This window comes from Serratia sp. 14-2641 (genome assembly GCF_001692375.1).
GTDB classification, from domain to species: domain Bacteria; phylum Pseudomonadota; class Gammaproteobacteria; order Enterobacterales; family Enterobacteriaceae; genus Chania; species Chania fonticola_C.
This window is the reverse complement of the sequence record NZ_LXKR01000001.1, coordinates 230,687-346,029: the sequence shown is the minus strand read 5'-3', so window position 1 is coordinate 346,029 and position 115,343 is coordinate 230,687. Positions and strand designations below refer to the sequence as shown.

The 115,343-nt window shown below is 53.3% G+C and carries 112 protein-coding genes, 1 tRNA gene and 1 pseudogene (2 of these 114 running past the window's edge); 54 read left to right on the top strand and 60 right to left on the bottom strand.

Annotation, left to right across the window (positions count from 1 at the left end):
• The 26 genes from A6U95_RS01610 to A6U95_RS01490 all read right to left on the bottom strand — a co-directional run.
• Positions 1 to 1,083 carry the start of a phage tail protein gene (locus A6U95_RS01610; RefSeq protein WP_065683199.1) on the bottom strand. 1,209 nt of this gene lie to the left of the window's left edge, so 1,083 of the gene's 2,292 nt are visible here — the first part of the coding sequence; it begins with the start codon at positions 1,081 to 1,083; its stop codon lies off the left edge, out of view.
• Positions 1,083 to 1,289, bottom strand: a complete 207-nt coding sequence (locus A6U95_RS01605; RefSeq protein ID WP_065683198.1) for a hypothetical protein — start codon at positions 1,287 to 1,289, stop codon at positions 1,083 to 1,085. The genes A6U95_RS01610 and A6U95_RS01605 overlap by 1 nt, the downstream gene beginning before the upstream one ends.
• A 10-nt stretch (positions 1,290 to 1,299) precedes the next feature.
• Positions 1,300 to 1,533, bottom strand: coding sequence for a hypothetical protein (locus A6U95_RS01600; RefSeq protein WP_065683197.1), 234 nt, complete (start codon positions 1,531 to 1,533; stop codon positions 1,300 to 1,302).
• Positions 1,534 to 1,542: 9 nt separating this feature from the next.
• Positions 1,543 to 2,355: a phage BR0599 family protein gene (locus A6U95_RS01595; protein WP_065683196.1), complete on the bottom strand. Its 813-nt coding sequence runs from the start codon at positions 2,353 to 2,355 to the stop codon at positions 1,543 to 1,545.
• Complete coding sequence (locus tag A6U95_RS01590) at positions 2,336 to 3,532, bottom strand: hypothetical protein (RefSeq protein WP_065683195.1); 1,197 nt, start codon at positions 3,530 to 3,532, stop codon at positions 2,336 to 2,338. The genes A6U95_RS01595 and A6U95_RS01590 overlap by 20 nt, the downstream gene beginning before the upstream one ends.
• Positions 3,529 to 7,062 carry a phage tail length tape measure family protein gene (locus A6U95_RS01585; protein WP_065683194.1) on the bottom strand — a complete coding sequence of 1,178 codons (3,534 nt, stop codon included), beginning with the start codon at positions 7,060 to 7,062 and terminating at the stop codon, positions 3,529 to 3,531. The genes A6U95_RS01590 and A6U95_RS01585 overlap by 4 nt, the downstream gene beginning before the upstream one ends.
• Before the next feature lie 37 nt (positions 7,063 to 7,099).
• Entirely contained in the window at positions 7,100 to 7,225 is a 126-nt protein-coding gene (locus A6U95_RS31650; protein WP_256388573.1) for a hypothetical protein, read from the bottom strand.
• Positions 7,226 to 7,278: 53 nt separating this feature from the next.
• Positions 7,279 to 7,746, bottom strand: a complete 468-nt coding sequence (locus A6U95_RS01580) for a DUF6631 family protein (protein WP_343227108.1) — start codon at positions 7,744 to 7,746, stop codon at positions 7,279 to 7,281.
• Complete coding sequence (locus A6U95_RS01575) at positions 7,743 to 8,504, bottom strand: hypothetical protein (RefSeq protein ID WP_065683192.1); 762 nt, start codon at positions 8,502 to 8,504, stop codon at positions 7,743 to 7,745. Before A6U95_RS01575 ends, A6U95_RS01580 begins: the two co-directional genes overlap by 4 nt.
• Positions 8,491 to 8,700, bottom strand: coding sequence for a hypothetical protein (locus A6U95_RS01570; protein WP_025121732.1), 210 nt, complete (start codon positions 8,698 to 8,700; stop codon positions 8,491 to 8,493). Before A6U95_RS01570 ends, A6U95_RS01575 begins: the two co-directional genes overlap by 14 nt.
• Positions 8,688 to 9,134, bottom strand: a complete 447-nt coding sequence (locus A6U95_RS01565; RefSeq protein ID WP_025121733.1) for a hypothetical protein — start codon at positions 9,132 to 9,134, stop codon at positions 8,688 to 8,690. Before A6U95_RS01565 ends, A6U95_RS01570 begins: the two co-directional genes overlap by 13 nt.
• Positions 9,131 to 9,655 carry a DUF1320 domain-containing protein gene (locus tag A6U95_RS01560; protein WP_065683191.1) on the bottom strand — a complete coding sequence of 175 codons (525 nt, stop codon included), beginning with the start codon at positions 9,653 to 9,655 and terminating at the stop codon, positions 9,131 to 9,133. The genes A6U95_RS01565 and A6U95_RS01560 overlap by 4 nt, the downstream gene beginning before the upstream one ends.
• 11 nt (positions 9,656 to 9,666) lie before the next feature.
• Entirely contained in the window at positions 9,667 to 9,888 is a 222-nt protein-coding gene (locus A6U95_RS01555; protein WP_065683190.1) for a hypothetical protein, read from the bottom strand.
• A 7-nt stretch (positions 9,889 to 9,895) separates the two neighbouring features.
• A complete protein-coding gene (locus tag A6U95_RS01550) occupies positions 9,896 to 10,825 on the bottom strand; it encodes a phage capsid protein (RefSeq protein WP_065683189.1) in 930 nt (309 codons plus the stop codon).
• A 68-nt stretch (positions 10,826 to 10,893) separates the two neighbouring features.
• The gene (locus tag A6U95_RS01545; protein ID WP_065683188.1) at positions 10,894 to 11,265 is read right to left on the bottom strand and encodes a DUF2190 family protein; all 372 of its coding nucleotides are present in this window, start codon (positions 11,263 to 11,265) and stop codon (positions 10,894 to 10,896) included.
• On the bottom strand, positions 11,262 to 12,329 hold the full coding sequence (locus A6U95_RS01540; protein WP_198927283.1) for a peptidase: 1,068 nt from the start codon (positions 12,327 to 12,329) through the stop codon (positions 11,262 to 11,264). The genes A6U95_RS01545 and A6U95_RS01540 overlap by 4 nt, the downstream gene beginning before the upstream one ends.
• A 292-nt stretch (positions 12,330 to 12,621) precedes the next feature.
• Positions 12,622 to 13,185, bottom strand: coding sequence for a phage virion morphogenesis protein (locus A6U95_RS01535; protein ID WP_065683186.1), 564 nt, complete (start codon positions 13,183 to 13,185; stop codon positions 12,622 to 12,624).
• Positions 13,185 to 14,447, bottom strand: coding sequence for a PBECR2 nuclease fold domain-containing protein (locus A6U95_RS01530; protein ID WP_065683185.1), 1,263 nt, complete (start codon positions 14,445 to 14,447; stop codon positions 13,185 to 13,187). Before A6U95_RS01530 ends, A6U95_RS01535 begins: the two co-directional genes overlap by 1 nt.
• Positions 14,437 to 15,957: a DUF935 family protein gene (locus tag A6U95_RS01525; RefSeq protein ID WP_065683184.1), complete on the bottom strand. Its 1,521-nt coding sequence runs from the start codon at positions 15,955 to 15,957 to the stop codon at positions 14,437 to 14,439. The genes A6U95_RS01530 and A6U95_RS01525 overlap by 11 nt, the downstream gene beginning before the upstream one ends.
• Entirely contained in the window at positions 15,954 to 17,630 is a 1,677-nt protein-coding gene (locus A6U95_RS01520; RefSeq protein ID WP_065683183.1) for a hypothetical protein, read from the bottom strand. Before A6U95_RS01520 ends, A6U95_RS01525 begins: the two co-directional genes overlap by 4 nt.
• Complete coding sequence (locus tag A6U95_RS01515; RefSeq protein ID WP_241810606.1) at positions 17,630 to 18,241, bottom strand: phage protein Gp27 family protein; 612 nt, start codon at positions 18,239 to 18,241, stop codon at positions 17,630 to 17,632. Before A6U95_RS01515 ends, A6U95_RS01520 begins: the two co-directional genes overlap by 1 nt.
• The gene (locus tag A6U95_RS01510) at positions 18,183 to 18,479 is read right to left on the bottom strand and encodes a hypothetical protein (protein ID WP_065683181.1); all 297 of its coding nucleotides are present in this window, start codon (positions 18,477 to 18,479) and stop codon (positions 18,183 to 18,185) included. The genes A6U95_RS01515 and A6U95_RS01510 overlap by 59 nt, the downstream gene beginning before the upstream one ends.
• Positions 18,480 to 18,490: 11 nt before the next feature.
• Positions 18,491 to 18,802: a DUF2730 family protein gene (locus tag A6U95_RS01505; RefSeq protein ID WP_237657467.1), complete on the bottom strand. Its 312-nt coding sequence runs from the start codon at positions 18,800 to 18,802 to the stop codon at positions 18,491 to 18,493.
• 102 nt (positions 18,803 to 18,904) lie between these two features.
• Entirely contained in the window at positions 18,905 to 19,330 is a 426-nt protein-coding gene (locus A6U95_RS01500; protein WP_065683179.1) for a hypothetical protein, read from the bottom strand.
• Entirely contained in the window at positions 19,320 to 20,057 is a 738-nt protein-coding gene (locus A6U95_RS01495; protein WP_065683178.1) for a transglycosylase SLT domain-containing protein, read from the bottom strand. The genes A6U95_RS01500 and A6U95_RS01495 overlap by 11 nt, the downstream gene beginning before the upstream one ends.
• A 2-nt stretch (positions 20,058 to 20,059) precedes the next feature.
• Entirely contained in the window at positions 20,060 to 20,425 is a 366-nt protein-coding gene (locus tag A6U95_RS01490) for a putative holin (RefSeq protein WP_065683177.1), read from the bottom strand.
• 306 nt (positions 20,426 to 20,731) lie between these two features.
• Here A6U95_RS01490 and A6U95_RS01485 point away from each other — a divergent pair, with 306 nt between their 5' ends.
• Entirely contained in the window at positions 20,732 to 21,499 is a 768-nt protein-coding gene (locus A6U95_RS01485; protein ID WP_065683176.1) for a DNA adenine methylase, read from the top strand.
• 45 nt (positions 21,500 to 21,544) lie between these two features.
• Here A6U95_RS01485 and A6U95_RS01480 read toward each other — a convergent pair whose 3' ends face one another.
• The 3 genes from A6U95_RS01480 to A6U95_RS01470 form a co-directional block, all read right to left on the bottom strand.
• A complete protein-coding gene (locus A6U95_RS01480) occupies positions 21,545 to 21,904 on the bottom strand; it encodes a hypothetical protein (RefSeq protein WP_083196285.1) in 360 nt (119 codons plus the stop codon).
• A 104-nt stretch (positions 21,905 to 22,008) separates the two neighbouring features.
• A complete protein-coding gene (locus tag A6U95_RS01475; RefSeq protein ID WP_065683174.1) occupies positions 22,009 to 22,482 on the bottom strand; it encodes a hypothetical protein in 474 nt (157 codons plus the stop codon).
• 57 nt (positions 22,483 to 22,539) lie between these two features.
• Entirely contained in the window at positions 22,540 to 22,959 is a 420-nt protein-coding gene (locus A6U95_RS01470) for a helix-turn-helix domain-containing protein (RefSeq protein WP_065683173.1), read from the bottom strand.
• A gap of 317 nt (positions 22,960 to 23,276) precedes the next feature.
• Between A6U95_RS01470 and A6U95_RS01465 the strand changes: the two genes are divergently transcribed.
• From A6U95_RS01465 to A6U95_RS01395, 15 genes are all read left to right on the top strand, one after another.
• Complete coding sequence (locus tag A6U95_RS01465; RefSeq protein ID WP_065683172.1) at positions 23,277 to 23,585, top strand: HTH domain-containing protein; 309 nt, start codon at positions 23,277 to 23,279, stop codon at positions 23,583 to 23,585.
• A 12-nt stretch (positions 23,586 to 23,597) separates the two neighbouring features.
• Positions 23,598 to 24,542, top strand: coding sequence for a hypothetical protein (locus A6U95_RS01460; protein ID WP_065683171.1), 945 nt, complete (start codon positions 23,598 to 23,600; stop codon positions 24,540 to 24,542).
• Complete coding sequence (locus A6U95_RS01455; protein WP_065683170.1) at positions 24,535 to 24,747, top strand: hypothetical protein; 213 nt, start codon at positions 24,535 to 24,537, stop codon at positions 24,745 to 24,747. Before A6U95_RS01460 ends, A6U95_RS01455 begins: the two co-directional genes overlap by 8 nt.
• Positions 24,744 to 25,058, top strand: coding sequence for a hypothetical protein (locus tag A6U95_RS01450; RefSeq protein WP_065683169.1), 315 nt, complete (start codon positions 24,744 to 24,746; stop codon positions 25,056 to 25,058). Before A6U95_RS01455 ends, A6U95_RS01450 begins: the two co-directional genes overlap by 4 nt.
• Positions 25,059 to 25,060: 2 nt before the next feature.
• Positions 25,061 to 26,848 (top strand): DDE-type integrase/transposase/recombinase, encoded by a 1,788-nt coding sequence (locus tag A6U95_RS01445; RefSeq protein ID WP_065683168.1) that lies wholly within the window; start codon positions 25,061 to 25,063, stop codon positions 26,846 to 26,848.
• A 9-nt stretch (positions 26,849 to 26,857) separates the two neighbouring features.
• Positions 26,858 to 28,036, top strand: a complete 1,179-nt coding sequence (locus A6U95_RS01440; RefSeq protein ID WP_065683167.1) for an AAA family ATPase — start codon at positions 26,858 to 26,860, stop codon at positions 28,034 to 28,036.
• A complete protein-coding gene (locus A6U95_RS01435) occupies positions 28,037 to 28,321 on the top strand; it encodes a hypothetical protein (protein WP_065683166.1) in 285 nt (94 codons plus the stop codon).
• Between the two features lie 15 nt (positions 28,322 to 28,336).
• Positions 28,337 to 28,630: a hypothetical protein gene (locus tag A6U95_RS01430; protein WP_065683165.1), complete on the top strand. Its 294-nt coding sequence runs from the start codon at positions 28,337 to 28,339 to the stop codon at positions 28,628 to 28,630.
• On the top strand, positions 28,630 to 28,863 hold the full coding sequence (locus tag A6U95_RS01425) for a hypothetical protein (RefSeq protein ID WP_065683164.1): 234 nt from the start codon (positions 28,630 to 28,632) through the stop codon (positions 28,861 to 28,863). The genes A6U95_RS01430 and A6U95_RS01425 overlap by 1 nt, the downstream gene beginning before the upstream one ends.
• Before the next feature lie 23 nt (positions 28,864 to 28,886).
• Positions 28,887 to 29,411 carry a host-nuclease inhibitor Gam family protein gene (locus A6U95_RS01420; RefSeq protein ID WP_065683163.1) on the top strand — a complete coding sequence of 175 codons (525 nt, stop codon included), beginning with the start codon at positions 28,887 to 28,889 and terminating at the stop codon, positions 29,409 to 29,411.
• A gap of 354 nt (positions 29,412 to 29,765) precedes the next feature.
• A complete protein-coding gene (locus A6U95_RS01415; protein ID WP_065683162.1) occupies positions 29,766 to 30,464 on the top strand; it encodes a DUF2786 domain-containing protein in 699 nt (232 codons plus the stop codon).
• Between the two features lie 3 nt (positions 30,465 to 30,467).
• Positions 30,468 to 31,226: a hypothetical protein gene (locus tag A6U95_RS31370; protein WP_065683161.1), complete on the top strand. Its 759-nt coding sequence runs from the start codon at positions 30,468 to 30,470 to the stop codon at positions 31,224 to 31,226.
• Entirely contained in the window at positions 31,219 to 31,533 is a 315-nt protein-coding gene (locus A6U95_RS01405; RefSeq protein ID WP_065683160.1) for a hypothetical protein, read from the top strand. The genes A6U95_RS31370 and A6U95_RS01405 overlap by 8 nt, the downstream gene beginning before the upstream one ends.
• Positions 31,530 to 31,937, top strand: coding sequence for a regulatory protein GemA (locus A6U95_RS01400; RefSeq protein WP_065683159.1), 408 nt, complete (start codon positions 31,530 to 31,532; stop codon positions 31,935 to 31,937). The genes A6U95_RS01405 and A6U95_RS01400 overlap by 4 nt, the downstream gene beginning before the upstream one ends.
• 12 nt (positions 31,938 to 31,949) lie before the next feature.
• Positions 31,950 to 32,318, top strand: coding sequence for a Mor transcription activator family protein (locus A6U95_RS01395; RefSeq protein ID WP_065683158.1), 369 nt, complete (start codon positions 31,950 to 31,952; stop codon positions 32,316 to 32,318).
• Positions 32,319 to 32,471: 153 nt separating this feature from the next.
• Here A6U95_RS01395 and A6U95_RS01390 read toward each other — a convergent pair.
• Positions 32,472 to 33,005, bottom strand: a pseudogene (locus A6U95_RS01390) (LysR family transcriptional regulator); the annotation flags it as partial.
• 164 nt (positions 33,006 to 33,169) lie between these two features.
• Between A6U95_RS01390 and A6U95_RS01385 the strand changes: the two are divergent.
• From A6U95_RS01385 to A6U95_RS01290, 20 genes are all read left to right on the top strand, one after another.
• A complete protein-coding gene (locus A6U95_RS01385; protein WP_065683157.1) occupies positions 33,170 to 34,585 on the top strand; it encodes a M20 family metallopeptidase in 1,416 nt (471 codons plus the stop codon).
• Entirely contained in the window at positions 34,582 to 35,865 is a 1,284-nt protein-coding gene (locus A6U95_RS01380; protein ID WP_065683156.1) for an MFS transporter, read from the top strand. Before A6U95_RS01385 ends, A6U95_RS01380 begins: the two co-directional genes overlap by 4 nt.
• A gap of 411 nt (positions 35,866 to 36,276) precedes the next feature.
• Entirely contained in the window at positions 36,277 to 36,666 is a 390-nt protein-coding gene (locus tag A6U95_RS01375) for a hypothetical protein (protein WP_065683155.1), read from the top strand.
• A gap of 79 nt (positions 36,667 to 36,745) precedes the next feature.
• Positions 36,746 to 37,804, top strand: coding sequence for a methyltransferase (locus tag A6U95_RS01370; RefSeq protein WP_065683154.1), 1,059 nt, complete (start codon positions 36,746 to 36,748; stop codon positions 37,802 to 37,804).
• Positions 37,805 to 37,873: 69 nt separating this feature from the next.
• Positions 37,874 to 38,596: a beta-ketoacyl synthase chain length factor gene (locus tag A6U95_RS01365; protein ID WP_065683153.1), complete on the top strand. Its 723-nt coding sequence runs from the start codon at positions 37,874 to 37,876 to the stop codon at positions 38,594 to 38,596.
• On the top strand, positions 38,593 to 39,408 hold the full coding sequence (locus A6U95_RS01360; protein ID WP_065683152.1) for a lysophospholipid acyltransferase family protein: 816 nt from the start codon (positions 38,593 to 38,595) through the stop codon (positions 39,406 to 39,408). The genes A6U95_RS01365 and A6U95_RS01360 overlap by 4 nt, the downstream gene beginning before the upstream one ends.
• Positions 39,389 to 39,646: a phosphopantetheine-binding protein gene (locus A6U95_RS01355; RefSeq protein WP_059201237.1), complete on the top strand. Its 258-nt coding sequence runs from the start codon at positions 39,389 to 39,391 to the stop codon at positions 39,644 to 39,646. The genes A6U95_RS01360 and A6U95_RS01355 overlap by 20 nt, the downstream gene beginning before the upstream one ends.
• Positions 39,647 to 39,658: 12 nt before the next feature.
• Entirely contained in the window at positions 39,659 to 39,910 is a 252-nt protein-coding gene (locus A6U95_RS01350) for an acyl carrier protein (RefSeq protein ID WP_059201238.1), read from the top strand.
• A gap of 6 nt (positions 39,911 to 39,916) precedes the next feature.
• A complete protein-coding gene (locus tag A6U95_RS01345) occupies positions 39,917 to 40,498 on the top strand; it encodes a hypothetical protein (RefSeq protein WP_065683151.1) in 582 nt (193 codons plus the stop codon).
• Entirely contained in the window at positions 40,495 to 41,856 is a 1,362-nt protein-coding gene (locus tag A6U95_RS01340; RefSeq protein WP_065683150.1) for an AMP-binding protein, read from the top strand. Before A6U95_RS01345 ends, A6U95_RS01340 begins: the two co-directional genes overlap by 4 nt.
• Complete coding sequence (locus A6U95_RS01335; protein WP_065683149.1) at positions 41,843 to 42,193, top strand: hydroxymyristoyl-ACP dehydratase; 351 nt, start codon at positions 41,843 to 41,845, stop codon at positions 42,191 to 42,193. The genes A6U95_RS01340 and A6U95_RS01335 overlap by 14 nt, the downstream gene beginning before the upstream one ends.
• The gene (locus A6U95_RS01330) at positions 42,184 to 43,905 is read left to right on the top strand and encodes a glycosyltransferase family 2 protein (protein WP_065683148.1); all 1,722 of its coding nucleotides are present in this window, start codon (positions 42,184 to 42,186) and stop codon (positions 43,903 to 43,905) included. Before A6U95_RS01335 ends, A6U95_RS01330 begins: the two co-directional genes overlap by 10 nt.
• On the top strand, positions 43,899 to 44,321 hold the full coding sequence (locus tag A6U95_RS01325; RefSeq protein ID WP_059201243.1) for a thioesterase family protein: 423 nt from the start codon (positions 43,899 to 43,901) through the stop codon (positions 44,319 to 44,321). Before A6U95_RS01330 ends, A6U95_RS01325 begins: the two co-directional genes overlap by 7 nt.
• Positions 44,318 to 44,923 (top strand): outer membrane lipoprotein carrier protein LolA, encoded by a 606-nt coding sequence (locus tag A6U95_RS01320; protein ID WP_065683147.1) that lies wholly within the window; start codon positions 44,318 to 44,320, stop codon positions 44,921 to 44,923. The genes A6U95_RS01325 and A6U95_RS01320 overlap by 4 nt, the downstream gene beginning before the upstream one ends.
• Entirely contained in the window at positions 44,892 to 47,213 is a 2,322-nt protein-coding gene (locus tag A6U95_RS01315) for an MMPL family transporter (protein ID WP_065683146.1), read from the top strand. The genes A6U95_RS01320 and A6U95_RS01315 overlap by 32 nt, the downstream gene beginning before the upstream one ends.
• Positions 47,210 to 47,797, top strand: a complete 588-nt coding sequence (locus tag A6U95_RS01310) for a DUF3261 domain-containing protein (protein ID WP_065683145.1) — start codon at positions 47,210 to 47,212, stop codon at positions 47,795 to 47,797. The genes A6U95_RS01315 and A6U95_RS01310 overlap by 4 nt, the downstream gene beginning before the upstream one ends.
• Before the next feature lies 1 nt (position 47,798).
• Positions 47,799 to 48,968, top strand: a complete 1,170-nt coding sequence (locus A6U95_RS01305) for a beta-ketoacyl-[acyl-carrier-protein] synthase family protein (protein WP_065683144.1) — start codon at positions 47,799 to 47,801, stop codon at positions 48,966 to 48,968.
• Positions 48,965 to 49,441 carry a 3-hydroxy-fatty acyl-ACP dehydratase gene (locus tag A6U95_RS01300; protein WP_065683143.1) on the top strand — a complete coding sequence of 159 codons (477 nt, stop codon included), beginning with the start codon at positions 48,965 to 48,967 and terminating at the stop codon, positions 49,439 to 49,441. Before A6U95_RS01305 ends, A6U95_RS01300 begins: the two co-directional genes overlap by 4 nt.
• Positions 49,438 to 50,169: a 3-ketoacyl-ACP reductase FabG2 gene (locus A6U95_RS01295; protein WP_065683142.1), complete on the top strand. Its 732-nt coding sequence runs from the start codon at positions 49,438 to 49,440 to the stop codon at positions 50,167 to 50,169. The genes A6U95_RS01300 and A6U95_RS01295 overlap by 4 nt, the downstream gene beginning before the upstream one ends.
• Positions 50,166 to 51,395 carry a beta-ketoacyl-ACP synthase gene (locus A6U95_RS01290; RefSeq protein WP_065683141.1) on the top strand — a complete coding sequence of 410 codons (1,230 nt, stop codon included), beginning with the start codon at positions 50,166 to 50,168 and terminating at the stop codon, positions 51,393 to 51,395. The genes A6U95_RS01295 and A6U95_RS01290 overlap by 4 nt, the downstream gene beginning before the upstream one ends.
• A gap of 183 nt (positions 51,396 to 51,578) precedes the next feature.
• Here the strand turns inward: A6U95_RS01290 and A6U95_RS01285 are convergent, their stop codons facing one another.
• The 14 genes from A6U95_RS01285 to gspC form a co-directional block, all read right to left on the bottom strand.
• On the bottom strand, positions 51,579 to 52,673 hold the full coding sequence (locus tag A6U95_RS01285) for a succinylglutamate desuccinylase/aspartoacylase family protein (RefSeq protein WP_083196284.1): 1,095 nt from the start codon (positions 52,671 to 52,673) through the stop codon (positions 51,579 to 51,581).
• A 140-nt stretch (positions 52,674 to 52,813) separates the two neighbouring features.
• Positions 52,814 to 53,656 carry an A24 family peptidase gene (locus A6U95_RS01280; RefSeq protein ID WP_198927282.1) on the bottom strand — a complete coding sequence of 281 codons (843 nt, stop codon included), beginning with the start codon at positions 53,654 to 53,656 and terminating at the stop codon, positions 52,814 to 52,816.
• A 58-nt stretch (positions 53,657 to 53,714) separates the two neighbouring features.
• The gene (locus A6U95_RS01275) at positions 53,715 to 54,458 is read right to left on the bottom strand and encodes a type II secretion system protein N (protein ID WP_065683139.1); all 744 of its coding nucleotides are present in this window, start codon (positions 54,456 to 54,458) and stop codon (positions 53,715 to 53,717) included.
• Positions 54,448 to 54,936 carry a type II secretion system protein M gene (locus A6U95_RS01270; RefSeq protein WP_065683138.1) on the bottom strand — a complete coding sequence of 163 codons (489 nt, stop codon included), beginning with the start codon at positions 54,934 to 54,936 and terminating at the stop codon, positions 54,448 to 54,450. The genes A6U95_RS01275 and A6U95_RS01270 overlap by 11 nt, the downstream gene beginning before the upstream one ends.
• On the bottom strand, positions 54,929 to 56,128 hold the full coding sequence (gspL, locus tag A6U95_RS01265) for a type II secretion system protein GspL (RefSeq protein ID WP_065683137.1): 1,200 nt from the start codon (positions 56,126 to 56,128) through the stop codon (positions 54,929 to 54,931). Before gspL ends, A6U95_RS01270 begins: the two co-directional genes overlap by 8 nt.
• Positions 56,128 to 57,114 carry a type II secretion system minor pseudopilin GspK gene (gene gspK / locus A6U95_RS01260; RefSeq protein ID WP_065683136.1) on the bottom strand — a complete coding sequence of 329 codons (987 nt, stop codon included), beginning with the start codon at positions 57,112 to 57,114 and terminating at the stop codon, positions 56,128 to 56,130. Before gspK ends, gspL begins: the two co-directional genes overlap by 1 nt.
• Positions 57,111 to 57,710 carry a type II secretion system minor pseudopilin GspJ gene (gene gspJ, locus A6U95_RS01255; RefSeq protein WP_074423310.1) on the bottom strand — a complete coding sequence of 200 codons (600 nt, stop codon included), beginning with the start codon at positions 57,708 to 57,710 and terminating at the stop codon, positions 57,111 to 57,113. Before gspJ ends, gspK begins: the two co-directional genes overlap by 4 nt.
• Positions 57,707 to 58,072, bottom strand: coding sequence for a type II secretion system minor pseudopilin GspI (gene gspI / locus A6U95_RS01250; protein ID WP_065683135.1), 366 nt, complete (start codon positions 58,070 to 58,072; stop codon positions 57,707 to 57,709). Before gspI ends, gspJ begins: the two co-directional genes overlap by 4 nt.
• Positions 58,069 to 58,620 carry a type II secretion system minor pseudopilin GspH gene (gene gspH, locus A6U95_RS01245; protein ID WP_074423309.1) on the bottom strand — a complete coding sequence of 184 codons (552 nt, stop codon included), beginning with the start codon at positions 58,618 to 58,620 and terminating at the stop codon, positions 58,069 to 58,071. Before gspH ends, gspI begins: the two co-directional genes overlap by 4 nt.
• Positions 58,620 to 59,048: a type II secretion system major pseudopilin GspG gene (gene gspG / locus A6U95_RS01240; protein ID WP_065683134.1), complete on the bottom strand. Its 429-nt coding sequence runs from the start codon at positions 59,046 to 59,048 to the stop codon at positions 58,620 to 58,622. The genes gspH and gspG overlap by 1 nt, the downstream gene beginning before the upstream one ends.
• A 28-nt stretch (positions 59,049 to 59,076) precedes the next feature.
• Positions 59,077 to 60,300, bottom strand: a complete 1,224-nt coding sequence (gene gspF, locus A6U95_RS01235) for a type II secretion system inner membrane protein GspF (protein WP_065683133.1) — start codon at positions 60,298 to 60,300, stop codon at positions 59,077 to 59,079.
• Position 60,301: 1 nt separating this feature from the next.
• On the bottom strand, positions 60,302 to 61,807 hold the full coding sequence (gene gspE, locus A6U95_RS01230) for a type II secretion system ATPase GspE (RefSeq protein ID WP_065683132.1): 1,506 nt from the start codon (positions 61,805 to 61,807) through the stop codon (positions 60,302 to 60,304).
• Entirely contained in the window at positions 61,804 to 63,768 is a 1,965-nt protein-coding gene (gene gspD / locus A6U95_RS01225) for a type II secretion system secretin GspD (RefSeq protein WP_161712422.1), read from the bottom strand. The genes gspE and gspD overlap by 4 nt, the downstream gene beginning before the upstream one ends.
• Before the next feature lie 18 nt (positions 63,769 to 63,786).
• On the bottom strand, positions 63,787 to 64,566 hold the full coding sequence (gene gspC, locus A6U95_RS01220; RefSeq protein ID WP_241810605.1) for a type II secretion system protein GspC: 780 nt from the start codon (positions 64,564 to 64,566) through the stop codon (positions 63,787 to 63,789).
• 539 nt (positions 64,567 to 65,105) lie between these two features.
• Between gspC and pulA the strand changes: the two genes are divergently transcribed.
• Together pulA and gspB are read left to right on the top strand one after the other, a co-directional pair.
• Positions 65,106 to 68,369 carry a pullulanase-type alpha-1,6-glucosidase gene (pulA, locus tag A6U95_RS01215; protein ID WP_065683130.1) on the top strand — a complete coding sequence of 1,088 codons (3,264 nt, stop codon included), beginning with the start codon at positions 65,106 to 65,108 and terminating at the stop codon, positions 68,367 to 68,369.
• Positions 68,370 to 68,395: 26 nt separating this feature from the next.
• Positions 68,396 to 69,133, top strand: coding sequence for a type II secretion system assembly factor GspB (gene gspB, locus A6U95_RS01210; protein WP_241810604.1), 738 nt, complete (start codon positions 68,396 to 68,398; stop codon positions 69,131 to 69,133).
• A gap of 48 nt (positions 69,134 to 69,181) precedes the next feature.
• Here the strand turns inward: gspB and gspS are convergent, their stop codons facing one another.
• Positions 69,182 to 69,574, bottom strand: coding sequence for a type II secretion system pilot lipoprotein GspS (gene gspS, locus A6U95_RS01205; protein ID WP_241810603.1), 393 nt, complete (start codon positions 69,572 to 69,574; stop codon positions 69,182 to 69,184).
• Between the two features lie 1,250 nt (positions 69,575 to 70,824).
• Here gspS and A6U95_RS01200 point away from each other — a divergent pair.
• Genes A6U95_RS01200 through A6U95_RS01190 form a run of 3 tightly spaced genes read left to right on the top strand, consistent with a single transcriptional unit; the run spans position 70,825 to position 74,280 of the window.
• Positions 70,825 to 72,351, top strand: coding sequence for an ABC transporter permease subunit (locus tag A6U95_RS01200; protein WP_198927281.1), 1,527 nt, complete (start codon positions 70,825 to 70,827; stop codon positions 72,349 to 72,351).
• Between the two features lie 14 nt (positions 72,352 to 72,365).
• Positions 72,366 to 73,157, top strand: coding sequence for an ABC transporter ATP-binding protein (locus tag A6U95_RS01195; protein ID WP_065683127.1), 792 nt, complete (start codon positions 72,366 to 72,368; stop codon positions 73,155 to 73,157).
• A gap of 46 nt (positions 73,158 to 73,203) precedes the next feature.
• Complete coding sequence (locus tag A6U95_RS01190) at positions 73,204 to 74,280, top strand: porin (RefSeq protein WP_241810609.1); 1,077 nt, start codon at positions 73,204 to 73,206, stop codon at positions 74,278 to 74,280.
• 39 nt (positions 74,281 to 74,319) lie between these two features.
• Here A6U95_RS01190 and A6U95_RS30475 read toward each other — a convergent pair whose 3' ends face one another.
• The gene (locus tag A6U95_RS30475; protein WP_098930403.1) at positions 74,320 to 74,502 is read right to left on the bottom strand and encodes a hypothetical protein; all 183 of its coding nucleotides are present in this window, start codon (positions 74,500 to 74,502) and stop codon (positions 74,320 to 74,322) included.
• Between the two features lie 556 nt (positions 74,503 to 75,058).
• Here A6U95_RS30475 and A6U95_RS01185 point away from each other — a divergent pair.
• The 3 genes from A6U95_RS01185 (at position 75,059) to A6U95_RS01175 (ending at position 77,639) form a co-directional block, all read left to right on the top strand.
• On the top strand, positions 75,059 to 75,847 hold the full coding sequence (locus A6U95_RS01185; RefSeq protein ID WP_065683125.1) for an ATP-binding cassette domain-containing protein: 789 nt from the start codon (positions 75,059 to 75,061) through the stop codon (positions 75,845 to 75,847).
• 165 nt (positions 75,848 to 76,012) lie between these two features.
• A complete protein-coding gene (locus A6U95_RS01180; protein ID WP_121609008.1) occupies positions 76,013 to 76,705 on the top strand; it encodes an MgtC/SapB family protein in 693 nt (230 codons plus the stop codon).
• A 58-nt stretch (positions 76,706 to 76,763) separates the two neighbouring features.
• Positions 76,764 to 77,639 carry a LysR family transcriptional regulator gene (locus tag A6U95_RS01175; protein ID WP_065683123.1) on the top strand — a complete coding sequence of 292 codons (876 nt, stop codon included), beginning with the start codon at positions 76,764 to 76,766 and terminating at the stop codon, positions 77,637 to 77,639.
• A gap of 110 nt (positions 77,640 to 77,749) precedes the next feature.
• On the opposite strand, the gene A6U95_RS01170 is transcribed toward A6U95_RS01175, so the two are convergent.
• The 4 genes from A6U95_RS01170 to ompC form a co-directional block, all read right to left on the bottom strand.
• Positions 77,750 to 77,837: transfer RNA gene (locus tag A6U95_RS01170), tRNA-Ser, on the bottom strand.
• Between the two features lie 158 nt (positions 77,838 to 77,995).
• Positions 77,996 to 78,325: an osmotically-inducible lipoprotein OsmE gene (gene osmE / locus A6U95_RS01165; protein ID WP_065683122.1), complete on the bottom strand. Its 330-nt coding sequence runs from the start codon at positions 78,323 to 78,325 to the stop codon at positions 77,996 to 77,998.
• 79 nt (positions 78,326 to 78,404) lie between these two features.
• Positions 78,405 to 78,821: a VOC family protein gene (locus A6U95_RS01160; protein WP_065683121.1), complete on the bottom strand. Its 417-nt coding sequence runs from the start codon at positions 78,819 to 78,821 to the stop codon at positions 78,405 to 78,407.
• 154 nt (positions 78,822 to 78,975) lie between these two features.
• Positions 78,976 to 80,091 carry a porin OmpC gene (ompC, locus tag A6U95_RS01155; RefSeq protein WP_065683120.1) on the bottom strand — a complete coding sequence of 372 codons (1,116 nt, stop codon included), beginning with the start codon at positions 80,089 to 80,091 and terminating at the stop codon, positions 78,976 to 78,978.
• An 838-nt stretch (positions 80,092 to 80,929) separates the two neighbouring features.
• Here ompC and A6U95_RS01150 point away from each other — a divergent pair.
• From A6U95_RS01150 to rcsB, 3 genes are read left to right on the top strand one after another with little or no spacing between them, the layout of a single operon-like run.
• A complete protein-coding gene (locus tag A6U95_RS01150) occupies positions 80,930 to 82,081 on the top strand; it encodes an MFS transporter (protein WP_065683119.1) in 1,152 nt (383 codons plus the stop codon).
• A gap of 21 nt (positions 82,082 to 82,102) precedes the next feature.
• Complete coding sequence (rcsD, locus tag A6U95_RS01145) at positions 82,103 to 84,805, top strand: phosphotransferase RcsD (protein WP_065683371.1); 2,703 nt, start codon at positions 82,103 to 82,105, stop codon at positions 84,803 to 84,805.
• Complete coding sequence (gene rcsB / locus A6U95_RS01140; protein WP_021178490.1) at positions 84,798 to 85,448, top strand: response regulator transcription factor RcsB; 651 nt, start codon at positions 84,798 to 84,800, stop codon at positions 85,446 to 85,448. The genes rcsD and rcsB overlap by 8 nt, the downstream gene beginning before the upstream one ends.
• A gap of 81 nt (positions 85,449 to 85,529) precedes the next feature.
• On the opposite strand, the gene rcsC is transcribed toward rcsB, so the two are convergent.
• Both rcsC and gyrA read right to left on the bottom strand, forming a co-directional pair.
• Positions 85,530 to 88,403, bottom strand: a complete 2,874-nt coding sequence (gene rcsC, locus A6U95_RS01135; RefSeq protein WP_065683118.1) for a two-component system sensor histidine kinase RcsC — start codon at positions 88,401 to 88,403, stop codon at positions 85,530 to 85,532.
• Between the two features lie 171 nt (positions 88,404 to 88,574).
• Complete coding sequence (gene gyrA / locus A6U95_RS01130) at positions 88,575 to 91,226, bottom strand: DNA topoisomerase (ATP-hydrolyzing) subunit A (protein WP_065683117.1); 2,652 nt, start codon at positions 91,224 to 91,226, stop codon at positions 88,575 to 88,577.
• 222 nt (positions 91,227 to 91,448) lie between these two features.
• On the opposite strand from gyrA, the gene ubiG reads away from it, so the two are divergent.
• From ubiG to yfaE, 4 genes are all read left to right on the top strand, one after another.
• On the top strand, positions 91,449 to 92,174 hold the full coding sequence (ubiG, locus tag A6U95_RS01125) for a bifunctional 2-polyprenyl-6-hydroxyphenol methylase/3-demethylubiquinol 3-O-methyltransferase UbiG (RefSeq protein WP_021178493.1): 726 nt from the start codon (positions 91,449 to 91,451) through the stop codon (positions 92,172 to 92,174).
• A gap of 432 nt (positions 92,175 to 92,606) precedes the next feature.
• Complete coding sequence (nrdA, locus tag A6U95_RS01120; protein WP_065683116.1) at positions 92,607 to 94,895, top strand: class 1a ribonucleoside-diphosphate reductase subunit alpha; 2,289 nt, start codon at positions 92,607 to 92,609, stop codon at positions 94,893 to 94,895.
• 71 nt (positions 94,896 to 94,966) lie between these two features.
• Positions 94,967 to 96,097 carry a class Ia ribonucleoside-diphosphate reductase subunit beta gene (nrdB, locus tag A6U95_RS01115; RefSeq protein ID WP_024485993.1) on the top strand — a complete coding sequence of 377 codons (1,131 nt, stop codon included), beginning with the start codon at positions 94,967 to 94,969 and terminating at the stop codon, positions 96,095 to 96,097.
• On the top strand, positions 96,098 to 96,358 hold the full coding sequence (gene yfaE, locus A6U95_RS01110; RefSeq protein WP_065683115.1) for a class I ribonucleotide reductase maintenance protein YfaE: 261 nt from the start codon (positions 96,098 to 96,100) through the stop codon (positions 96,356 to 96,358). It begins immediately after the preceding gene.
• Positions 96,359 to 96,563: 205 nt separating this feature from the next.
• On the opposite strand, the gene A6U95_RS01105 is transcribed toward yfaE, so the two are convergent.
• Positions 96,564 to 97,760: a nicotinamide mononucleotide deamidase-related protein YfaY gene (locus A6U95_RS01105; protein ID WP_065683114.1), complete on the bottom strand. Its 1,197-nt coding sequence runs from the start codon at positions 97,758 to 97,760 to the stop codon at positions 96,564 to 96,566.
• A gap of 246 nt (positions 97,761 to 98,006) precedes the next feature.
• Between A6U95_RS01105 and tyrP the strand changes: the two genes are divergently transcribed.
• The gene (tyrP, locus tag A6U95_RS01100; protein ID WP_024529612.1) at positions 98,007 to 99,215 is read left to right on the top strand and encodes a tyrosine transporter TyrP; all 1,209 of its coding nucleotides are present in this window, start codon (positions 98,007 to 98,009) and stop codon (positions 99,213 to 99,215) included.
• Between the two features lie 50 nt (positions 99,216 to 99,265).
• Here tyrP and A6U95_RS01095 read toward each other — a convergent pair whose 3' ends face one another.
• Positions 99,266 to 99,805, bottom strand: a complete 540-nt coding sequence (locus A6U95_RS01095; RefSeq protein WP_065683113.1) for a YfaZ family outer membrane protein — start codon at positions 99,803 to 99,805, stop codon at positions 99,266 to 99,268.
• 336 nt (positions 99,806 to 100,141) lie between these two features.
• Between A6U95_RS01095 and katA the strand changes: the two genes are divergently transcribed.
• Positions 100,142 to 101,578 (top strand): catalase KatA, encoded by a 1,437-nt coding sequence (gene katA, locus A6U95_RS01090; protein ID WP_021178500.1) that lies wholly within the window; start codon positions 100,142 to 100,144, stop codon positions 101,576 to 101,578.
• A gap of 56 nt (positions 101,579 to 101,634) precedes the next feature.
• On the opposite strand, the gene menE is transcribed toward katA, so the two are convergent.
• The 6 genes from menE to menF form a co-directional block, all read right to left on the bottom strand.
• The gene (menE, locus tag A6U95_RS01085) at positions 101,635 to 103,017 is read right to left on the bottom strand and encodes an o-succinylbenzoate--CoA ligase (protein ID WP_065683112.1); all 1,383 of its coding nucleotides are present in this window, start codon (positions 103,015 to 103,017) and stop codon (positions 101,635 to 101,637) included.
• Positions 103,005 to 103,988 carry an o-succinylbenzoate synthase gene (menC, locus tag A6U95_RS01080; protein ID WP_065683111.1) on the bottom strand — a complete coding sequence of 328 codons (984 nt, stop codon included), beginning with the start codon at positions 103,986 to 103,988 and terminating at the stop codon, positions 103,005 to 103,007. Before menC ends, menE begins: the two co-directional genes overlap by 13 nt.
• On the bottom strand, positions 103,988 to 104,845 hold the full coding sequence (gene menB, locus A6U95_RS01075; protein WP_021805976.1) for a 1,4-dihydroxy-2-naphthoyl-CoA synthase: 858 nt from the start codon (positions 104,843 to 104,845) through the stop codon (positions 103,988 to 103,990). The genes menC and menB overlap by 1 nt, the downstream gene beginning before the upstream one ends.
• Positions 104,829 to 105,617: a 2-succinyl-6-hydroxy-2,4-cyclohexadiene-1-carboxylate synthase gene (menH, locus tag A6U95_RS01070; RefSeq protein WP_065683110.1), complete on the bottom strand. Its 789-nt coding sequence runs from the start codon at positions 105,615 to 105,617 to the stop codon at positions 104,829 to 104,831. The genes menB and menH overlap by 17 nt, the downstream gene beginning before the upstream one ends.
• The gene (gene menD, locus A6U95_RS01065) at positions 105,617 to 107,290 is read right to left on the bottom strand and encodes a 2-succinyl-5-enolpyruvyl-6-hydroxy-3-cyclohexene-1-carboxylic-acid synthase (protein ID WP_065683109.1); all 1,674 of its coding nucleotides are present in this window, start codon (positions 107,288 to 107,290) and stop codon (positions 105,617 to 105,619) included. The genes menH and menD overlap by 1 nt, the downstream gene beginning before the upstream one ends.
• 257 nt (positions 107,291 to 107,547) lie before the next feature.
• A complete protein-coding gene (gene menF, locus A6U95_RS01060) occupies positions 107,548 to 108,849 on the bottom strand; it encodes an isochorismate synthase MenF (RefSeq protein WP_065683108.1) in 1,302 nt (433 codons plus the stop codon).
• A gap of 288 nt (positions 108,850 to 109,137) precedes the next feature.
• On the opposite strand from menF, the gene A6U95_RS01055 reads away from it, so the two are divergent.
• Positions 109,138 to 115,343, top strand: the 5' portion of a protein-coding gene (locus A6U95_RS01055) for a glycoside hydrolase family 94 protein (protein WP_065683107.1). 2,443 nt of this gene lie beyond the right edge of the window; only the first 6,206 of its 8,649 coding nucleotides appear in the window; the start codon lies at positions 109,138 to 109,140; the stop codon falls past the right edge of the window.

Genomic DNA, 115,343 nt, shown 5'->3' with positions numbered 1-115,343 from the left:
CAGGCGAGTTATCCCGGCAGAACCTACTTCCAGATCGCGTTGTGCAACCCTGGCCGCGAGCTCATGCGTCGGGATGGCCTTGTACTCAACCGAACTGCTGATAAGCCCTACAGACTGAATTGAACCGAGGTTTTGCGCCCGGACTTCGCCGTCTGAATTGGTGACCGGGTCATGATAGGTCACCGTGATTTCATTAGGGGCAGTATCCGAACTGGTGCTGTCATCGTCCTGCACGGCGATGATGCCGTTGTCATAGGTAAACAGGGGTAGGTCATCCGGGTTGTAGTCATCGCGGATGAGTTTCAGCGTCGTCTTGCCCGTGGACAGGTCTCCGTACTGGGCCGCACCGATATGATCCAGCATCTGCTGGACGAATGTGTCCAGGCTGTCCTGGCGGTTGTAGCGGAAACACAGACCAAACCCTTCGGCATAGAGTTGGTCAGCAGCATAACGGTAGCTGTCCAGATCGAGGTCTTCATTCAGGAGCAAACCACGGCCCCAGTCACGATTGGTCGCGCATTCAACCAATATATGCGCCGGGTTCATCGCATGGATAGCCCGTAGATTAGCGATAACATCCGGTGTCATTTCGTCCTGGCCATCAATCTGAGCCTGAGTGTTCTCAAGGCGTATCAGGCACTTCTCTGGGTACCAGACGATATCGCGATCCCACCCTTTAGTAGTTCGGCGATTGCGATAAGCCCAGGGTTTTGGGCTAGCGCTGTAGCAGCTGATCAAACCGCTGAAGAAGGTAGTGACCATGCCACGAAATCCCGGCACCAAGCCGGATAAGAGCTTCAGGACATTCGGGGTCGGCACCTGGTCAGCTTCCCCCATCGCGACTTCGAATATCCCTTGAATGCCGCCTTCGCCCCCCGTGTCGTCGCCGCCGAACAGGTTTGGTTTATCGATAAAGATGGAGGTGCTGCTGGAGATCTGCCCCTCATAACCGGCAAATACGGTCTTTTTATCCGCAGTAATAGCGACAATCTCATTGATTGGCCCACGCCCGAGACCCGCCTGGATATCCCAGGAATAGCGGTAGCCAACCGTAGTCTTACCACCACCTTTACTACCGCCCATTATTTCGTATCTCCGCTGTCTGCCGCTGCTTGTGCCTGTTCAACAACGCGGATCGCCAGTGCATCACCAGTGGCCATGAGAAGGTCTGACTCAATCCCGCCGTTGGCAATAAACGCCTCAACATCGAGGTTATAGCGGGTAAAGAACGAACGAAGCCCCCAGGCACAACCACCGGCTGCGCGAATGTGTTCCATCGTGATCAGCATGTTGGGCTCCTTATTTACGAATGGCGTCATAGCGATAGTTGCCATAGCCCAGAACGAACCAGTCATTAGTCCAGCAATCGCCGAAGAAAACGCACTGTGGTGTTCCTTCGGTAGGCTGTGGCATTTCCCAATCCTCTTCCGTGGCGGCCTCTGGCGTGGTGTTCTTTGGCTTAGGGGCAAGAGCCCGGCTAATCAGGTATGACGCCACCAGAGTGGCCACGAACTTGGCAACTGCAAACCACATAGATACCTCCTAGAACAGCTTGATAATGGTGAACGGACTTTTACCTGGCATATGCGGTGTGCCGCCATAATTCAGATGATTGGCAAACTTGGCTGCACAGACGTCGATTGTGCGGTTGCAACCGGGGTACAACGTCACCGCCTGACCAACGGACAATCCCACCGTGCCGCCAAGCAGCCCTACCTGGTTGCCGTTCTGCGCTTTCATCCCGCGCCGCTCGATGACCCCATCGACAATCCACTCGATATAGCCTCCAGAGAAATGGTCTTCAGCCAGTCCGCCAGGCAAGTTGACGGTCACACCGGCACCGTCCAGCGCCTGTATGGTCACGCCAACGGCGAACTGTTGCTGATTGACTTTGCAGTTGTGGTCGTAAAGGGCATAGGGGCATGCTCTACCCCAGGTCAGGCGCAATCCAACCTGATTGAACGTGCTGGCCAGGCTGGCGGTCACCAGGCGGGCGCGATCAATGGCCTCACGCTTCACTTCTTTGACGGTACCGACCCAGACGGTGCGGAACTCGGCTGCAGCGTCATCAATATGCAGACGATGGATGCGGATGCGCAGCGGACTGCTTGGCGGGATGCCCCGGAACAGTTGCACCACGGCATTGTCGACCGGAGCGGTAATGTCCAGGCTGTTGCCACTACCGGCGCTCAAGCCGTTGTCGCTAATGGCGGTTTGCATCCAAATATGGCCGCCGACCTCGATATCACGGTCAGCATTGGTGTAGCGGTAAAACACCACATTGCCCCGGATAAACTCATAGAGCGTAACGGGCCGGCCATCGGCGGTTGAATACTCAAACTGATTCCAGCTCATCTCTGATCCCCCTGAATGTGGTTGAAACGGTGGCCAGGCCATCAGCGTCGGTGACGTGCTGCCAGGCGACAGAGTCGGATTCTTGACGACACAGCGTCAGGTAAGAGATGGAAACGATGTGCTCCAGGGCGACAGTGATGTGGTCACCGTCCAGCGCCAGGCGCTCGACGCCATAGTTGATGATGGCCACACCGGTGATCCGGCGATAAAGGCAGGTACCGTCAGCCAGCTCAATACGCAGATCACAACGGCCATTGACCACGCCAAGCTCGGCGAACGCCGCATACTCGACCTCAATCCTGCCGTTCGCCAGCCCAGACACCGGTGTAAAGTCGTTACACCCGCTGGAAACCCAGATTGCGCGCTGACGGCCACGCAGGAAGTAGAACAACTGGCGCAGTGCAGCCTGTTTCTCACGCCCAACTGAGACCCAGTGATGGTTCATCAGCGTGAAGGCACGGCGGGCGGTGTCCGTCCGAACGGGAATGCCGGAGCCGTTGTCCAGTTCTTGCAACAGTCGCAGGTATTGACCGGTAACCGGCTCGCTCCAGTCTGAAGCGGGTTCCAGCACCGGATGATTACGGTAAACCGGCAATGCCTGGATGCTGTCGCTGTTGGCGTTATGCTCAGTCACCCGGAAACGGATTTGAGCCGAGAACAGACTGTCGGTATGCCGGGTCAATGACGGCGGGTCGGTGAGCACGGCAGGTCGCAATGGATACACACAAGACCCTGCTGACCAGGTCACCGGCAGCGGCGTGGCCAGGGTGATCGCTGTTGCTGAAATGCCGATAACGGTCGCCAGGCCAACGTCGGCAGACAGGCCCAGACCAGACATCAGCAACACCGAACCGCCAACTGTAAAGTCGCGGCCCAAAGTAGGGACGGTGATATGGGTAACACCGGCTGGGTGATCGACATCCAGCACGGCCACATCGGCAAATACCGGCATGGCCCACTCGGCAGCACCGGCAATGAACAGGGCATTTTCGAACCGCTGCTTGTCGTTGTTACCGACCAGGATACCGAACTCAAAGGTGCGCCGAGGGGACAGACGGCGGGCAATCCGCTGCTCGGCTCCCGTAGGCGATGGCAGAACGTCGGTCTTCCACTCCAGTGTTTCAGTGATACCTCCTTGCCAGTTCGGCTCGGCCAACCAGGGTAAACGGTTCATCATTTCACCCCCATCATTTGACGGATCGTAGGGGCGTTAGCCTGGAGGAATGTCATGGCTGCACGTTTACCGCTCAGGCTATTAAATCCAGCAGACATCGCATCACCGGCATTAAAGACCAATGTTTGCTGGAAAAGCGGTTGCTCAGGCACGGTAGCCGCCGGGCTAGCCGCTTTAGTTTCTGGCAGCGACATCGGTGCCGCAGCTGCAGGTGCAGGAATACCAGCAAGACCGCCAGTGGAATGGCGAACTCGCGGCATCCAGCCTTCCAACGCAGCCATGCCGTGACGGTTGAAGTCATGCAGGAAATCCAGCGCACCTTGCTGTTGCACCACGGCGGCTCGCGTCACGAACTCGTTGTTTGAGAGCATGGCCGGGATGGAATCACTGGTTGAGGTACCGGCCCCTTGAATATGGCCACCGTCCGCAGCAAACAGCGTACCAATCATGCCACCCATACCGCCCGATGACCCTATAAGGCTGGATGTAGCCATTTGAGCCAATTGCTGAGCTGCGATTTTGGCCATGCTGTCAACGATGCTCATCGCCAGATTGCGCACGGCATCTGAGAGGCTCATGGTGCCTTTGGCCAACCCGAGCAGGGAGCTTTCAATACCGCTTTGCAGACCGTCACGGAATGCAACAGTCAGCTCATTACCGGCCTGGTTGAGCTTGTCGAGTTGCCCCTCCAATTGGCGGATCATCTCGCGGATTTTCTCGCCCGCTTCACCAGGCAGATCGGCCATTTCTTTCAGTTGCGGCAGGTAGGCTTTCACCTTATCGCCAACTTCTTGGTGCAACTCGATCAGCCGTTGACGTCCCTGTAGCTCGGACAGCAAACCGCCCTGGACTTGCGCCTGGATACTGGTTTCTTGCTGGGCTTGGTAAGTGAACAGATCGTCGAGCTGCTTTTTCATGTCATCGACACGAATTTTTGTTTCGGTGACCGGCAACAGCTTGTCGAGCCAACTCAACCCTTCGGTGTTACCGCTGGCCTCAAACTCGGTACGTAACTCAGCAAACTTTTCTTTGGCCTGCAGCAAACTGGCTCCCGCCGTGTCGCCGGTAGCCCGCATATATTCAAGCTGTAACTGAACGTTCTGGGTCGCAAACTCACGGGCATTGATAGTGGCGTTCGCCGTTTCAGCCGCTTCGCGCTGTGCAGCCGTTAAATTGCGGGTGGCAATCTCTTCGGCCCGGAGAGCCGCCGCACCCTCTGTACGTTTGGTCGCCTGCTTTACCAGTTGGTCAACAAACCGTTGGTTCTCGGCAAAGGACTGCTTGGTAGAAGCAGCGCTGGCTTTAAGGGCTTTTTGCCGCGCCTCTTCTTCATCCAACAATTCAGCACGAACGCGAGCATCGCTTTGGGCTTCTTCCGTAGCGTTTTTTAGCAACCCATGTTCGATTTCATACTCGACCTTGGCCGCATTGGTATTGGCGGTTTTGAGATCTAACTGGCGCTGGAGCTGCTCATTGTACTGTTTGACTTTTTGCCCGGATTTATCCAGGGCTTTGGCATCGATATCCCACTGGCCACCCGAGAAGTTGATACCGTCAGTAGACGTAACACCTCGGTCTCGTAAACCGCCTGGTCCTTCGCGAGTGCCTTCAGAAGCCCACATTTTCTGGTATTTTTTCTGGAGGTTGTCCAGCGCCTCGGCTTCTTTGTCGATCTCTGACTTATTGCTGTCCCAGGTACGTTTCATCGCATCCGAAGCAGCGATGGCATCATCTTCAATCTTCTGCTGTTTGGCCTTTTCTTTAGTGATTTCCTCCTCAGCAGCTTGTTCTGCCTCTAAGAGTGCCAAACGCTCTTTAAAAGGAGCCAGTGACTCAGCGTATTGCTGACCACGAGAAGCAACTTCCATTTCACTGCCTGCTGCGTCGATCCGGGCTCTAAGTTCCTTAATTTCCTTTGCTCGTGCTTCAGTTTCAGAATCCAGACCCAATGCGCCGGATAGCTCACCTTTTGCAGTTTGGATCGCCTCATTCATCCGGTCTTTAACGTTTTTCCAGCCTGCGGCCACCCAGTTCAATTTTGTCTCGAGGTCGACCAAACGATCAGATGCGGCCTCTTTGTATTTTTGGGAAGCGAGTTCGATTGCATCTTCAGTACGGCCCTGTTCCTCCAGTGAACGGATACGCTGGTAGGTTTCAGAGTCTAACCAGTGGTATTGCTCGCTGCTGTTCCTGGCCCAGTCAGAGGCGCTGTCAGTCATCTTGACGAATTCGGAAACCACCTGATCAGCTGATTGGCCAGTGAGTTCGGCCATCACTGATGCCGCTTGTGCAACTGACTCCAGCGTTTCACCGGTAAACTTGCCGCTGCTGACCAGGCCATTGAGGATATCGCGCATCTGGCTGTAGTCGCCGGTCATATCACCACCGGCCTGCGCCATCATCTCCAGTTGGCCAGCAGTAACTCCGGCATAGTTGCCTGTCTGCTGAATGCTGGTATTGAACCTGTCCTGGTCTTCCATTACCGAGTAGATAGCCGCTGCTACACCGACCACGGCACCAGCAGTGAGGCCAAGCCCCAATCTGACTGGGGTAATGAGTGCAGGCAAAGCCCGCAAACGAGTCCCAAAATAGTCAAGACCATCAAGCGTGGATTGCCAGTCACCAGAAGTAATCTCACGGATCAACTCTGACAGCTCACGCAACGCACCGGACATACCTGGTGCGTTTGCTGATGGGTTATCAGACATGTCCCCCAACGCATCACGTTGAGCCTGTATCTTCGCCAGATAGTCATCAAACGAACCGGTATCAATCAGGCCAGATTTATAGGATTTACGCAGTTTCTCTTCTTGCGCATCCAACTTGGCGAACGCTTTCGTGACGGGATCAATACTGCCCAGCAGGTTGTCCAGGTCTTTCTTCAGCTTGTCGACTTCTTTGGCATGGCCCTCAGCGGCTTTGGCTGCGGCCTCTTCAGCCTGTGCAACCTTCTGTTCCTGTTGGTACAACTCATGGCCACGCGCACTTTGCGCATGCCAGGCAGCGGTAACCTCTTCAGAGCTACGGGCCGCGCGCTGTGATTGAGACACCGAGGTATTCAGTTCGCTGTTCAGTGTCTGCTGTGATTGGGTGTTTTTGAGTGCAGCCTCTGCAGCGGCTTGCTGTGCATCAGTCTGCTGCCGAGTGGCATTAGTCGCAGTTTGCTCAGCGTCTGTATGTTGGCGAACGGCATCAGCCACCGCTTGTTGAGCTTGCCCTTGCTCCCGGGCTGTATCTGCATTGGCCTGCTGTGCCTGAGCTTGTTGTTGTGAGGTATCGGCCTGAGTTTGACTGGCCTGTGCTTGTTGCTCGGTAGCTTCTGTAGCCGCTCTTTGTGCCTGGGATTGCTGATTTGCAGCCTCGGCTGCGGCTTTTTGACCCTCAGCTGCTGCTGCCCACTGCGAATTACTGACCTCTGCTGCAGCGCCCACTGTTTTAATATCATCAGCCAACGAGGCCAGGCTTTGTTTGGCATCGTTAATGTCGGCAGTGATACGTAACGCAAGATTGAGGGTAGAGTTTCCAGCGGCCATGACAGCACCCTATATAAAGGAAGAGAATTGCCCTGAGTCACTTTTTCAGGGCGTTGATACGTGTGTTGGCATCCTTGCCACCCTCAGACCCGGCATAGACATCCAGTATCCGGGCGATGCTGTCCTGGTTATCCAGATACAACACCTCCCGGTAATACAGCATCAACTGGCGATAGGTGTAGTGGGCGAGCCTATCCGGGTTGTGGCCTGCGCGGATCAGCGTGGCGAAGACTCTGCCAAATCCAACGGTTTCTTTAGTGCGGCCTGGATCGTTACCTGCCGAATGGCAGCACTCATAAAAAAACGCCGATTCGCCGTCCAGAACACATCGATCAGCGTCGAGCCTTCACGGGCGGGCAGACCGCGTACCCATTCCGATGGCTGGTCACAACTGCGGGCCATTAGCAGCGGTAACGAATGCGCATGCTGTGCCAGGACATCCATCACGACCTCATACCCCGGATACTCCGACTGCATCACATCCGCCAGGCTGGTAATGATGGGCTTCAGTTCGGCATGCAAGGTAAGCGAATCCTCCAGCGTGAACTCGCGCACGGTCAAGAGCGTGCCAGCGATGGTTACATCAATGTTGGGCAGCAAAATTGACACGTCATCACTGGCATCAGGTACTACTGCCACAGGTTTTGCTGCTGGCCCCCTCGGTCTTTTGGTTTTCCGGCTCATTCTGCAGGCTCCGCAACATGGATGATGCGACCAAAGCGGCTGAGTACCGGGTCAGCAGGGCGGTTGGTATCGAACAGTACACCCGCCGTTGTTTCCAGCCCCGCCAGTGAGGTATCGCTGTTGATCATCGCCAGCGCCGCTGCCGGGTCAAAGACCACTTTGTGCAGGATCTGAATGACCGCCGCCCCCCCTTCAGCCAGGTTGATACCGTCGAACCGCAGCGCCAGCGGCTCGGGCTGTTGGGTGAACATTTCGGTATTGGTGCTACCGGCATAGGAATAGTTGACGGTGAGTGGCAACGCAGCCGGTGCAGGCGTCTTCAGGAAATCAATCGCGCCATACAGGACGTCAATCTCGAAATCTATACCCGGTTCCAGAGTCCCGATTTCTACATCGCTGACGTTTTGATGTTCCAACGTGACACGGCTCCCCGCCTCAATCCCGGCAGGCAACGGTTCCCCCGTGACCGTACCGGCAGGAATAACCACTCGCTCACCGTAAAATACCAGCGCCAGGTTATCGGCAGAGAACTCATGCCAGGTCATGCTCACCGTGCCGTCTTTGCTGATGGGGAAGCGACGAACAGTCATGCGTTGCCCAGAGTAAGACTCTTTATGGGACAGATTCTCCACTGATAGAGCCAGTGAGAGTACAGATACATCCCCGATCCAGCGCCAGGCCAGTGGCTTGCCGTAAGCGTCACGGCGGGCGAGGTAGACCTTGCCCTGGTTGTATTGATAGGTTTCAATCTGCGACATGATCGTCGTTCTCCTGCTTTGCTTTTTTGCCTGTCTGCGGTGCGGTCACGATGGGGCTGTGGCTCACTGCAGGTGGTGCGATACGTCCGCGCCGTTCAAGCCACTTGGCTTCTTCGTCACTGACATCGATGGTGTCACCCGCCGTAACGGGCTTCCCCTGATGGGTGTGTGGCCCACTCAGTGTTACTTTTTGCATCTCATGCCCCCGATAACGTGGTTCACCATAAAGACATCCATCCAGACCAGGGTTCCAGCGTCATAATCCAACACATCGCCCTTCACCCATTGAATGCCGGTGGTGCAAAACTTGTTGGGTACCCAGCCAATCAGATGTTCACGCACGGTACTGATTAGCGGGTTAACCTGATGCGTCAACCCCTCGGCTCCCTGGCCATAGTTGCGAACTGAAATCGCTACGCCGATAACCGCTTCTGCAACCTGGGCACGACTACCGTTGCCAGGGGTACCCCGTTCCGGCCCCATCAGGACATAAGCGCCTGGCATCGCAAAACCTGATAGGTCGGTGACTTTGCCGTACTCCACAATGGTGCCGACCTGGCTGAAGGGTTGTGGGTCAATCGCCCGCAACCGCTCAACGACCAGGTTGATATCAAACGGGGCGCTGCTCATTTGCCGAAGTCCCGCAAGGAGTCCATGCTGAAGGTGCGACCAGGGCCGGTAATGTTTGGGCCGCCCCCAGCCGCAGGCAGTGGATCTTCGATCCCCAAGCTGTAATCCCCCTTGACGACATCCCTCAACAGCCTCAATGCATCGCGATAATCACGCACAATGGGGTCAGTCTTCTCATCAGTAATGCGATGAGCATGGAGCCGATAGCGGGTGATATCCAATGCCCACCCAGAGAGGATCGGCGGGATAACTGTCAACGGCAGGCGGTGGCCACGCTGGCGGAGAAAGCCATCAATCAGCGACTGCGCTTTCTCAACCGCTTCTCCGATGCGCTTAACGGCGGCCAGAGCAACCTCGACCTCAGCCGGTGGCCAAGGGCTGGTGTCTTCACCGCGTAATAGCGCATCCAGAAGCTCCGGGCGGGCCGGAGGCTTTCCTGCTTGCTGGGTCGTTTGAGAGAGTTCGACCGCACCAGGCCGTTCAGCAAGGTGCGCGAGCGTTACATACCAGGCCGTTGTCATGACACGCTTCCTCAAAATGCGGCGGGTTTGGCGACAGCGCGTTTTGCTGCCATGAAACCCTGCTGCAAGTTGGTACGGGCGATAGCCAACCAGCGCGGATCGATATCCGGGTTTTCGGCTAGGCCATCCAGGTAATCACCGACCAGGCTGCCCAAGTCGGTGAGTTCCTCCATCGCCGCCAGCTCGGCATCGGTGAGCTGGCGGTGAGAGCTTTGGGCTTTGATAACTGGCATGGATTAATTACCCCGCAACGGCGTTCTGGAACAGGTAGCCAACATCTTTAGCCACGCACAGTTCTTTTACTGACTCACCGACACGCACTTTCTGGCCACCGCGCATCCCGATATTGGGGTCAGGAATAGAGCCAGATACACGGTTGCCAAACTGCGCCGTAAAGCCCCATGTCACACCGCCCTGGGTGTTGGCCAGGCGATTGCGGTAATGGAAGGCAGCATGATTTGCCCAGGTACGTACCAGTATTGGTTTTTGGCCAGGACGGGCGATATTGACCCAGGCTGAACCGATATAGATGTCTTCCAGTTCCAGCAGGTCTTTCAGGAAGGCCATCGGCACCATACCGCTGTCACCCAACGTGCCGTGATAGGCTTTGACAATGCTTGGGTTGCGGCGCAAAGCCGTGGCGGTAACGCGTCCCAAAATGGCGATGTTTGGCCGCATCACCAAATCATCAAGCGCATCGGTAATACCGACTAACGGGTTACTGTCTGCATGGCTCCATTGATTTGCACCAGCCAGAATTTGACGATTGCCAACAGGGTAGCTATTCGGGGAAAACACCAGTTTGCTGGTACGGACTTCGCGATCCAGAGCAATCAGATCTGCCGTTCGTTCGGTAGCATGGCCCAATGGGTCATAATTTTTCGGGGCGTTGTCGATGTCATCCTGCGGGATCGGCGCATCAAGGGCGTAATCTTCTGCAGAGTCGGTTTCTTCTTCTGCCGGGAACTCGACCTGGTTAGGCTGTGAGGTACGGCCCACAGTGGTATTAGGCACCGTGAAGCCCTGAGCGATGTCGTATTTCCACCACTTGAATGACTTAACACCGACTGGAACGCGGGGTAAGACATCATCGGCAATCAACGAAACGTTGCGATATGCAATGGAAATCGCCGTCAAATGGGGATCAACGGGGAATGGAAATTGAGCCATTGTAATTCTCCAGATAAGAATGGGTGCCGGAGCCGATCCCGGCGAGTCATGGCGGTTTATAACGTGTGTTACGGTGCCGCTGCAGCCAACTTGCCAGGGTTAATCCACACCGAGCCGATATCGCCCTCCGCGCCAGGTACCTCGGCATAACCGATGAACCAATCACCTGCAGCAGCAGGAACGGCAAGCCCATCCGCGTTTGCTGTCAATGGATCGCCCAGGGCGATATCCGCACCGTAGCCCACCAACGCCAATCCACTGCGGATGATGTCGAACACCTCGCCATCATCTGCGGGAACAATGGTGGTGACGCCGGTGATGACTTTGGTGCCGTCCATCGCCTGCGCTGAAAACCCTTCTTCAGTACCGTGGTTCACCAGGCTGCGGGCAGCGATAGCACCCTCCGCCCGTGAACCGGTGATCAAGCCTGGAATATTCACTTGTTACCCCCTTTCACATGGTTGACGGCAGCGGTCATGGAGATAGTGCGGCCTTTTTGGGCTTCCGCCTCCTGGTACTCGCGAGCCTTGTCCGCTACGGCATTGACGTCTGCAAAATCCAGCACGTCGCCTTCAGCCCCTTGACCCGATTTCTCACTGAAGTCGAGCAGCTTGGGCTTTTCACTCAGTACCGAACGCAGCAACTCCTCCGGCGTTTTGCTAACGGTGGTCGAACCATCGGCAAATGAAATTGGCTCGTTGGCCAAGCTGACAAGCAGCTCCACTACCGTGTTTTTTTGGCGTGGCAGCAGTTGACCCGCTGTGACCAGGCCATCGGCAAATGAGGTAATGTCAGTGCGGCGTTTTGCTGCGGCTGCGTCCTGATCCTGCTTTTCTTTAAGTTTGATCCTTTCTTCTCGGGCATCGAGGTCAGCCTGCCGTGCAGCGAGATCAACTGCTGCACTGGATGCACTCGGATCGATTTTTGACACATTGGACTCCTCGGCATACGCCAGTGGTGAGATTTGCGCATCTTCTGCGGCGCGAGCAGCAAGCTCCTCAACCGATTTGATGCGCCATTGGGGTAAAATCTGGTCGGCTTTTTCCGCGCCTTCCTTTTCAACCAGGTAGTCACGCAAGCCCCGGAACATGTCGGTCAGCAGCTCGGTTTCCCAGGGAATGGCAAACTCCAGCGGGGCGTCAGCCTCAGAGAACGACACATCCGGCAGACCTTTGATAGCCGGAGGCGTTGCGCCGAGAAAACCGACATGGCGCGGGTAGTAATGACCGGGTTTGGGGTTGCCTGGTGAATCTGGCAAATAGAGGGAAAGACTGCGCTTCTTGAAGCTGCCAGCATTGAAGGCTTCAGCAAAGTCAGCGTTGACCTGCTTGGGTTCGGTGTAGACCAGGCCATCACGCACCTCGAAACGAGCAGCCCAGCCATAAGCCGGTGCGGTGAGCTTCGGATGCCCGATCACAAACGGTGCTTCAGAAAGCGCAGGGTCGTAACTGCTGGCCAGATCAATGCAATCATCCAGCGTGAACATGACAGAGCGTCCGTCCATTGCGGTGTGGGTACCGGGAGCAAAAACAGCAAGTGTGGCTGTAGATGTTGATTGTGGCATCTCAGTTATCGTCCATAGCGAGTGGTATGGAACGATATTGATAGAGCACAACAAAAACGTAATCTGCCCTCGGGCAGATAATTATTGAGTAGTAATCGGGATTGAGGTTGCGTGGGAGAGAGTAATTGCGCCGATAGCCGTATTAGAACGTATTGTAATACGGCTTGGTCGCTGAACTTGAGTCATCATGCCACTCAGGCCCGTAGAAGTCACTACAGCGCGTTGGTGGCGATTAGGTTTTTAGCGATCGCTGCAGGTAGTTTCTGGCCAATTCGACCAGGCGATCCCCCTCCTGGGCAGAAACGCCCAACCATTCCCTAGCAGGGATAGTGATCTTGTAAGCCGGGAGCGTATGCCACTGTGCAAAGTCTGATTTTGATTTGCGGACAAACCGGTTGTCACCGGCAGCAATACGATCCTGCTGGTAGTACGCCTGCTGACTGCGGGCTGGCATCTCAATTGTCCCGCCAAACTGGTGTATGGCGCCATAAGGTCGGTCAGTGCCGAACAGCAGCTCCTGCGCGGCGATTTGCCAACGCAAGGTATTACGCAGTGGACCATCCAGCGTGAGGATTTTGTCCTGGTTCTTGCGCTTACGCTTTTTGTACCGTGCCGATAAGGGAGCCCACGGCGTACCATCGGGAGCCGTTTGGTCACGGAACCGCTGCTGGTGAAACTCCAGCAGTTTCTCGCCCATGTCTGACAACAGCGGTGTTGGATCGCTTAATGCTGCATGAGTGGCCAGCAGAGTGGATAACGCATCTTGATAATCAAACGTCAGTGTTGCACCAGCCATCAGTTTACCTCCCGTTGATAGAGTCTCACGCCCTGGCGCAATGACTGCAGCATCGCCTCAGACGTTGACACGTTACCTGCCCAACCATCACGGCCCACTTCGAACACCACCGCCACCGGTTCTTCCTGACCACTTACCTGGAAACGGGCCAGATAACGGCGACGAACGACGGCCAGTTGCACGTCGGCCAGCCAGACTATCTGCACCCAAATCTCGTCAGGGGTTTGGATTGCCTGAGCGATCAGCGGTAATGCGGTGGCTGTATCAAACGATGCTGACTCGGCATAGTCAGCCGGGTTACCGTCATTGCCCCAAAACATGCCCAAGCCTATCGCCAGACGTTGGCCAACAGCGTCGAGAAAAGCGGCTGCACGTGTGAACGATGCCTTAAACGATCCCAGAAACTCCTCAATGGCGTTGCCTTCCCAGTCTGGCGGCGTGACCGGTTGCGGCTCTGGCAATGGGTCAGGAGGGGAAATAGGCGAAGGCGCGGTGGGTAAAGGGTCTAAAGGCGGAAGATGCTCAGGGGGCAATGGGCGACCACCACGCGGTGGCGGTACCTGGCCACTAAAGTTACGGCTGCGGCCAGGCGTATGTTCAAACCCTGGATCAATGCCTTCAGGTACTAAAACAGTGCGCGGGCCACCGGGGCTGCGCTGGCCAATTGTGCGCTCAACCCATTTGATCGGCGGCGCAGTATCCGGGCCTGACTTGCCCATGCGCCGCAGGTCATCTTCGGTACGGGCGATAACGCTACACTGACATCCCCAGGCGTTGATTGGGAAATGGGTTACCCACCACGGGTCGTCCCACCGTAAGATCATACCGTTCCAGGCGAGATGCTCCTCACGGGGTTCCTCGACCACATCACTATGAACATACTCCCAATAGGGATGCGTTTCCCGCATGGCCATCAACTGCTGAAAGCGTCCGGCCATGTAGCTGCTGCGCAGATTGGTCTCATAAATAACACGGGTACGCCACTCAAACCCGCCGTTATAGCTCCAGCCGTAACGCGCGACGATACCTGAAAAGTCTTTACGGAAATCCTGCAGCGTTCGACCTTCGGTAATTGCCCGCTCTACCGCCTTGCGCAGGTCGGCCAGCAGGTCATCGCGATTGGCACCGGCGACCATAAACTCATAGTCATGGGCTGCACCGTAGACATCTGTCCAAGCGTCGGTTTTGGTATTGAGCTTGCGCTGGAAAAAGGCAATCTGCTCGCTGAATGGCAGCGAACCATAGCCAACGTTACCGGCCATTGACTGCCTCCAGTAACTCATAGCGACCCGCCAGTGCTGCTGCGGACATCGCCTGGGCCAACACCTCGGCATACTGATCGAGCGTCATGTCCGGTACCAATTTATCCAGGCCATCCCTCAAGGCTTCCAGGGAGTCCACACTGTCGACCAGTTCCTGCAGCTGCTGCATCCACCCATCGGTGACCGGGGTCAATTCACTGTTCAGACGGATGGCCATCGCAGCGGGTGCGTCCTGTGGGTGGCTATGCTCGGCGAAATCGCTTGGCTTGTTGCCTGCAGGTGCTACTGGCGTTATGGGTGCCACTGGCGGCGTATCACTGTTTGGCTTTGGCTCCCAATCGCCACCATACGTGTCTTTCACATAGGCTAATGTCGGACGGTAGCCGGTGGTCTCAGAGATAGACTTGTCACGTTCGGCGCGGGACTTCAGGTCTTCCGGCTCATCAAAGACGCGGGATACCTGGGGAACGGCTGCACCAGGGAAATTAAGTTCGGTCAGCCAGGTGGCGGGGCCACGGTTCCAGGACTCACAAATCACATCACCATCGGATTTTGCAATGCTGGCCAGAATACCGGCTTGCAAGGACTCATCGCCGCCGATCCCTTTTGAGGCTCCGCCAGAACTGGAGATCTGCCCGACAACCACGCGACGGATAGCTTCATTCATGGCGTTGTACATGGACTCATAATCTGCCGCGCCAGAGCGCGATGCAGACAACATCTCAAGGGCCATGCCCTCTGGCATCACCACGCCACTGTCGGTAGATATGGCACGGGTCAGTGCCAGCAGGTCACGTTTTTGCTCTGGTGTTGCCCCTGGTGGATGTTTACCGGCAACTGTCGGCATACCGAACTTGTCCAGGAAGATCAGCCAGAACTTGATATCGTTGCGCTTGAAGAAAGTGGGCCAGTACAACCAGTGGGCCAGGCCAAGGCCATACGGTTCATCATCATGGTCAGCCCCGGTCGCGAATGACCAGAAATAAGGTGCAGGGCAAGGTTCTCCGGTGAACATGTTGCCCGGCGTCAGCAACCGCAGTTCCCCTTTGGGCGTAAAACGAAACCGCCTGCGGTCTCGAACCTTGACCTCATCGATCCACAGCAAGTTGTCGCGTGTTCCATAAATCAGCTCAGACACCGCGTAACCGTAAAACACACCGTAGTGCATGAGCCGGGTGATACGGTCAAAGCCCAGTGCATCAATCTGACGTTGCATGGCGTCTGCGGCCTCGATATCAATCGGACGATCCCCACCGGCATCCACCTTGATCTCGCGGGAGATCAGCGCATCCTGGCGCTGAGTGAACGCTGATTTAACCTCATCATCACTCAGCACTTCACGGTAGATTTTGAGGTCTGGCGCGCCCCGGTTCATCAGCACGCTGTCATCGGCCAAGGCCAGAGAGCCTATCCACGGGCGAGTGATATCACGACCATCACCGGTGGTCGCAATTTCCTGACCCAGCACAGGGCGTTTAAACGCACCTTTAAGCTTCCCCAACAGACTCATATAAACCCTCCAAAATCATTACTGCCACGAACGGTACCGAAGCCGGTCTCCGTAAATTCGCCACCGTGGCTTGAGCCATAGCCTGACAACACCCGGAAGATGTCACGCGCTCCGGTAGACTGGAATTCAATCTCGACAGCCAGATTTAACGTGGCGTAGTTTCCCAGGCAACCGGCGATGGCCGAGTCACCGTGTCGCACCAGTTCGGCGTCCTTCAGGTCTTTTTTCTCCAGCTTTGACACCATCGGTATACCGTCGATGGTTTCCACCGTCCGCAAGTCCTGGGCGATGTTCTCATCACGCGGCAGGTCAATCATGTTGTCTTCAAACAGCCCAGTGAACTTCGGCATCCACACGCCGTACCATGCCCTGTTCAGGCTGATCTCAGCGATACGCGGCCTGCCATAGCGGTCTGCGGTGTATTCCGCCAACACCATGCCAGGGCCAGTTGCATCGATAGCGCCCCCGGATTGGCGGGGCAAATGGTCGATAAACCAGAAAAGGATCTGTTGCTGAAGGCCGGAAGGCACGTTGTTCAGCTCAAGGGCGAACGGCACCACGCGGCGTAAGTTTTGGGTGATAGCGATGGGCCAGATCACCGAGAAGTGGCGGTGTCGGGCAAAGTCCATGCCGAACACATGCCGCAGCGCAGGGTCTAGTGTGGCCATGACAGGGGCAAGGTTCTGCTCAATCCAGGCATTACCCCAGGATTCGCGCTCCAGCTCAGTTTTATTGATAAAGTCATCATCCAGCGCCAGACGAATGACCGGACGCTCCTCCGGCATGGCCCGCTCGATCCACACACCAGGGATACAAACCCCATTCCCATCTCGGGGGATGGCATCCAGTTCCTCACGCATCGCCGCCTTACGTGGGCCATAGGCATTACGGATGCGGTTATACCAGGTCTTTTTACCTTCAACCGTGGCAACCTCACCCTTCATGGCACAAACACGCTCGTAAAGGCCATTGGTCACAGCATCATCAAACGTGATCCGCAGAACGGCGGCATCATCCCCATATCGACCTGCTTCAATATCCGTGCAGAACTGGTGAAACGGGTTGTTCTTACCATTCTCAGAACTGATGACCACAATACGCCCGCCCCAGATAAGGAGGGCCGTTGCAGCATCCAGCACACCTTGAACATCCTGGTGGAACGCGGCCTCATCGATAATGACAACGCCTTGTAGACCACGAATATTGGCGGGGCGAGAGGAGAGCGCGGTGACCTGGAATCCACTGGCAAAACGCACTCGGTAGGCGGTGATCTGCCGGGTATTGCCTTTGCCATCCTGGTCTTCAAACAGGAACTCTTCGATGTTGGAGATATCCTGCGACTGCTGCCTGGCGATGACGCGGGCAAATTTCCCCACGTAGCCAATAAACTCCAGCCCTTTTTCCTTGGTGTCACCAATGTAAAAGACGTTATCACCGCGAGCGGCTTTCTGAGCACCGGCGATCAGCGTGGAGTTTAACCCCCAAGCAAAAGTGATACCGGTACGGCGGCCCTTTGGGATGGCCAGAATGGAGACGTCATATTTCAGGCATTCAACCTGGTGCGCCATCAATACCCCTTCCGCAAACGGATTGAAGGCGGACGGGATATCGCGGGCGCGGGCAGGCAATTCATCCCACTCGACGTTGCGCACCGTTGAGGCTAATGATTTCATCACTTAATCCCCAGTACATGCTCACGCCAGAACTGCACCTGGTCTTCACTCAGCCCTTGAGCCGATGCAACCTGCTTAAGATTGGCATCCTGCTCACGCAGCTGCTGTTCACGGGCTTTGCGTTCGATGGCTTCGCGCTCGTCAAAGCTGACTTTACGTGCCTGCAGAACATCTTTCGCCGCCCTGGCCAAATGCCTAACGGTATCAATGTCCGGTTTATCTTCTTCCAAAGCGGTGAATGTTGCGTGCGACGTCAGCGTGGTAACGGCTTGCACCATCAATGCACCGGCGCGTTCGTCCGGGTTTTCACCCAGTTCGCTGACCAGCAACCGGGCCATCTGGTCTTGCTCACGCATGCGGCCCACCATCTCGCCAAACGACTGTTTGTAACGGCCCAAGGCACTACGGCTAGGGGTATCATCGGCATCAGGGAAGTGCGTACGGATATCTGTCAGCAGTTCATCTAACGTGAGCTGGTCTTCACGTAATCGGCGTTCAATATGCACCCGGACATCTGTCGGCAACTTGTGGATCGTCGATTTACGTCCCATGTCATCCCCCCGCGCCAGGGCGTTTAACACCAGGAACGGTGGCGCGGCCAGTAGCCACATCAGCCCCACGCTCAGTCAAGCGGGCAACCAGGACAGTATCAATATCTTCAACAGTGACCAGCCCTTGATCTTCCAGCCAACGTAATTCGGTTTTAACCTGATCACGGCTCGGGTTATGGCCATAACGCGTCAATGCCCCATAAATAACAGAGCTATTCGATGTATAACCAGGAAGCTCGTTCAGGATGCGCAAGATCACCAGGCGCTGATCTTCGCGTAAAAAATTCGCAAAACTCATGGCTTTCTCCCTTATTTTTTCTGGAGCAGATAATTGTTGATGGTTTCAAGACGGCGGCTCACCGCCCCGAACTGCTCATTCAAGCCCGCGAGTTGTGCTTCGGTATGGCTTAATTTGCTGATGAGTTCAGTGATTTGCAGTTGCGTTGGCAAACTGGAGAGCTGCTCTTCAAGCCTCGCCAGTCGCGTTCGCTGCTCCTGCAGCTCTTGATTACTTGCGGCCTGACGCCCTGTTAACCAGGTATAAATCCCGATCACCGCCATAATGACCCACTGCAATGTCCCTAAGCTAAAGTTAAGCTCTTCGAGGTTCATTGGGTTCATTGAGTACCCCCAGCATAATTAATTACTTCTACAAACCTACCGGCACATAGCCCGTAGAGGTCGTACATCAGTTTGAGTGTTATCACGATGGCATCCATGCTGCTATCCGCCGGTTTTACTGGCTGCGGGCAAGGAACGATCATTGCTGCCGGAAAGACCAATGGCTGCGGCGGTAGCCGATCTTTCACGTGCGGCGTTAAGCTGCCGCATGATGTCATCGTCAAGCACACAATTGCCGCGAGCAGCAGCTGTCTTTTTGAGGGCATTGATAAAATCCTCGGTGCTTTTTTCGTTTGCTTTATTGAATGCATTCATCTGTGCCGAGAGCAGTTGGCTTATTTTGTTAGCCTGCTGCGTTAACTGCTTTGCGTCCTCAGTAACCGAATTCAGTGCGGTGACTGCAGACTGCGTTTTACCATCAGCACATTCCAAACTTGCCTCATAGTTGCCATGTATTTTTCCCAGGCAATAGGCAGCAGCCAGGGCAAAGATATAAACAACGATTGGCCCCCATTTGTTAGTCGGCATTACACACCCCCAGACCCCATCCAGCATCAACATAAAGAGGCTGCCAGCGCTTGATGATGCGTTGCGGGTAGCCCCGGTTCTCTCGCCAGTTAGCCGCGCTTCGCCCAGCGTTGACGGTTTCGACATGCCCCCAATAGCGGGACTGATCCAGCCCCTTGGTTGTAGCCAGCTTGCGATCACGTTGTACCCAGCCTAATCCGCCGTTATAGGCGGACAGCACAAAGGCCCAGCGGTCACAGTCACTGTCTGTGCCTTTGATGCGTTCCCAATGCCACAGGTTGTAACTGACCAACGCTCGCATTGCCCAGGAAGGGTTGTAGGGCTGATTGGTACCAAGTGAGTCGGGATAGATACTGGCTATCCAGTCCGATGTGGCAGGCATGAATTGCGCCAGGCCCATCGCTCCTACGGGGGAACGGGCAGATTTTTTCCAACTGGACTCCTGATGGATTTGCGCGGCGAACGTGGCTATGGGCGCATCCAGCCCCCAGATAGCGCGAGCATTGCGGGTCAGTTCGCGCTGATACTGCTGAGCCTCCAGTGGGATGCCTGCGGCTTTAGCCTGGGAAAAGAACCCGCCGCACCATAGCAGCCAAGCTATGAGCAATACGTGGATCAACTGCGTCCAGAAACTGTATTTTTCGATACGGGGTTGGCCGTGCTTAACCAGCAATATACCCAAGCCCAACACGGTGATAACTATCCAGGTGATTTGCGGCCAATGCATGGTCAGAGCCCCATTGTTACGCCAATGACCACCGCCAGTACGATGATGGCGCGGCGGAGCAGAACGGCGGCGAAGATCAACTTGTAACCATCCACAACGGGGTATTCGGCATCCTGCTCACCCATGATTGGGGGCGTGGTCTTCCAATCCTTGCTGAGATAACTGCCTGGGCTGGCATAGGGGAACAGGCCGCGATCAAGGTGATAACCCAGTACAACGGCAATCGAGACCAGGGCCAGCTTGTAAACCGTGACACCGATCTGTGCCGGTGACAGGAACGCGATCAGCACCAGCAACAGGATGGCGGCAATGAGCCAACTTAACAGGCGATGGCGGCGGAAATTACGGTATTTATTCAAGAACGACATGGTGACTTCCTTACGTTGAAATGAAAAAGGTCAACTGAGGAAATCATTGTGGGGGTGTGCGGCCAACGCCGTAATCTATCGTCGGATAGATGATTTAGAGGGGGGGAGTCGATAAAACGGTATGGCTAACTAGCATGCGACAGCAGTCCTGCTGGCGTCAACTACTAAGAAAGAGCGACCCACCCAGTGCGTCAACACAGGGCAGGCCGTCACCACAGAAGCAACCTGTGAGACCAAGGCTCAGTCCGTCTCGCGAGACAGATCCAGCCTACTGCATTTTCATCATATGAAAAAGGCTTACAGTTCATGAAATCGACACCGATCATACCCTGGATAGGTGGTAAACGCCGGTTGGCTAAAAATCTCCTCCCGCAATTCCCTGAGCACACCTGTTACGTTGAGCCGTTCTGCGGTGCTGCGGCCTTATATTTCCTGAAGGTTCCCAGCAAGGTTGAGGTGATTAACGACATCAACGGCGAATTGGTGAACCTGTATCGGGTTATCCAGCACCATCTTGAAGCGTTCATCCAGCAGTTCAAATGGGCGCTAGTCAGCAGGCAGATGTTTGAATGGTTGCAGATCACGCCAGAGGTGACATTGACCGACATTCAGCGGGCGGCGAGGTTCTACTACCTGCAGAAGCAGGCGTTCGGCGGCAAGCTAGAGGGACAGACCTTTGGCACGGCAACGACATCACCGCCACGGTTCAACCTGCTACGTATCGAAGAGGACTTATCTCAGGCCCATATGCGCCTAGCCAGGACGTTCATTGAGCATATGGACTGGGCAAAGTGTATTGAGAAATATGACCGCCCCCACACGCTTATCTACTGCGACCCACCGTACTGGCAAACTGAGGGCTACGGGGTCGAGTTTGGGTTTGAGAACTACTCACGTATGGCCGAACTGGCAAGATCGATAGAGGGAAAAATGCTGATCTCAGTGAACGATATCCCCGAGATGCGTCACGTTTTTGCCGGGCTATCGATGGACACCGTAGATGTTCACTACACATTGCGGGGAGCCGGAAGAGATTCCGTCAGGCAGCGAGAGCTTGTGATCAGAAATTGGTAAGGAAGACCGACATTGGCCACAGCTAGGTGGCCAATGCTTGAGATTTTACTCAGGTTTTGATGGTGAGGCTGTTGCCGCAGTTGGTGTTGACGTACAATTACGTTTAGTCCGAAGGACCTGCAATTGTGCCAGCCTGGTGTTAGCACTTTTAATGGCATTGTCTTTTTCCATAACGTTGCCAATACCAAAGTCACCCAGGAACGAAAGGACTGAACGCCCATCAAACTGACTTTCTTTATCAACATGTGCTAGGAATCCATGCACCTTTGCTTCTTCCAGCTCAATTTCTCTGCACGTCATTGTATCTTGTTCGTACTGAGTAATTTCACCCTGCCGACCATAATTTTTAGTAGAACAACCTGATAAAACAATCAGAGAAAAAACAATAAATAAAAAACTCTTCATCCTTACCCCTTTCATATTGCCGAAACACTAACAACACATGGTATCGTTTTTATGCTCAATAGAGATAGTCTTGACGCCACCGCAAATGAGCCGTCTAGTTCAATCTACCAGTTAACACCAGAAAAAACAGGAGGGTGAACCTCATCAACACAACGTTTGTTCCAATAGATCTTATCAAATACGGACTCTGGCTTTGAGGTTTTGTTCGATTCGACAGTGGCATCCTTTGATAGCTGACTGGTTCCCTCCATCTTTGCAATGATAACGCTGTAACTTTTTGACTTTTCACTTTCCGCAAAAAGCACAACAAAACGCGTAGCGCCAGCATATGCACCAAATGCATTTTTTCCATTTACATAGCCGCATACCGCAACATTTTTCAGCGTGCCATCTGAGTCTGTAGTGCCTTGCTCTTCACGAACAATATAGACGCCAGAAAATTTCGCTGTGTCTGGATCTTTCAGTTGCTCAGCAATTAGCTTTTGGGCATCTCTTATCATTTTTTCATCGACGGTATCGCAAGCAGTTAGGCCGAGTATCACCAAAGTTGCGGTGAGTAATCTTAATAATCCGTTCATAGCCATCCTTATATTGTAAGTTATTTTACAATGAAAACTGTTCCCAATGAGAACAAATTAGCCCGCATTTTTATTTCGCTCGAGCTCTATGGATAACGCCTCAACCTTCTTCTTCATTTCAATAAATTGCCGTTTTTCCTCAGCGCTTCGTAACAGGTCTCTTCTTGCCTCTGGGTCAAGCTGATTAATCATTTCTAGCAAGGCTAAATCGCTTTGGCTGTAGTTACTTTCAGTTGATGGAGGTGTTGAGGATGGCTCAACGATCGTCTGCCCACGTCCAGTCAGCAACCAATCGATTGATAGCCCCCTTTCCTCGGCAAAGTTTATGCAAAAAGAATAAGGCACAGAGTTTCGCTTACGCCAACTGGCTAAAGTCTGCCTGTTGATTCCTAACATTCTCGCCAGGTCACTATCATTCTCCGTATTCAGGAGCCCCGCCAAGCGCGAAAGTACGGCATCTACACTTTTGTTATTCATTTTGAATAAATCTCACTTGCTTTATTTGTTCCGAATAAGTACGCTTATGCATAATGTTTACATGATAACCCGATGGGAACAACTAGATTATGAACAAAAGACAGATCCAGGCCCGTCTGATTGAGCGGGGAAGCAATTTCCGTCAGTTCGCACTGAGCGCAGGTTACGAACCACGTACGGTAACCCAGGCGGTAACACGCTGGGCAGGAAGAAGCGAGCTGCCTCGCGGCAGATTGACATACAAAATTTTGCGCGAGCTATCAGTGCTTATTGGGCGAGAAGTTACCCCAGGCATCCTCAGTAACGTGGAGTAAGCGATGACTAAAAAACCCGGCACCTCATCATCAGCATCGAGAACCTTGAAAGTGCTAATAGCGCTGAAGGGTCACACCATGACCGGCCTATCTAACGGTGAACTCGCCAAAGCGCTGAACGTCTCTCCAGCCAATATCAGTCGCGACTTGGCCACATTGGTAGCTGAGGGGCTAGCCATACAACTTGATAACGGTCGATACGCACATAGCGTACAGATGCTGCAGATCGCCACGGCTCATGCCGAACATATCGCCCGCATGCAATCGCGGATGGATGAAATCACACAGCGCATTACCGCTGGCTCTCGCTAAAGGACAAGACACATGGCACGTAAACCAACTCCAGCTGCTGAATTATTGCCGGACACTCCTCTTAATCCAGACCTGACAGACACTCAGAACATCATGGCGACGGTTCAAAGTGAATTTAATGACGAGCGGGATCTGCTGAACCAATTGTTGGGCCAGGCCCAGATGGCTGGCGCTTCTGAGGATTTTTTCCGCACGGTGCGGACTTCAAAATTAGCTTTTGTTAAGGAAAACAAGCTATACCGCCAACTTAAAGGTTCTAAAAATCCGCACGGTGCGGAGTTTCTCTCAGGAACATGGGAGGAGTTCTGCAGCATTCTGGGGCGTTCTGTTGACCAAGTTGATCGAGATATCACCAACCTTCGCACCTTTGGTGAAGAAGCTCTCGATTCTATGTCCCGTATGGGTATCGGCTACCGCGAGTTACGCCAGTACCGCCGGTTGCCGGAAGACCAGAAAAACGCCCTGATCGAAGTGGCCAAAGAAGGTGACAAGAATGCCTTGCTGGAGCTGGCCGAAGAGATGATCGCCAAGCACACCAGAGAGAAGGAAAACCTGGCTACTGACCTAGAGATCAGCCGTCAAACCCTGGCCGAAAGCAAAGAGAAATTGAACAAGGTTCAGGATGAAAAATCCGATCTAGAAGAAAAGCTCCTCCGCCGCGTCAAGCGTGAAACCCCTGAGACAGTTGGCGCAGAGCTGACCCAGGAGGTCAATATCCTGCAGCATGCCGTGTTGGCTGACCTCACCAATCTGGAAAACGGCTTTACCGCCCTTGTAGACCATACCGAAAGCTCCGGCATCGCCCACGCCGGTTTTATGACCGGCATGTTGGATGACATCGAAAATCAGATCACAGCACTGCGCCAGCAGTTCAACCTGCCTGAACACAAGCCGTTTGATCCACGCCCTGACTGGGTGAAGAACAGCCTGGAGAGTGAGGGGGCTGACAATGCCTAGCACTAGCAGCACCATCGTTGATAGCGTGGAATCGCTCAGCGCAGCCTTGCTATGGCATGTACCCGACATGCGACAAGGTTTCACCATCTGCACCTATCACGGTGAGATCACTATCCTGGCTGGAGATGCCCAGCCTTTTGCTGCAGCTCTGGAAAGCCTGCTGCTGCAGAAAATCAATCAAATCCAGAAGGGGCAAGCGTCATGAATTCCAACAATAAAGTTGACCAGTTGCTACAGGAATCAACTTGCGCCAACGGCAAGCGCCTTCTGTCACAGGATGAAGCGGTGAGTTTAGCTGCGGTTGTCATCACACCAAAGCGCACCCCGGCAGAACAGGCGAAGCGTGATCAATTTCTGGCGGCGGTAAAAGAGGCCAAGAACTGGAGCACCATGCTCACTTTTTACACCGAGCATGAAAATTGGTCTGAGGTTGAATTTCTGCTGGGGTTGTCTGACCGCGTTTGCGAAAAGCTGCAGGAAGCCTTCGCGCACACCAACCAGATAAACGGACATTAACCATGAGCCCAGCCCTTATCCAACGTTTAGTCGCCCTTGCAGACGCTGTCAGCGCGGCAGGTCATGGGGGCAAAGAAGCTATCTATCAGTCTGCCTGTAAGGAGTTGCAGATGTCCCGTTCAACGCTGCTGAAAAAGCTGAAGTCTGTACAACCTGCGACATCACGCAAGCGGCGTTCTGATGCTGGTAAAACGGCACTGACCCGCGACGACGCCCTGGTGATATCTGGCACCTGGCTGGAATCTCGCCGTAACAACGACAAGCGGCTGTATAGCCTGGAGAACGTGGTCAACCACCTGCGCACCAACGGCATGATCACCGCTGGTCGCGTTGATGAAGATACTGGCGAGTTCTTGCCATTGTCGATCGACGCTATAAGCAAAGCCCTGACAGGGTATCGCCTGCACTACGACCAGTTACAGAACCCGGCACCAGCACTGGAGTTGGCCAGCCTGCACCCTAACCATGTTTGGCAGGTCGATGCCTCGCTGTGTGTGCTGTATTACCTGAAGAACCCGGACAAGAAAACCAAGGGCGACTCCGGCTTGCGCGTTATGGGCCGTGATGAATTCTACAAGAACAAGCCGAAAAACCTGGAACGCATCGTCAATGACCGTGTGTGGTCGTTTGAGTTGATTGACCATACCACCCACTGGATCTACGTCGAATACCACTTTGGTGGTGAAAGCGCCGAGAACTTTTTAACGGTGATGATCAACGCCATGCAAGAGCGAGGCGGTGCCGATGTTCTGCACGGTGTACCGGCCATCCTGTATACCGACCCCGGCTCGGCGCTGGTCTCTGCCAGTCTGCTCAATATGTGCCAGTCGCTGGGTATTCAGTGCCTTCAGCACAAGGCCCGCAATGCCCGCGCTACCGGCGCAGTAGAAAAGGCGCGTGACATTATCGAGTGTGATTTTGAAGCGGGCTTGCGGTTCGTCCGAGTCGATAACATTGATCAACTCAACAGCTTCGCCCGCTTGTGGCGCATGAACTACAACCGCACCAAGGTTCACAGCCGCTATGGCATGACCCGTACCGATGCCTGGCTAAAAATCACCGCCGATCAACTGGTGAAAGCACCCTCCGTTGAGGTTTGTCGGGAACTGGCCATTAGCGCTCCGAAAGAATGCAAGGTTTCTGCTCTGTTACGTGTCAATTTCCGGGCCAAATCTTTCTGTGTCAAAGATATCCCAGGTGCCTGTGTTGGCGACCTGATAAAGGTGAGCCGCAACCCTTGGCACGATGATGAGGCGCGTGTGGTCATGATTGGCGAGGATGGTTTTGCGACCTATTACCCCATTTATGCCATTGCCAAAGACGACTGGGGCTATTCCGTTACCGCATCCGTTATTGGCCAGCAGTATGGCCAAATACCGGACACCGACGCCCAGCGCAACCGCGCAGAGGTTGAGCAGCTTGTTTACGGTACCAACAACCAGGAAGAAACCGACGCGGCCCGCAAGGCTAAAGCGCTGCCGTTCGGTGGCAGGTTCAACCCGTATATGGAAATGGAACAGGTCGAACACCCTGAATACTTGCCAAAACGTGGCCAGGAATCTCAGGTACGTGCTCCACGCATGGAAGAACGCCCACTGACGCATGTTGAAGCCGCCAAGCAGCTGCGTGACCGATTTACTGACCAGGGGCTTGAGTGGCACAAACATTATTACAGCCAGATCGTTGAACGGTTCCCTGACGGTGTTCCTTTTGAGGAACTGGATACGCTGGCCAGCGACCTGCAAGCAAAGCAACAGCGCGGTGGTTTTCGCGTCGTCAACGGGCAATAAGGGGGGATCATGCTGGTACTCAAAAGTTTAATGCAGGCCCACGGTATCGAGCAGAGCGCCATCGCGGCAGTCGCGCGGGTGTCTCAGCCAACGATATCTCAACTGGTTAATCACGCTGTCTGGCCTAAGCGCCGCACAGCGGAAATCCGCCAGTCTATCAGTGATTTTTTAGCAGGACGCGGCATAGATGCAGTGGCCGCTTTTGAAGAGGTACAGGCAGCAGACACTGCCTGTACCGAAAACATCTCACAAACCGCACACGCCCCAGCGGTACAGGAAGGAGACGACAATATGTTAATGGCAAAGCAGGTATTACATCCAGCGACACGCAAACATTTTAATTTGTTCCGCGACCCGTTCGCCGACGAAGCCCTCCAGGGTGCGGATGATGTATTCATGACCCCCGACACTCGCTATGTTCGCGAAGCGCTGTACCAGACTGCCCGGCACGGCGGGTTCCTGGCTGTAGTCGGTGAGTCTGGCGCGGGGAAGTCCACGTTGCGCCGCGACTTGATTGAGCGCATCAACAGTGAGCATGCGCCGGTGATCGTGATCGAGCCGTACATCATTGCGATGGAAGACAACGACAGCAAGGGTAAGACGCTTAAGGCGACCAGCATCGCTGAGGCCATCATAAATACCATTGCCCCGCTGGAGAACGTCAAGCGCAGCCAGGAAGCCCGCTATCGTCAGTTGCACCGGGTACTGAAAGACAGCAGTAATGCTGGTTACAGTCACGTTCTGATCATCGAAGAGGCCCACTCGCTACCGCTGCCAACGTTGAAACACCTCAAGCGGTTCTTTGAGCTGGAGAATGGTTTTAAAAAGCTGCTCAGTATCGTCCTGGTGGGCCAACCAGAACTAGCCATGAAGCTGTCAGAACGTAATCAGGAAGTGCGTGAAGTCGTCCAACGCTGCGAGGTCGTTAATCTGCTGCCACTGGACACGCATCTTGAGGCGTTCCTGAAGTTCAAATTTGAGCGTATCAACAAGCCGATCACGGACATTTTCGATGCCAGGGCTATCGATGCTATCCGGGCCAGGCTCAGCAATAACGTTGGGGGGCGCAAGGGGGTGGTTAGCCTTTTGTACCCGCTGGCCGTCAGCAATTTATCTATTGCGGCGATGAACCTGGCCGCTGAAATTGGCGCACCAATGGTCGACGCTAACGTTATTAAGGGGCTGTAGATGAAATACATCATGTTGCGCGTAGATAAGCCGATGGCCAGGGAAATACCGATTATTTTCCCTGATAACCTGGTACATGCGGATGTCGCCAATGCGATGCGGATGCTGGTTGCTTATCCTGGTATGGCGAACGCAACTGTAGTTTCTGCGGGATATTGCAACCTAAACCTTTCCGTCGAGTGTCATGGTAAGTCTACAACACTGAATGTCAGCTCTCGCGAGACTGACGACAATATTGTTATTAATACCTATGACTATACTCACGGCCTTTTATTTATGGATTAATGGAGGCATTTCGCTATGAACATGAGTCAAAACCTCACGGTCAATATTAATAGCATGTCAATTCAGATGGCGTTAGGTAGTGCAAGTCATGCTCTAACGTCAGTCACCGCCATCGGGTTTACAGTTATCAGGATTGATATTGTTCAGCACAGCCGCCCAACGTTGGTTGTCCAGGCTGATAGTAATACTGAGCAGTTGGTTAAAGGTGGCAAGGCTGTGCTGTATTGCCACGGCTCAGACGATAACGGCCCCTTTAAAAAATATCAGTGCCAAATGGGCAATTGTCGGATTGTTTGGGAGGAGCGCTGATGACTGGAAAAGTGACGGTAAGCATCAGCGCTAATCAGCATATCCATTTAGATAAAACCGTCGAGATGGATAAGGCAGATTTTGAAAAATATCAGCGTATCTGTGCAGAAGGTATCGACCTGGATAGTCTCATTGGTGAAATAGCCTGTAAATATGGTCTTGGCGTTCAAGATTGCTGTTATGAAAATGACCCAGAAGACATCACGTTCGAGTTAGTACCACAAACCAAGTAACTCTTTATTAGAAGGTAAGCAAAATGGCTAAAGGTAAAAAGCGGCTTAAAGCTGCGGCGGCTCTGTACGTCGCTCAATCGAAAACTGAGGTTATTGATGGTATTAAAACCCTCGGTGATTTACAGCGTCAGTTAACCCGTACTGAAACGGAAATGAATGATCAAATTGCGGCGGTCACGCAATATCACTCGCCCGAAATGGAGAGGCTGAAGGCTGAAATCGCCAGTTTCCAAACCGGCATTCAGACCTGGTGCGAAGCCAACCGCAAGGAACTGACACAGGACGGCAAAACAAAGACCGTAAACCTGACAACGGGTGAGATTGTTTGGCGCAACCGGCCACCGAGCTGCACCATTAAAGGTGTTGAGTCGGTAATGGAAGCGTTGAAGAAATTAAAACTCATCCGTTTTATTCGCTCCAAAGAGGAAATTAATAAGGAGGCGATATTAAACGAGCAGGACGCTGTTAAAAACATTCCAGGCATTACGATTAATCGTGACCTGGAAGATTTCGCCATCGTTCCCTTTGAACAGGATGCCAGCGAATGAGCCTTTCATGTAAAAGCTGTAAAAAAGAAGTCAACGAGCTTGACTTAGAACAGGCAAATATCATGCAAGGCCATGATGGTGTCTGGTGTGTTGATTTAATCCTGAAATGTCCGCATTGCGGGCAATCCTATAACACATTTGTACCTACTGGTGACCTGGAAGCTCTCTAACCGCAAGCGTAAATAAACATGGCGTAAATCAGTTTTGGCTGGCTTACGCCAATTTCCAGTCAATAGCATTGGGAATTTCCCATGAAAATCTTAAACAGGAATGTATCAGTCGGCGTAGCCATATTCTTTTACTCCAGCTTAGCTTTAATGGTTCTGTCTTCTTATTTACTTTTTAAGGTGATATATGAATAACGAAAAGTATCTTGCCAAAATTAAAAAGCTGTTGAATTTAGCCAGGCGCAGCACTAATCAGAATGAAGCGGCTAATGCCATTAGCCAGGCTCAAAACCTGATGCGGGCGCATAACCTGACTGAAACCGATGTCGATTTAATGGATATCGATGAATTCAGCAGCAAGGGTGCGCCATCTAATGCGGTGAAAGTCCCTGGTTATGCCACCTTCTTGGCTAGCATGATTTGTGACGCGTTTGGCGTACGCTGTTATCACTCCTATAACGTTTCACGCCGAGTGGTTGTTTTCTATGGCCCAAACGAACGCCCACAAATAGCTGCATATGGTTTCGATGTGCTTTCTCGGCAGCTAATTAAAGCCAGGAATGAGTTTAGTGCCTCTCAGCGTAAAAGTATTAAACGCAGCACCAAGATCAACCGCGCTGACCAGTTCTGCGAAGGTTGGGTGCTGGGTGCGCGGCAGGTTATTGAAAATTTCATTGTCAGCGAACCTGAAACAACGTTGATGACAGCCTATTACAACCGGCTAAAGAGTGAGTTTGGGCATAAAACCCTTGATCCCAGAACTGCCAAAAAATGCAGAGGGGATGATATTGCCAAATCGGCTGGGTACCAGGCTGGCCAGGAAGCAAAGTTGCATCATGCTGTTAAGAGTTCTCAACAAGAATATGCACGGATCGGGAGGTCATAAGCAATGGTAATTAAATACGACCCGCTAACATTTAAAGAAAAGCTAGCACTTCGCAGAGCTGCTGAAGATGCCATTCTTGCAATGAATCCCCATTGGGGAGAGTTTCGTAAGGTAGCTACCGGGCCAGCCATTATTTCAATTCTGGGTGAACTAGAGGACAAATCTGAAGAATTGCAAAAGACAAAAATGGCGTTGTCAGATGCCGGTTGTTTGCTTGTTGAATGGAAAGAGCGCACCGAGGTAGCGGAGCAACTTTCTCAACAATTGCAACTAACTATCGATTCAATTCAAAACCCAATAGCTCATGGCCAGGAACGTATTGCAGAACTGGAGGAATTAGCTACAGATTTAGCAGCAAAATTCCAAAAAGCTCAGGACTCGCTGAAGTATGCATTGCTTATGCTCAGTGAGATCAAAATGTGTAACACAGAACCTGGTCAGAGCCCCGCCATCGCTGCTGTTGTTGATGAACGCTTACGGCAAGTTAACGCTAAAGGCTGGACTCCAGAACACGACGACGAGCATGTTAACGACGAAATAGCCGCGTTTGCTGCACTTTACGCCATGCCTGAAGCCTGTCGAGATTGGCCAGCGAAAGAAACAGGCTACGGCGAAAATTGGGCGGAAGCTATCTGCCCGAACAACTGGGCTGCAAAATTTGGCGACCGCCGTCGTGAACTGGTTAAAGCCGGTGCGCTAATCCTTGCCGAAATTGAACGTTTAGACCGTGTAAGCAATGAAAAAGGTGAAAATCATGAGTAAGGTCACTTTTGTTGTCGACTTTCCCGATGGGCATACCCCTGCAGTTAGTGCTGGCATGAATATTTTAGGTGGCCGTTTGTGTTCAGTTGCTTGGTCAGATGCTACAGCCGCCACAGCTATCGAATGGAACATTAATGATATTGAACCACCAATGCTCACTCGATTGCTCGTTACCACTATTGACGGGTATGTCGATGTTGATACCTGCTCATCTATTGGCGGCTGGTATCACAATGAAGAGGATGTGATTGCCTGGTCACACTTACCAGAACCCTATACTGCCCCTGATGGCGGGGAGGACTCATGAACCGGGCCAAAACCATCCAGTTGATACATATCGCCCGAAACAAACTGGATGTATCCGATGATGCCTACCGCGTGATGCTGCAGAACCTGACCGGCAAAGACTCATGCAGCAAGATGGATGATAGGCAACTGGCTAACGTTCTCGCCCACCTGCGTGGTCGCGGGTTCAAGATTTCAGGCAAGCCTCGCGAAATGCCTATGGCTGATTTCCCAATGGGCCGCAAAATCTGGGTGTTGTGGCAGGATTTGGCTAAGGCTGGACTGGTGAGGGATAAGTCGCAAAAAGCCCTTGATGCCTGGCTGCTGCGGGAGACTGGTGTGGCTCAGTTGGTATGGCTGCAACAAGAGCCAGAACAGGCCCACCAGGCTATTGAGAAGCTCAAGCAGTGGCTGGGCCGTAAGTAAGACGAGGTGTTTATGAAAACCGTAACTGTAATGGAAGAGAAGCGCCACACGTTGCTTACCGACATATCTGAGAGCGTTACCGGGCTTGGACTAGAGTTCGGCATGACATCAGAGGCTGCAGAGCAGCTTGGCGTTGCAGTAGCTGATCTCATCTGTGAAAAGTATGGTGGCCAAAACTTTGTCTTTCCCAAAGACCATTTCTTCAAGTTGGCGAAACGTGACTGGCAGATCCACGCTGAATCTAATGGCCGTAACACTGGATATTTAAGTCAGAAGTATGGTCTTACCGAGGCGGTGATACGTCGAATTCTGAAGCGTGTGCAGAAGAGCCTGGTTAAGAGGGTGCAGCCTGATCTGGATATGTTCGGCGAAGAGGAGTAAATTCGTGGGCGGGAGCTTGAAATTTTCCGCCCCGTTTTTTGTTTCACATACTGGAAATGTTTTACAGAACTTGTCCCACTATATCCTCTAAAGACTCACTATATCCCCTAATTATCTCGCTCACCCAGTATCATTTATCTCACTCCCTATCAGTCTGTCCGCTAAAGGATGATCCTTTCTCATCAACAACAAGACCGGGGCAGGCCACGAAGCCGCTACCTCAACGCCCCGCTCTGGGTGCAAACTAAACTGCAGTACCATGTCACACTCGCCATTGCGTACCAACCGCGCCAACGTTTTAGTGTCTGCCACCGTCAGCACGAAGCTGACAGCCGGGTATTCTGCACGAAAACGCGCCATCAGTTGTGGCATCAGCATAAAGGCCACACCATTACTACAGGCCACGCGTAGCGCAGTACGCCGTTCGGCTTTCAACCCTTTGATTTCTGCCACCGCCTGCTCAATATTCAACAGGCTTTTACGAATATGGTTTTCAAAAATCTGCCCGGCCTCGGTCAGCACCATCCCCCGCGCGTGGCGTTCGAACAATGGCGTGCCAACCTGTACTTCCAGGCGCTGGATCTGCCTGCTGATCGCCGATACCGCCACAAACAGCTGTTCACTGGCCGCACTGAGTGAACCACAGTTGGCGACTACCAGAAAAAAGCGAACCTCGCTACTCAACATGCCGTCCCTCTCCATGGTGCAAAGCTTGCCAACGAGCAAACGACCGTTGCCTTTAAAGCAAAGCTTGTTTGTTAAATGGATAATTGTGGCAAACCCCGATTTTAGCTTAGATAACAAACACAACAAGTAAAACAACACAACGCAAACACAACGGGGAAATAATCATGACGGGTGAACAGGCCGTCGCTTTGGCGACAGCGTATTTTGACAGTGGTGAATTCCGCCGCCTATTGGCGCGGCGCATCGCGCTGGCCACCGAAAGCCAGCGGCATGACGACGATGCCGGCATTTTGCTCTATCTCGAACAGGAAATCATGCCGCCGTTACGGGCACTGGGTTTTGAGTTGCAACTGTTCGATAACCCGGAAGCGGTCAACCGCCCGTTTCTGATCGCCGTACGCATTGAAGATCCTTCATTACCCACCCTGCTGAGCTATGGCCACGGCGATGTGGTTTTCGGCGACGACGAAAACTGGCGCGCAGGCCTTTCGCCTTGGGAATTGAGTGAAGAAGGCGACCGTTGGTACGGCCGTGGCAGCGCAGATAACAAAGGGCAACACAGTATTAACCTGGCGGCGCTGGAGCAGGTTTTCCATGCACGTGGGGGTAAACTAGGGTTCAACAGCAAGCTGATTTTTGAAATGGGCGAAGAGATCAGTTCCCCTGGGCTAGCGGCCATTTGCCAGCAGCAACGCGAATTGCTGCAAGCCGATCTGTTTATCGCCTCCGATGGCCCACGGCTGAACGCCACACAGCCCACGTTGTTCCTTGGTTCACGCGGCTGCATCAATTTCCGCCTCAGCATCCACGCCAGGGATAACGCCTATCACTCTGGCAACTGGGGTGGATTACTCAGCAATCCCGGAACACAACTGGCTAATGCCATCGCCTCTCTGGTTAATCAACACGGTCAGTTACAGGTTGCAGCGCTGAAACCCGCCCCTCTGGATGACAACCTACGCGCCATTTTGCGCGATCTCAGCGTTGGCAGCCAAGCTGGCGATCCCGCGATCGACGAGAACTGGGGTGAAGCTGGCCTGACCCCAAGCGAGCGCCTGTATGGTTGGAACACGCTTGAAGTGCTGGCCTATCAAACGGGCAACCCGGCTCGGCCAATGAACGCAATTCCCGGCAGCGCTACGGCGGTATGCCAACTGCGCTTCGTGGTCGGGACCGACTGGCAAAATCTGGTCAACCATGTCCAGCAGCATCTGCAATTACACGGCTTTGGCTATGTGGAGGTGGAATGGCTGCACGGCTCACCGGCCACCAGGCTCAATCCACAAGATCCACTCGTTCCCTGGGCACTTGAGATCCTGCAACAAACCAGCGGCAAAAAACCCGCATTACTCCCCAACCTGGGCGGATCGCTGCCTAATGATGTGTTTGCCGATACGTTGGGACTGCCCACGCTGTGGATCCCCCACTCCTATCCGGCCTGTGGTCAACACGGGGTTAATGAGCATATGTTGAAATCCATCGCTCGTGAAGGATTGCAGATCATGACTCGCCTGTTCTGGGAGTTGGGCGAAAATGGCAGCACGATCCTGGCACAACGCCGGGCAGGAGAGTCCTCATGAGCGCGATAGCCCAACAGGATAGCGTAGCGGCCAAGCCCAATTTGTATAAAACGCTGTTTGCCACCTGCATCGGCAACGCGTTGGAATGGTTCGATATCGCGGTTTATGGCTTTTTCGCCAGCTATATCGCCCACGCCTTTTTCCCTACGGAGGATCCGGCCGTTTCATTGTTGCTGACTTTCGGCAGCTTTGGTGTCTCATTCCTGATCCGCCCACTGGGTGCTGTGGTGCTCGGAGCCTACGCCGATCGGGTTGGCCGCAAGAAGGCACTTTTGATGTCCATCAGCCTGATGCTGCTTGGCGGTGCGATCATCACCTTTATGCCTTCTTATGCCACCATTGGGCTGGCGGCTCCGCTGATGATCCTGATTGCCCGACTGATTCAGGGTTTTTCCGCCGGTGGGGAGTTTGGCAGTTCAACCGCCTTTCTGGTAGAACACTTCCCTGAGCGCAAGGCGTTTATCGCCAGTTGGCAGTTTGCCACGCAAGGCGCCAGTACGCTGATGGCTTCCGCCTTCGGGTTAGGTATGACCCACTGGCTGACAGAAAGCCAAATCCAGGACTGGGGCTGGCGTATTCCCTTTGCTTTTGGGTTACTGATCGGCCCGGTGGGGCTCTATATCCGCCGCCATGTACATGAGCCAGCCAGCTTCGTACAGCAGCAGAAACCCGAAGCACCGTTAAAGATGCTGGTCGGTAATCAAAAAAATCTGCTGTTGTTGGCCATCGGACTGATGGTGATTTCCACCGCCATCAACTACATGCTGAATTATGTACCCACCTATGCCACCAAAAACCTGAATCTGTCCGGTTCCGCCGCCTTTAGTGCGACCCTGTTAGCCGGCGTGATTTTAACGGTAGTCACTCCGATAATGGGATTATGGGCGGAAAAAGTCGGCCGCCTGCCGTTAATGTGGGGATCGCTGATCCTGCTGCTGCTGACTATTTACCCGGCATTCCTGCTGGTGGTGAACCATACTTCGCCAATGATGCTGATGTTGATGGTTGGCTGGCTGGCCTTGCTGAAGTCCATCTACTTCTCGACGGTGCCTTCGGTGATGGCCGATTTGTTCCCGATGGCAACACGGGCCAGCGGGATGGCGATCAGCTACAACGTGGCGGTGACGGTATTTGGTGGCTTTGCGCCGCTGATCTGCACCCTGCTGATCACCGCAACCGGGACCAGCCTGGCACCAAGCTATTATCTGATGATGATGGCACTGCTGAGCGGCTGGGCACTGTTAGGTAGCAGAAAGCATTTGCGTTCGGCTCCACTTTAAACTCTCTATGAGGCCATCAAATGATGGCCTCTCATTTAGCGCCAGCAATGAGGGAGTGGTCTGGCTGCCCACTAGCACAGTTGGTGTTCCATTATCGGATAAAGGGAGATGTGCCTCAAAAAATAAGCATATTCCCATGTCACCCTGGTTTTTTCCTAACAAAAAAACATGCCAAACGAACCACTATCTATAGGCATTAATGCTGAAAATTTTGGTTTAATCCTCTAGGAAAAGCAGGCTTAAAATTAGACTTTTCCTAAGTAATTTCCCCCAATCCATCTTGTGCAATTTAATTGATATCAGTATTATGCGTTGATAAATTTCACGGCTAAAAACAGTGGGCGTTAATTAAAAAATTAAACCGCTCAGTTTCCCCTAGGTTGTAACCCGCTAACAAAAGGAAATTGTTTTATGAAAAACATCGTTAAATGGTGTGCTGCTCTTGCCGTCATAGCCACTCTGACCGGTTGTGTGCGTACTGCCCCAATACAACAAATCAACAGCACGGTCAGCACTGGTCATACCGAAGCGCAAGTCAGAACTGCAATCCTGAAAGCAGGTGTACAACGTGAATGGGTTATGACACAGGCTGGCCCTGGTGTCATTAATGGCCGCCTCCAGGCTCGCGATCATGTTGCTGAAATCCGCATCACCTATTCCGCAACGAATTATTCCATCGACTACGCCAGTAGCCTCAACCTGCTAGCCTCGGGTGGGAAAATTCATAAAAGCTACAACCGCTGGATACACAACCTAGATAAAGATATCCAGTTAAATTTGTCGGCTGGTGCCGCGCTGTAATTTCCAATATTGATTAGATTAGCGCCGGATACAAGCTGGCGTCACTATTTTGTATCCGGTTAAAGAGGCTGTACAACAAATGTATCAACAGGACACTCTCAGTGCACTTGATGCTATCACTGAGGCGCAACGGATTGCCTTTGCTCCAATGCTGTTTCAAACCGCCCTTTGTCTGCGCAATACGGGTGTATTAGCTTATCTGGATGAACAAGGAAAACACGGCGCCCTCCTTGAGGACATCGCTGCCAATAGCAACGTTAATGAATATGCCGTTAGTGTGCTGTTGGATATGGGGTTAAGTGGCCGTATTGTGACTCATCAAAACGGCTATTACTTCATTGCCAAAGTGGGGCACTTCCTACTCCACGATGCCATGACCCGTGTGAATATGGATTTCACTCAAGATGTTTGTTATCAGGGGCTGTTTTCTTTAGAACATGCGCTTAAGGAAGAGAAACCCGCTGGTTTAAAAGTGTTTGGTGAATGGCCGACCATCTACCCTGCCTTATCGCAATTGCCCAAGGCTGCACGTGAAAGCTGGTTTGCTTTTGATCACTACTATTCAGATGCCGCATTTAATGCCGCACTACCCCATATATTTAACAATAAACCAACAACGCTTTATGATGTGGGCGGCAATACTGGAAAATGGGCGCTACGTTGTTGCCAGTACGATGATAACGTCAGCATTACCTTACTGGATCTGCCGCAGCAAATTAGCCTGGCGCGTGAGAATGTCGAAAAAGCCGGGTTATCTCATCGCATAGATTTCCATGCGGTAGATATGCTAAGCGATGCACCATTGCCCAGTGGCGCAGATATCTGGTGGATGAGCCAATTTCTTGACTGTTTTTCACCGGAACAAATTATTACTATTCTGAAAAAAATCAAACAGGTGATGAAGCCTGACGCTCAGCTATGCATTATGGAGTTGTTCTGGGATGCACAAAAATTTGAAGCGGCTTCGTTCAGCCTCAACGCCTCCTCACTCTATTTTACCTGCATGGCTAACGGCAACAGTCGCTTTTACAGCGCCGGTAAGTTTTACAGTTTCCTCGAAACGGCAGGTTTCCGAGTAGAAAAACGTCTCGATAACCTCGGTATTGGACATACCTTGTTAGTATGCCGAAAGCAATAATGATAGGGCAGCGCTCATGCTACCTTGGAGATGACACAGTCCAAACCGAGTAACCGCGGAAGCACGTTGATGAATTTTGCATTGAACATCGTTGATTGGCAGGCTATGGCCCCCGGACTAAACGACGCATCGCAGTGGCGTCAATGGTCGCAGGAGCCCTATGGGATCATACCCTCAGCGCCGCAATCGAAGCTGACCGAACTTCCCATGATGACAGCACGCCGCCTGAGTTCAGGCAGCAGGCTGGCCGTGGAATGCGGTTTAGCCATGCTACGTCGTCAACCGGTGGATGCGGTCCTTTATACCAGTCGTCACGGTGAGTTGGAGCGTAATTACCGAATTTTGCAGGCCATAGCCACCCAGCAAGCGGTTTCCCCAACTGATTTCACCATGTCGGTACATAACTCAGCCGTGGGTCACTTGACCATCACGGCACAAAATCCTCTGGTATCATCTTCACTTTCTGCTGGCCTAGATACCTTTCAGCAAGCGTTATGTGAGGTCGTGTGCTTACTCCAAGCGGGTTACCAGAGAGTATTAATGGTCGATTTTGATGGCTTGCTGCCCGAGTTTTACCACACCTACCTGCCAGAGCAGATGCCGACCTGGGCCTATGCGGTGGCGCTGGTGTTTGAACGCGGGAATACGTTACGGTGTGAGAGCAAGCCAGAAGGTACAGGGGAAGAGCCCCTGCTACCGCAAAGTTTACAGTTTTTACAACACTACCTGGCCGAAGAGCCAACGTTCACCATCGCGGGTGAAAGACTGAAGTGGTACTGGAGCCGTACATGAGCGGCCTATTCGCACGTTTAAACTGGGCTTGGCGTCTGATGATGACCGGCTTTTGCTTTGTGCTGTTTGGCGTCGGTGGCCTGCTGCTATCGCTTGTCTGGTTTAATCTGCTGCTGGTACTCCAGCGCGATATTGCCAAGCGCCGCCGGGTAGCCCGGCGCAGCATTGCCGCCAGTTTCCGGCTGTTCTTATCGATAGCAAAAACGTTGGGTGTGTTGGATTATCGCATCAAGGGGATTGATATATTACGCCAGGAGCGCGGTTGTTTGGTGGTCGCTAACCATCCGACACTGATTGATTACGTGCTTTTGGCATCCGTGATGCCCGAGACAGACTGCCTGGTAAAAAGCGCTCTGCTACATAACCCCTTTGTGAGCGGAGTGATCCGGGCTGCGGATTATCTGGTCAATAGCCAGGCGGACACGCTGCTTCCAGCCTGTCAGCAACGCCTGGCACAGGGCGACACCATACTTATTTTTCCAGAGGGAACACGCACACGCCCTGGTGAAAATATGACACTGCAGCGCGGTGCCGCCAATATTGCCGTACGATGCCGCCGTGACGTGCGCATAGCAGTGATCCATTGTAGCGAGCATCTGCTTGATAAACAGAGCAGATGGTATGACGTTCCGCCCAGGAAACCCCTGTTCCAGGTAGAAGTGCGTGAGCGGGTACAGATAGAACATTTTTTTGATGCAGAATCGCAACAGCCAGCATTAGCCGCAAGGCAGCTAAACCGGCATCTTTTGCATCAGTTATCACCAGGCCTTATACCTTTGTCAGGAATTAATGATGCAAGCGCTCCACCTTGAAATTAAAAATCTCATAATAAATACACTGAATTTGGATGAACTGTCTGCGGACGATATCGACACCAATGCGGCGCTGTTTGGTGAAGGACTGGGGCTGGACTCCATCGATGCTTTAGAGTTAGGGCTGATGGTTAAAAACCAGTATGGTGTCGCGCTTTCCGCCGAAAATGAAGAGATGCGTCAACATTTCTATTCAGTGGCAACACTGGCATCCTTTATCCAAGCTCAACGTGCCTGAGAAGAGCCCGCTATGACAGAACAACAAACCATTTATCAGGAAGTGTCCGCGCTGCTGACCAAACTGTTCGATATCGATCCACAGGACATCAAACCTGAGGCCCGCTTGTATGAAGAGCTTGAGTTAGACAGTATCGATGCCGTCGACATGATCGTGCACCTGCAGAAGAAGACCGGGAAGAAAATCAAGCCGGAAACCTTTAAGCAGGTGCGTACCGTGCAAGATGTCGTCGATGCGGTAGAACAGCTATTGCAAGAAGCATAACCGTTTATGCGCGGCGCTCGGTCCCTGAAAGGGATACAACTGGTGGCTCTACTGGCGCTACTGGCTTGGCCATTTCTTGTCTGGTTTGGCCTAACACGCAACAGCCTTCACTGGCTGCTGCCGATCATCGCCTTGTTGCTGGCCTTTCGCCTCTATCAGGTCAAAAGTCAGCGCGGCCCGATGCGTTATGTACTGCAAGCCGTGGCACTCGTGGGTCTCACATTATGCCTAATGAGCTATGTGCTAAAAACGCATCAGCTGCTGCTATTTTACCCAGTGGTAGTCAATCTGGTCATGCTCGGCGTATTTGGTAGTTCACTGTGGAGTTCAATGCCAATGGTGGAGCGCCTTGCCCGTTTGCAGGACCCGGAGCTCCCCCCGTCAGGCGTGCGTTACACCCGCAAGGTCACCCAGATATGGTGTGCGTTTTTCATTCTGAACGGTTCGATGGCACTTTTTACCGTTCTGCTCGGTGATATTCGGTTATGGACGTTGTGGAACGGCATGATTGCCTATCTGTTGATGGGTGCACTGATGGCTGGCGAATGGCTGGTGCGTCGCAGGCGGATATTGCGAGACGCGGCATGAATCAGACACTCCCTCTGGCTCAGTGGCTGAGTGCTTCGCGTGCCAATGAAACCCCGATTGCCTGGCTTGATGAGCATATCTGGACGCTGGGGCAGTTACGCCATGACGTAGCGGCACAGGTGAGCATTCTGCAACAACATGAAGGCGACCGCTGGGCGCTGTGTTTTGAAAACAGCTATCTGTTTATCGTCGGACTATTGGCAACATTGCATGCGGGCAAAACGCCCGTGGTGCCCGGACATAGTCGTGTTTCGCTGCTGGAAGAACAACGGGCGCTGTTTAACGGCGTACTCACCGACCAGGCACTGACCTGGAGCGGTTCGCTGATCCAGGTCCAATCTGCCTATCAAAGTAGCGAGAACCCGCCGCCGCTACCCACTCTCGATCCGGCCAGCCATATCGAACTATTTACCTCCGGCTCGACAGGGCGACCACGCCGCATCATAAAGCCCATTGCCAGCCTCGATCGCGAAGCCTCCTTACTGGCTGAACGTTTTGCCGACAGGCTCACCGGCTGCCATATTGTGGCCTCGGTGCCTCCGTTGCACCTTTACGGCCTCACCTTCCGTATCTTTTTACCCATGGCGCTAGGATTACCGCTGCATGCAGCAATGCTTCATTACACCGAGCAGTTGGCAACTCTGGCTAATCACCACCAATATGCCTTTATCAGCAGCCCGGCTTTTCTGAAACGCCTGGACCACCAGCTCGCGCCACCGCCAGTGAATATGGTCATCTCCGCAGGGGGAGTATTGCGTTGGGAAAACGTAGCTCAGACCGCCAGTTGGTTAGGGGTCTGGCCAGATGAAATCTACGGTAGTACCGAGACCGGGATCCTCGCCTGGCGTCACCATCAGCAGCCTGATGTAACCTGGCAGCCCTTCCCAGGCGTACGTATCATGGTTGACGCCGACGAGATCCGCGCTATCTCTCCGCTTATCAGCGATAGGCACGGCCTGCTCCTCGACGATATTTTGCAATTTGACGATAGCGGACGCTTCCAGATAACAGGCCGCCGCGATCGGGTGGTGAAAATTGAAGAGAAACGCATTTCACTTTGCGAGATCGAGCAACGGCTACTGGAACTCGAGGGCATTCGCGAAGCCGCAGCGCTACCGGTAACACGCGGAGGGCGCCAAGGCATTGGCGCATTGTTGGTGCTTGAAGACCACGCTCGGCAACAGTGGCAAAAAATGGGCGGCAAAGCACTGGAAATATCATGGCGTCGTGCGCTGCGCCCGTGGCTGGAACCTGTCACTATCCCTCGTTACTGGCGTATCGTTGACGAGATGCCCGTCAACAGCATGAACAAGCGCGTCTATGCGCAATTACAGGAATTGTTTCATGAGACCCCATGAGATGGCTCGCCATCAGACGCAACAGCAGGCCGAGATCGTGTTACGGCTGGATGCGGCTTCATTCTGGTTTAAAGGCCACTTCGCAGTGCAGCCTCTGCTACCCGGCGTGACACAACTAGACTGGGTGATGCACTATGCCACCTCACTGCTGGTACCCGATTTTCGCTTTCACAGTATTCAAAGTGTCAAATTCCAACAGCCCTTATTGCCGGATAACATCGTCACGCTGACGCTTGACTGGCAGGAAGAGCGGCAAATCATGGTTTTCCGCTATCAACGCCATGATGGTGAGGCTCTTAGCACAGCCAGCAGCGGGAAGATCCGATTATGTCGCTGAATAGTGCCACGTTTAACCCTTGTGTGGTGATCCCCTGTTATAACCACGGAGCCATGATGGCAAGCGTGCTAGCGCGCCTGCAACCCTTCGGCTTGGCCTGTCTGGTTGTGGACGATGGCAGCGACCAGGCCACCCAGCAGGAACTTGAGCGCCTGGCCACCATTCACGCGGATGTCACCTTAGTACGCCTTGCACACAATTCAGGAAAAGGCACGGCGGTGATTCGCGGATTGGAAGAGGCTCAACGCAGAGGATTTAGCCATGCGATACAGGTCGATGCGGACGGCCAGCACGCCATTGAAGATATTCCCAAGCTGATTGCCCTGGCACAGCTTCATCCCCAGGATTTAATTTCCGGACAACCGGTTTACGACGAATCCATACCAGCGTCGCGGCGCTACGGCCGCTGGGTAACTCACTTCTGGGTGTGGATTGAGACGCTCTCTCTCCAGCTCAAAGACAGCATGTGCGGCTTCCGGGTTTACCCAATTACCCCCACCTTGGAGTTGGCGCATAAAACGGCGCTAGGCAAACGCATGGACTTCGATACGGAAGTAATGGTTCGCCTCTACTGGCAGGGGAACACCAGTTACTTTGTGCCGACGCGCGTCACCTACCCCCAGGATGGGTTGTCGCACTTTGATGCCTTGAAGGATAACGTGCGTATTTCACTGATGCATACCCGCCTTTTCTTCGGCATGTTACCGCGCATCCCTACCCTGCTTTTTCGTCGATCCAACCCACACTGGGCACGTCAGAAAGAAATCAAGGGGTTGTGGGGAATGCGCATCATGCTTGCTATCTGGCGCTTACTGGGTAGAAAGGCCATTGCTCCACTGCTCTATCCGGTGGTGGCGGTTTACTGGCTTGGCGCACATCAGGCCCGTCAGGCTTCACAAGCCTGGCTGAAGCGGGTACGCAACGAGTTGACTTCGCGTTCGCTCCCCATTCCTGCGCATCTAAACAGCTATCACCATTTTTTACGTTTTGCAGATGCCATGCTGGATAAAATCGCCAGTTGGCGTGGGGAAATGCGGCTAGGGCAGGATGTTGTCTTCGCCCCCAATGCCGAAGCCACGCTGGATATTGGCTCCCCGCAAGGCAAATTGCTGCTGGCCTCCCATTTGGGAGATATCGAAGCTTGCCGGGCGTTGGCACAACTGCAAGTGAGCAAAACCATCAATGCGCTGGTGTTCAACGACAACGCCCAGCGTTTCAAACAGATTATGGCAGAGATAGCGCCCCAGGCAGGGCTCAACCTGTTGCCAGTGACCGATATCGGCCCAGATACCGCCATATTGCTCAAAGACAAACTGGATCGTGGCGAATGGGTGGCGATCGTTGGCGATCGCATCGCTGTCAAACCGCAGCGAGGAGATAGTTGCCGGGTTATCTGGAGCCGCTTTATGGGCCATCCTGCCCCATTCCCTCAAGGGCCGTTTATTCTGGCTTCGATATTGCGTTGCCCTGTGTTGCTGATCTATGCCCTGCGCCAGCAGGGAAAACTACATTTGCACTGCGAGCCGTTTGCCGACCCTCTGCTGTTACCGCGGGCCGATCGTCAAGTCGCCTTGCAACAGGCGGTTGATCAGTATGCTGAGCGTCTTGAACACTACGCGTTGCAGGCACCGCTCGATTGGTTCAATTTTTTCAATTTTTGGCAACTGCCTGACCAACAGGCCAATACCACAGACAGGAGCAAAGGGTGCTAAACGATCCCTGTTTCACCAGCGAGATAGAACTGACCGTTCCCTTTCATGATATTGATATGATGGGAGTCGTGTGGCACGGCAATTATTTCCGTTACTTTGAAATTGCCCGTGAAGCCCTGCTGAACCAATTCAACTACGGCTATCGGCAGATGAAAGAGTCAGGATATGTTTGGCCAGTGGTGGATACCCGCGTGAAATACCGCGATACGCTGACCTTTGAACAACGTATTCGCGTCCGTGCCACGCTGGAGGAATACGAAAATCGCCTGCGCATTGCCTACCAGATTTTTGACGCCGACAGCGGCAAACGCACCACAACCGGTTACACCATCCAGGTAGCAGTAGAGGAAAAAAGCCGTGAGATGTGCTTTGTCTGCCCGGACATACTGTTCGAACGTCTGGGGGTGCAGCCATGAAAGCCTGGCCTCTGCTATTCCTGCTGATCAGTCCATGGGTCAATGCCATCACGCTGGATGAATTACAGCAGCGTTTTACCGAACAACCAGTAGTGCGAGCCCATTTTGCTCAGGCTCGAACCATCAAAGATCTGCCACAGCCACTGCGTTCTCAAGGCGAAATGGTGATCGCCCGCGATCAGGGTTTGCTGTGGCAACAGCAAACCCCTTTTGCCATGACATTGATGCTCAACGACTCACGGATGGTGCAAATCATCAATAACCAGCAACCGCAGGTTATTACCGCACAAAACAACCCGCAGATGTTTCAGTTCAATCATCTGCTGCGCGCGCTATTCCAGGCCGATCGTCAGGTGCTGGAGAAAAATTTCCGCATTGATTTCCAGGAGCAAGGTGAGGGTCGCTGGACGCTATCCTTAACCCCACTGACCACCCCTCTGGACCGAATTTTTGCCACTATAGTGCTGAGTGGACAAACCTATCTGGAAACCATCCATTTAAACGATAAACAGGGCGATGTGACTGAAATCACCTTCTCTCAACACCGGCTGCTACCCGCAGCTTTGACCGATGAAGAGCGACAACGTTTTGCCGCCTACTAATGCCAAGCGCCTCGCGCTGTTATGGGGAGCCGCATGCCTGATATTAGCTGGCGTGCTGCTTGCCCTATTGCCCCAGGCCCGGATCAATAGCAGCGTATTGGCGATGTTGCCCAAGCAGGCATTGGGTGCCATTCCTCCCGCGCTGAACGACGGTTTTATGCAGCGCCTGGACAAGCAGTTGGTCTGGCTGGTCAGCCCCGGAAAACAGGCAGACCCGCAGGTAGCGCAATACTGGCTCACCCAGTTGCAAAAGTCCGGGATAGCAGAAACGGTGAAAGGCCCGATGGGTGCTGCAGACCAACAAGCCTGGGGCGATTTTTTCTGGCAGCATCGTAATGGGCTGATCGACAACGCAACGCGTGAGCGCCTGCAAAACGGTGGCGAAGCCCAGGCACAGTGGGTCCTTTCTCAGCTCTATTCGGCATTCTCTGGCGTCAGCGGCAAAGAGTTACGCAACGATCCGCTAATGCTGATGCGAGGCTCACAGCTGGCTCTGGCCCAGAACAGCCAGCGTTTGCGGTTGATGGACGGCTGGTTGGTTACTCAAGATGAACTGGGGAACTACTGGTATTTTCTGCATGGCGAATTGACGGGATCGTCATTTGATATGCAACAAACCCACCGAGTCGTCACTTCGCTCGCTGCGCTGGAGGATCAACTCACATCACGCTACCCCCAGGCCAAGCTCCTCTCACGTGGGACGCTGTTTTACAGTGATTATGCCAGCCAACAGGCAAAACAGGACATATCTACGCTGGGGGTCGCCACCATACTGGGCGTAATACTGTTGATCGTGGTAGTTTTCCGCTCGCTGCGCCCGCTGCTGCTGTGCCTGATTTCCGTTGGCATCGGTGCACTGGCAGGAACAGCAGCTACGTTGTTGCTCTTCGGTGAGCTTCACCTGATGACGCTAGTGATGAGCATGAGCATCATTGGGATCTCTGCCGACTATACGCTTTACTACCTCACCGAACGCATGGTGCACGGTAACGAGATATCGCCATGGCAGAGTCTGCTCAAAGTGCGTAATGCCCTGTTATTGGCATTGCTGACTACCGTCGCGGCCTATCTGATCATGATGCTCGCTCCCTTCCCTGGGATACGACAAATGGCGGTGTTTGCCGCTGTGGGCCTGAGCGCCTCATGCCTTACGGTGATCTTTTGGCATCCGTGGTTATGTCGCAATTTACCAGTTCGCCCTATTCCTGCCGCGATCTCCCTGCTGCGCTGGCTTGCAGCCTGGAGGCATAACCGCAAACTGTCGCTGGGGCTACCTGTCGTATTGGCTTTGGTTTCTCTTGCGGGGATAGCGACATTACGCGTCGATGATGATATTGCCCAGTTGCAAGCGCTGCCGAAGGATATCCTGGCGCAGGAAAAAGCCATTACGCAGCTCACCGGGCAAAGCGTCGATCAAAAATGGTTTGTGGTCTACGGCAACACTCCTCAGCAAACCCTGGAACGGCTTGAAGGCTTCACACCGGCACTGGAACAGGCACGTCAGACGGGGGTTATCAGCGCTTTTCGAACGATCCCGTTAAATTCTCTCGCACGCCAGAAACAGGATCTCGCCCTGTTGCAGAGCGCCGCTCCTACAGTCATCCGCGCATTGCAAAATACAGGGTTAACGGACGTCACGCCCGATCTGCAAACCGCACCTGCAACGTTGGAGGATTGGCTCAACAGTCCAGCCAGCGAAGGTTGGCGCTTGATGTGGTTGACATTGCCCAATGGCAAAAGCGGTGTGCTGGTACCGGTAGAAGGCGTTAACGACAGCACGGCTCTGAGCTCACTGGCGGAAAAACAACCGGGCGTAGTGTGGGTAGATCGCAAGAATACGTTCAACGAATTATTCGCCCTCTATCGCACCATACTTACCGGCCTGCTGCTGGTAGCACTGGCGGTGATCGCTTGCAGTGCGGTGTTCCGCCTCGGTTGGCGTAAGGGATTAATCAGCCTGGTGCCTTCGCTGCTGTCGCTGAGCATCGGACTGGCCACCCTATCCTTTAGCGGACATGCCGTGAACCTGTTTTCGCTACTGGCGCTGGTACTGGTGCTGGGGATCGGCATTAACTATACGCTGTTCTTCAGCAATCCACGCGGCACACCACTGACATCGTTGTTGGCGATCGCGCTGGCAATGATGACAACGTTGTTAACCCTGGGCATGCTGGTCTTTAGCAGCACTCAAGCTATCAGCAGTTTTGGAATTGTCCTGGTCAGCGGGATCTTTACCGCTTTCTTGCTATCCCCACTCGCCATGCCTGACCGTAAGCAGAGAAAAAAATGACAAATTGCGACTTCTGGCGCGCGGTTCCCCTGTTGGCCGTGCTATTGATTACCGGCTGTAGCCACTCATCGCATAATGAGAATGGCTCCCGCCCGCAAGCCTGGCTTGAACCCGGCGTACGCGTCACGCTACCGGCTCCTGGTATCACTGAGCATATCCAGTCCCAGCAATTATTGACTGGCAGCTTTAACGGCAAAACCCAGTCGTTGTTGGTCATTCTAAATGCAGATAGCAATGCACTCACCTTGGCCGGGCTGTCTTCGTTAGGTATCCGCTTATTTCTCGTTACCTATGACGATAACGGCATTCATACCGAGCAGTCGATCGTGGTGCCACAACTGCCGCCAGCCAGTCAGGTCTTGGCCGATGTGATGCTCGGCCACTGGCCGATTACCGCCTGGCAAGATCGGTTGCCACAGGGCTGGACGTTAATCGATAAGGGCGATAAACGAGAATTACGCAACGCGCGCGGCAAACTGATAACGGAGATCACGTACCTGCAACGTAAAGATCGTCGTGAACCTATCAGCATTGAGCAACACGCGTTTAAATACCACATCACCATTCAATATCTGGATGACTGATATGATTTACATTTCTGCTATCGGCATGATTAACGCTTTGGGCCACTCGACAGAAGAGATTGCAGCCAACCTGACCCAAGGAATAGCGCCCGGCATGCGCAAGCGTGAGCATTGGTTACAGAACCAACAGGACGCGGTATTAGGCGGCGTCGACGGAGAATTACCCGCTATTCCAGACAGTCTTGCCGCACATCGCAGCCGCAATAACCAATTATTATTGGCCGTTCTGGCGCAAATTCAGCCCGTGGTAGATGACGCGCTGCTTCGCTTTGGCGCCGACCGTATCGCCGTAGTGTTAGGTACTAGCACCTCTGGGCTGGATGAAGGCGATCGACATGTTAGCCATGTTGCCAACCATGAAGAGAGCCCGAGCTGGCAATATCCACAACAAGAGCTGGGCGATCCGTCACGCTTCCTCGCCGCTTGGTTGGGCCTGAATGGCCCTGCGTTTACTCTTTCCACCGCGTGTTCTTCCAGTGCCCGCGCGATCATCAGCGGGCGCCGTCTTATTGAAGCTGGCCTGGCAGATATCGCGATTGTTGGCGGCGCAGATACCTTAAGCCGCATGCCTATCAACGGTTTTAATAGCCTGGAGTCTCTTTCCACTACGCTTTGCCAGCCGTTTGGCCGCGATCGCTGTGGGATCACAATTGGTGAAGGAGCGGCACTGATGGTACTTACCCGCGAGCCGAACCCCATCGCGCTGCTGGGGGTAGGTGAGTCAAGCGATGCATACCATATTTCGGCACCCCATCCGCAGGGTGCCGGTGCCTTGCGAGCCATCGAACAGGCATTGCAAGACGCGGGGCTTAACCCCGAAGAGGTGGGTTATATCAACCTGCATGGAACTGCCACCTTGCTCAACGATCAGATCGAATCCAAAGTGGTTCACGATCTGTTCGGTGAAAGCGTGCCCTGCAGCTCCACCAAACATTTAACCGGGCATACCCTGGGGGCTGCGGGCATCACCGAGGCGGCTCTTAGCGCGCTTATTCTGCTCTATGACTTGCCACTGCCAGCGCAAGACTTCAGCCGTTCTCCGGCGGATCCGACATTACCGCCCTGTGGTTTACTGCATGCGGCTGAACCGCTGATGCGCCCGGTCATTCTGTCTAACTCTTTCGCCTTTGGCGGTAATAACGCCAGCATCCTGCTGGGGAGGATGGCATGAGCCATTACTTATCACCGGCGGAATATCTGCCCCACGACGCCCCAATGCTGCTGTTGGCAGAGGTTATCAGCGTGACGGAAGACAGCGCACATTGCCGGGTTGAGGTCAGGAGCGACAGCGTGCTGGCGCCGTTCCTCAATGCGCAAGGCGAGCTGCCTGGTTGGTACGCACTGGAATTGATGGCACAAACCATCGGCGTTTGGTCCGGGTGGCATCGTCATCAGCGAGGAGAACAGCGGATCGCCCTCGGTATGGTGCTTGGAGCCAGGGAATTGGTCTGTGCCGCGGGTTACCTACCAGCAGATACAATGCTAGACATCCAAATCAAGCTGCTGATACATGATGACCGTTTCGGGAGTTTTGACTGTGTTATTGGCGCGCAAGGTGACACGCTGGCCACCGGTCGCGTCAATACCTTCCAACCCACACCAGAAGAATCAACAATGCTTTTTAATCAGGGATCTACTGCATGAGTCGTTCAATTCTCATCACCGGAGCCAGCAAAGGTATCGGACGCGCTATTGCCAGCCAGTTAGCCGCTGACGGTTTCATCGTTGGGATACACTATCACCAGGATGAATCTGGCGCACAACAAACGCTGGCCGCAATTACCGCTGCCGGAGGACAAGGCCGCCTACTCTGTTTCGACATTAGCAATCGTCAGCAGTGCCGGGAGGTCCTCGAGCAAGATCTGGCAGAGAATGGGGCATGGTACGGCATCGTCAGCAATGCCGGGATCGCTCGCGACGCCGCCTTCCCTGCATTGAGCGATGATGATTGGGATGAGGTGATCCACACCAATCTGGACAGTTTCTACAACGTGATCCAGCCCTGCATCATGCCAATGATTGCCCAACGTCAAGGTGGCCGCATCCTTACGCTCTCTTCCGTTTCTGGCATCATGGGGAATCGGGGCCAGGTGAACTACAGTGCGGCTAAAGCAGGCATTATTGGCGCAACCAAAGCGTTGGCGATCGAACTGGCAAAACGCAAGATCACCGTCAACTGCATTGCCCCGGGGCTGATCGATACCGGCATGATAAAAATGGAAGAGGCAGCGTTAAAGGAAGCCATGTCGATGATCCCGATGAAACGGATGGGCCTGGCGGAGGAAGTCGCCGGGCTTGCCAGCTATTTGATGTCAGATATAGCCGGTTACGTGACTCGTCAGGTCATTTCTATCAACGGAGGGATGCAATGATTCGTCGGGTAGTTATTACAGGTATGGGCGGTATTACCGCCTTCGGTGAAAACTGGCAGGCAGTATCCGCTAAATTGTTGGCCTATAAAAACGCCGTACGCCACATGCCTGAATGGCAAGTCTATGACGGCCTGCACACTCTGCTGGGCGCCCCAATCGATGACTTCGTGCTGCCGGAACACTATACCCGTAAACGCATACGCTCAATGGGGCGGGTGTCGCTTATGTCGACCCGCGCAACGGAATTGGCTCTGGAGCAGGCCGGGCTTCTTGGTAACCCGGTGCTAACCAACGGCCAGACCGGTATCGCTTATGGCTCATCCACCGGCAGTACTGGCCCGGTGAGCGAATTCGCCACCATGCTGACCGAGAAGCACACCAATAACATCACGGGCACCACTTATGTGCAGATGATGCCTCATACTACCGCGGTCAATACCGGGTTATTCTTCGGCCTGCGCGGACGTGTGATCCCGACGTCCAGCGCCTGTACCTCAGGCAGCCAGGCCATTGGCTATGCCTGGGAGGCTATTCGCCACGGTTATCAGACCCTGATGGTTGCCGGTGGGGCAGAAGAACTGTGTCCTTCCGAGGCCGCCGTATTCGACACGTTATTTGCCACCAGCCAACGTAATGATGAACCGCATGCCACCCCTTCCCCATTTGATCAGAACCGCGATGGTTTGGTGATTGGTGAAGGTGCTTGTACGCTGATCCTCGAAGAGCTGGAGCATGCGCAAGCACGCGGCGCAACCATCTACGGCGAAATCGTCAGCTTTGCCACCAATTGTGATGCGGCACACATCACACAGCCGCAACGTGAAACCATGCAGATCTGCATGGAGCAGTCGTTGAGGATGGCCGGTCTGCAAGCAAGTGATATCGGCTATATTTCTGCCCACGGTACCGCCACCGATCGGGGTGATATTGCCGAAAGTCAGGCAACCGCCGCGATCTACGGTGACAGCGTGCCGATCTCGTCGTTGAAAAGTTACTTCGGCCACACCTTGGGGGCTTGTGGAGCACTGGAAACCTGGCTGAGCCTGCAGATGATGCGTGAAGGCTGGTTCGCACCAACGCTAAATCTGCATACCCCTGATGAACAATGCGGCGCACTTGATTACATCATGGGAGAAGCCCGTCATATCGACTGCGAGTTTCTGCAAACCAATAACTTTGCCTTTGGTGGTATCAACACCTCGATTGTTATCAAACGCTGGGCATAACCAACTCTAATCACCAGGAAACCGCCAATCGGCAGGCGTTGCCAGCCGATTGGCACTCGCCTGAGCAAGCAAGCTCATGCCATGTGTGATCAACTCACCAACGGGATAGATCCACTGGGCTTCAAGCAGATTGTTGCAGCAGACCACCCCGTGATCCCGACATTTACAGATGCCTCACGTCAATTAGCAACCATTGGCACACTGAGGCTCAGGATTGTTGAACAGGATACGAACCAGCAAAGCCCTCGGTTCGCGCAATGGATCATTGCCGATAGCTAACACTCGACCATCATGGGTCGCGGTATATTCCCGAATGGTGTCGCCAAAAGCATTACGCTGAACGGCCACTTTCTGCCCTTTGACCACCGAATCGCCGACGTTAACCAGAATCTCGGTAAATCCACCAACCTCAGCTCGAATCGAGCTCATTTCATTACCGATAAAGGTTTTTTGCTCTTTAGCCGTTGCCCCTAATGTTCCGGCTGTCATGCCTTGTTGAACCATCAGGTTACGCACCCCTGTCAAGCTACGCGCGATAAGTTCAGGTTGATAAAGCTTGGGCTTGCCAATTTCTAGTGTAATGGCAGGGATCTTGTTTTCAACGAAAGTGGTTTCGACAGAGCCTTTCTCACCAGGATCGGCTTTAATCTGGTCCGCCGGGAACAATTCAGCCATCTGCTTCACCTGCGGGTTACGGTAATCCGCATAGATGAACAAGGGATATTCGGTACCCCGGCTCTGTGTGTGCATATCAACGAACAGGGTGGCATTGCCCGCCCACAAATTATTCCATAACAGCCAAGCCTGTTGTTCGGCAGCGTTACCTTTTTCTTTGCCCGGCCAAACCCGGTTGAAATCGACCATATCCCCCCCGTCATTGGCCAACTGCCAGTTTCGGTTATTGGCCAACATGCCAGAAGGATTCGCGCCCACGGCACCGATCACACTGCCTTTCAACTCTGCTGGATCCAGCTTTTCAAACACCTGCTGTATCACCCGGGTGCCATTTAGTTCATCACCATGGACCGCCGCTTGCAGGCCCAGCTTAGGACCAGGCTGTGCGCCTTTGGCCACCATAACGGGAACATACCAATGTTGACCGATCCCATTGCTGGTTCCCTGGAACATGAAGCGATAAACCTTTCCTGCCTCCAGATCGTCTACATCCAACTTGCTGATAACCGGATTACCCTCAATTTTATCTCCGGTATAAACCGTTGCCGCCTGAGCATTAAGCATCCCCGTAAGCAACACCGCCAACATCGTAACCTTATGCATAATTATTCCCTTTAGTATCAGTAAGTAACACATAAAAAATCTGGATCATTGGCCAACCGACTAGCAAAATTCGTACTTCAGGAACAAGACTGGGTGAGCTTACTGGCGCCTCTAATCAAGACATAGGCGCTATTTTCAGCTTAAAGGCTCCAGGGTATAAACATATTGACCGCGCCCGACACAGCGAGCCATGGACCAAAGGCTAACGGTTGATTAAAATCTTGTTTCGCCAACCCGCGCTGTATCAGCGTAACCAGCAGCCCACTGGCCGCCGCCACCAAAATCACCTGTGGCAACGCTTGCCAACCTAACCAGGCCCCTAACGCCGCAAGTAATTTAAAATCACCATAGCCGAGAGCCTCTTTACCGGTTGCCAGCTTGAATAGCCAGAACACGCTCCATAGGCAGACATAACCTGCCACTGCGCCAATCGTCGCCTGTTCCAACGAGGCAAAATGCCCCTGAATATTGAATAAAAGTCCGATCCACAGCAGTGGCAACGTCAGCACATCTGGCAAGAGTTGTGTCTGATGGTCAATAACTGCCAGCGTCAGCAAAAAAGAGAGCAATATCCAGGCGCCCAGCAAGGGGAAACCTAACGGGAATATAAGCGCCGTCAGCACAAACATCATAGCCGTTGCCACTTCAACCAGCGGGTAGCGCCTTGGGATCCGCTCACCACAGCAACGAGCCTTCCCCTTTAACAACAGAAAACTCAGCAGGGGTATATTGTCCCTGGCCGCAATACGATGCTGGCAATGCGGACAACAGGAGTGCGGTAATAGCAGATCAAAGCGCGGTATGGATTCAGGTAAGGGCAGCGCCAGTTGCACGAGCGCCTCACGCTGCCATTGCTTCCCCAGCATCACCGGTAATCGGTAAATCACCACGTTCAGAAAGCTACCCACTATGGCCCCAAACATCCCCACGACACCCAGCCAGAGAAGGGGAAATGCAACAGTAAAATCCAGTAATAAACTCAAAAAACCTCCCCGCAGTCAGGCAAATACCTACCCAACCTTTTAAGACAGCCAGTCCGTTTTAAAGCAACCGCCCCTGAACCTGCCAGGCTATCTGCCCCTGATCGTTAGCCCTGCCTAACTGATTTATCAGTGGCCTCATCGCCTCCGGTAATACCGGCCCTCGGCGCACCTGACCGTTGAACTGATAGCGCCCGTCAAATCCGACGGTGCCACGCCCCGTCAGGCTCAGATGAGAGGAGTCTTGTTTCAACACCAACACCAGAGCCCCTTTTCCATCACAGCTCAATTGGCCTTGCACGTTGGCCAACTCCAACGCCCCCAACGGAGTCGCCAACTGTGCGTGCTGCCAGTTGACGACACCACCACCAAGACTCCGGCAACCAGCGGAACTGAACTCTCCTTGTTGCAACCGCAGTTGCAGCTCTCCCTGGGCGGTGATCGGTAAAGGCAACGACAACTGTTGGCGCACAACATCTGCAGGAACAGAGAGTTGCCACTCATGCAGTTGAAGATCCAGCCAACCACGCAGAATACCGGCTCCCTGCAAGCCTTGCGGATCCCTTAGCTCAATCTCTAAGGCTGGCATCCAAGAGGAGAAAGTGAACTGCCAGTTCAGTTTCGCCAGCATAATGTTACGCCAGCTTAACTGGTGCAAACTGCCCTGCCACAGGGAACCAGAAAAGCCACCGACCTTCATATCTGCGGGTATAAAAGCTTGTAATACCCGTGCCGGCGCGTGTCCTGCCAGCAATAGGAGATAACAAGCCAACAAAAGTACGGCCTTTTTGGCTTTAGCGCCCATCGCTGCGCTCCAGCATCAGTTTGTTTACCGTCACCCATCCTGGTTTATCGGGACGCATCGCCACCTCAAGCGCCACAATGCGAACGCTATAGCGCTTTTCCAACTGTGTGAGCCAATGCATCAAGGCATTAAAATCGCCAGGTTCCAACGTGACCGCCAGCCGCTCTCCCTGAGGCTGCATGCGGGTAATGTTCATGTTTTGAGCTGCAGCACTCTGTGCCACCCTGGCCGACAAGCTTAGGGAGGTCTCCTGTATGGGTTGTGCCCCCTGTTGGCGCAAGCGCGGAGCCTGTTGCAACATCCATTCCACCGTGTTTTTTTCACGGGCGATAGTACGTTGCCATTGGCTAGCCTGTTGTTGCCAGGGCAGCCATAGTGCGTAGTAGCACAAGCTCACGATAACCAATACACCACAGCCCAGAACCAAACCTCGTTCCCGAAGACTGAGCTGTAGCCAGCGGTGCTTGAGTTCATTCATCCTTTATCCCCAGAGTCAGTCGGCCCTCTACCCCAGTTGGATTCTGCTTGATTTCGCCAGGTTGCACCTGGTAACGCTGCCCGGCAGCAACCTGAAACTGTTCCAACGCCTGAAAAGAGGCCGCCTGTACATCGACTTTCAGCTCTTTACGGCCAGCGTCATAAGACAGCGCCTGGAAACGGATTGCCGAGTTCTCCGCCATCAGCTGCTGTAATTGGCGCATCTGTGCGACCACACCGGCTTGCTCGATAGGCTGTAATTGCTGCAAGTGCTGCTGCATCTGCACGCGTGGATTAACCACCTTTTTATCAGCCGGAAACAGCTGTTGGTAGACCCGCACACTTTCCTGCCGCCAATGTTCAGCCTGTTGCCAAAGCCGGTAATGAGATAGCCCGGCGCTCACACACAACAGCAGTAAATACACTGTTAATGCCATCATCACGGTTCGCCAGGGGCGTAATCGTGTACGCCAGGGGCTCGAGCGGGTGAATTCGCCCTGGCGCAGATCGGCTTCGCTATCGTGCACGCCTTCTGCCGCCAACTGCAGTAAATGCCGCGGTGGTTGAACACGCCATTCCGGAGGGCTAGTAGTGGATGCTGGTGGTGCGGAGTAGCTTTCAATGACCGGCGGTGCCCACACGGCCAAAAACTCCGATAGCCAGGAGGATTCAACAATCATCCCGGCATGCTTTTCCCGGCGAAACAGCCATTGATCATTGAGATTGACCGCACTCCAACCGTCGGCGGCCAAGGGTAACGCCAGCACATCTGGCAACATTGCCTGCACCTGTCCCCCCAGACGTTCACAACGGGCTATCCACTGATGCATAAGGCTTTTATCAACTACCGCAACGTCACACTCATCACCACTTTGCTGCAAAATGGCAAAATGCAGCCGTTCAACCTCCGTTGCCAGTTGCTCCTCCAGCATAAACGGCAGCACTTGCAAACGCTGACGCCTGGCACGACGAGGCAGCGTCACACGATGGAAAACCAACTCGCTCGCAGGCACCAATACCCAGGCAGGGTATCTGGCAAGCAGGTTCACCAATTGGTCATCGTTCTCCCCCATAGCCAAACTACCTTGCTGATGACCGTCTGCTGAAGCGAAATACCACAACACTGGCTGCGTTTCATCGCTGGGTAAGCGCAGTATCAACCTGGCTTGCTCACGGGGCTTTCTGTTAGGCATCAAGGCTCCACCATCATGCTTAATCCATATTGCCGCTGTACCACCAGGAAACTGTTACCGGCTTTGCGCAACAGGCTGCGCTGGCTATAGTGAGTCTCCCCCATCAGCACGGTAAAACTGGCTAAAAACAGCTCACTCTTTATCGTCAACAGCGATCTGACCGTTGAGGTGTCGATGTCCTTAAGGGCAACCTGTGCCAAAAATGCCGTCGTACTGCTCCACCCTTCACGTGGACGCTGTTGTAACAATCGAGTCGCCATGGCTGAATCAAGCTCCTTGAGAAATAGCGCCGCCAGTAATGGCCCTTGAGACTCACTCAGGGTATTAACGTTTACCAACAGCGTCTGTGTTGGCAGCGCACAAACGTAAGGTAAAAGACGCCGATAAAGGCTGGCATCAACCCCTGAGACGGTCCGCAACTCGCTGACATCCTGCATGGGTTGATTGGCGGGCAAGTAAGCCACCGCCTGGGCCATATAGACCTCATCTTCAGCACCATCAATGCCTGGCTCGCTGTCACTGTCTATCCAGTCACGCAGAGCAGCGGCTATCTGCGTCGCATGCAGGGGATCTTCACCCAGGTTGATTAACAGCTCTCTAAAAACTTGGGTAGCATAAGGCAATGTCGGCTGCATACCTTCAGTAGCAGCCCCTTGGTTAATAGCATTGAGATTAAAGCAGGCCTGGCCATCAACAATCTGCCCAAACACCTCCCCGCCTTCAACGGGGAAACGGCGCTGTTCTTGCGCCCAGTTTTGCGCCAAATGTGTTTTATTAGGTGAGTCCAGCGCATCTCGTTGCAAAATTTTCACCGCCAGTGCTTCTGCCGAGCGGGCATACCATTTTGCCTGCTGGCGATCCAAATGAGCTGCGGTACGCAGATAAGTGCGCCCGTTTCGCTCGGCAATGGTCGCAGCAATCGTCACCATCAGCGCCAGGATCAGCAACACCACCAGCAGGGCAACGCCCTTTTGCCGCGCCCTCATTCTTGCCCCACCGCCGTGATCAAAAAGAGGCGGGTCAATTCACCCACGCCAGCAACCACTAATGTCACTTCAATCCCCTGCGGCAAAACCGACGCGTTGTTCCAACTCTCCCGCCACGTACCCTCAGCAAAAAAGCGCAGGCGAAAGACACTGACCTCATCGAGCAAAACCTTGACCACCGGCTCTTCCCCAACGAGCGGATCCGCATGGGCATAGCTCAACCGCTCTAACTGCTGATGGCGCAGACGATATCCCACCGGTTGTAACTCGGCACGGGGCAACATCCCCATCGGGTTTTGCCAACCGTTGCGCATGAAAGAGACGCCCCAGTCCTCACTTTGTAATTGATAGCGCGCCGCAGAAAACACGCGTTCATCCCCTCTGTGATGGCGAGGGATGATCTGACCGAAATCCCCTTCCAACTGTATAAAGGCACGTTGAAGCTCGGCCAACCGCTGCGCCTTGCGCTGCGAAATCTCATCATTGCGCATCACCCCCTGCAACACCTGGAAGGCACTGATGCTCAACGCAGCAAAAATCGCCAATGCCAACAGCATCTCAAGCAGCGTGAAGCCCCGCTGGCGACGACAATTCATTCCCGCACCACGTAGCTGCGTAAAGAAACCACTGGCGCAGCGTCTTCTTTATGACGCCTCACCTCAACATCCATTGCCCGTAATTGACCCAGTTCGGTATCAACCCCCTGCCAGCGTAGAGACCACTCCTCGCCCGCATAGGTCACCGTGGTGCCGATCCAGCGCTTTTCCGGCCAGGTTTTCTCAAGATGTAATCTGACTTGTTGATTATCCGCCAACCAGCTTGCCAGTATTTTTTCCTCCATACGGCCAATGCTGCCAGCCTGTTGTGCCGTGGTTTGCAGCACGGCTAACCCCGCCAAAGCGAAAACGATCAGTGCCACCAGCACTTCGAGCAATGTCATCCCTCTTTGGGTATTCATTGTGCGGCTCCGTTTGCTGACGAATCGATCGCGCCTGCTGCGTCTACACGAAGCCAAACCAAGGGTTGGCTACCAGCCTCACTGAAAACCAGCTCAAACGGTGTAACCTCCCCGCCGGGTAACAGCAGAATATCGGGTTCCGGTGCCGATTCCACAGCACGCGGCCACTCCTGCCGATCGGGGAAACGCAGCTTGAGCCGGATATCATCAGGCATTTGGCTCCCTAACGCCGCCTGACGGGGTTGCCAATTCTGCCAAACGTAACCTTGCCAACTATCCGAGCCAGATACTGCCCCGCGTTTTTCAACGGCCTGACGCTGTAGCATTTGGAATTGCCAGCCATCTGGTCGAACCTGGATCCCCAGCAACTGGTCATTTTGCACCGAGGCATCCATGGCAAACGCCAACTGAGCCTGAAAGCGTTTCAGCTGTAGCTGCGGGTTATTTTGTTGCATGGCTGGAAATGACATGATCACCAAACTGGCTGCACTCCCGATCAGCAGCACAACCAGCATCATTTCCAACAACGTAAAGCCGCGTTGGCGCACTACTTCTTACCAATAGTCCAGTTACCGATATCATCCTCGGTGTCCGGTATGCCATCTGGGCCATAAGAGAAAACGTCTAACTGACCGTGTTGGCCCGGGCTAAGCAACTGATAGTCTGCCCCCCAGGGATCCTGCGGCAAACGGCGAATATAGCCACCTTGGGGATAACTGCGCGGTTCCGGTTGTGCCGAGGGCTTGCTCACCAGTGCCTGCAACCCTTGTTCGGTGGTGGGATATCGGCTGTTATCCAGCTTGTACATATCCAACGCGCTCTCCAGCGCGACAATATCGCTGACGACCTTCTGATGGTCCGCCTTCTCTTTGTTTCCCATCAGGTTAGGCACTACCAGACTCGCCAGGATGCCCAGGATCACAATCACCACCATAATTTCCAGCAGGGTAAAACCTCGCTGACGCTGTTGCCGCATTTTTCTCTCCGTTATTTGCAGATTGAATTTACATACTCATCAAGGTATTTAATTGCAGGATTGGCTGCAGGATCGCCAAAACGATAAACAGCACCACACCCGCCATACTCACCACCAACAAAGGCTCAAAAAGCCCCAATGCCAACTGCATTTGGGCAGTAAACTCCCGATCCTGATTGTCTGCCGCGCGTTCCAACATGCTGTCCAGTTCCCCACTGCGTTCACCGCTGGCGATCATGTGCCGCATCATCGGGGGAAACAGCGCAGTGATTTCCAGAGCCCGATGCAGGCTCACCCCCTCGCGCACTGATTCCGTCGCCAATGACAACTGGCGGCGCGCATATTCATTGGTTAATACCTCTCCGCTGATACGCATCGCTTGCAGCAATGGCACCGCGCTGGCATTGAGAATACTCAGCGTTCTGGCGTAACGAGCAGTATTGAGCCCTCGTGCGATGCGTCCGATCACCGGAAGGCGCAGCAACTGCCGATGAAAAGCAATGCGCCGCGCTTCTTGGCGCAGCCACAGACGCATCAGCATCGGCGCCAATAACAGCAACAGCAGCACCCAAGGGCCAAAAGCTCGAACTCCGTCACTCAGCCCCATCAGCACACGCGTTGATAGCGGAAGTGCCTGCTTCATGTGAATAAACTGTTCCACCACCTTGGGCACGACGGCGGAAAGTAAAATGGCGATCACGCTGATGGCTACCACCGTCAGCACGCAGGGGTAAATCATCGCCTGCAGGATACGAGCTCGCATTTGCTGGCGCTGCTCGGTGTAATCCGCCAACCGGTTCAGAACCAGATCCAGATGACCAGAAGCCTCACCCGCCGCCACCATCGCACAGTACAGCCGCTCAAAACTGGTGGGATAACCGCTCATGGCCTCAGCCAAGGAATGTCCCTCCAGTACTTTGGTGCGCACTGCGGCCATCAGGCTGCGCTGCCGGGGCTTTTCACTCTGTTTTGCCACGGCATCAAGCGCCTCCTCCAAGGGTAAGGAAGCGGCAACCAAGGTCGCAAGCTGACGAGTTAACAGCGCCAGATCGGCACTGCTAATCCCCCGCCCCCATGAAAGACGCCGCCCGCTTTGGGCCTGCTGCCGCTCATCCTGCCCTTCGTCCAGGCTTACAGGGACCAACCCCTGCTCGCGTAAAAGTTGACGGGCGTGGCGGGCTGAATCCGCTTCCTGCACTCCCCGCCGTTTTTTGCCGCGCTCGTCTAACGCCTGATAATGAAAGAGGGCCATGTCATCCCTCTTCCTGAGACTGGCTTTCGGTCACGCGGATCACCTCTTCCCAACTGGTCTCGCCCGCCAATACTTTTTCCAATCCCCCCTGGCGCAATGTTTTGTATTCATTACGTAATTGACGAGCAATCGTGAATTCACTCTCTCCCTGGTGGATAGCCGTACGCACTCGGTCATCAATCAGCAACAGTTCATGAATACCAGTACGCCCACGGTAACCGGTAAAATTACACTGCGAGCATCCCTTCGGTTGCCATAATGGGGTTCCGGGTAAAATCCCCATCTGATCGGCCAGGACCGGATCGGCTGCATAAGCTTGACGACAATCGGGGCAGAGTGTACGAACCAGGCGCTGTGCCAATACGGCCAGTAATGAAGTGGAAAGCAAAAAAGGCTCGATGCCCATATCCTGCAGCCGCGATAAGGCCCCCAGCGCGCTGTTGGTGTGCAGCGTGGAGAGTACCAGGTGCCCTGTCAGTGATGCCTGAACCGCAATCTGAGCGGTTTCGCTGTCGCGGATCTCCCCGACCAGCACCACATCAGGATCCTGACGCAGAATGGCCCGCAAACCGCGAGCAAATGTCATATCTACCTTGGGGTTTACCTGCGTCTGGCCGATACCCTCGAGTTCATACTCGATGGGGTCTTCGACCGTCATGATATTGCGTTCGCTGGCATTGAGGCGGCTCAATGCTGCATAGAGGGTGGTGCTCTTACCCGACCCTGTCGGACCGGTGACAAGGATAATGCCATGTGGCCGCTGGATCAGTTCATCGATCTGCCGCCGATTAGGTGAAGACATGCCAAGCGCGGCGAGATCCAGACTGACGCTGTTTTTATCCAGTAAACGCAGAACAATTCGTTCACCATAATTAGACGGTAAGGTCGAAACGCGCACATCAATGGCTCGGCCACCGATTCGCAGTGCCATGCGCCCATCCTGCGGGATCCGCTTTTCGGCAATATCCAGCCGTGCCATGACCTTGATGCGCGATATCAATAAAGAGGCCAACCGCCGCTGAGGGCGCAGAATTTCACGCAACACGCCATCGACCCGGAAACGGATCTGCAAATGACGTTCATAGGTTTCGATGTGGATATCCGAGGCTTTATCCTTGATGGCTTCAGTCAGCATCGCATTTATCAGGCGGATAATAGGGGCATCATCATCGGCATCCAGCAAGTCGTCGCTGTCGGGTAGCTCTTCTGCCAAGGTATAAAAATCCATTTCATTGCCGATATCGGTCATCATGCGTCGCGCCTCTTTCGAATCGCGCTGGTAGCTGATCACCAGTTGTTTCTCAAACTCTTCACCCGACACCGTGCTGATAGTCAGCCCACACCCGGCAACCCTACGCGCCTCAAGCAATGCTGTGGCGGTGGTTTCCGCCAGACGGAGCACACGGCACCCCGCATGATCCCGCAACAGCAAAATGCGTTGCGCACGCGCATAGGCAAATGGCAACTGCGGGCGTAATTCACTCAGGTCCTCGGGCAGGGTATTCATCGCCCCCCCGTTGAATAGAATGCGCTGATCGCGGCATTAACCTGGCGGAAAGTGGCACCGTTTTGATCGGGTGGCAACTTCAGCACCTCGTTATTCAGCGTGGCTGCGCTCCCTTGTTTGCCACGCTGTTGGTCTTGTTCCTGATTAAAAGCCTGATACTTTTCTGAGGAGGCATGGCGATACTGGTCACGATCCCGGATGATCGACGGGCGGATGAACAGCATCAGGTTGCGCTTGGAAACCTGTTTGCTGTTGGAGCGGAACAGATAGCCCAGCACCGGGATATCCCCCAGCACCGGAACCTTGTCGCTGCTGTCGCGAACGGTTTTATCCAGCAAGCCCCCCACCACCACGGTTTCGCCGCTGCCTACCAGCACCGCGTTATTGACCGTGCGGGTATTAAAGGTCGCCCCCAGATTAGCGCTGCTGCTGGAAGCCGCATCAGCCACACTGGAAACCTCCTGCTCGATCTCCAGCAGCACGGAATCCCCTTCGTTGATCTGCGGTTTGACCTTCAGCTTGATGCCGACGGTTTTACGCTCCACCGTGTTGAAGATATTATCGCCGGATGTCGTTTGCGAGCCGGAGAGGACGGGAACTTCCTGGCCGACATTGAACGTCGCCTCCATGTTATCAAGCGTGACAATGCTCGGTGTCGCCAGAATGTCATTCTTGCTACTGCTGGAAAGCGCGGTCAGCAGCATGGCCCAATTGCCCTGATAAAAACCGGCAGCAATACCGTTAAAACTGCTGAGAGCGCTGGCCAGGGTACTATTAACCGTCCCGTCCTGATTGTATTGATTGGCTCCGGCAATCGCCGTGGTGATAGGCAAACCGGTATTGGTGAACTGCGTCACTCCAGCATTCTTGTTAGCCCACTGGATCCCCAGGTTCAAGCCATCGGCATCTTGTACCTCTGCGATAATCGCCTCTACCAGTACCTGTGCACGGCGAATATCCAACTGGGCGATCACCTTCTCCAGATCTCGCATGACATCCGGAGCCGCCGTCAGTATCAGTGAATTGGTTTGCTCATGGGCTTTGATGGTGATGTCTTTACGCAGTGCTTCCGCCGGCTTGGCATTCTGTTGCTCACTTTGAATACTGGTACTGACGCCAGTCAACACCTCAACCAGATCGGTGGCTTTGGCATACTTCAGGTAAATCACTTTGGTATTACCTTGCACGGCCTGCTCACGATCCAGCTGCTTGATCATGGCGATAATCCGCTGGCGGGAGTTGGGTTCTCCGCTGACCAAGACCGAGTTGGTTCGCTCATCCGCAACAAGATTGGCTACCATCAGGCTTGGCATCGCTGATTTGCTGGCATCCTTGGTTAATTCGGTGACCAGTTTGACGACTTCAGCAGCAGACGCATAGGCCAGCGGTACCGTGACCACACTACGGTCGCCGACTTTGTCAACGCGTTCAACAATCGCCATCAAGCGTTTGATCACCGCTGCACGCCCGGTCATCAACAACACGTTGGAAGGCTCATAATGCACAACACTGCCAGCCCCGGCGTTATCGTTCAATTGACGGAGTAACGGGGCAAGATCGCGTGCCGCCACGTTATTGACCGGCACGACACGTGTCACCACTTCATCACCCTCGCCCGGCTGGGCATCGCTGGCTACCGGCACCGCAGCGGTTTTCGCATCCTTGGAACGCACCACTTTCAACACGCCGTTACGCATATCCACCACGGCAAAGCCATAAACGTCCAGCACGCTGAGGAAGAACTGGTAATACTGCTCCTCATTGAGCATGTCATAACTGCGTACGGTGATAGTGCCGCGCACGGCAGGATCGATAATTACCGTTTTATTCAGGTTCTTGCTGACCGTGTTGATAAACTCCTGAATATCCGTGCCCTTGAAGCTGGCAGAAAACTCGGCACTCCAGCCCTGCCGAGTACCAAGCAGCATCACCGCCAGTAGCACAATGCGTAAGCTCCTGATTATTTTTGTATTCAACAATTAGTCATCTCCAAGAGCCAAATAGATATCCTGTAACTGACCGCCACGCTCAACGGTAAGATTCAGTTCACTGAGTTCTGAAAGCTGTTTCAATGCCTGTTGAGCCTGCTGTGCATCGCGCAGATCCAGGCCATTAAGCGCTACGGCAAGATCGTTTTCATGCAGCCCGACCTTGCGGAATAACTCCCCTTGTTTGCCCGGATTGAGTCGATAGCCGATGAGTTTGTCCTCCACCATCACCGGTGAGATATTCAGGTAATTGAGAATGCTTTGCGGCTGCTTTTGCAGCTGTGCCTTGAGCTGCGACGCTGAAGTTTTTTTGTCACTCTTAGCGGCCTCGGGTTGCTCGCTGAACAACAACAACGACTCATAATTCCCCTGATAGGAGATCACGATACGATCGGCAAAAATTGACGCAATTCGGGCGTCATAACCAGGCACCAACTCCCCCACGCCAAGGCTGAACTGCTTGCTGTCTTTGGCGATAATGGCGATGGAACGCTCTGAATTGGGGCTGGCGACAATGCCGGTAAGGTTTAGCTTGAGAGAAGAAGGCGGTGCGTTACACAGGGTTTGGTCAGAGACCGAATGCTTAGTGGCGGAAGATGAGGGTAGCGAAGTACCAAAGAGGGTGAAGCGGTAACGTTCAGACTCACCCCCACCGCCCGTTGTTACTGGTGCGAAGTCTGCTTTGGATAAGCGTACGGGGGATATTTCAGAGGGCAGGAGCCCATGCCAGGTGAGCAAGGCGAGTTGATTGCAAATCAACAGTGACAGCACGCATAAAGCCCATCGCGGCGTTAACAGCCTGAAAGTAGCCTCTCTGCACACCGATAACATTACAGAAAATCGCATCTTGCCTTCCTTTGCCTGCTTCTCTGTTTACGCCAGCTAGAAGTTCACCGATATCAGTCAATCGGTGGGCATATCGTTGGGGCATTGTCGTTTGAGAATATGTAAGATTATGACTAAAACCTTACAACTCAGTACCGCTGTCAGCCCTTACGTTTCTGAATACATCCTCTCAGAAGTGGTTACTTTATACATACTCCCCTAAATAATAAATCATTATTTTTGCTTATCGAAATAATTTATCTTTCTGTTTTTATAGCTATTTATTTCTTAATCTCGCCAGCATAAAAGCGCTTTAACCTGTTTTATCTCCCTCCTCTAAACTTCGGTTCCTCCTTCCACCTACGCCCCTCCTCCTCCTAAAGCAGGAGGATGCTCCTCCTCATCATGCAATATCTAATACCACTGCTTTACACATTGATACCATTTTTTACTTTCTATAATGTAAGCCTGATAGGGAATTTAGAATGCTGAAAAATACCTGTAATGCCCTACTTTTCGGCTCGCTTGTCATATTAAGCGGCTGTGATAATAATAATTCTTCAGACGTTAGCCCTGACACCAACAACCAAGAGCCGATTGCACGCCTACCTGACATAGCGATGCCTGGCGAAGCCGTCATGGCAGATGAAAACCAGGCGGTAATTCATCTGGTCGATATTGCTGGTATCACCAGCGGCTCCGCCGCTGATTACAGTACCAAGAACCTGTTTTTATGGAATAACGACACCTGTGACGCCCTGGATAACCCCTCTGGGGACTGGAATGACACCAGTACAACACCGACAGGCAGCGACAGTTATGGCCCGTATTGGGTGCTCCCACTGACCAAAACGACTGGATGTATCAACTTCATTTTGCGTGATGGCACCAATAAGCTGATTGATGCGGATATGCGTTTATCGTTCAGTGACTTTCCTGACAGGACCGTTTCTACCCTTGCAGGTAGCAGCACGCTTTATGATACCCGTGCCGAAGCTTTCCGTGCGGCCTTCGGGGTTGCTCTGGCTGAAGCCCATTGGGTAGATAAACACACCCTGCTGTGGCCTGCCGCGGAAGGGAAACCTATCGTGCGTCTGTACTACAACCACAGTGGCAAAGTGGCTGCCAACAGCGAAGGGAAATTTACCGATCGCTATCTTTCTCTGACACCGACCAGCATCAGCCAGGAACTGGGTTCGCGCTTCCCTCACCTTTCGAGCTATGCCGCCTTCAAGTTGCCGGATAATGCAAAAGTCGACGAACTGCTTAGCGGCGAGACCGTCGCACTGGCCGCCAATCAGGACGGCATCCTTATTTCAGCCACTCAGGTACAGACCGCTGGTGTTCTCGATGATCGCTTCTCAGCCGCTGCGGAAAGCCTGGAATATGGTGCTCTGCTGACCGACTCTGGCGTCACTTTCCGTGTCTGGGCACCAACGGCCCAGCAGGCAGAACTGGTGATCTACAGTGCGGATAAAAAAGTCATTGGCAGCCATCCGATGACCAGAGATAACGATTCGGGTGCCTGGTCATATCAAGGAAGTCACGACCTTAAAGACGCTTTTTATCGTTACGCCCTGACCGTTTATCATCCGCAAACGCGCAAAGTGGAGCAGTATGAAGTCACCGACCCTTACTCCCATAGCCTCTCCACCAACTCCGAATACAGCCAGGTCGTGGATCTCAATGACAGCGCGTTGAAACCAGAAGGCTGGGACGGCCTGACAATGCCCCACCCGCAGACCAGCCAGGCTGATATTGCCAAGATGGTCATCCATGAGTCACATATCCGCGATCTTTCCGCCTGGGATCAGACCGTTCCTGAACAGGTACGGGGCAAATATCTGGCGTTGACTGCCATCGACAGCAATATGGTGCAGCATCTCAGGCAGCTTGGGCAAGCTGGCGTAACCCACATTGAATTACTACCGGTGTTCGATCTGGCAACCGTCAATGAGTTCAACGACAAAGTGGCGGATCTCACCCATCCATTCAGTCGGCTTTGTGAACTGAACAGCGCCGTCAAGCAAAGCCGTTTTGCCGGCTACTGTGGAAGTTCAACCTCCATCGGTGATGTACTAGAAGAACTGAAACAGAATGACAGCCAGGACAACCCGCAGGTGCAGGAATTGAATGGCTATGTGGCTCAGACTGACTCCTACAACTGGGGTTATGATCCGTTCCACTACACGGTGCCTGAAGGCTCTTACGCTACCAATCCCGAAGGCTCTGCCCGTATCAAAGAGTTTCGTACCATGGTGCAGAACATAAAGCAGCAATTGGGCATGAACATCATCATGGACGTGGTTTATAACCACACCAATGCGGCTGGCCCAACGGATCGTACCTCGGTGCTGGATAAAATCGTGCCCTGGTATTATCAACGCTTGAACGAAACTACGGGTAGTGTAGAGTCGGCCACCTGCTGTTCCGACTCAGCCCCCGAACACCGGATGTTTGCCAAACTGATTGAAGATTCTCTGGTGGTCTGGAGCCGAGACTACAAGATTGATGCATTCCGCTTTGACCTGATGGGCTATCATCCGAAAGCACAAATCCTGGCTGCCCGGGAGAAAGTAAAATCGGTGAACCCCAGCGTTTATTTCTTTGGTGAAGGTTGGAATTCTGGTCAGGACGATCGCTTCGAAATCGCTTCGCAGATCACGTTGAAAGGCACCGGCATTGGCACCTTCTCCGATCGCCTGCGTGATGCTGTTCGCGGAGGCGGCCCGTTTGACTCTGGTGATGCCTTGCGTCAAAACCAGGGGGTAGGTAACGGCGCTGGAGTATTGGCTAACGAGTTAACCCAGCAAAATGAGGATACCGTGCGCCATCTGGCCGATCTGACCCGTCTGGGCATGGCCGGAAACCTGGCTGAGTTCCTGTTGATCGATAAAGATGGCTCCGTCAAGAAAGGCAGCGAAATTGACTATAACGGGGCGATTGGGGGTTATGCCAACGATCCGACCGAAGTGGTCAACTATGTTTCCAAACACGACAACCAAACCTTATGGGATATGATCAGTTACAAAGCCGCACGTGAAGCCGATCTCACCACTCGCGTCCGCATGCAGGCGGTGTCACTGGCCACGACGTTGTTGGGTCAAGGGCTGGCATTCGATCAACAAGGTTCAGAACTCTTGCGTTCCAAGTCATTTACCCGTGACTCATATGATGCTGGGGACTGGTACAACCGTGTGGATTACAGCTATCAAGACAACAACTTCAACGTTGGTATGCCACGCATCAGCGATGATGGTGACAACTATTCACTGATCGCCAGCGTAAAAGATGCTGTTGCCACACCTGGCCAAACAGAGATCGCGCAGATGACCTCGTTCTATCAGGAACTCACCCAACTGCGCCAATCTTCGCCTCTGATTGCCTTGGGTAGCGGCCATGAAGTGATGAAGCGTGTCGATTTCCGTAACACAGGTGCAGAACAGCAACTGGGCTTACTGGTGATGACCATTGATGACGGCATTCAGGCGGGCAACGATCTTGATCCACAAGCCGATGCGTTAGTCGTTATCATCAACGCAGCGCCGGAAGCCAGAACGCTTAATGACTTTACCGGTGAAAACCTCACCCTGAGCCCAATCCAACAAAACCTGGGAGACCGCTCACTCGCCTCCGGTGTCAACATTACCGCAGAGGGCAGCGTTACCGTTCCCGCTTGGTCGGTAGCCTTGTTGGTCAAACAACAAGTCTCTGCCCAAGGCACAGGTTTGCCTGTAAGCAGTAAATAAAACGGTCCGTTTCGGGTCACCATCAGGTGGCCCGAAACGAGAGGTTAAACCAACTGAGTCACATCAACCCCGAATATAAGTTCAATGCTATTGACCCGAGTTTTCTGGCAGGATATACCCTTCATACTTTGGCGTTGCCCCAGCGTTGGCGACACGCCAATAAAAAACCTCTGGCTGTAGAAATCAGCGTCAATGAAAGGTTCAGGGATGTGGACAATAAATCGATAGTAGAGCCAGAAGTCAGCGTTCAACCAGCCAAGGGGCTGTTTATTCCCCGCTATCTGCTGCCAGTGTATGCATTGTTGTTAATAGCGATAGGTTGGTTTTCCGGACAGCACTGGCGTAACAACCAAGCTTTCGCAGCCCCCGCGTTGACTCAAATTGCCCCCTCTGCCGCGATAAAAACGGAGATGCCCAGGCATACGGTCACCAACGCTGATATAGGAACTGCGCATGAGGAAAATAAACCGGCGCAGCAAGTGGGAGCAGATAAAAAAGTCCTCCCCTCCTTAGCCAGTGATGAATTAGCCCCGTTAAGATACAGCGCGCACGTTTACGCATCGGAAGATGACAAACGCAGCATCACGCTGAACGGGCAGCGTTATCAGGAAGGAGACAGCCCTGCCCCCAACCTTACGATTGAGCAAATACAACAGGACGTGACTATCTTTAACTTCAATGGCGATGTATTCACACTTGACGCGTTAGAAGATTGGCCGGGCGGCAAGGTAGAGAGAGAAAGCGCCGCCGAAGGATCAGAATAAATCTTACCGCTAGCCCGTACACTGGCGCAGGACACCAAGTTGGTGTCACTAACTGCTTCTTTCTGCACGCAGTTCGTCGGTAAAAGGTGCTAACAGGCTGTTAAAGCTGCTGCACTTGGTTTGTTCCGGCGTGTTGTCTCTCATCAGGCTTTGATAAATTTCCTCACTACGCTGCGGCAAAGCCCCGTAGCTAGAGCTATTCCAGCCCCGTTGCTTGGCGACTTTGTAGGCAACCTTGTCAATGACCGCATCGCTGGGTAAGTCGCTACGATTGCACTTATATTTTAAATACTTGGTACCAGCAACCACCGACGCCAGCTGTTCTACCTGTTCATTAAGGGTGATCGGACCCTTTTGCACAGAAGAACGTGGTTGCTGACAACCCGCCGTTACCAGCAAAAGCAACACGGGGACAAGACGAAAAATCTGAGTTAACTGCATGATAATAATAATCTTATCTTGATTAAGTGGTTCTATTTTAACAAATCCCCCAGCACTGTCACTTGCTAGAGAGAAAAGTTTTCCTTATTGCGATCCCGCTTGCAGATTCATTTTCAGTGCTTTGCATTTTACCTCGTCGCCACACAAGTAGAGCGCTGCGCGACAAGGCTAACGATATCTATGATTAGTGCTTGGTTTTCGTCAACAATTGAGCGGGAGAGTTAATGCAGAAAATCAGTACGGGCATTGGCACCCCGTTCATGCATGCCAGCACCTTGCGACGGTTCAGCTTGCCGCTCCGATGAGGTCCGAGCGCATGAAAGCAGGCAACATAGACCGTGTTACGTTGGAACCAAGTGCCATTAAGATCTTGGCAGATATGAAGGGATGACATGGTGAGTTGATACTCCCCTCCTCCCGAACCTCCTGAAAGCGCGGGGTCATTCATAATGTTGCGAAGAAACAGTCCACCAAGAAGAAGCCTAACTCAAAGAAAAGTAATTATATTTACTCAATTTTAAAAATACATTCAAATTAACTATATAGGCTTCAATTTTCTGATGTCTTGTCTATCTGACGATATCACCTCCCCTTTTTAGTTTATGGATATATCATTTAAAAAATCAATTTTCATCCTGTTACATATACAATAATGAAAACCATCACATCTACTTGCTATTCATTATGTTCAAGCATTACTATCTCACCGCTTTATTCTCACCACGGGGGCCTTATGGACGATGGAAGTTTTAGTTTTAGCTTAGTACTACTGGATAAATTTCAGTAATGTAGTTCATGCTACATTCTGAAATAAACAGAATGTAGACAATCAATCAACGGCTTATCAGCAACGGCCTGGCACTGTCGATGTGCCTTGGCATCTGATAATACCGGCTTGTCATGCCTGTTCCTGTAGTATTCATCGTTCACCATCAGCGTAACAATCAGCAAATTAATTTATCTCAAGCTATATATGTTCGTTTAAAACGGAGGCGATCGGCTTTATTAAGCTGACGTTACCGCCGGTTTTTTGAGAAATTTATGGGATTGGCATTATGCAAAAAAACAGAAGTACATCTATTTCTAGAAAGTACTATCTAAATGACCTTATTGTTTTTGTAATAGCATCATTGGTCATCGTCTTTCTTATCCGTGCCTGGGGAGACATGCACGGTTCGTTCGATGAACACAGCGTGAGCACCATTAGTCTGGACACCTGGAATCTTTTCTATTACTCACTAAGAACGACAATGCGGTTTGCAATCGGCATGATTTGGTCACTGCTATTCTCCATCGTCTTTGCCGTCTTAGCGGCTCGCTACGTGCCGTTACGCAGGGTGATATTACCTTTCGTCAACTTTATGGAGTCAGTACCCTTGGTGGGCTTTTTAACCTTCACCACGGTGTATTTTCTTGGCCTGTACCCACACAGCGTGATGGGGCTGGAGTGTACCGCTATCTTTGCGGTATTTACCGGCCAGGCATGGAACATGATGCTAACGTTGTACCAAACGCTGCGCATTGTTCCAAGTGAACTGGACGAAGCCGCACGCAGTTTCAACTACAATCCATGGCAACGTTTCTGGCGGTTAGAGTTTATCTATTCCGTACCCGGGTTATTATGGAATGCCATGGTGTCACAATCGGCAGCATGGTTCGCTCTGGTAGCGTCGGAGGCCATCCCGGTCAACGATAAATCGGTGGCGTTGCCTGGAGTAGGTTCCTATATTGCCGAAGCGCTGGCGCAGCAAAACCTGCACGCTATTCTGTTTGCTGTGATCACATTGGCAGCCAATATTATCGTGCTCGACCAATTGGTTTTTCGCCCGTTGGTTCGCTATACCTCCCGTTTCAAATACGAAGATGTTACCGCCAATAAAACTGAGGGCAGCTCATGGTTTTATAACTGCCTGAGCGATTCCCATATTGGATCAATGTTGTCAGCGGCCCTGCGCATGCTGGCTGATTTATGGCTGTTTAAGCTGCCGCAGATCTGGTACGGCCTTGGGTTGCACGAGCTGTTTCGTATCACCGCAAAAGCCAACTGGCTGTGGCGCAGTACTTGGTATCTCGCGGTGGTCATGGCCTGTGCCTGGTTCGGGTATCAACTGTGGGAGTATTTCCCAAAACAATACTTCGCCATGATGCCTGAATGGATGCTGCTGACGACTGCGCGTGTAGTGGCTGCAATGGTGCTCAGTATCGTGATTTTCACCCCACTCGGCGTCTGGATAGGTATGAATCCACGCCTGGTGAAATTCTTCCAACCGATCATTCAAATCCTGGCTGCTATCCCACCAAATATTTTCTATCCTCTGATCGCCGCTTTTATCGCTGTTTATCATCAGGACCTTGGCTGGTGGGCGATTCCAATGATCATGCTCGGCACACAGTGGTATGTGTTGTTTAACGTCATTGCTGGCGTCACGGCAATCCCATCACATATCACCGAAGTCAGCGAAACCTTCGGTTTACGGGGTTTCAAATGGTGGCGTTACTATATGCTGCCCGCGATTTTCCCCTACATCGTTACCGGCATTATTTCTGCAGCAGGCGGTGCCTGGAATAGCGCCATTGCAGCAGAGGTCATTCAATGGGGAGCAACCACGATCAGTACTACCGGGCTGGGCGCTTTTATTTCAGTCGTGACCGATGCCGGTAAAAACCCGGAGTCCGCGCTGGGCTGCGCTGCCATGTGCTCACTGGTGGCGTTATGCGTAATCTTTATCTGGCAGCCGCTGTATCGCGTAGCAGAAACCAAATTCAAATATGATTAACGTGGGAAAATTAAATGACTATTCAAGAAGTGGTGCTCAGTGCCAAGCAGGTAAACAAAGCCTTCCTTGGAGAGAACAAGCTCCCCAAGGAAGTTCTGCGCGACGTGAATCTGAATATTCACAAGGGTGAATTCGTTACCATCCTTGGGCAGTCAGGTTCAGGTAAATCAACGTTGATGCGCATATTTGCCGGCCTGATATTCCCTGATACCGGTACGGTATCGCTGGCTGGAAAACCTATCGAAGGACCCGATGCCGATATCAGCATGGTATTCCAGTCTTATGCTCTTTATCCGTGGCTCACGGTGTATGACAACATCGCCTTTGGCCTGCTAGCACAAGACTTGCCACCGCATTTGATCGACAAAAAGCTGAAAGCATTACTCATGCTGGTTGGCTTGAATGGGTATGAGAAAGCCTGGCCCCGTGAACTTTCCGGTGGTATGCGCCAGCGCGTAGGTTTTGCCCGAGCATTAGCCGTGGAACCCAAAGTTTTACTGTTGGATGAACCCTTTTCTTCTCTTGATATCTTCACTGCGCAGAAACTGCGGACGGATTTAATGAATATCTGGACGAATAAAAAAAATAATACCAGCGCCATCGTCATGGTGAGCCATGACATAGAAGAAGCAGTCATGATGTCTGACCGAGTCGTCATTATGGATGCCAATAGCCGGCAGATCACCGATGAGATCGTTATCGACAGGCCACGAGGATCACGGGGCAGACAGAATATGGCCTCTATTATTGATGAAACCAGCGATCGTTTGTATAAGAAAATTGCGATATCACAAAAAGCATCATAACTTTCAACACATTTATTAACATCAGGTTATTGATATGAAAAATAAAATGTACTTGGCTGTACTGGGGTTACTATTGCCAGTAGCCAGCACCACGTTGGCTGCAGAAATCGTAAATAAAGACGGTAATAAATTGGATTTATATGGGCAGATTAATGGCGTTCATTATTTCAGTAATAATGCTGGCAGCAGCGGCGATCAGTCCTACACTCGCTTTGGCTTTAAAGGTGAAACACAAATTAATGATGACATCATAGGATACGGCCAGTGGGAATATCAGATTGGGCTGAACGGAGCGGAAAACGGCGAGCAAAATGGTAACTATACGCGGTTGGGTTTTGCCGGGGTGAAATTCGGCCCGTTTGGCAGCATCAGCTATGGGCGCAACTACGGTTTACTCTATGATGTTGGCAGCTGGACCGATGTATTACCCGAGTTTGGTAATGACAGTTATGAAGCTGCCGATAACTTTATGACCAGTCGGGGCAACGGTATGTTGACCTATCATAATCAGGGTTTGGGGGGGATTATTGATGGCCTGGATATCGGCATGCAATATCAGGGAAAGAATCGGGGAGACGACGCTCATCACACGCAAGACCTACAGACACAAAACGGCGATGGATATTCCTTCTCCACGACCTACGACATGGGTTGGGGGCTAAGCGCTGGCGGTGCCTACGCCAATTCGGATCGAACACAGGCACAGCGTAGCTTTAGTCTGGCCAATGGCGATCGTGCCAGAGCCTGGACTCTAGGCCTGAAGTACGATCGGGATAACCTCTATCTGGCAGCAAACTATACCCGCACTCAGAACATGACCTACGTGGATGGTGGCAACTACACCGGCTTTGCACCAAAGGCCGATGCCGTCGAAGCCGTGGCGCAGTATCACTTTGATTCTGGCATCACCCCTTCTCTTGCCTATTTGCAGTCACGTGGGCGTGACCTGCCTGGCATCGGTGATACCGATCTGGTCAAGTATATAGATATGGCGCTGAGTTATAGCTTCAATGCCAATATGTCGACCTATGTAGAGTACAAACTGGATCTGTTGGATAAACAGAATGCAGCCGGTTTAAGTGCTGATGATGTCGTCGAGACGGGGATTATGTACCAGTTCTGAGAAGTTAAGCGTGAAACACATGCCTGATGAGGTTTGGCCTCATTGGGCTTTTTTATCGTTTTTGAATGGATAAAAGGCAGCAAGCAAGACAGATGTATGAAAGTCAAAAACAGTGAATACAATCATGTTGGCCGCTTCTTTCTCCATTCCACATTGCCAATAGGCATTTCCCTCTGAAATTACAGTGTTTATCATAGCGAAGTCAAAGATAATAACTGCCACATTGACTGCGTTACAATCATTTAACGGTTTAGTTTCACTTCTCTTGCTCCGGAATTTATAGCCAACCACTCATTTAAACTACAACCTCGTTGACGCTATGTTTAGTTTAAACAACCCTTGCGACACCCATTAATATTACATTACATTTTGCAGTTCTAAAACACCACTCAGTTATTGAGCTTCCTGACCCTTGTGGGTACTATGAGACTCCGATTTGATACAGGATAAAATTATGGACACCGACGGTTCGTTATTCATTGGTTTATTGAGCCTGCTGGAGGCTTAGGCGCAATAGTCATTTTACTGCGCCCTGAAAAGTATTCGTATGTGACGTCATCACGTCACAACTGCACTATATTCTTACCTCCTTCAGCGCCCTATACTAGGCGATCCCAAGCTGACAGCATCTCTCAATAACCCGAATTCAACTTATTAATCAGACCAATATGGCCACAGGCATTCTCCCGTGTAAATTTTCACGTCTGAATGTTCCTGTGAAAAACTCAGCGGAATATCCTATTCGACTATTTGTTTTTTAAAACATAACCAAGGAAACATGATGGCCAAGAAAAAAGTATTACTTACTGTCAGCAACGTTAGTAAGAGCTTCCAACCTACGGCCCAAAAATCACATTTGGTCCTTAGTGATATCGACCTCACAGTCTATGACAATGAAGTGATCAGCGTATTAGGGAAATCCGGCTCGGGAAAATCCACCCTACTGAGGATCATCTCAGGTTTGATATCGCCTGATTTTGGGGATGTCATGCTGGGTGAAGTCAAAGTCTCAGGCCCTAACCCACAAATCAATATGGTTTTCCAGAACTTTGCTATTTTCCCTTGGTTAACCGTCTATCAAAATATCGCCTTTGGATTGCAGGCACAGCATTATTCCCAAGACACCATCGACAAACAGGTGATAAAAATGCTGAACCTGATTGGTCTGGAAAAGTACCGCAATGCTTTCCCACGAGAACTTTCCGGTGGTATGCGCCAACGGGTGGGGTTTGCCCGTGCGCTCGTCGTCGAACCTGAATTGTTGTTACTGGATGAACCTTTCTCTTCCCTGGATATTTATACCGGAGAAAATTTGCGCAGAGACCTAATGCAGATCTGGTCGACGCGAAAAATAAAAACTCGCTCCATGATTTTAGTAACCCACAGCATAACAGAAGCCGTAATGATGTCAGATCGGATTATTTTGCTAGGTTCAGAACCCGGTACCGTTACCGGCAATTATGAAATCACCACTCGGCGTGAGGAGCGGAACAAACGCTCAATGCAAAGCCTGATCGAAGAAATCAGCGCTGAGCTAAGCCAGCAAATTGCTACTTCGGCCTATTAAAGGCAAACCTATGCAAACGCCGCGGCCCCGCGTTTGCATAGGAATAATATCAATTTCTAATCGCTGTTTGGCAGATGAAAAATCTGCCATTTTAACTACCTGTTTATCAAGAGTTACCTTTTTATCGGTGTTTCATGATAAGCAGATAACATGTTGGTTTTTATCATGCATTTTATTCAAACATTAATAACGCTATCAACGGCATCGTTACTTGGCGCAATTATTGGCTATGAAAGACAGTTCCGGCAACGCACCGCCGGGTTACGCACCAATACGCTTGTTGCCACCAGCGCAGCTATTTTTGTACATCTGGCTATGACCATTGATGGCAGTGGGGGTGCGGTAAGAGTGATTTCTTATGTGGTTTCTGGCGTCGGTTTTCTTGGCGCCGGGGCAATCATGAAAGAAGGAATGAATATCCGCGGCCTGAACACAGCGGCTACGCTTTGGGGATCGGCAGCCGTCGGTACCTGTGCGGGTTGTGCATTATATGGAGATGCACTGGCCGCTACCTTATACGTGCTGGCTGCCAACACACTGCTGCGCCCGATCGTCAATATGGTCAACAAACAACCCTTCAGCGATGTTAACGGTGAATCCACCTACCAGATCTGCGTTATTGCATTTGAACACGAGCAACGTGAAGCATTAGCCAAATTCAAAAAGGTGATGCAAGCCGAAAACTGCTTTATCTCGCACCTGGATATCGAGCCTTTTGGCGATGATGACGTAGAGATCACCGCAACTCTCATGCCTGCCTCTGTCACTACTACGGTACTTGATAAAACCGTCAATACTTTACTTGGCGATAGCATGATGAAACAGGCCTATTATAGCCGAATTTGTGGCTCTGGTTAAAAACGTCATGCAGGGCCCTTTTGCACCACCAATTAAAATATGAATGAAGAGCTTTATTATGAAAAGTATGCCGAAATTATCTCACCTTACTACTTTTAAAGAAATTGTTTACTGCGGTAGTTTACATGAAACATCAAAAAAACTGGCTATTTCACAACCAACACTCAGCCGTATTATAAAAGAACTTGAAGAAAATATTGGCTCGCGTCTATTGGAACGCAGCAACCGTGGTGTCCGACTCACTGCGGTAGGTGAAGCATTTTTTCAACGCATTGACGCTATCACCAATGAGTTAAGAAATACCATTTATGAATTCCGTGGGCTGAAAGAAACCGGAGAGAAATTCTTGCGCCTAGGCATGAGCACCTATCCACTGCTGTGCTACCTCCCCGACGCACTTGAGATCTTTAATCAGCGTTATCCACACACCCGTATTATCGTGATTGAAGATTGCCCCGAGGGGTTGGTTGCCAAGTTGAGAAATAACGAATTGGATCTGGTGGTCTGTAACCTCAGCGAGGGGATTAACTGTGTCGATCTGGTAACACAAGACTTCAAATGTGAAACGTTCTCCCTTTATCAAGGGAACAATCAAGCCTCTGATGAGTTGCCGCTGGACGAAACAAAGTGGGTAGTTCCACATTCCTGTACTGCCGGTCGCTTAGCGATGCAAGACTCCTCTTTCCCGTGCACGCAGCAGGGTAATGTCGTGGAAACTGATTCTTTCCTCGCCACCTGGTGTTTAGTGAAACAACAGGGTTATCTCGCGCTTTTAAGCGATCGTATCGTGGCACATTACAGCCCACAGCTGAACCTCAAGAAGAAATCTGCTGAAGATATTAATATCAGCGCATGCTTTTATATTATTAAACGTGACGAGCCCATGACATCGTCTATAACTAACGATTTTACCGAGATCCTGATGGCGATGTGAACGCGCGGAAAATCACCTGGCGAAGTGATGCAAGCGCCTAGAAAGTAAAAACCTGACGGCCGTCTGAAAACGAAAAACCCCAAGCTCATGATAAGCTTGGGGTCTGTATTTGGCGGAAGGACAGAGATTCGAACTCTGGGAGCTGTTACACTCGACGGTTTTCAAGACCGTTGCCTTAAACCACTCGGCCATCCTTCCAATGGGCGCAGATATTAACGGTACCGTTATGAAATGTCTATCGTTTTCACGTAAAAAAATGCGTCAAAATGCTCGTTCGCTTAAATTTCAGGCCGATTGTGGTAAAAAAAACCAGAACCCCGCATCAGCGAGGCTCTTTTCGGACAATAAGCAGGCAGTTATTTAGGTTGGGTATCGTACTCTGAACAGCTCTGATAACCCTTGTTCATCACGTGCCCCGTGTCGTTGAAGCTGACAAAATAGGTCTGTGCTTTACCATCCCGTGGTGCCACGGCATAAGTATCACAAGTACCCTGTGCATGGATCAGGCTAGCAGAGGTTGATGGCGGCCCGGCAATTGCGCGCACTTGCTGTTTCGTCATTCCGACTTTTACATCGCTTACCACAGGCTCGTTCACATAGCTCGCGGCCCTGTCGTAAGTGGTACACCCAGTCAGTACGGTAAATAGCGCCGCAGTACATACGGCCAAAACCAGTTTCTTTGTCATCGCTTATCTCCTTAGCATGCTTATTGTTATCTAAGTGTAGAAGCTAAAAGGCTTTTATGCCAATAATGCGTTGCCGCTATTAATAGTTGGCCCAGATACCCGGCGTCACCAGTTCCAACAGGTGGCCATCTGGATCGCGGAAATAAATACTCTCCGCACCCTGTTCCCAAAGCATACGCCCTTCTATCTCAACACCGTGTTCGGCCAACTGCTGCTCCCATAGGGGCAACTGGGCCTTGCTCACGGCCAAACCAAGATGTTGTGGACCGCTGCCATCATGAGGGGGAATGTAGCCTCCCGGATAGTGAGCACCATTCAGCGAATCCCCGGCAACAAACAGCAGCAACACGCTTTGATCGGAGATGTTATAGGCCCGGAAACGATCATTTGCTACCATCGCTGGCAGTTGCAACACCTGCTGATAGAAGGCTGCGGCACGTTCGATATCGTTAACATACAACACCGTCTCAATCACACGCTCAATCTTAAGTTCCATACCAACCTCCTGATTTATCAATTTATAAACAGGGTAGGTGTGTACGGGCTCAACAGAATAGCAATCAGTGCCGCGCGAAGATCAATCTGTGCGGCTGGCGAACGGGCAAAAAAAACGCGGCCCGAAGGCCGCGTGGTCACATTCACAGTATTGCTTAGAACTGGTAAACCAGACCTACAGCAACCACGTCGTCGGTATTGATACCGGCTTTGTCGGTAAATGTGTTGTCGTCCAGCAGGTTGATTTTGTAGTCAACGTAGGTGGACATGTTTTTGTTGAAGTAGTAGGTCGCGCCCACATCAACATATTTCAGCAGATCTTGGTCGCCGTAACCGCCACCAATGTCCTTGCCTTTAGACTGCAGGTAGGCCACGGAAGGACGCAGGCCGAAGTCGAACTGGTACTGTGCAACCACTTCGAAGTTCTGCGCCTTGTTCGCGTAACCGTACAGAGAGCTATTGCTGTTGCCGAAACGGGTAGCATTGTAAGACTGGGTATACATCGCTGCCAGATAGACGTTGTTAGCGTCGTATTTCAGACCACCGCTATAGCCTTCGGCTTTGTCACCACGACCCAGAATAGAAGAGGTGCCGTTAGGGCCACCGTTCTGATCGTTGGTACGGTCAGAATTGAAGAACGCACCAGCTGCACTGATGCCATAGCCCAGATCATAGGATACGGACATACCGTAGCCGTCACCGTTCTGGTTCAGGACATCACGGCCGTTGTTGCTTTCTTCACCGTTGCCGTTTTTACCTTGATACTGCAGGGCAAAGTTCAGGCCATCAACCAGACCAAAGAAGTTGTTGTTACGATAAGTCACAACACCGCTGGTGCGTTGGAACAGGAAGTTGTCCGCGCCATAGGTATCGCCACCGAACTCAGGCAACACGTCGGTCCATGCGCCGATGTCATACATCACACCGTAGTTACGGCCGTAATCCAATGAGCCGTAATCGCCGAATTTCAGACCAGCGAAGCCCACACGGGTGAATGAGTCATTTTCGTCTTCAGTTTTGTTCAACTGAACCTGATATTCCCACTCACCATAACCGGTCAGCTGATCGTTGATCTGAGTTTCGCCACGCAGGCCAAAACGCATGTAAGACTGATCGCCGTCGGTTTTATCGTTGTCGGAAAAATAGTGAAGACCGTCGATTTTACCGAACAAATCCAGTTTATTGCCGTCTTTGTTGTAGATTTCTGCTGCACCTGCTGTGCCTGCCATCAACAGAGCTGGGACGATCAGGGAGAGTACTCGAAGTTTCATCGTTATTATCCTCTTAATTATGTCGAGCTACGGCCACTGCTCTTCTGAGCATTATTAGCGCGACTGTGAATCACCATTCTGGTAACAAGGGCTATATTAATCCAGAAAGAAAATGATACCAAGTATCCAATAGTGTTTCATACCAATATTTAAAGGTTTCAAAATGTAAATACTGGCGAACTTTAACAAAAACTTACCGACAAAACAAATAAAGCACCGAAAGATAAAAAAATAAATTAAACCTTACAAAACAATTAAATATACAAATCTTTATAAAAATAAAGATATCAGGACAAAAGTATCAAACAATAAGCACGTTGTGCCAAAAACCGTTTCAACGCCTGGCGCTATAATCATCCCGCTATCATCATTATTTTCATTATTACCTTCATTATCCGTATGATAATTTTTGTAGTTACGACCGGCCTCTGGCCGGTTTTTTTATACCCAAAATCAGTGCGTAAATCGTTCCAATAAAGCATTTTATGCACAAATTCAATCACAAAGAGATATCATAAACATGATCAATCACCGCACTAATAGCTAAACTAACCATAAAAAACCGCCAAAAAATTAACCAGTGAATAATTTGTCGCCGCTCATCGTTTAAATAGCCCACAACTACATACAAAATAGCAATATCTCCTGCATCAATTCCCTCGATAATAGATTTGTTCCCTTGTGAAACTATTTCCCCCTCTTCTGAGAGTGATCTAACACAGCTCCTTCCTCCTGATGGGCTACACGGTTAACGCGAATCCTTTCGACCCCGATCACAGATTGTGATAAAAACAGGGGTTCATTTAAGCCACTATCCAGAGCCGATCCCGATACCGACATGACAGTCACTTGCAACGAACAAAGTAAGCCCGGTGTGCCCGAGCAGAATGCCACCCGCCTGGCCTTTTTTATCGCCGGACTGGCAATGGCCACCTGGGCACCGCTGGTGCCTTTTGCCAAAACGCGTATCAATATAGATGACGGCTCATTAGGCCTGCTGCTGCTGTGCATCGGGGTTGGCTCGATCATGGCAATGCCGTTGACTGGGCTTTTGACCGGCAAATTTGGCTGTCGCCGCGTGATCCTGCTGGCGGGTATCGCCCTATGCATCGATTTGCCGCTGCTGGTGCTGATGGACTCCACCTTGGGGATGGCGTTAGCCTTACTGCTGTTCGGTGCAGCAATCGGTATGATTGACGTGGCCATGAACATTCAGGCCGTAGTGGTCGAACGCGCCAGCAGCCGTGCCATGATGTCCGGTTTTCACGGTTTCTTCAGCGTTGGCGGGATCGCCGGTGCGGGTGGAGTCAGCGCCCTGTTATGGCTGGGGCTAGGCCCGCTACAAGCCACGCTGATCGCCGTCGTCGCCATTCTGGCTCTGCTGCTGATTTCCAGTAAAAACCTGCTGCGTGAAAGTGGCGGAGATAAAGAAGGCCCGATGTTCGTTTTGCCACGTGGCTGGGTCATGTTTATTGGCCTACTGTGCTTCATCATGTTCCTGGCGGAAGGTTCAATGCTCGACTGGAGCGCGCTGTACCTGACCACCATGCGCGGGATGAATCATAACCAGGCAGGCTTGGGTTACGCCTTGTTCTCCATTGCCATGACGATCGGCAGGCTGAATGGCGATCGCGTGGTGAATGCCATGGGCAGATATCAGGTGCTGTTGCTGGGTAGCCTGTGTGCGGCCATCGGCCTGGCGCTGGCCATTACCATAGACAGCGCCATAGCCTCTTTGATTGGTTTTATGCTGGTCGGCGTCGGGGCATCCAACGTGGTCCCTATTCTGTTTAGCGCAGCTGGGAACCAACGCGTCATGCCTGCCAACCTGGCCATTGCTTCGGTCACCACGGTGGGCTATGCCGGTATTCTGGCCGGCCCGGCAGTGATCGGGCTAATCGCCCAGATCTCCAGCCTGACGTTTGCCCTGGCCTGTGTCGCGGCATTACTGCTGATCGTCACTGCCAGCGCCAAAGCGGTCACTCGCTAATTTCAGGAATGCGTAGCCATGTTGCAAGATAGACAACTGACCATAAACTCCCGCTACATCACCCGCAGCTTCTGGCTGTTTGTCGTGCTGCTGGCCATGGCCATTGGGTTGTACAGCTATAACTACACCAACGCCTATCTGACGGAGAAAAAACATGCCGTCAACACCATCGCCAACATGCTGCAAAAGCGTATCGACAGCTACCGCTCTCTGACCGAGCAAATCTATGACAAATTTGGTAATACCGCGTCGCTTGCTGTTGAGACCAACCTGCAGGAAACCCGACTGCGTCCGGATGTCTATTATGTTGAGAAGCGACGCAGCAAAACCGATGCGGTCATTTTTGGCAACCACGACATCGCCACGCTGGCTACGGTTGCCAATATCTCGGACTTCCTCGATAACCGCTGGGGAACCGAGACTGAAAACTATGCGATGTATTTTCTCAACGGGCAAGATAACAGCCTGAGCCTGGTGACGACCCAATCGCTGAAAGACCTGACCTCGCGGTTGAAAGAAAACTACCTGACTACGTCGGTGTCAGACCGCCGCACCGAAATGCTGCAACAGGCCAATATGCTGGACGAACGCGAAAGTTTTTCCGGCCTGCGCAAACAGCGCTTCCAGAATGCCTACTCGTTTTCCATCCGCACCACCTTTAACCAGCCTGGACATTTGGCCACGGTGATCGCCTTCGACCTGCCGATTAACGATATCATTCCGCTTAACATGGCCCGCTCCAACTTCCTGCTGCTGCCCGATAATGAAGAGATCGACGACAGCATGGTGCCGAGCGAAACGGCAATCAACGCCCAGGCAGCCCTGAAAGGCAGTTGGGTTGAATTCAGTGTTTCCTTGCCCAACTCGCCGCTGCAGTTGATTTACCGCGTTTCAGCTTTCAATCTGGCGATTGACCTGCTGCGCAATAACATCTGGCTACTGGCGGTCAATCTGCTGTTACTGACGCTATCGATGGTGGGCATTTATTTCCTCCGCCAGCAATACATCCGCCCCAGCGAAAATATCGCCGCCGAGCTGGATCTCCAACGCTCGCTCAATCAGGAAATTGTCGCCAGCCTGCCTTGCGGGCTACTGGTCTATGACTTTGCCGATAATAGCGTGATTACCAGCAACAAGATCGCCGAGCACCTGTTACCACATCTCAGCCTGTCCAAAATTGCCCATATGGCGGAGCAGCATCACGGCGTGATCCAGGCTACGGTCAACAACGAAGTCTATGAGATCCGCATCTTCCGCAGCCAACGAACGGCGGAAACCTATCTGTTCCTGCTCAACGATCAGGATAAAGAAGTGATGGTGAACAAACGGCTGCAACAGGCCCGCCGCGAATACGATAAAAACGTTCAGGCCCGTAAGTTGATGCTGCACAACCTGGGGATCGAGCTGAATCAGCCGGTGCGGCAAATGCACGAACTGGCCGGGAGCCTGTGCCAACCATCAGATGCCGAGCAGCAACAGACATTGCTTAAACAACTCAACCTGGCTTCTGCATCGGTATTGGATCTGATCGACAATATCACCCTGCTCACCCGGCTGGAAACACAGGATTGGCAGCCGGTACGTCAACCATTCAATCCCTCTGCACTGCTGGATGAACTGCTGCTGGACATGCTGCCAGCCATCAACCAGAAAGGGCTGGCGCTGTTCAATCACGTTAATCTGGACGTCAACCAACAGTACATTGGCGATGCTGGCGCACTGCGCAAAATCCTTTCATTGCTGCTGCGCTACGCCATCATCACCACCGCCTACGGCAAGATCACACTGGTGGTAGAACAGGAAGCCGATCGCCCTGAACAACTGGTATTTCATATCAATGACACCGGCACCGGCATTTCCAGTGAGGAAATCAGCAACCTGACCTACCCGTTCCTCAGCCAAACGCTGGTCGATCGCTTCGACCATGGTTCTGGGTTGACGTTTTTCCTGTGTAATCAACTGTGCAAAAAACTCAATGGCCAGTTGGATATCCGCAGCAAAATCGATATCGGTACCCGCTATACCATTCGCGTCACTATGGAGCAGGAAAAAACAGAGGAACAGGCGACGGAGAAATTACTCGATGGGGTAACGGCGCTGCTGGATATCACCTCCGACGAGATCCGCCTTATCGTGACTCAGCTACTGGCGGGCTACGGGGCCAACTGCATCGTGGCCGAGGAGCACCAAAACAGCCGGGATTATGATGTATTACTGACCGATAACCCGCAGCAGGCCGACGACTATACGTTACTGTTAACCAGCGATGAAGCGGGCTGGCAACAGCTTGATAAAGGCTATATTCGCGTCAACTATAACCTGCACAATGCCATGATCGACGCTGTTCTGATCTTGATAGAACACCAGATGGCGGCACAAGAGCAGGAAGAAACCCCTGTAGGATCACTGGCAGAAAGCGCCCAAGTGTATGAAAAACAATTGAGATCAAGTGATTACTATGGTTTGTTTATTGATACAGTACCCGACGATATCAAAAAACTGTATACTGAGGCGGGCAGCGGTGATTTTGCAGCGCTGTCTCAAACCGCACACCGCCTGAAGGGCGTGTTTGCCATGTTAAATCTGCTTCCCGGAAAGCTTCTGTGTGAATCGTTAGAACAGCACATCGCGGACGGTGATGCGCTCAAGATCGAGAATAACATCAGTCAGATTGATTTTTTCGTCAGTAGACTGCTGCAGCAAGGTAGCCAACAACATGAATAACCTGAACGTAATTATTGCCGATGACCATCCTATCGTACTGTTTGGCATCCGGAAGTCACTTGAGCAAATTGAGTGGGTGAATGTCGTTGGGGAGTTCGAGGACTCTACAGCACTGATCAACAATCTGTCCAAGCTGGACGCCAACGTACTGATCACCGATCTTTCGATGCCGGGTGACAAATATGGCGACGGCATTACGCTGATAAAATATATCAAACGCCACTATCCGCAATTGTCGATCATCGTTCTGACCATGAACAACAATCCGGCCATTCTCAGCGCGGTGTTGGATCTGGACATCGAAGGCATCGTCCTGAAACAGGGTGCGCCTACCGATTTGCCAAAAGCGCTGGCCGCATTGCAGAAAGGAAAGAAATTCACGCCAGAGAGCGTTTCAAAGCTGTTGGAGAAAATCAGCGCCAGCGGTTACGGTGACAAACGCCTCTCCCCGAAAGAAAGTGAAGTGTTGCGTCTGTTCGCCGAAGGTTTCCTGGTGACCGAAATCGCCAAAAAACTGAACCGTAGCATCAAGACTATCAGTAGCCAGAAGAAATCAGCCATGATGAAACTGGGTGTTGATAACGATATCGCACTGCTCAACTATCTCTCTTCCGTCAGTATGACGCAGTTGGATAAAGACTAAAGTTCAACGGGTGCAGCATGCAGTACCCCTGAACCAACATTGTGATCAATTTAAAGGGCGCTCTCAGGCGCCCTTTAGTATTTATACATCTTCCGACTCAGCCCTAAACCGCCGTACCCGTTGACTGTAATAGCCCAGTGACTGCTCCAGCGTCTCCAGCGTGACCGGTTTCGACAGGCAGTTATCCATCCCGGCCTCAAGACAGCGCTGTTTCTCTTCTGCCAACGCATTAGCCGTCACGCCTATCACCGGGGCTGTAAAATCGGACCGGCGCAGGCAACGTGTCAATTCATAACCATCCATATTCGGCATATTGACATCAGTCAATACGATATCCACCGGATTGCGTTCCAGTACGCTGAGCGCATCGACACCATCATTGGCGGTAATCACCTGATAGCCCAACGATGCCAGTTGATCGGATAGCAAGCGCCGGTTAATCGGGTGATCGTCCACCACCAGCAGGCGAATATCTCCGTTATCGGCACTATTGGCCTTAACCGATAACGGCAGTTGCGCCAACGCCTTATCGCTTTCGGTAACCACACCAAATAGCCGGTTCAACAGTTGGATAGCGTCCCGTGGCGTGGAGGTACTATGCAGCCAGTAACCTGGGTGCGTTTCCAACGACGGCCCAATGTGCGCAATAGAGAGTTCGATCTGTGCCAACAGCGGAGTGTCCACCTGTAAAGGATGATCGCTGAACAGAACGTCCCCTGCCGCGGTTTGCTGCCCCTCATAACGTAATACCGTGGCACCGTAGCCGCCAAGGATCGCCTGTAGATAGCTTTCCAACCGCTGGTTACGAATTTGCAGCCACAGGTTTTTGCCCTGCCAGGTATCGCTGGCCTGCGGCGCCGGGAACTGCGCCCCAAACAGCGGAATACGAATGGTAAACAGGCTGCCGAGGCCAGGCTCGGACTCCACCGCGATATCACCGTCCATCAGGTTGATCAGTTTTTCACAAATCGCCAGCCCAAGCCCAGTGCCTTGGAAATGGCGCTGCACCCCGCTGCCAACCTGGAAGAAGGGATCAAACAGGCGCAGGACCTCTTTTTCTGGAATGCCGACGCCGGTATCGCGAATGCTGAACTCCAGATAGCTGTCACGGGTGCAGACCTGCAAGATAATACAGCCGGTGTCGGTAAACTTGATGGCGTTATTCAACAGGTTAGACAATACCTGTTGCAAACGCACGGGATCGCCATTGATACGCTCAGGCACACCTTGTTCAATAAAACAGTACAAACCGAGCCGCTTTTTCACCACCAGCGGCAAGTAGTTGCCCGCGATGTGGGTAATGACTTCCAGGCAAGAAAACTCACGAGGTTCTATTTTCAACTGCTCCGACTCAATCTTGGAGAAGTCCAGGATGTCGCTGATGATCTTCAGCAACAGCCCCGAGGAATTGTTCATCGCATTGACCAGGCGATCGACCCCTTGCGGCAACGCTTTGGTCTGCAGCAGATCCAGGTTGCCGATAATCCCGTAGAGCGGCGTGCGCAGCTCATGACTGACGGTGGCCAGGAACATCGATTTGGACTGGCTGGCCTGTTCCGCCGCCGCGGCCATTTCCTGCAGCGACTCTTCCATTTTGACGCGGGCGCTAACGTCAACCAGCACGCAGATAGCCACGTCTTCATTGCGGTAACGGGAATGCACAAAGCTGATTTGTAGATTGTTGTTATTACTGGTCATCACATCTACAAAGTTGACCTGCTGTTCGCAGATAATGCGTGTAATACGATCCCGATCCTCATTGGTCAACAGGTTGATATAGTTATGCGCCAGTTCATTACTCAGGATGTTGGTACCATCACTGATGCGCAGAATGCAGATGCCCACCGGCGCCGAAGCCACGATTTTGCGGTTGAACTGTTCATGCTCCTCCAACCGGAAGGCATTCTCTTCCGCAGGCAGGAACATCTTGCGTTCGAACAACCACGCCAGGCTGAACAACACCACGGCCGACAGCAGGTTAAGCAACACCGCATTGAGGATCAGTACCTTGAAGCGCTCCACCACGCTCTTCACCGGCAATGAATACACGATGCTGAGCGACGAAGGCGGCAGCGCCTTCTTCATGATTAGATCCTGGTAACTGTCGACATAGCCAAAATAGGTGTGTTCCTGCGGATAAACATTGAGCGAAGAGGCGTAGCGATCGCCATTGGCCAGTCGCAGCACCGATTCGTTGTTCTCATCCAGCAGATTAACTCCCACCGGCAGGTTGCTGGTGGTGACAAAGTCCTCCAGGCGGATTGTCTGTTCAATCCCCAGCAGCGCTTCCAGCTTGTTGCCGACATAGACCGGCGTCATCACATACAGATAACCTACATCAGGCCGCTGCTGGCTGGGGCTGATCCAGTAAAGGTTATTGTCTTTCTCCGCGCTGTTGGCGGCGTTACGGTATTTAAGGATGCGCTCATGCAGCGCCTTGAGCACGTTTTGCCGATCGGTGATACCGTTGCTGCTACCGAATTCCGTCATGCACAGGCTGTCACTGCCGATAAAAAACACCCGGTTCAGATCATAGGCCGCGACAAAGTTTTCTTTCCAGTATTGGATCAGACTGTTTAACGACGTGATCGAGTCACGGTAGTTAGAGTTCAGCGCACAGTTGGATTCTGGGTACAGCGGCTTCATCTCCGGCTGGCTGTCTTGGCCATTCATCATGCCGGTGAACAGCTCGAGGCTCCCTACCGTGCCGTTGAGGCGGTTTTCCGCCATGTATTTGATGTCGCGGATGATATCCGCCGAGTGGCGAATGTAACCCTGAGCCTGGTCAAAGTTGAGATTATATTCCTGCCTGATATCGGATTCTTTCTCATGCACGATATCCAGGATATAAAACGTGGTCAGCAGTGCACCCAGCGACCACAGCATGAACGCCAGCACCCGAAACAGATAGCGGGAAATTTTTAACGTGGTACGGAAAGAGGCTAAGTATTTCAAGCAGGTACCATGCCAGAGTAAGGGGTGACGAGCATAATCATAGCAAAACAACGATCCCGTGCAGCATCGACAAGTGATTGCAGCAATTAAACCATACAACTGAAAAAGGGCCTAGCATCGCTGCCAAGCCCTTTTTGAACCACCCAGATTATACGGCCAAGGCCGTGCTATTTAGGCGTTCTCGTCATCCATATCGTCTACGGCGCCGGTATCCTCATCACCCTCATCGAGTGGTGTGGTATCTTCTTCCGCTTCGTCGCTTCCTGGTTCAAGGCTATCAAGCTCTTCATCTTCAACCGGTTCAGCAACGCGCTGCAGGCCGACGACGTTCTCGTCTTCCGCAGTACGGATCAGGGTAACACCCTGGGTGTTACGGCCAACCACGCTGACTTCCGCGACACGGGTACGCACCAGCGTGCCTGCATCGGTGATCATCATGATTTGGTCGGTAGTTTCTACCTGCACAGCCCCAACAACCTGGCCATTACGCTCGCTGACCTTGATGGAGATAACCCCTTGGGTCGCACGCGATTTGGTCGGATATTCCGTTACCGCAGTACGCTTGCCGTAGCCGTTCTGCGTCACGGTCAGGATATCGCCTTCACCGCGTGGAACAATCAGCGAAACTACACGATCGCCTTCACCGAGGTTGATACCGCGTACGCCGGTAGCGGTACGGCCCATCGAGCGCACCTGCCCTTCTGGGAAGCGCACCACTTTACCGTTGGCGGAGAACAGCATCACTTCGTTGCTGCCGTCGGTCAGGTCAACACCAATCAGCTCGTCACCCTCGTTGAGGTTAACGGCGATGATGCCAGCACTGCGTGGGCGGCTGAACTCGGTCAATGCGGTTTTCTTCACGGTACCGCTGGCGGTAGCCATAAACACATGGCGCCCTTCTTCGTATTCACGCACCGGCAGAATGGCGGTGATACGTTCGTTGGCTTCCAGCGGCAACAGGTTGACGATCGGGCGGCCACGAGCACCACGGCTGGCTTCCGGCAGTTGATACACCTTCATCCAGTACAGGCGACCACGGCTGGAGAAGCACAGGATCGTGTCGTGGGTGTTGGCCACCAGCAGACGATCGATAAAGTCTTCTTCTTTAATACGGGCGGCTGACTTGCCTTTACCACCGCGACGCTGCGCTTCATAGTCGGTCAGAGGCTGATACTTCACGTAGCCCTGATGCGACAATGTCACGACCACATCTTCCTGGTTGATCAGGTCTTCGATGTTGATATCAGACGTGTTGGCGGTAATTTCGGTACGGCGTGCGTCACCGAACTGATCGCGCATGGCCACCAGTTCTTCACGGATCACTTCCATCAAGCGGTCTGGGTTTTCCAGAATAAAGATCAGCTCAGCGATGATGTTCAGCAGCTCTTTATACTCGTCCAGCAGCTTCTCGTGCTCCAGGCCGGTCAGTTTCTGCAAGCGCAGATCCAGGATCGCCTGAGCCTGTTGCTCGGTCAGGTAATATTTACCGTCACGGATACCGAACTCTGGCTCCAGCCACTCTGGGCGTGCAGCGTTGTCACCGGCGCGTTCCAGCATCGCCCCGACGTTACCCAGATCCCAAGGTTGCGCGATTAACGCAATCTTCGCTTCTGCCGGAGTCGGCGCGCGGCGGATCAATTCGATAATCGGGTCGATGTTGGCCAACGCAATGGCTAACGCTTCCAGGATATGGGCGCGATCGCGGGCTTTACGCAGTTCGAAAATGGTACGGCGGGTCACCACTTCACGGCGGTGGCGCACAAATGCACGCAGAATATCTTTCAGGTTCAGCAACTTTGGCTGGCCCTGATGCAGTGCCACCATGTTGATACCGAAGGTGACCTGTAGCTGAGTCAGCGAATACAGGTTATTCAGCACCACTTCACCCACGGCGTCACGTTTGACTTCAATCACGATGCGCATACCGTCTTTATCAGACTCGTCACGCAGCGCGCTGATGCCTTCAACGCGTTTCTCTTTCACCAGCTCGGCAATTTTCTCGATCAGGCGCGCTTTGTTCACCTGATAAGGAATTTCATGCACGATGATGGTTTCGCGGCCGGTTTTAGCGTCCGCCTCTACCTCGGCACGGGCGCGGAGATACACTTTGCCACGGCCAGTACGGTAGGCTTCTTCAATACCACGACGACCATTGATGATTGCCGCCGTCGGGAAGTCCGGGCCTGGGATGTGTTCCATCAGCCCTTCAATGCTGATGTTTTCATCCTCGATATAGGCCAGACAGCCATTGATAACTTCAGACAGGTTATGCGGCGGAATGTTGGTCGCCATACCTACGGCGATACCGGACGAGCCGTTGACCAGCAGGTTCGGGATCTTGGTTGGCATAACGGCCGGGATCTGCTCGGTACCGTCATAGTTTGGCACGAAGTCGACGGTCTCTTTTTCCAGATCCGCCAGCAGTTCGTGGGCGATTTTCGACATGCGCACTTCGGTATAACGCATTGCTGCGGCGGAGTCGCCGTCCACAGAACCGAAGTTACCCTGGCCGTCCACCAACATGTAACGCAACGAAAACGGTTGGGCCATACGGACGATCGTGTCATACACCGCGCTGTCACCATGCGGGTGATACTTACCGATCACGTCCCCAACGACACGGGCCGATTTCTTGTATGGTTTATTCCAGTCGTTACCCAGTACATTCATCGCGTACAGAACGCGGCGGTGCACCGGCTTCAGTCCATCACGAACATCTGGCAACGCACGGCCGACAATAACGGACATCGCGTAATCCAGATACGAGCTTTTCAGCTCTTCTTCGATATTTACCGGTGTGATTTCTCTGGCAAGGTCGCTCATGGAGCTGCTATCCCTCATACTGAATGATTCATCTGCCTTGGCGTAGTGCCAAAGGTGTAAAACTATATCACAAAGCGCGCTTTACGGGGAAATTACCGGCGCTGTTTCGCTGAAATGTGCTGCCCTGCGGGCGAAAATTGCCCCGGTAACAACAGCGCTGCGCCAAGCGTGCCGGAACATGTATAATCTGCACCATAAGAGAACCAGGAGCTAATAACGCCCATGAATGCTGAATCATCCCGTCACGCGCCAAACGTTGATCACCAGGAAATCGCCAAATTTGAAGCTGTCGCCTCGCGCTGGTGGGATTTGGAAGGTGAGTTCAAGCCGTTGCATCGGATCAATCCGCTGCGTCTGAATTATATCATGCAGCGCGCAGGAGGCATTTTTGACAAACAAGTGCTCGACGTTGGCTGTGGCGGCGGCATTCTGGCAGAGAGCATGGCGCGTGAAGGTGCGTTGGTGACCGGGCTGGATATGGGGGCAGAACCGCTCCAGGTAGCGCGGCTGCATGCGCTGGAAAGCGGTATGCAGGTGACCTACGTGCAAGAAACGGTAGAAAGCCATGCGCAGGCTCATCCGCAACAGTATGACATCGTCACCTGTATGGAGATGCTCGAGCACGTCCCGGATCCGGCCTCCGTCGTGCGCGCCTGTGCGCATTTGGTCAAACCAGGCGGCCATGTGTTCTTCTCCACCATCAACCGCAATACCAAAGCCTGGCTGATGGCGGTCATCGGCGCTGAATACGTGCTCAAGATGGTGCCACAGGGCACCCATGATCATAAGAAGTTCATCCGCCCTTCTGAACTGATCGGTTGGGTCGACGGCACCGAGCTGCGTGAAAAACATATCATCGGGCTGCATTACAACCCGATCACCGACCATTTCAAGCTGGGCCGCAACGTGGATGTGAACTACATGGTGCATACCCAGCACCAGGGTTGAAACTGCCATAACGTACCGGTGGCGATGTTTCCGCCGCCGGTGCACCTAAGCGTATAAGATAAATACCTATTTATCCGTTTTCGATCAAAAAAGCCGATCTAAACCGTTTTTAAGAATATAAAAGCAGATCAATATGCGGTTTTTTTCTAACGTTTAATAAAGCGGCAAACGATCGGGGTTTTCACAAAATCAGCAAAATCTCATCGCGCTTATTGACAACCTTGTCACCCCAGATAGGGCGCGCACTAGGAACAATTGGTAACATTTCACCCCCAAGTTATCCACAAGATCGGCAGGTTTTGTTCACTTGCAAACCCACTGTTTTATCACTATCTTGTTACCTCACCGACATACACCCCCTATATATAGTGTTTACATACTGAGCAGAGCGACTACACTTTCTGCTTAGGGGAATCTCACGGACAGGTAAAAATGAACCAAAGCCTACTTGTAACTAAACGCGATGGCAGTAAAGAGCGCATCAACCTCGACAAAATCCACCGAGTCATCGACTGGGCCGCGGAAGGTTTAAACAACGTCTCGGTCTCTCAAGTAGAGTTACGTTCACATATTCAGTTTTATGATGGCATCAAGACCGCCGATATTCATGAAACCATCATCAAGGCCGCAGCCGATCTGATCTCCCGTGACGCACCGGACTATCAGTATCTGGCCGCTCGCCTCGCCATCTTCCATCTGCGTAAAAAAGCTTACGGCCAGTTTGAGCCACCGAAGCTGCTCGACCACGTCGCACGCATGGTGGAGATGGGCAAATACGATAAACATCTGCTGGAAGACTACACCACTGAAGAGTTCGAGCAGATGGACTCCTTTATCGATCACTGGCGTGATATGAACTTCTCTTACGCTGCCGTGAAGCAGTTGGAAGGTAAATATCTGGTGCAGAACCGCGTCAGCGGCGAGATTTACGAGAGCGCCCAGTTCCTGTATATCCTGGTAGCCGCGTGCCTGTTCTCCAACTACCCGCGCGCCACCCGTCTGGACTACGTAAAACGTTTCTATGACGCGATCTCCACCTTCAAGATTTCACTGCCTACGCCGATCATGTCTGGCGTGCGCACTCCAACCCGCCAATTCAGCTCTTGCGTGCTGATCGAGTGTGGTGACAGCCTGGATTCCATCAACGCCACCTCCAGCGCCATTGTGAAATACGTTTCACAGCGCGCCGGTATCGGTATCAATGCTGGCCGTATCCGTGCCTTGGGTAGCCCAATTCGTGGCGGTGAAGCCTTCCACACTGGCTGTATCCCGTTCTACAAACACTTCCAGACCGCGGTGAAATCCTGCTCTCAGGGCGGCGTACGTGGTGGTGCAGCAACGCTGTTCTACCCAATGTGGCATCTGGAAGTGGAAAGCCTGCTGGTGCTGAAAAACAACCGTGGGGTTGAAGGCAACCGCGTCCGTCATATGGACTACGGCGTGCAGCTCAACCGCCTGATGTATCAGCGCCTGATCAAGAATGAAGACATCACCCTGTTCAGCCCGTCTGACGTTCCAGGGCTGTACGACGCGTTCTTCGCCGATCAGGACGAGTTCGAGCGCCTGTATACCCTGTATGAGAAAGACAGCAGCATTCGTCAGCAGCGAGTGAGAGCGGTAGAGCTGTTCTCACTGATGATGCAGGAACGTGCTTCTACTGGCCGTATCTACATCCAGAACGTCGATCACTGCAACACCCACAGCCCGTTCGATCCGCAGATCGCCCCGGTACGCCAGTCAAACCTGTGCCTGGAAATCGCTCTGCCGACCAAACCGCTGGATGACGTTAACGACGAAAACGGCGAAATCGCGCTGTGTACGCTGTCCGCATTCAACCTAGGTGCGATTGAAAGCCTGGACGATCTGGAAGAGCTGGCGACGCTGGCTGTACGTGCGCTCGACGCCCTGCTGGATTATCAGGATTACCCGATCAAAGCCGCTCACCGTGGTGCGATGGGCCGCCGCACCCTGGGTATCGGGGTGATCAACTTCGCCTATTACCTGGCGAAGAACGGCGTACGCTATTCCGACGGCAGCGCCAACAACCTGACCCACAGAACCTTCGAAGCGATCCAGTACTACCTGCTGAAAGCCTCGAACCGTCTGGCTCAGGAGCAAGGGGCTTGCCCGTGGTTCAATGAAACCACCTATGCGCAAGGCATCTTGCCAATCGATACTTACAAGAAAGATTTAGACGCGATCTGTAACGAACCGCTGCATTACGACTGGGAAAGCCTGCGTAAAGAGATCAAAGAGACCGGCCTGCGCAACTCAACGCTGTCTGCCTTGATGCCGTCGGAAACCTCGTCGCAGATCTCCAATGCCACCAACGGCATTGAGCCACCGCGCGGCCATATCAGTATCAAAGCGTCCAAAGACGGTATTCTGCGCCAGGTCGTTCCTGAGTATGAGCGTCTGAAAAATGACTACGAACTGCTGTGGGAATTACCGAATAACGACGGTTACCTGCAACTGGTTGGCCTGATGCAGAAATTTATCGATCAGTCGATCTCGGCGAACACCAACTATGACCCAACCCGTTTCCCGGGTGGCAAGGTGCCGATGAAGCAGTTGTTGAAAGATCTGCTCACCACCTACAAGTTCGGTGTCAAAACGCTGTATTATCAGAACACCCGCGACGGTGCAGATGATATCCAGGAAGACATGCAGCCTGCTCAGGGCGGCGATGACGACTGTGAAGGCGGCGCCTGCAAGATCTAACGTTTGACACAGCGGGCCGGAACTCTTCCGGCCCCTTTAATTTTCAGCCCGGCACTAATGGATCCAAGCTCATGGCTTACACTACTTTTTCTCAAAACAAAAACAACCAGTTGCTTGAGCCGATGTTCTTCGGCCAGTCGGTCAACGTGGCGCGTTTCGACCAGCAAAAGCATGAAATCTTCGAAAAGCTGATCGAAAAACAGCTCTCCTTCTTCTGGCGTCCGGAAGAGGTTGACGTCGCGCGCGATCGTATCGACTATCAAGCGCTGCCGGAACATGAGAAGCACATCTTCATCAGCAACCTGAAGTATCAGACGCTGCTGGACTCCATTCAGGGCCGTAGCCCTAACGTGGCATTTCTGCCGCTGATCTCCATTCCGGAGCTGGAAACCTGGATCGAAACCTGGTCATTCTCAGAGACCATTCACTCGCGTTCCTACACCCATATCATTCGTAATATCGTTAACGATCCGTCGGTGGTGTTCGACGATATCGTCACCAACGAGGAGATCCTCAAGCGGGCAAAAGATATCTCCGGCTACTACGACGATCTGATCGAAATGACCAGCTACTATCATCTGCTGGGTGAAGGCACGCATCAGGTCAATGGTAAAACGGTGACCGTTAACCTGCGCGCCATCAAAAAGCAGCTGTATCTGTGCCTGATGAGCGTCAACGCGCTGGAGGCCATTCGTTTCTACGTTAGCTTCGCCTGTTCGTTTGCTTTCGCCGAGCGTGAGCTGATGGAAGGCAACGCCAAAATCATCAAGCTGATCGCCCGCGACGAAGCCCTGCACCTGACCGGTACGCAACATATCCTGAACCTGATGCGCTCAGGCGCCGATGACCCAGAGATGGCCGAAATCGCCGTGGAATGCCAGCAACAGTGCTATGACCTGTTCGTCCTGGCGGCACAGCAAGAGAAAGAGTGGGCCGAATATCTGTTCCGCGACGGCTCCATGATTGGCTTGAACAAAGACATCCTGTGCCAGTATGTGGAATACATTACCAATATCCGCATGCAGGCCGTCGGCCTGGGCTCACCGTTCCCTACCCGCTCCAACCCAATCCCGTGGATCAACGCCTGGCTGGTGTCGGATAACGTGCAGGTGGCTCCGCAGGAAGTGGAAGTCAGCTCTTACCTGGTCGGCCAGATTGACTCTGAAGTCAACGCCGACGACCTGAGTGATTTCGAGCTGTAAGTGGCTGCACCAACCATCACGCTGCGTGCCACCGGTACGCAGCTCTCCTGCCCCGAAGGTGAGAAATGCCTGCTCGACGTGCTGGAACTGCATAAGGTGGAGGTGGAATACCAATGCCGCTCCGGCTATTGCGGTGCCTGCCGAGTGAAATTACTGAAGGGTGAGGTCGCTTACCACCAGCAGCCGTTGGCATTTATCAATCATGGCGAGATCCTGCCCTGCTGCTGCATGCCCGCCATGGATATCGAGCTGGAAATCTAACTCAATAAAATAATCATCGAACACTGAATACCCTAAGAAATTCAAGTTGCAGCCAACAACGCTGCAGCTTGAAAGGCGACGGGTATCAATGCCCAAGACGAAGAGTCTCAAACACCCGCAAAGCGTGTAACAACTCAATCCCACAGCGAATACCCCTTATATTGTTATGATCCATAAGGGATATCTCACCGCCATGAACGAGTTTCTACTCGATAATTTCCACAATTTCCAGCCAGCCGTTTTTGCCGCAAACCTGGCCGCCATTCAGCCAACGACGCAGCATATCCAGCGCCAGCATCGCGACCGACTCCTGACGTAAACGCAGGCCATGACGTGATGCGCGATAGCTTACCGTCTGGCCAATACCGCCTTTGGGCGTATGCAGGACAACGCTGACACGATCTCCTGCCATGGCGCTAACCGCCAGCGCCAGCTGTGCGCCGGTGAGCTGCGCCAAAGACTGGGCTCGCGCCAGCACCGTTGCCAACGTTTCGCAGCAATGCGCCGGTAACAGTTCGCCACCGGCTAGCGGGGCAGCTTCGCTCTGCAACTGCAGGTTGATCAGGCCGGCGGTAAATTGCTCGCTCAGCGCCAACGTCAAGTTCTGCTGCTGTAAGCGTTGTGTCAGCTCTGCCGGTAGCCCAGCCGTACCTTCAAATATCGTATTGTCACCCGCAACCTGCCGCACTCGCTGCCAGGCTTGTTCCATCGCGGCACGCTGAGCCTGTGGGCCAGTCAACTTCAATTCAATAATCGGACTGGAAGAGCGATAGCCCAGTACGACACCCGGCGGCAAAGGCATGCCGTCCAGTTCAGCAGCCAAGTCGCTTTCCGAAGTCCCGAAGGTGGTAAGGCGAAGACACAACGGCGGCTTAGGCAGAGTAAAGCCTTGGCGCAGGCGTGGCAGGATCTGCTCTTCTACCATCACTTTAAATTCGGAAGGCACGCCCGGCGTAAAGAACATCCGGCATTTATTCAGCGTTAAGGCAAAGCCGCAGGCGGTACCTACACGGTTATCCAGCATTTCCGCATTAGCCGGGATCTGCGCCTGTTTACGGTTTGAAGCTGCCATTGGGCGGCCACGTTCCGCAAAATAGGCTTCCATACGGGCGATCCATTCAGGATGTTCGACCAATTCGGTATCACAAGCCTTGGCCGCTGCCAACGCACTGAGATCGTCGCTGGTTGGCCCCAGACCGCCGTTGACGATCAGCACGTCGGCAATATGGCTGCGCTCCTGCAGGATTTCGATCAGCGAAGAAAGGCTATCCCCCACCGTTTCGCGTCCGCTCATCGGTAAGCCTTGCTGGAACAGGTAATCTGCCAGCCAGGCAGCGTTGGTATCAATAATTTGCCCATGCAGCACTTCATCACCAGTGCTGAGCATCTCCACCCTTAACATTGACCTCTCCCTTTATGTTCAGATCCCTCCACTATAGAAGCCTGTAAACAACTTTTCACTACACAGCCAACGATATTGCTGTCTAAAGGCATTTTTTATTACCGACGCAACCCGATCAATGTCCGTAAATTTAGATGTACACCATACGTAACGCCGGTTTGACACAAAATCGGCAATCAACTATTCTGCCGCACTAAAAATAGGGCCCCGAAAACGCCCCTAAATTATCCAATAGCAGAGAAAAACGTGAAGAATCGCACGCTGGGCAGTGTTTTTATCGTGGCAGGCACCACCATTGGTGCAGGGATGCTGGCTATGCCCCTGGCGGCAGCGGGCGTAGGTTTTGGCGTAACGCTCGCACTGCTGGTGGGGCTGTGGTTATTGATGTGCTATACCGCACTGTTGCTGGTCGAAGTTTATCAGCATGAGCAGGCGGACACCGGCCTGGGAACGCTGGCCAAACGTTATCTCGGCGGCGGTGGTCAGTGGCTTACCAGCTTCAGCATGATGTTCTTGATGTATGCGCTGACCGCAGCCTATATCAGCGGCGCTGGCGAACTGCTGGCTGTCAGCATCAGCCAGTGGACTTCTCAGGACTTCCCGACTTACCTCGGCGTGCTGCTGTTCACCCTGGTCGCCGGGGGGATCGTCTGCATCGGCACCCATTCGGTGGACCTGTTCAACCGTATTCTGTTTACCGCCAAGTCGATTTTCCTGATCGTCATGCTTGGCCTGATGATGCCGCACATCCAGCAAACCAACCTGCTGACGCTCCCGCTAGAACAAGGGCTGGCGCTCTCGGCCATCCCGGTGATCTTCACTTCGTTTGGTTTCCACGGCAGCGTACCCAGCATCGTCAACTATATGGGCGGTAACATCCGCAAGCTGCGTTGGATCTTCATCATCGGCAGTGCCATCCCGTTAGTGGCTTATATCTTCTGGCAGTTAGCGACGCTGGGCAGCATCAGTTCCACCACCTTTGTCGGCATTCTGGCACAACAGGCCGGGCTGAACGGTTTACTGCAAGCGGTGCGTGACGTGGTCGCGTCGCCTCATGTCGAACTGGCGGTGCACCTGTTTGCCGATTTGGCACTGGCAACCTCGTTCCTGGGGGTTTCGCTCGGGTTGTTCGACTTCCTGGCCGATCTGTTCAAGCGCCGGGATAATGTGCGAGGCCGCTTGCAGACCGGCGCCATCACCTTCCTGCCGCCATTGGCATTCGCACTGTTCTATCCACGCGGTTTTGTGCTGGCACTCGGGTTCGCGGCAATTGCGCTGTCGGTACTCGCCTTGTTGCTGCCTTCATTGCTGGTCTGGAAAACTCGTCGTCGGCATCAGGCCAGCTATCGAGTCTGGGGCGGGACGCCAGCGTTGGCGTTGGTGTTTGTCTGTGGGGTGGCGGTGATTGCCATTCAGCTCAGCATCGCGAGCGGCCTGTTACCGGCTATCGGCTAAAGCGGAAAACATTGGGGCGCCGCATGGCGCCCCTTTAATCGCAGGCAGGATCAGAAGCCCACGCCCACACCAATATAAGGGCCATCGGCGATCGCGTTGTCGCGGTTACCGTCTTTACCTTCGATGTTGATGTAACGATAACCGACATCCACATTGAACGGACGCACGTTTAAGCGCAGCCCGCCATTAGCTTCGTTGTAGGCTTTTGCCCCGCTGGTCAAAGACTCCGGCGCAAAATAGCCTTCGCCATACAGGCTGAGATAGCGGTTGAGATCCCATTGCAGACCGCCCCCTAATGCCAATGCCCCACCATCTTTGCCATCTCTCGGGCTAAGATAAATGGCCTTGCCGCCCACGGTGGCCGTCAAAGGCCCAACCGGCAGGCCGAAGCTCAACCCCAGACTCCCGATGTCACCATCATGATCGCTACGGATCCAGTTGCCGCTGATCCCTAAGCCCGCCGTTGTTCCCCCCAAGCCTACACCAAGGTTGGTGTAATGTTCCCCTGCCTCACCGCTCACGCTGATTGCATTGGCAGAGCCAGCCACAAACAGCAAACCTGCTGCGCACGCGACTAAAGTTTTGTTCATTATTGATCCTTTTCATTCTTCATCATCAGGGAGTGATGATGTCTGGCACCGGAAAAAATACGCGGGTAAGTGTAACTGAATTGTCATCAATCCCCGGCTAATTTAAAGCAATAAGCCGTTAATTTTTCAATAAACTGTAAACAAATGCCAATCAGTTACCCCAAAATTACAACGATAAGCGCTGCCTATTTGCCGAGGACTGAGAATAAGTCTACAACTAGAAGTGCCTTTGATGAAGGTCAGCAGGGCTGGCCTTTTCATTAGTTAATATGATGAAGATCTGCAGCACCCGAAACTGAGCTACCAACTTAACTGCAACACAGTAAGGAGCAATTGATGAGCAAGAAAGGATTAACTACCGCGGCTGGCGCGCCCGTTGTTGATAATAATAACGTGATCACCGCCGGTAAGCGCGGCCCGATGCTACTTCAAGACGTTTGGTTCCTGGAAAAACTGGCCCACTTTGACCGCGAAGTGATCCCAGAGCGTCGTATGCACGCCAAGGGGTCAGGAGCTTACGGCACCTTTACCGTCACCCACGATATAACCAAGTACACCCGCGCAAAAATCTTCTCTGAGATTGGTAAGCAAACCGAGATGTTCGTCCGCTTCTCTACCGTTGCCGGTGAGCGCGGGGCTGCCGACGCCGAACGTGATATCCGCGGCTTTGCCATGAAGTTCTATACCGAAGAAGGTAACTGGGATCTGGTCGGTAACGATACTCCGGTGTTCTACCTGCGCGATCCACTGAAATTCCCTGACCTGAACCACGTGGTAAAACGCGATCCGCACACCAACCTGCGCAATCCGGTGTATAAATGGGACTTCTTCTCCCATCTGCCTGAATCACTGCACCAGTTGACCATCGACTTCAGCGACCGTGGCCTGCCTAAATCCTACCGTCATATGCACGGTTTCGGCAGCCACACCTTCAGCTTTATCAATGCCAATAACGAGCGTTTCTGGGTCAAGTTCCACTTCCGCTGTGAGCAAGGCATCGAAAACCTGATGGACGATGAAGCAGAAGCTATCATCGCCAAAGATCGTGAAAGTTCGCAGCGCGATCTGTTCGACTCCATCAAGAACGGTGACTTCCCACGCTGGAAACTGCAAATCCAGATCATGCCAGAACATGAAGCGTCACAAACCCCGTATAACCCGTTTGACCTGACCAAAGTCTGGCCGCACGGCGACTACCCGCTGATCGATGTCGGCTTCTTCGAGCTGAACCGCAACCCGGATAACTACTTCTCCGAAGTAGAACAAGTGGCCATGAACCCGGCTAACGTGGTGCCTGGCGTCAGCTTCTCACCGGATAAAATGTTGCAGGGCCGTCTGTTCTCCTATGGCGATGCGCACCGCTACCGCCTGGGCGTCAACCATCACCAAATCCCGGTAAACGGTGCCAAATGCCCGTTCCATAACTATCACCGCGACGGGGCGATGCGGGTGGATGGTAACAGCGGCAACGGCGCAACCTATGAGCCAAACAGCTTTGGGGTGTTCCAGGAGCAACCAGATTTCAGCGAACCGCCATTGAGCATCGAAGGTGCCGCCGATCACTGGAATCATCGTGAAGACGACGATTACTACAGCCAACCGCGCGCGCTGTTCAATCTGCTGAGTGCCGAGGAGCACCAACGTATGTTCACCCGTATCGCCGGTGAGCTGTCGCAGGTGCCAGAACAGATCCAACGCCGTCAGGTTGAGCTGTTCACCAAGGTACATCCTGATTACGGCAGCGGCGTTGCCAAGGCCCTGGGCCTGAAATAATCGGTTACACCAATAGCAAGGCCGCCCTCGGGCGGCCTTTTTTGCAACGCTACAGATTATGCCTGCAGTTGGCTACTCGCCCACTGTTGTAGACGACGGCGCGAAATCTTGATGCCGCCGTTTTTTAGCTCGTCGGGCAACGCCAATGCGGCAATCGGCCGCTGGAAGTTCGCCAGCCGGTCCTGCGCCCAAAGCATTAACCCCTCCAGCGTCAACTCGCCTTCCAGATCGACCACCGCTACCGGCCGTTGGCCAAACTCTGCATCGTCAATCGGCACGATAAACACCTGCAACACCTGTGGATGCGCGGCAAACACACGTTCCACATCTTCCGGCTGAACGCCTTCCCCGCCGCTGAAGAACAGGTTATCCAGCCGGCCAATAATACGCAGTTCACCCTGCTCCATCGCGCCACGATCGCGGGTATGGAACCATCCTTGCTCGTCGGTAATGGGCACTAGCTCGCCCCGCAACCAATAACCCAGCGCCAGGCTGGTGGAGCGGATCCAGACCTCCTGATCCACCAGGCGTATTTCACGGCCTGGTAAAGGTGCCCCAACGCCGGGCAGCTCGTCGGCACGCTTGGCGCAAACCGTTGAAGCCAGCTCCGTCAAACCATAGCCGCACCAGCAGTGGATCCCTACCGCCTCGGCCTGCTGGGTGAGTGACACCGGGATCATCGCACCGCCGAGCAGCACTTCTTTTAGCGCATGCTTGGCCATCGGTTCAGACAGCAAGCGCCAAAGTTGAGTTGGCACCAGCGAAGCATGGGTACATCCCGCCAACGCATCGGCCAAGGGTTGCATTTCACGCACCACAAGCTGTGCACCCACCGCCAGCCAGCGCCAGATAATGCCCTGACCAGACACGTGAAACAGCGGCAGCGAGAGCAGCCAGCTGTCTTGCGGCTGAAACTCCAGCAGTTGCAACACGCCCTCTGCACTGGCAAGGTGGCCGGCATAGCTATGGGCGGCGGCTTTTGGCAAGCCGCTGGAGCCGGAAGTCAGCGTCAACGTCGCCAGTCTTTGTTCATCCCATGGCAACAACTGCAAGTGGCACTCATCAACGCCCGGCGGCGACAAGACGATCGCGCCAGGGGGCAACTCAGGCAAGCCATCCGGGCTGAAAGCAAAGTCGATATCCAGATCCGGCAGCAAGGCCGCCAGCATCGGCGCAGGCAGCGTCGGATTGAGCGGCAGCAGCCGCGCACCACACTGCAAGAGCGCCAGATAAGCCAGCAGCAGTGGATAGCTGTTTTTCCCACACAGCAGCACACCGCTACCGGGTAACACGCCCTGGCGCTGAAAGTCGGCAGCCAGCACTTCTACCTGCCGCTGTAACATCAGCCAACTGACCGGCTGTTGTTCGAAGATCACCGCGGTCGCCTGCGGGCGCTGTTTGGCCCAATGCCGCCACGGCCAATCACTCAACTGCGCCATACACACTCCAAGGAATCAATGCCCAATAAGGGCAAGGTGCTCTCTGGCCAGTTGCGTATCAACTGGGCCTGCATCAGGTTCAACGTATCCAAACCTGGCACCGTTTGCGGCGTCAGCCAATGCGCGATGCGCGCCAGTTGCGTCAACCCCAGACTGGACTCAATACTGGAACTGATCACTGCCACCAATCCGGCCTGATGCGCCTGCATGACCAGTTCACGGCAGCGGACCAGGCTTCCCACCAAGGTCGGCTTGATCACAATCGCTGCCACGCCCGGCTCGGCCTGCACGACAAAATCGGCTTCACGCACGCTTTCATCCCAAGCGATGGCAATCCCGGTTGCCTGGGCAAACTCACGGGATTCGTCACGGGTTTTGCAGGGCTCTTCCAGAAACGCAATGCGATCGCGCCATGCCGGGTTAACGTATTTGGCAAAACCGTCCGCTTTGGCCCGGCTCCAACTGCGGTTGGCATCGAGCCGTAGCTTGAGATCGGGCAAGGCTTCCAGCAATACGTTGACGACCATGCCATCGCGTACCGCCTCATACAGCCCCACTTTGACCTTGGCCACTTTCTCCCCCGGCAGTGCCGCCAACAGATCGAACAGCTCGTCCGGATCGCCAGTGCATAGAGGTGCCTTGCGGTAGTCGGCCTGCATTGGCAATTGCCCGGCCATTTCCGCCAGGGCACAGCTGGTGCCGAAGGCCACCGATGGCCATTCGCTCTGCGCAGGCCGTTCACCCGCAACCCAAGCCTGCACCCAGGCCAAGGTAGCCTGCTGCGCCTGGTCGAGTGTCTCCTGGCTGAACTCCGGTAAGGGAGCTATTTCCCCCCACCCTTGCTGCCCATCCTGTTGCAGGTGGATCAGTAAGCCATCTCGGGTTTTCAGCCGCTGGTTGCGCAGCACTACGCCCGCCTCCATCGGCAGGCTATAGCGATAGATCGCAGCAACACGGGTTAGTGCCGTCATTACGGGTTACGCTTGAATTTGCTGAAGTCAGGCTGGCGTTTTTCGATAAATGCGTTGCGCCCTTCCTGACCTTCATCGGTCATATAGAACAACATGGTGGCGTTGCCCGCCAGCTCTTGCAGCCCGGCCTGACCATCGCAGTCGGCGTTCAGTGCGGCTTTCAGGCAGCGTAGGGCCATAGGGCTGTTCTGCAACATTTCACGGCACCAGCGCACGGTCTCTTTTTCCAGATCGGCCAACGGCACCACGGTGTTGACCAGGCCCATATCCAGCGCCGCAGCGGCGTCGTATTGACGGCACAGGAACCAGATCTCACGGGCCTTCTTCTGGCCGACGATACGCGCCATGTAGGAAGCACCCCAGCCGCCGTCAAAGGAACCGACTTTCGGCCCGGTCTGGCCAAAGATGGCGTTATCGGCCGCAATGGTCAGATCGCACATCATATGCAGCACGTGACCGCCGCCGATAGAATATCCGGCCACCATCGCCACCACCGGTTTAGGGCAGGTGCGGATCTGGCGTTGGAAATCCAGCACGTTCAGGTGGTGTACGCCGCTGTCATCACGATAGCCGCCGTAGTCACCGCGCACTTTCTGATCGCCACCGGAACAAAAGGCTTTATCCCCGGCACCGGTAAGAATGATGGTGCCGATGCCGTCGTCATAGCGCGCGTTCGACATCGCCTCGATCATTTCCTTCACCGTGTGCGGGCGGAAGGCGTTACGCACCTGCGGGCGGTTGATGGTGATTTTAGCAATGCCATCGCTGGACTTGTGATACAGGATGTCTTCGAAATCACCCGAGCAGTCCTGCCAGTCGATCGCGGCGTACAGTTGTTCTTCATTGGGATACAGCATGTTTGGTTCCTTTTTTTGCAAGAAATGCATCGAGCGCGGCGGCAAAATCTGCCGGATTGGCCAGATGAGCGTTATGACCCGCTTCTGGCACGGTTTGCAATGGCAAACCGGCATCGCGCGCCAACGCCTGAAACTTGTGATCGTCGGCACCGCATAACACCATCACTGGCAGTGCCAACTGTTGTAATTGTGGCACCAGCCAAGGTTGCCGCCCAAGAGACGTCGCCTCCAGCATATCGGCAATGGCAGGGCCGTGGTTGTCGGCACGGGCGGCGATCAACGCCTCGCGGTGTACCGGGCTGAGGTTGGCAAAGACCGGTTGGAGATACCAGTCGGCCAATACCGTTTTGATCCGTTCGGTGCGGAAACGCTTCGCCCAGGCGGCATCATGGGCACGCCGCTGGGCACGTAAATCCTCGTTCTCCAACCCTGGATTGCCGCCTTCGATCACAATACCTTGTAGCCCTTGCGCTTCTCCGCAGCAAGCATGGTACATGGCAATGCGCCCACCGAGTGAATAGCCCACCAGCCAGTAACGCTCGATATTATGCTGCTGCAGCGTGGCGGTGATTTGCCTGCTGACGTCGGCAAAGTCCAGGCAGGATTGATCGGCAGAGTCGCCATGGCCGGGTAAATCAATCGCCAGCGAGGGCCACTGTTCACAACGCGAGGCGATCACCCGCCACTCATTGTTGTTCCCTAGCAGACCGTGCAGCCAGATCAACCATGGGCGTTGGCTTTCACCCTGTTGTAACACGCGGGAAGCCAGCATCAGTTTGCCCCCATTTTTTGTACCAGATGTTGCAAGGTTTCTGCGCCATCGCTCGGTGGCACCTGCAACTCAATCAGCGTGGCTCCGCTGTGACGCCAGGCTTTTTCCACTGCCTGCTGCAACTGCCCCCAGTTTTCCGGGCAGGCATAATCAAGCTGGAACATGGCTGCCGCCTGGCTGAACTCCACATCCTGCGGCATACAGTAAAACCGCTGGCGCTCAGGTTCCGGCGTTGGCAACAGCGAGAAAATCTGCCCGCCATTGTTATTCACCACGATCAGCACCGTGGGTGCCGAACATTGGCGCAACAGTGCCAGGGCGTTCAAATCGTATAGCGCGGAGAGATCGCCTACCACAGCCAACGTCGGCTTGGCTGTAGCGCGCTGGACCCCAGCCGCGGTGGAAATTAGGCCGTCGATACCGCTGGCCCCGCGGTTGCTGAACACCGGATAACCGGCAGGCAACTGGGTTAAGGCATCGATCAGGCGCACAATCAGGCTATTACCGAGAAACAGTTGGCCGTTCTCTGGCAACAGCTCAGGCAGGCGATGGGCCAGTTGGGCCTCACCAAACCGGTTAACCAGGTATTGCGACGTCGCATCGAGGGCATCATCCGCCAACGCGGACAGATCGCCAGCCCAAGGTGAGCGAGGTTGCGCCGGATGCAGATCGAGCCACTCGCCAACGGTAGAACGAATACGGCGGCCACGATGATGCGCAGGATCGAGCCGCCCAGGCAGATCGTCGATCAGCCAGAACTCCTCCGGCTGGCAGCGCTCCTGCCACTGCAGCAGGCGTTTGCCCGTCAGGCTGCTGCCAAACTGCACCACCAACTGCGCACTTGCCAACAGATCGCGAGCCTGGGGGTTAGCCAGCCATAAGTCGGCACAGGGCAACGGTTGCCCCGTTTGCGAAAGGGCATCGCCGATCAGCGGCCAACCGAGCATGCCCGCCCATTCAGCCAGTTGCACGCCCTCTTCCGCCCCCATCCTGCCAGCGATAATCACGCCGCGCTTCTGCCGCCAGAAAAACCAGTCCGGCTGCTTAATAACCTGATGGGGATCCATTTCACGCAGCCAAGGGTGAGTATCCTGCCACCAGTCCCCTAACTCTGCCGACCACTGCTCATACAGCTGTTCATCTCCGCCATATAACGGCTCCGCAAACGGGCAGTTGATATGCAGGGCACCCTGCCGTAGGCGCGCCATCGCACTGTCCAGGGTAGATACCAGCCAGCGAGCCGGAATATCCGGGCTGGGGCGTGGCAAATCGATGTTCAAGGTGGGGTGGCTCGAGTAGAGGCCGTTTTGGCGGATCGCCTGATTGGCTCCGCAGTTAATCAACTCCGGCGGACGATCGGCGGTGAGAAACACCAGCCGCTCCCCGGTTAGCCCAGCTTCGATCAGGGCAGGATAAAGATTTGCTGCCGCGGTACCCGAGGTGACGATCACCGCCACTGGCTCACGCGTGGCCTTTGCCAGGCCGAGCGCTAAATGGCCCAGGCCCCGCTCATCGAAATGAGTATGACAGACAAAAGCGCGGTTCGCGGCAGCGGCCAACGTAAGAGGCGTGGAGCGCGATCCCGGAGCGATACAGACATGCCGCACTCCATGGCGGACCAGCGTTTCCAGCAGCAACGCCGCCCACCGGCGATTAAAAACACTTGTCGACATATTTCGCTCATCAGTAGTAAACAGAGGTTACGCGCCGAAGCCTACCCAAAGGAGGTAGCGAACCGGGGATCATAACTCTGAATTATATAAGTAATTATCTTTACGGCTTTTGCGCTGGCGCAAAAACGCCGTATTTCCCTGTGGCAGGTGGCCTGCAATAAATCAATTTCGACCCACCCATGCCAAATAGCGCCCCGAAAGAGAACAAAAAAGAAACATATAAAACACAACAAGTTTACACACGAAGATCGGCCTGCTCAATGCGCCTGCCCAGAATGTTCTGACTGCAACAGAGTGCGTAATCCCGCCGCCTTGTTTTCGATCTCTTGCCACTCCTGCGCCGGATCGGAACCGGCCACAATCCCCGCCCCGGCATACAGTTCAACCCGAGCATCCTCGATCTGGCAGGAACGCAGCGCAACACAGAACTCAGCCTGTGCCGCAGAAAGATAACCCGCAGAGCCAGCATACCAACCGCGGGAAAAAGGCTCATGCTGGCGGATAAACTCACGCGAGGCCTGGCGCGGCAACCCGGCCACCGCAGCCGTCGGCTGCAATCGTTGCAGGCAATCGGCATCATCACACTGGTTCAGTTGCCCTTCAATACGCCGCCGCAGATGCTGTACCTTGCGCAACCGTACCACTTCTGGTGGCAACACATCGACCGCTCTGGCACCGCCTTGCAAGCGCTGGCAGATATCATCAACCACCAGCAGGTTTTCCTGTTGGTTCTTGCCGTCTTGCAGCAACCATTGAGCCAGTGCCTGGGCTTGCCGCTCATCGGGATGGTTGGCAACCGTGCCCGCCAACGCTTCGGTCAGCAAATGTTTTCCTTCACGCAGGTACAATCTTTCCGGGCTGGAGCCAAGAAATGCGGAATGTGCATCAAAGCGCAGCATAAAGTGGTAGCATTGGTGATTCACCCTGCGGCTGGCGGCCATCATCGCAGGGGCAAACAACGGACTCTCCAGCGTCAACACTGAGCTGCGCGCCAAGACCACCTTATCCATCTGCTGCCGATTTATCGCCTTCAGCGCATCGCGCAGCATGATTTCCCACCCGGAACGTTCCGGCTGATGCTGCACCGACAGCACTTTCACCTGTAAATTCTCGATCGGTTTGATCACCAGCAGATTTTCAAGCCAGGCAAGCGCCGCTTGGGCGTCATCACTCAATGCCTCTTCAGAAAACAGGTTTAGCGTCAGTTCACACTTGCCTTGGCGGCTGAGAATTTCCAGGCGCGGCAAAAACAGCTGGGCGTCACCGTCAAAGGCAGTCAGCCCCCATAAACGGGCCGCAGGATAGGCATTCACGAATGCCTGCGCCATTGAAGGGTTTGGAAACTGCCGCAAAGCGCCGCACACCGCCGCCTCCTGCCGCCCTTCGCGATGACGCCAGTAGAATTGAGGGAACAGCACCTGCGCCGCCAGCCACTCCAGCAGCAAATCGCTCAGATGGCCGGGAACCACCAGCGTTAGCTGCCGAAATCCGGCTTCACGGGGAAAGCCGTGCCCAAGCTGCTGACGTAGCCGCCGCAGCAATCCCGAAAGTTGTTCCACTACCACCTCATTAACCAAACGCTATGTGGGGAATTATACGGTAAATCAACCCTCACGGGCGGAAAAATAGCGCCTATTAACCCATACCTTCCGCCGCTAATTATTTATTAAAATTGAAGTTTGAGATTAAAAAACGACCACACGCGCGCGACGGAACTATACTTAGAAGTCATGTTCCTGCCGCAGTGAAATCTTGTCATATCAAATCGATAGTTAAATCAAGATGTTCACAGCCTCCCAACGGTATTAACCCGCTGTCCTTTGGGTCAGATGTAAGGAGCTTTTTGCGTGAAAGAAATACTTATCAATTGGTTAAAGAAGCAGCGTCGCCGTCCCAAAGTGGCCCGGTTGCCCTTACGGCATAATCAGGCTACTGCAGAAGCCCCTCCCGCCAGCAACATCAAGGCAGAGCTGTTTTCGGTCGATCAAATGGAACGCTACGGCCAGCGCCTGGCACGCTCCCATAAGCTGGCAACCCATAAAACGCCCTACTATTTGCTCAAACGTCTCGATTACAACGAGCGGGTATTGACGGACAGTTGCCGCAGGTTGAGCAACGATAAGAAAAACACTATGACCCCGGCGGGCGACTGGCTGCTGGATAATTTTTATCTTATCGAGGAGCAGATCCGCGTCGTTAGGCACCATCTGCCGAAAACCTTCGGGCGTGGGCTGCCACAGTTAGCCGCCCCGCACAATTGCCCACGAATTTTCGATATCGCCACCGAAGCTATTGCTCACGGCGACGGGCGATGGGATGCCGAGAGCCTGACGCGCTATATTGCTGCCTACCAAAAAGAGGCCAATCTGACCCTGGGCGAGCTGTGGGCACTGCCAGGCATGCTGAGGCTGGCGCTCATTGAAAACCTGCGCCGCGTTGCGGTAGAAGTGGCCCAGGCACAGGAAGAACGCAGCCTGGCCGATAGTTGGGTGACCAAAATGCTGGAGTCGGCGGAAAACGATCCGGCCAACCTGATCATTGTGATTGCCGATATGGCACGCTCCAACCCGCCCCGCACCAGCGCCTTCGTGGCGGAGCTGGTGCGTCGTCTACAGGGGCACGGCACCATGCTGGCGCTACCGCTGACCTGGGTTGAGCAACGCCTGGCCGAAGTCAGCCTGACCTCCGATGAGCTTATCCATCGTTTCAACCAACAACTTGCCGTGAGCCAACTTTCCGTCAGCAACAGTATCGCTGGCCTGCGACAACTGAGTGAAATGGATTGGGCGGAATTTGTTGAGACCATGAGCAAGGTCGATCAGACTCTGCGCGAAGACCCTACCGGGGTTTACCCACTAATGCATTTCGATACTCGTGACAACTATCGTCATGTGATCGAGCGACTGGCTCGCCACTGTTCTCACAACGAGGTAGAGGTAGCACAACACGCTCTGAATATGGCAAGGATCGCTGCTGAAGATCCCCGCAACGATCCACGCACTCATCATATCGGCTATTACCTGATTGACCATGGCCGCACGCAGTTAGAGCAACAGCTCGACGTCCGACTTAGCCGTATTACGCACATCCGTCAGGCACTCAGCCAATCCCCGCTGCTTTCCTGGCTGGGCAGCATCAGCCTGCTCACGACGGCCTGCTGGGCCTTGCTGTTACGCCATGCCCACCAAACCGGACTCACCTGGGGATTATTGATCTTGCTATTCCCCTTGGGGATGGTGCTCGCTCAGTTCGTTATTAGCCTGCTCAGTGAGATCACCACCCGCAGCCGTTCTCCGCAACCGCTGCCAAGGCTGGATTTTTCCTGTGGTATCCCGGCAGAGTTCCGCTCGCTGGTTGCCATTCCCACGCTGATAAGCAGCAAGCCCGGCATTGACCAGTTGATCAACACGCTGGAAGTTTGTTATCTGGGCAACGCCATTAAGCACCTGCATTTTGCCCTGCTCACCGACTTTAATGACTCGCCTCGGCAACAGCTGCCAGACGATGCCGAACTGCTGGCCTATGCCAGCCAGAAGATAACTGAGCTCAATGCACAGTATGCCTGCGAAGGGCCAAGCCACTTTTTCCTGTTCCATCGCGATCGCCAGTGGAATGAAAAACAGCAGAGCTGGATGGGGCTGGAGCGTAAACGTGGCAAGTTGAACGCGCTGAACGATTGGCTGCGCAACCGTGGCAATGCGTTTACCACCCAGATTGGCCATGGGCTGGAGGTGCTGAAAAACGTCAAATACGTGATCACCCTGGACAGCGATACCGTGCTACCGCGTGAAACCGCACACCGGCTGATCGCCGCCATGGCCCATCCCCTGAATCAACCCCAGTATGATGCCAAACTGCAGAGGGTGGTGGAGGGTTATGCCATCCTGCAACCCCGCATGGCCGAAGAGATCCCCGCTTATGGCCAGAGCCGTTATGCTGCCTTGTGCAGCAGCACACAGGGCAACGATCCTTATACCCAGATGGCGTCAGATATCTATCAGGATCTGTTTGGCGAAGGCTCGTTTATCGGCAAAGGGATTTATGATGTAGACGTCTTCTCCCACAGCCTGAAGGGCACCTGCCCGGAAAATCTGGTGCTAAGCCACGATCTGCTGGAAGGTTGCTATGCCCGTTCCGGTTTATTGAGCGACGTCTTGCTCTATGAGCAGTATCCAAGCAACTATCTGGTCGATGTTGCCCGCCGCACCCGCTGGATCCGCGGCGATTGGCAGCTATTGAACTGGCTGTTGCCCCGGGTCACCACCGAAGACGGTTCACGGGCAGCTAACCCATTAAGTACCCTGTCGCGCTGGAAACTGTTCGATAACCTACGCCGCAGCCTGGTAGCCCCCTGCTTCCTGTTGCTGCTGTTCTTTGGCTTAACCTGGCTACCGGATATCCCATACTGGTTGGCGGTGTTCGCCATTATTCTGCTGCTGCCCACGCTGTTGGCGCTGTTGCAGGATGTGGTGCGCAAGCCCCCGCGTCGGCCTGTTATTCAGCACTTGCAGCTGGCGCTGAAGGGCTCACTGCACCGGCTGTGTCAGATTGGTCTGCGTCTGGCCGAGCTACCTCATGAAGCCTGGTACAGCCTGAAGGCCATTGGCATCACCCTGTGGCGTTTGCTGTTCAGCAAACGTAATCTGCAAGAGTGGACCAGCTTCGACCAATCCAAACACCATCTGACCGTCACGCTGGCGAATTTTTACCGCAACCTGTGGATCAACCCGTTTGCTGGCGTTTCATTGTTGCTATTGGCTGCCTTTTCCAGCCCGATAGCACTGTTAGCCGCGATCCCGCTAGCCGCCTTGTGGATCCTGTCACCGTACCTGCTCTATTCGCTCAGCCTGGAGCCACAGCGCAGCAAAACGGCCATCGACGATCGCCAGCGCCGTTTCCTACGCCAGAGCAGCCGCGAAACCTGGGAGTTTTTCGCTACCTTTGTCACCCAGCAGGAAAACTGGCTACCGCCGGATAACTACCAGGAAATTCCAGAGCCGGTAGTGGCGCACCGCACGTCACCCACCAATATCGGGCTGGCGCTGTTGGCCGACCTCACCGCCTATGATTTCGGCTATATCACCCTCAGTGCAGCCTTGCAGCGTATTACCCTGACGTTGAATACGCTCGATCGCATGGAGCATTATCGCGGTCACCTGTACAACTGGTACGACACGCGCACCCTGGAGCCTTTGAATCCGCGTTATGTTTCTAGCGTGGACAGCGGTAATTTCGCGGGCCACATGCTGACCCTGAGCTCAGGCCTGCCAGCGTTGGCTATGCAGCCAGTTATCGAGCCAGCCCGCATTCTGGCCGGAGTGGAAGATACGTTGCTGATACTGGAGCAGCACTGGGGTAACGCCGCACCGAAAGGATTAACCAAACTGCGCAAACACTGGGAACAGGCGCAGAACGCCCATCCGGCGGCACTACAGGCTGAACTCAATGAAATGCGTAACCACTGTAATGGATTACAGGAACCCGCTCTGCAACAGGGTGACGAGGTCAAACGCTGGGCAGGCAACCTACACCAGCAGCTCAACGATCTGTGTGCCGAATGGGCATTATGGTTTAGCTGGCTGAGCGACAGCATGCCGGAGCTGGAACAAATCCCTAGCGTGCATTGGCTGGCCAACCCACCTAAACAGTTGACGCTGTCGACTGAACAGCAAACACAGTTGGATGCCGTGCAACAACTGGCAGCAGAACGCCTCGAACAGTTAGCGCAGTTGGCACGGCGCCTGACAGCAATGGCGCAAATGGACTTCAGCTTCCTGTATGACGAAGCCACCCATTTACTGACCGTCGGTTTCAACTGCGATCAAAACCGTGCCGACAGTGGTAAATACGATCTGCTGGCCTCGGAGATCCGCCTGACCAACTATGTAGCGATTGCCACCAACCAAATTCCACAGCGTAGCTGGTTTGCGTTAGGCAGGCTGTTTACGGTGATCGACAAGGAGCCAGCGCTGATGTCCTGGAGCGGCTCAATGTTTGAATACCTGATGCCGCAACTGGTGATGCCTGCCTATCCCGATACGTTACTGGTGCAAATGTGCCGCTCTGCAGTCGAGCGGCAAATTGCCTGGGGCAAGGAGCGCGGTGTACCGTGGGGGATTTCCGAGTCCGGCTACTTCGGTTTTGACGCTTTGCAAAACTACCAGTATCACGCCTTTGGTGTACCGGGGTTAGGGCTGCGGCGTGGGCTGGGTGACGACATGGTGATCGCCCCTTACGCCACCATGATGGCGCTGATTGTCGATCCGGACAGTGCCTGTAGCAACCTGGTGGAACTGGAAAAAAACGGTGCCAAGGGTCGTTATGGCTTCTATGAAGCGCTGGATTACACCACGTCGCGCCTCAGCCGGGGGCAACTGTATGTCATTGTTCGCTCCTATATGGCTCACCACCAGGGTATGAGTTTCCTGGCGCTGTCACACCTGCTGCTGGATGCGCCAATGGTGAAACGCTTTGCCAGTTACCCTGCCTTCCAGTCAACCCGTTTGCTGTTGCAGGAACGTGTGCCTGATGCGGTTGAGCTGTACAGCACCCGCCGCCACTTCGAAACCCATGAAGGCGCGATTACACCGGCCAGCTTCGCCGCGCGTGAGTTCACCCGTGTGGATACACCGATCCCGGAAGTCCAGTTGCTGTCGAATGCCAACTACCACCTGATGATCACCCAAACCGGCGGCAGCTACAGCCGCTGGCAGAATCTGGCGCTGACCCGTTGGCGTGAGGATGCCACCTGCGATAATTGGGGCGCATTCTGCTACCTGCGCGATCCGCAAACCGGCGAGGTGTGGAGCAATACCTGGCACCCTACCGGCGATACCGAAAAAGGCGGCTATCGCGCCGTCTTCAACGATGCCGGGGCGGAATTCCAACGCAAACAGGGGCTGCTGTCGGTGAAAACCCAGGTAGTGATCTCCCCTGAGGACGACATCGAACTGCGGCGCTTAACCTTGGTGAACCGGGGCAAACAGCCGCGGACCATTGAGATCACCAGCTATGCCGAAGTGGTGCTGGCCCCGGCCAGCAACGATTTGGCCCACCCGGCGTTCAGCAATCTGTTTGTACAAACCGAGCTGTTGCAGGAACAGGATGCCATTCTGTGCCATCGCCGTCCGCGTGAGCCGAAAGAAAAATCGCCGTGGTTGCTGCATATGATGTCGGTCCAAGGTTCCAGCAGCAAAACGTCCTTTGAAACCGACCGGGCCAAGTTTATCGGCCGTGGCCGCACGGCAGCCAACCCGCAGGCGCTATATCAGAATCAACCCCTGACCAATAGCGCCGGGCCGGTGATCGATCCGATCATCGCCATCCGTCAGCGGATCCGGCTGGAACCCAACGTGCCGCTGACGCTGGATATCTTCTACGGCGTGTGTGAAGACCGCGCCACCAGCCTGGCGATGTTGGAGAAGTACCGCGACCGCCATATGGCCGACCGTATTTTCGAACTCGCCTGGTCGCACAGCCAGGTGGTGTTGCGCCAGTTGAACGCCAACGAAGAAGACGCCAATCTATTTAACCGCCTGGCCAGCGCGGTGGTGTTCCCGGCGCAGGAAATGCGTGCCGCCAGCAATGAAATCATCAATAACCGCCGCGGGCAGTCCGGCCTGTGGGGTTATTCGATTTCCGGCGATCTGCCGATCGTGCTGCTGTCCGTCACTGACATTGAGAATATCGGGCTGGTGCAACAGCTCATTCAGGCACACAACTACTGGCGGCTGAAAGGATTGCTAGTCGACCTGGTGATCCTCAATGAGGATTCCGGTGGTTACCGGCAAGATCTGCAAAATCGCATCATGGGGCTGATCGCCGCCGGGATGGAGTCTTCCCTGACGGACAAACCCGGAGGGATCTTCGTACGCTCCAGTGAACATATGTCACCGGAGGATCACACCTTGTTGCTGAGCGTAGCGCGGATCTATCTGGATGACCGCCGCGGTGGCCTGACGGAGCAACTCAACCAAAGGTTGCAACTGCCGCAAACGCTGCAACAGCCATTGGGGCCACCGACCGCCTCCTCCAAACTGGCTACCATGGCCAA

Excerpts from the sequence above, each read along its gene's own strand:
- gyrA (WP_065683117.1), bottom strand. The coding sequence starts at position 91,226 with ATGAGCGACCTTGCCAGAGAAATCACACCGGTAAATATCGAAGAAGAG.
- A6U95_RS01180 (WP_121609008.1), top strand. The coding sequence starts at position 76,013 with ATGCATTTTATTCAAACATTAATAACGCTATCAACGGCATCGTTACTT.
- osmE (WP_065683122.1), bottom strand. The coding sequence starts at position 78,325 with ATGACAAAGAAACTGGTTTTGGCCGTATGTACTGCGGCGCTATTTACC.
- A6U95_RS01555 (WP_065683190.1), bottom strand. The coding sequence starts at position 9,888 with ATGCCAGTTATCAAAGCCCAAAGCTCTCACCGCCAGCTCACCGATGCC.
- A6U95_RS01565 (WP_025121733.1), bottom strand. The coding sequence starts at position 9,134 with ATGAGCAGCGCCCCGTTTGATATCAACCTGGTCGTTGAGCGGTTGCGG.
- A6U95_RS01150 (WP_065683119.1), top strand. The coding sequence starts at position 80,930 with ATGACAGTCACTTGCAACGAACAAAGTAAGCCCGGTGTGCCCGAGCAG.
- A6U95_RS01590 (WP_065683195.1), bottom strand. The coding sequence starts at position 3,532 with ATGATGAACCGTTTACCCTGGTTGGCCGAGCCGAACTGGCAAGGAGGT.
- A6U95_RS01415 (WP_065683162.1), top strand. The coding sequence starts at position 29,766 with ATGAATAACGAAAAGTATCTTGCCAAAATTAAAAAGCTGTTGAATTTA.
- A6U95_RS01445 (WP_065683168.1), top strand. The coding sequence starts at position 25,061 with ATGAGCCCAGCCCTTATCCAACGTTTAGTCGCCCTTGCAGACGCTGTC.
- menD (WP_065683109.1), bottom strand. The coding sequence starts at position 107,290 with ATGTCGACAAGTGTTTTTAATCGCCGGTGGGCGGCGTTGCTGCTGGAA.
- menE (WP_065683112.1), bottom strand. The coding sequence starts at position 103,017 with ATGGCGCAGTTGAGTGATTGGCCGTGGCGGCATTGGGCCAAACAGCGC.
- A6U95_RS01570 (WP_025121732.1), bottom strand. The coding sequence starts at position 8,700 with ATGCAAAAAGTAACACTGAGTGGGCCACACACCCATCAGGGGAAGCCC.
- gspF (WP_065683133.1), bottom strand. The coding sequence starts at position 60,300 with ATGGCCCTCTTTCATTATCAGGCGTTAGACGAGCGCGGCAAAAAACGG.
- A6U95_RS01190 (WP_241810609.1), top strand. The coding sequence starts at position 73,204 with ATGTACTTGGCTGTACTGGGGTTACTATTGCCAGTAGCCAGCACCACG.
- A6U95_RS01185 (WP_065683125.1), top strand. The coding sequence starts at position 75,059 with ATGATGGCCAAGAAAAAAGTATTACTTACTGTCAGCAACGTTAGTAAG.
- A6U95_RS01380 (WP_065683156.1), top strand. The coding sequence starts at position 34,582 with ATGAGCGCGATAGCCCAACAGGATAGCGTAGCGGCCAAGCCCAATTTG.
- A6U95_RS01485 (WP_065683176.1), top strand. The coding sequence starts at position 20,732 with ATGAAATCGACACCGATCATACCCTGGATAGGTGGTAAACGCCGGTTG.
- A6U95_RS01525 (WP_065683184.1), bottom strand. The coding sequence starts at position 15,957 with ATGAGTCTGTTGGGGAAGCTTAAAGGTGCGTTTAAACGCCCTGTGCTG.
- A6U95_RS01310 (WP_065683145.1), top strand. The coding sequence starts at position 47,210 with ATGACAAATTGCGACTTCTGGCGCGCGGTTCCCCTGTTGGCCGTGCTA.
- A6U95_RS01400 (WP_065683159.1), top strand. The coding sequence starts at position 31,530 with ATGAACCGGGCCAAAACCATCCAGTTGATACATATCGCCCGAAACAAA.
- gspG (WP_065683134.1), bottom strand. The coding sequence starts at position 59,048 with ATGCGGCAACAGCGTCAGCGAGGTTTTACCCTGCTGGAAATTATGGTG.
- A6U95_RS01465 (WP_065683172.1), top strand. The coding sequence starts at position 23,277 with ATGACTAAAAAACCCGGCACCTCATCATCAGCATCGAGAACCTTGAAA.
- A6U95_RS01370 (WP_065683154.1), top strand. The coding sequence starts at position 36,746 with ATGTATCAACAGGACACTCTCAGTGCACTTGATGCTATCACTGAGGCG.
- A6U95_RS01295 (WP_065683142.1), top strand. The coding sequence starts at position 49,438 with ATGAGTCGTTCAATTCTCATCACCGGAGCCAGCAAAGGTATCGGACGC.
- A6U95_RS31650 (WP_256388573.1), bottom strand. The coding sequence starts at position 7,225 with ATGCTGTATTACCGGGAGGTGTTGTATCTGGATAACCAGGACAGCATC.
- A6U95_RS01560 (WP_065683191.1), bottom strand. The coding sequence starts at position 9,655 with ATGACAACGGCCTGGTATGTAACGCTCGCGCACCTTGCTGAACGGCCT.
- A6U95_RS01530 (WP_065683185.1), bottom strand. The coding sequence starts at position 14,447 with ATGGCCGGTAACGTTGGCTATGGTTCGCTGCCATTCAGCGAGCAGATT.
- menH (WP_065683110.1), bottom strand. The coding sequence starts at position 105,617 with ATGCTGGCTTCCCGCGTGTTACAACAGGGTGAAAGCCAACGCCCATGG.
- A6U95_RS01350 (WP_059201238.1), top strand. The coding sequence starts at position 39,659 with ATGACAGAACAACAAACCATTTATCAGGAAGTGTCCGCGCTGCTGACC.
- A6U95_RS01585 (WP_065683194.1), bottom strand. The coding sequence starts at position 7,062 with ATGGCCGCTGGAAACTCTACCCTCAATCTTGCGTTACGTATCACTGCC.
- A6U95_RS01435 (WP_065683166.1), top strand. The coding sequence starts at position 28,037 with ATGAAATACATCATGTTGCGCGTAGATAAGCCGATGGCCAGGGAAATA.
- A6U95_RS01470 (WP_065683173.1), bottom strand. The coding sequence starts at position 22,959 with ATGAATAACAAAAGTGTAGATGCCGTACTTTCGCGCTTGGCGGGGCTC.
- ompC (WP_065683120.1), bottom strand. The coding sequence starts at position 80,091 with ATGAAACTTCGAGTACTCTCCCTGATCGTCCCAGCTCTGTTGATGGCA.
- A6U95_RS01195 (WP_065683127.1), top strand. The coding sequence starts at position 72,366 with ATGACTATTCAAGAAGTGGTGCTCAGTGCCAAGCAGGTAAACAAAGCC.
- A6U95_RS01335 (WP_065683149.1), top strand. The coding sequence starts at position 41,843 with ATGAGACCCCATGAGATGGCTCGCCATCAGACGCAACAGCAGGCCGAG.
- A6U95_RS01475 (WP_065683174.1), bottom strand. The coding sequence starts at position 22,482 with ATGAACGGATTATTAAGATTACTCACCGCAACTTTGGTGATACTCGGC.
- A6U95_RS01285 (WP_083196284.1), bottom strand. The coding sequence starts at position 52,673 with ATGCATAAGGTTACGATGTTGGCGGTGTTGCTTACGGGGATGCTTAAT.
- A6U95_RS31370 (WP_065683161.1), top strand. The coding sequence starts at position 30,468 with ATGGTAATTAAATACGACCCGCTAACATTTAAAGAAAAGCTAGCACTT.
- A6U95_RS01290 (WP_065683141.1), top strand. The coding sequence starts at position 50,166 with ATGATTCGTCGGGTAGTTATTACAGGTATGGGCGGTATTACCGCCTTC.
- ubiG (WP_021178493.1), top strand. The coding sequence starts at position 91,449 with ATGAATGCTGAATCATCCCGTCACGCGCCAAACGTTGATCACCAGGAA.
- A6U95_RS01355 (WP_059201237.1), top strand. The coding sequence starts at position 39,389 with ATGCAAGCGCTCCACCTTGAAATTAAAAATCTCATAATAAATACACTG.
- gspJ (WP_074423310.1), bottom strand. The coding sequence starts at position 57,710 with ATGAATTGTCGTCGCCAGCGGGGCTTCACGCTGCTTGAGATGCTGTTG.
- A6U95_RS01460 (WP_065683171.1), top strand. The coding sequence starts at position 23,598 with ATGGCACGTAAACCAACTCCAGCTGCTGAATTATTGCCGGACACTCCT.
- nrdA (WP_065683116.1), top strand. The coding sequence starts at position 92,607 with ATGAACCAAAGCCTACTTGTAACTAAACGCGATGGCAGTAAAGAGCGC.
- A6U95_RS01430 (WP_065683165.1), top strand. The coding sequence starts at position 28,337 with ATGAACATGAGTCAAAACCTCACGGTCAATATTAATAGCATGTCAATT.
- A6U95_RS01160 (WP_065683121.1), bottom strand. The coding sequence starts at position 78,821 with ATGGAACTTAAGATTGAGCGTGTGATTGAGACGGTGTTGTATGTTAAC.
- A6U95_RS01550 (WP_065683189.1), bottom strand. The coding sequence starts at position 10,825 with ATGGCTCAATTTCCATTCCCCGTTGATCCCCATTTGACGGCGATTTCC.
- A6U95_RS01490 (WP_065683177.1), bottom strand. The coding sequence starts at position 20,425 with ATGTCGTTCTTGAATAAATACCGTAATTTCCGCCGCCATCGCCTGTTA.
- A6U95_RS01200 (WP_198927281.1), top strand. The coding sequence starts at position 70,825 with ATGCGGTTTGCAATCGGCATGATTTGGTCACTGCTATTCTCCATCGTC.
- A6U95_RS01480 (WP_083196285.1), bottom strand. The coding sequence starts at position 21,904 with ATGAAGAGTTTTTTATTTATTGTTTTTTCTCTGATTGTTTTATCAGGT.
- A6U95_RS01105 (WP_065683114.1), bottom strand. The coding sequence starts at position 97,760 with ATGTTAAGGGTGGAGATGCTCAGCACTGGTGATGAAGTGCTGCATGGG.
- pulA (WP_065683130.1), top strand. The coding sequence starts at position 65,106 with ATGCTGAAAAATACCTGTAATGCCCTACTTTTCGGCTCGCTTGTCATA.
- A6U95_RS01575 (WP_065683192.1), bottom strand. The coding sequence starts at position 8,504 with ATGTCGCAGATTGAAACCTATCAATACAACCAGGGCAAGGTCTACCTC.
- A6U95_RS01315 (WP_065683146.1), top strand. The coding sequence starts at position 44,892 with ATGAAGAGCGACAACGTTTTGCCGCCTACTAATGCCAAGCGCCTCGCG.
- A6U95_RS01340 (WP_065683150.1), top strand. The coding sequence starts at position 40,495 with ATGAATCAGACACTCCCTCTGGCTCAGTGGCTGAGTGCTTCGCGTGCC.
- gspE (WP_065683132.1), bottom strand. The coding sequence starts at position 61,807 with ATGAATACCCTGCCCGAGGACCTGAGTGAATTACGCCCGCAGTTGCCA.
- A6U95_RS01095 (WP_065683113.1), bottom strand. The coding sequence starts at position 99,805 with ATGAACAAAACTTTAGTCGCGTGCGCAGCAGGTTTGCTGTTTGTGGCT.
- A6U95_RS01455 (WP_065683170.1), top strand. The coding sequence starts at position 24,535 with ATGCCTAGCACTAGCAGCACCATCGTTGATAGCGTGGAATCGCTCAGC.
- A6U95_RS01600 (WP_065683197.1), bottom strand. The coding sequence starts at position 1,533 with ATGTGGTTTGCAGTTGCCAAGTTCGTGGCCACTCTGGTGGCGTCATAC.
- menC (WP_065683111.1), bottom strand. The coding sequence starts at position 103,988 with ATGACGGCACTAACCCGTGTTGCTGCGATCTATCGCTATAGCCTGCCG.
- A6U95_RS01395 (WP_065683158.1), top strand. The coding sequence starts at position 31,950 with ATGAAAACCGTAACTGTAATGGAAGAGAAGCGCCACACGTTGCTTACC.
- nrdB (WP_024485993.1), top strand. The coding sequence starts at position 94,967 with ATGGCTTACACTACTTTTTCTCAAAACAAAAACAACCAGTTGCTTGAG.
- A6U95_RS01270 (WP_065683138.1), bottom strand. The coding sequence starts at position 54,936 with ATGAATGAACTCAAGCACCGCTGGCTACAGCTCAGTCTTCGGGAACGA.
- A6U95_RS01300 (WP_065683143.1), top strand. The coding sequence starts at position 48,965 with ATGAGCCATTACTTATCACCGGCGGAATATCTGCCCCACGACGCCCCA.
- A6U95_RS01515 (WP_241810606.1), bottom strand. The coding sequence starts at position 18,241 with ATGTGGCTACTGGCCGCGCCACCGTTCCTGGTGTTAAACGCCCTGGCG.
- A6U95_RS01520 (WP_065683183.1), bottom strand. The coding sequence starts at position 17,630 with ATGAAATCATTAGCCTCAACGGTGCGCAACGTCGAGTGGGATGAATTG.
- rcsB (WP_021178490.1), top strand. The coding sequence starts at position 84,798 with ATGAATAACCTGAACGTAATTATTGCCGATGACCATCCTATCGTACTG.
- gspL (WP_065683137.1), bottom strand. The coding sequence starts at position 56,128 with ATGCCTAACAGAAAGCCCCGTGAGCAAGCCAGGTTGATACTGCGCTTA.
- A6U95_RS01505 (WP_237657467.1), bottom strand. The coding sequence starts at position 18,802 with ATGAACCCAATGAACCTCGAAGAGCTTAACTTTAGCTTAGGGACATTG.
- A6U95_RS01580 (WP_343227108.1), bottom strand. The coding sequence starts at position 7,746 with ATGAGCCGGAAAACCAAAAGACCGAGGGGGCCAGCAGCAAAACCTGTG.
- A6U95_RS01535 (WP_065683186.1), bottom strand. The coding sequence starts at position 13,185 with ATGGCTGGTGCAACACTGACGTTTGATTATCAAGATGCGTTATCCACT.
- A6U95_RS01345 (WP_065683151.1), top strand. The coding sequence starts at position 39,917 with ATGCGCGGCGCTCGGTCCCTGAAAGGGATACAACTGGTGGCTCTACTG.
- A6U95_RS01175 (WP_065683123.1), top strand. The coding sequence starts at position 76,764 with ATGAAAAGTATGCCGAAATTATCTCACCTTACTACTTTTAAAGAAATT.
- A6U95_RS01405 (WP_065683160.1), top strand. The coding sequence starts at position 31,219 with ATGAGTAAGGTCACTTTTGTTGTCGACTTTCCCGATGGGCATACCCCT.
- A6U95_RS01500 (WP_065683179.1), bottom strand. The coding sequence starts at position 19,330 with ATGCCGACTAACAAATGGGGGCCAATCGTTGTTTATATCTTTGCCCTG.
- katA (WP_021178500.1), top strand. The coding sequence starts at position 100,142 with ATGAGCAAGAAAGGATTAACTACCGCGGCTGGCGCGCCCGTTGTTGAT.
- A6U95_RS01495 (WP_065683178.1), bottom strand. The coding sequence starts at position 20,057 with ATGCATTGGCCGCAAATCACCTGGATAGTTATCACCGTGTTGGGCTTG.
- A6U95_RS01440 (WP_065683167.1), top strand. The coding sequence starts at position 26,858 with ATGCTGGTACTCAAAAGTTTAATGCAGGCCCACGGTATCGAGCAGAGC.
- menB (WP_021805976.1), bottom strand. The coding sequence starts at position 104,845 with ATGCTGTATCCCAATGAAGAACAACTGTACGCCGCGATCGACTGGCAG.
- A6U95_RS01365 (WP_065683153.1), top strand. The coding sequence starts at position 37,874 with ATGAATTTTGCATTGAACATCGTTGATTGGCAGGCTATGGCCCCCGGA.
- A6U95_RS01540 (WP_198927283.1), bottom strand. The coding sequence starts at position 12,329 with ATGGACGGACGCTCTGTCATGTTCACGCTGGATGATTGCATTGATCTG.
- A6U95_RS01305 (WP_065683144.1), top strand. The coding sequence starts at position 47,799 with ATGATTTACATTTCTGCTATCGGCATGATTAACGCTTTGGGCCACTCG.
- A6U95_RS01420 (WP_065683163.1), top strand. The coding sequence starts at position 28,887 with ATGGCTAAAGGTAAAAAGCGGCTTAAAGCTGCGGCGGCTCTGTACGTC.
- A6U95_RS01275 (WP_065683139.1), bottom strand. The coding sequence starts at position 54,458 with ATGGGCGCTAAAGCCAAAAAGGCCGTACTTTTGTTGGCTTGTTATCTC.
- A6U95_RS01360 (WP_065683152.1), top strand. The coding sequence starts at position 38,593 with ATGAGCGGCCTATTCGCACGTTTAAACTGGGCTTGGCGTCTGATGATG.
- gspI (WP_065683135.1), bottom strand. The coding sequence starts at position 58,072 with ATGAATACCCAAAGAGGGATGACATTGCTCGAAGTGCTGGTGGCACTG.
- A6U95_RS01385 (WP_065683157.1), top strand. The coding sequence starts at position 33,170 with ATGACGGGTGAACAGGCCGTCGCTTTGGCGACAGCGTATTTTGACAGT.
- A6U95_RS01375 (WP_065683155.1), top strand. The coding sequence starts at position 36,277 with ATGAAAAACATCGTTAAATGGTGTGCTGCTCTTGCCGTCATAGCCACT.
- gspS (WP_241810603.1), bottom strand. The coding sequence starts at position 69,574 with ATGCAGTTAACTCAGATTTTTCGTCTTGTCCCCGTGTTGCTTTTGCTG.
- A6U95_RS01450 (WP_065683169.1), top strand. The coding sequence starts at position 24,744 with ATGAATTCCAACAATAAAGTTGACCAGTTGCTACAGGAATCAACTTGC.
- A6U95_RS01595 (WP_065683196.1), bottom strand. The coding sequence starts at position 2,355 with ATGAGCTGGAATCAGTTTGAGTATTCAACCGCCGATGGCCGGCCCGTT.
- A6U95_RS01605 (WP_065683198.1), bottom strand. The coding sequence starts at position 1,289 with ATGCTGATCACGATGGAACACATTCGCGCAGCCGGTGGTTGTGCCTGG.
- A6U95_RS01330 (WP_065683148.1), top strand. The coding sequence starts at position 42,184 with ATGTCGCTGAATAGTGCCACGTTTAACCCTTGTGTGGTGATCCCCTGT.
- A6U95_RS01425 (WP_065683164.1), top strand. The coding sequence starts at position 28,630 with ATGACTGGAAAAGTGACGGTAAGCATCAGCGCTAATCAGCATATCCAT.
- A6U95_RS01320 (WP_065683147.1), top strand. The coding sequence starts at position 44,318 with ATGAAAGCCTGGCCTCTGCTATTCCTGCTGATCAGTCCATGGGTCAAT.
- gspK (WP_065683136.1), bottom strand. The coding sequence starts at position 57,114 with ATGAGGGCGCGGCAAAAGGGCGTTGCCCTGCTGGTGGTGTTGCTGATC.
- A6U95_RS01510 (WP_065683181.1), bottom strand. The coding sequence starts at position 18,479 with ATGAGTTTTGCGAATTTTTTACGCGAAGATCAGCGCCTGGTGATCTTG.